General features: G+C 32.2%; 113 protein-coding genes and 3 pseudogenes (1 of these 116 running past the window's edge). 95 read left to right on the top strand and 21 right to left on the bottom strand.

Annotated features, from left to right (window positions below):
- Positions 1-345, top strand: partial view of a Vat family streptogramin A O-acetyltransferase gene (locus KPL50_RS13000; RefSeq protein WP_216298958.1) — the 3' portion only. The gene continues 294 nt to the left of window position 1, outside the view; 345 of the gene's 639 nt are visible here — the last part of the coding sequence; the start codon falls outside the window, past its left edge; the stop codon is at positions 343-345.
- A 101-nt stretch (positions 346-446) separates the two neighbouring features.
- Positions 447-809, top strand: a complete 363-nt coding sequence (locus tag KPL50_RS12995; protein ID WP_216298957.1) for a VOC family protein — start codon at positions 447-449, stop codon at positions 807-809.
- 289 nt (positions 810-1,098) lie between these two features.
- On the opposite strand, the gene KPL50_RS12990 is transcribed toward KPL50_RS12995, so the two are convergent.
- The gene (locus KPL50_RS12990; protein WP_216298955.1) at positions 1,099-2,127 is read right to left on the bottom strand and encodes a glycosyltransferase family 2 protein; all 1,029 of its coding nucleotides are present in this window, start codon (positions 2,125-2,127) and stop codon (positions 1,099-1,101) included.
- A 476-nt stretch (positions 2,128-2,603) separates the two neighbouring features.
- Here KPL50_RS12990 and KPL50_RS12985 point away from each other — a divergent pair, with 476 nt between their 5' ends.
- On the top strand, positions 2,604-3,059 hold the full coding sequence (locus KPL50_RS12985) for a DUF441 domain-containing protein (protein WP_216298953.1): 456 nt from the start codon (positions 2,604-2,606) through the stop codon (positions 3,057-3,059).
- Between the two features lie 322 nt (positions 3,060-3,381).
- Here the strand turns inward: KPL50_RS12985 and KPL50_RS12980 are convergent, their stop codons facing one another.
- From KPL50_RS12980 to KPL50_RS12965, 4 genes and pseudogenes are all read right to left on the bottom strand, one after another.
- A complete protein-coding gene (locus KPL50_RS12980) occupies positions 3,382-4,530 on the bottom strand; it encodes a hypothetical protein (RefSeq protein ID WP_216298951.1) in 1,149 nt (382 codons plus the stop codon).
- A gap of 14 nt (positions 4,531-4,544) precedes the next feature.
- On the bottom strand, positions 4,545-4,775 hold the full coding sequence (locus KPL50_RS12975; protein ID WP_216298949.1) for a hypothetical protein: 231 nt from the start codon (positions 4,773-4,775) through the stop codon (positions 4,545-4,547).
- Positions 4,776-4,892: 117 nt separating this feature from the next.
- Positions 4,893-6,766 (bottom strand): annotated as a pseudogene (locus tag KPL50_RS12970) (glycosyltransferase family 39 protein).
- 89 nt (positions 6,767-6,855) lie between these two features.
- Positions 6,856-7,275 carry a GtrA family protein gene (locus tag KPL50_RS12965; RefSeq protein ID WP_375372923.1) on the bottom strand — a complete coding sequence of 140 codons (420 nt, stop codon included), beginning with the start codon at positions 7,273-7,275 and terminating at the stop codon, positions 6,856-6,858.
- 583 nt (positions 7,276-7,858) lie between these two features.
- Here KPL50_RS12965 and atoD point away from each other — a divergent pair.
- The 19 genes and pseudogenes from atoD to KPL50_RS12875 form a co-directional block, all read left to right on the top strand.
- A complete protein-coding gene (gene atoD, locus KPL50_RS12960; RefSeq protein ID WP_216298948.1) occupies positions 7,859-8,512 on the top strand; it encodes an acetate CoA-transferase subunit alpha in 654 nt (217 codons plus the stop codon).
- The gene (locus tag KPL50_RS12955) at positions 8,512-9,162 is read left to right on the top strand and encodes a 3-oxoacid CoA-transferase subunit B (RefSeq protein WP_216298946.1); all 651 of its coding nucleotides are present in this window, start codon (positions 8,512-8,514) and stop codon (positions 9,160-9,162) included. The genes atoD and KPL50_RS12955 overlap by 1 nt, the downstream gene beginning before the upstream one ends.
- Positions 9,163-9,192: 30 nt before the next feature.
- The gene (locus tag KPL50_RS12950) at positions 9,193-10,062 is read left to right on the top strand and encodes a 3-keto-5-aminohexanoate cleavage protein (protein WP_216298945.1); all 870 of its coding nucleotides are present in this window, start codon (positions 9,193-9,195) and stop codon (positions 10,060-10,062) included.
- Between the two features lie 88 nt (positions 10,063-10,150).
- Entirely contained in the window at positions 10,151-11,089 is a 939-nt protein-coding gene (locus tag KPL50_RS12945) for a 3-hydroxyacyl-CoA dehydrogenase family protein (protein ID WP_290443236.1), read from the top strand.
- A 199-nt stretch (positions 11,090-11,288) separates the two neighbouring features.
- Positions 11,289-11,936, top strand: coding sequence for a GntR family transcriptional regulator (locus KPL50_RS12940; RefSeq protein WP_253200612.1), 648 nt, complete (start codon positions 11,289-11,291; stop codon positions 11,934-11,936).
- Between the two features lie 166 nt (positions 11,937-12,102).
- Positions 12,103-12,723, top strand: a complete 621-nt coding sequence (locus KPL50_RS12935; RefSeq protein ID WP_216298943.1) for a hypothetical protein — start codon at positions 12,103-12,105, stop codon at positions 12,721-12,723.
- A 180-nt stretch (positions 12,724-12,903) separates the two neighbouring features.
- Positions 12,904-14,448: a sigma-54-dependent Fis family transcriptional regulator gene (locus KPL50_RS12930; protein ID WP_216298942.1), complete on the top strand. Its 1,545-nt coding sequence runs from the start codon at positions 12,904-12,906 to the stop codon at positions 14,446-14,448.
- Positions 14,449-14,976: 528 nt separating this feature from the next.
- Positions 14,977-15,315 carry a cupin domain-containing protein gene (locus KPL50_RS12925; RefSeq protein ID WP_216298941.1) on the top strand — a complete coding sequence of 113 codons (339 nt, stop codon included), beginning with the start codon at positions 14,977-14,979 and terminating at the stop codon, positions 15,313-15,315.
- Between the two features lie 41 nt (positions 15,316-15,356).
- Positions 15,357-16,145: an SDR family NAD(P)-dependent oxidoreductase gene (locus KPL50_RS12920; protein WP_216298939.1), complete on the top strand. Its 789-nt coding sequence runs from the start codon at positions 15,357-15,359 to the stop codon at positions 16,143-16,145.
- 196 nt (positions 16,146-16,341) lie between these two features.
- Entirely contained in the window at positions 16,342-17,277 is a 936-nt protein-coding gene (locus KPL50_RS12915) for a cyclase family protein (RefSeq protein WP_216298937.1), read from the top strand.
- 196 nt (positions 17,278-17,473) lie between these two features.
- Positions 17,474-17,743 (top strand): hypothetical protein, encoded by a 270-nt coding sequence (locus KPL50_RS27070; RefSeq protein WP_253200604.1) that lies wholly within the window; start codon positions 17,474-17,476, stop codon positions 17,741-17,743.
- A 147-nt stretch (positions 17,744-17,890) separates the two neighbouring features.
- Positions 17,891-18,196, top strand: coding sequence for a TSUP family transporter (locus KPL50_RS27065; protein WP_253200603.1), 306 nt, complete (start codon positions 17,891-17,893; stop codon positions 18,194-18,196).
- A 17-nt stretch (positions 18,197-18,213) separates the two neighbouring features.
- Positions 18,214-19,035, top strand: coding sequence for a methyl-accepting chemotaxis protein (locus KPL50_RS27505; RefSeq protein ID WP_309245178.1), 822 nt, complete (start codon positions 18,214-18,216; stop codon positions 19,033-19,035).
- Between the two features lie 159 nt (positions 19,036-19,194).
- Positions 19,195-20,706: a sigma-54-dependent Fis family transcriptional regulator gene (locus KPL50_RS12900; protein WP_216298936.1), complete on the top strand. Its 1,512-nt coding sequence runs from the start codon at positions 19,195-19,197 to the stop codon at positions 20,704-20,706.
- A 507-nt stretch (positions 20,707-21,213) separates the two neighbouring features.
- Positions 21,214-22,035, top strand: coding sequence for a DAPG hydrolase family protein (locus tag KPL50_RS12895; protein ID WP_216298934.1), 822 nt, complete (start codon positions 21,214-21,216; stop codon positions 22,033-22,035).
- A gap of 26 nt (positions 22,036-22,061) precedes the next feature.
- The gene (locus tag KPL50_RS12890) at positions 22,062-22,304 is read left to right on the top strand and encodes a 4Fe-4S dicluster domain-containing protein (protein WP_216298933.1); all 243 of its coding nucleotides are present in this window, start codon (positions 22,062-22,064) and stop codon (positions 22,302-22,304) included.
- Between the two features lie 34 nt (positions 22,305-22,338).
- Positions 22,339-24,048 (top strand): FAD-dependent oxidoreductase, encoded by a 1,710-nt coding sequence (locus KPL50_RS12885; protein WP_216298932.1) that lies wholly within the window; start codon positions 22,339-22,341, stop codon positions 24,046-24,048.
- A gap of 18 nt (positions 24,049-24,066) precedes the next feature.
- Positions 24,067-26,064: an FAD-dependent oxidoreductase gene (locus tag KPL50_RS12880; protein ID WP_216298931.1), complete on the top strand. Its 1,998-nt coding sequence runs from the start codon at positions 24,067-24,069 to the stop codon at positions 26,062-26,064.
- Positions 26,065-26,237: 173 nt separating this feature from the next.
- Positions 26,238-27,382: pseudogene (locus KPL50_RS12875) on the top strand (IS256 family transposase); the annotation flags it as partial.
- A 121-nt stretch (positions 27,383-27,503) separates the two neighbouring features.
- Here KPL50_RS12875 and KPL50_RS12870 read toward each other — a convergent pair.
- Positions 27,504-28,439, bottom strand: a complete 936-nt coding sequence (locus tag KPL50_RS12870; protein ID WP_216298930.1) for an NAD(P)H-dependent oxidoreductase — start codon at positions 28,437-28,439, stop codon at positions 27,504-27,506.
- Between the two features lie 290 nt (positions 28,440-28,729).
- Between KPL50_RS12870 and KPL50_RS12865 the strand changes: the two genes are divergently transcribed.
- From KPL50_RS12865 to KPL50_RS12780, 18 genes are all read left to right on the top strand, one after another.
- A complete protein-coding gene (locus KPL50_RS12865; RefSeq protein WP_216298928.1) occupies positions 28,730-31,255 on the top strand; it encodes a helix-turn-helix domain-containing protein in 2,526 nt (841 codons plus the stop codon).
- Between the two features lie 257 nt (positions 31,256-31,512).
- Positions 31,513-32,418: a bifunctional enoyl-CoA hydratase/phosphate acetyltransferase gene (locus KPL50_RS12860; RefSeq protein WP_216298927.1), complete on the top strand. Its 906-nt coding sequence runs from the start codon at positions 31,513-31,515 to the stop codon at positions 32,416-32,418.
- Between the two features lie 40 nt (positions 32,419-32,458).
- On the top strand, positions 32,459-34,258 hold the full coding sequence (gene iorA, locus KPL50_RS12855; protein WP_216298925.1) for an indolepyruvate ferredoxin oxidoreductase subunit alpha: 1,800 nt from the start codon (positions 32,459-32,461) through the stop codon (positions 34,256-34,258).
- A gap of 1 nt (position 34,259) precedes the next feature.
- Entirely contained in the window at positions 34,260-34,829 is a 570-nt protein-coding gene (locus tag KPL50_RS12850; RefSeq protein ID WP_216298924.1) for an indolepyruvate oxidoreductase subunit beta, read from the top strand.
- A gap of 20 nt (positions 34,830-34,849) precedes the next feature.
- On the top strand, positions 34,850-35,512 hold the full coding sequence (locus KPL50_RS12845; RefSeq protein ID WP_216298923.1) for a hypothetical protein: 663 nt from the start codon (positions 34,850-34,852) through the stop codon (positions 35,510-35,512).
- A gap of 118 nt (positions 35,513-35,630) precedes the next feature.
- Positions 35,631-36,698, top strand: a complete 1,068-nt coding sequence (gene buk, locus KPL50_RS12840) for a butyrate kinase (protein WP_216298921.1) — start codon at positions 35,631-35,633, stop codon at positions 36,696-36,698.
- Positions 36,699-36,847: 149 nt separating this feature from the next.
- The gene (locus KPL50_RS12835) at positions 36,848-38,713 is read left to right on the top strand and encodes a sigma 54-interacting transcriptional regulator (protein WP_216298920.1); all 1,866 of its coding nucleotides are present in this window, start codon (positions 36,848-36,850) and stop codon (positions 38,711-38,713) included.
- A gap of 19 nt (positions 38,714-38,732) precedes the next feature.
- Complete coding sequence (locus KPL50_RS12830) at positions 38,733-40,247, top strand: sigma-54-dependent Fis family transcriptional regulator (RefSeq protein WP_216298972.1); 1,515 nt, start codon at positions 38,733-38,735, stop codon at positions 40,245-40,247.
- Positions 40,248-40,555: 308 nt separating this feature from the next.
- Positions 40,556-41,122 carry a DUF1097 domain-containing protein gene (locus KPL50_RS12825; RefSeq protein WP_216298918.1) on the top strand — a complete coding sequence of 189 codons (567 nt, stop codon included), beginning with the start codon at positions 40,556-40,558 and terminating at the stop codon, positions 41,120-41,122.
- A gap of 120 nt (positions 41,123-41,242) precedes the next feature.
- Positions 41,243-42,094: an acetyl-CoA hydrolase gene (locus tag KPL50_RS12820; protein WP_216298917.1), complete on the top strand. Its 852-nt coding sequence runs from the start codon at positions 41,243-41,245 to the stop codon at positions 42,092-42,094.
- Between the two features lie 225 nt (positions 42,095-42,319).
- Positions 42,320-42,565, top strand: a complete 246-nt coding sequence (locus tag KPL50_RS12815; RefSeq protein ID WP_216298916.1) for a LysR family transcriptional regulator — start codon at positions 42,320-42,322, stop codon at positions 42,563-42,565.
- 12 nt (positions 42,566-42,577) lie between these two features.
- Positions 42,578-43,333 (top strand): LysR family substrate-binding domain-containing protein, encoded by a 756-nt coding sequence (locus KPL50_RS12810; protein WP_216298915.1) that lies wholly within the window; start codon positions 42,578-42,580, stop codon positions 43,331-43,333.
- Positions 43,334-43,577: 244 nt separating this feature from the next.
- The gene (locus KPL50_RS12805; RefSeq protein WP_216298913.1) at positions 43,578-44,396 is read left to right on the top strand and encodes a DAPG hydrolase family protein; all 819 of its coding nucleotides are present in this window, start codon (positions 43,578-43,580) and stop codon (positions 44,394-44,396) included.
- An 88-nt stretch (positions 44,397-44,484) separates the two neighbouring features.
- Positions 44,485-46,485, top strand: a complete 2,001-nt coding sequence (locus KPL50_RS12800) for an FAD-dependent oxidoreductase (RefSeq protein ID WP_216298912.1) — start codon at positions 44,485-44,487, stop codon at positions 46,483-46,485.
- A 20-nt stretch (positions 46,486-46,505) separates the two neighbouring features.
- The gene (locus KPL50_RS12795; RefSeq protein ID WP_216298911.1) at positions 46,506-47,063 is read left to right on the top strand and encodes a DUF1097 domain-containing protein; all 558 of its coding nucleotides are present in this window, start codon (positions 46,506-46,508) and stop codon (positions 47,061-47,063) included.
- 47 nt (positions 47,064-47,110) lie between these two features.
- The gene (locus KPL50_RS12790) at positions 47,111-48,061 is read left to right on the top strand and encodes a flavodoxin family protein (RefSeq protein ID WP_216298909.1); all 951 of its coding nucleotides are present in this window, start codon (positions 47,111-47,113) and stop codon (positions 48,059-48,061) included.
- The gene (locus tag KPL50_RS12785; protein WP_216298907.1) at positions 48,051-48,725 is read left to right on the top strand and encodes a hypothetical protein; all 675 of its coding nucleotides are present in this window, start codon (positions 48,051-48,053) and stop codon (positions 48,723-48,725) included. Before KPL50_RS12790 ends, KPL50_RS12785 begins: the two co-directional genes overlap by 11 nt.
- Positions 48,726-48,949: 224 nt before the next feature.
- A complete protein-coding gene (locus tag KPL50_RS12780) occupies positions 48,950-49,966 on the top strand; it encodes a phosphodiester glycosidase family protein (protein ID WP_216298906.1) in 1,017 nt (338 codons plus the stop codon).
- A gap of 61 nt (positions 49,967-50,027) precedes the next feature.
- On the opposite strand, the gene KPL50_RS12775 is transcribed toward KPL50_RS12780, so the two are convergent.
- The 3 genes from KPL50_RS12775 to KPL50_RS12765 form a co-directional block, all read right to left on the bottom strand.
- Positions 50,028-50,606, bottom strand: coding sequence for an HD domain-containing protein (locus tag KPL50_RS12775; RefSeq protein WP_216298905.1), 579 nt, complete (start codon positions 50,604-50,606; stop codon positions 50,028-50,030).
- 359 nt (positions 50,607-50,965) lie between these two features.
- A complete protein-coding gene (locus KPL50_RS12770) occupies positions 50,966-51,481 on the bottom strand; it encodes a hypothetical protein (protein WP_216298904.1) in 516 nt (171 codons plus the stop codon).
- A 243-nt stretch (positions 51,482-51,724) separates the two neighbouring features.
- Positions 51,725-52,219, bottom strand: a complete 495-nt coding sequence (locus tag KPL50_RS12765) for a hypothetical protein (protein ID WP_216298903.1) — start codon at positions 52,217-52,219, stop codon at positions 51,725-51,727.
- 184 nt (positions 52,220-52,403) lie between these two features.
- On the opposite strand from KPL50_RS12765, the gene KPL50_RS12760 reads away from it, so the two are divergent.
- Positions 52,404-53,246: a DUF362 domain-containing protein gene (locus KPL50_RS12760; protein ID WP_216298901.1), complete on the top strand. Its 843-nt coding sequence runs from the start codon at positions 52,404-52,406 to the stop codon at positions 53,244-53,246.
- 91 nt (positions 53,247-53,337) lie between these two features.
- On the opposite strand, the gene KPL50_RS12755 is transcribed toward KPL50_RS12760, so the two are convergent.
- Positions 53,338-53,814, bottom strand: coding sequence for a DsrE/DsrF/DrsH-like family protein (locus tag KPL50_RS12755; RefSeq protein WP_216298899.1), 477 nt, complete (start codon positions 53,812-53,814; stop codon positions 53,338-53,340).
- 179 nt (positions 53,815-53,993) lie between these two features.
- Between KPL50_RS12755 and KPL50_RS12750 the strand changes: the two genes are divergently transcribed.
- The 3 genes from KPL50_RS12750 to KPL50_RS12740 all read left to right on the top strand — a co-directional run bounded on the left by KPL50_RS12750 (position 53,994) and on the right by KPL50_RS12740 (position 57,208).
- Positions 53,994-54,923, top strand: coding sequence for a DUF2935 domain-containing protein (locus KPL50_RS12750; RefSeq protein ID WP_216298897.1), 930 nt, complete (start codon positions 53,994-53,996; stop codon positions 54,921-54,923).
- 65 nt (positions 54,924-54,988) lie between these two features.
- A complete protein-coding gene (locus tag KPL50_RS12745) occupies positions 54,989-55,588 on the top strand; it encodes a hypothetical protein (RefSeq protein WP_216298895.1) in 600 nt (199 codons plus the stop codon).
- Positions 55,589-55,828: 240 nt separating this feature from the next.
- Complete coding sequence (locus KPL50_RS12740) at positions 55,829-57,208, top strand: UDP-glucose/GDP-mannose dehydrogenase family protein (RefSeq protein WP_216298894.1); 1,380 nt, start codon at positions 55,829-55,831, stop codon at positions 57,206-57,208.
- Between the two features lie 140 nt (positions 57,209-57,348).
- On the opposite strand, the gene KPL50_RS12735 is transcribed toward KPL50_RS12740, so the two are convergent.
- The 4 genes from KPL50_RS12735 to KPL50_RS12720 form a co-directional block, all read right to left on the bottom strand.
- Positions 57,349-58,488 (bottom strand): glycosyltransferase family 4 protein, encoded by a 1,140-nt coding sequence (locus KPL50_RS12735; protein WP_216298893.1) that lies wholly within the window; start codon positions 58,486-58,488, stop codon positions 57,349-57,351.
- Positions 58,489-58,500: 12 nt separating this feature from the next.
- A complete protein-coding gene (locus KPL50_RS12730; RefSeq protein ID WP_216298892.1) occupies positions 58,501-59,505 on the bottom strand; it encodes a CotS family spore coat protein in 1,005 nt (334 codons plus the stop codon).
- 22 nt (positions 59,506-59,527) lie between these two features.
- Complete coding sequence (locus tag KPL50_RS12725; protein ID WP_216298891.1) at positions 59,528-60,550, bottom strand: CotS family spore coat protein; 1,023 nt, start codon at positions 60,548-60,550, stop codon at positions 59,528-59,530.
- A 270-nt stretch (positions 60,551-60,820) separates the two neighbouring features.
- Positions 60,821-61,099, bottom strand: coding sequence for a hypothetical protein (locus KPL50_RS12720; RefSeq protein ID WP_216298889.1), 279 nt, complete (start codon positions 61,097-61,099; stop codon positions 60,821-60,823).
- A 204-nt stretch (positions 61,100-61,303) separates the two neighbouring features.
- Here KPL50_RS12720 and KPL50_RS12715 point away from each other — a divergent pair, with 204 nt between their 5' ends.
- From KPL50_RS12715 to KPL50_RS12690, 6 genes are all read left to right on the top strand, one after another.
- Positions 61,304-61,705, top strand: coding sequence for a hypothetical protein (locus tag KPL50_RS12715; protein ID WP_216298888.1), 402 nt, complete (start codon positions 61,304-61,306; stop codon positions 61,703-61,705).
- A gap of 68 nt (positions 61,706-61,773) precedes the next feature.
- Entirely contained in the window at positions 61,774-62,859 is a 1,086-nt protein-coding gene (locus tag KPL50_RS12710) for a glycosyltransferase (RefSeq protein WP_216298886.1), read from the top strand.
- A 252-nt stretch (positions 62,860-63,111) separates the two neighbouring features.
- A complete protein-coding gene (locus KPL50_RS12705) occupies positions 63,112-64,281 on the top strand; it encodes a hypothetical protein (RefSeq protein ID WP_216298884.1) in 1,170 nt (389 codons plus the stop codon).
- 131 nt (positions 64,282-64,412) lie between these two features.
- Positions 64,413-64,670: a spore coat associated protein CotJA gene (locus tag KPL50_RS12700; RefSeq protein WP_253200602.1), complete on the top strand. Its 258-nt coding sequence runs from the start codon at positions 64,413-64,415 to the stop codon at positions 64,668-64,670.
- Positions 64,667-64,954 carry a spore coat protein CotJB gene (locus KPL50_RS12695; RefSeq protein WP_216298882.1) on the top strand — a complete coding sequence of 96 codons (288 nt, stop codon included), beginning with the start codon at positions 64,667-64,669 and terminating at the stop codon, positions 64,952-64,954. The genes KPL50_RS12700 and KPL50_RS12695 overlap by 4 nt, the downstream gene beginning before the upstream one ends.
- Positions 64,955-64,957: 3 nt before the next feature.
- Entirely contained in the window at positions 64,958-65,548 is a 591-nt protein-coding gene (locus KPL50_RS12690) for a manganese catalase family protein (protein ID WP_216298881.1), read from the top strand.
- A gap of 51 nt (positions 65,549-65,599) precedes the next feature.
- Here the strand turns inward: KPL50_RS12690 and KPL50_RS27500 are convergent, their stop codons facing one another.
- Complete coding sequence (locus KPL50_RS27500; RefSeq protein WP_290443235.1) at positions 65,600-65,731, bottom strand: hypothetical protein; 132 nt, start codon at positions 65,729-65,731, stop codon at positions 65,600-65,602.
- 225 nt (positions 65,732-65,956) lie between these two features.
- Between KPL50_RS27500 and KPL50_RS12685 the strand changes: the two genes are divergently transcribed.
- The 7 genes from KPL50_RS12685 to KPL50_RS12655 all read left to right on the top strand — a co-directional run bounded on the left by KPL50_RS12685 (position 65,957) and on the right by KPL50_RS12655 (position 69,608).
- On the top strand, positions 65,957-66,154 hold the full coding sequence (locus tag KPL50_RS12685) for a hypothetical protein (RefSeq protein ID WP_216298879.1): 198 nt from the start codon (positions 65,957-65,959) through the stop codon (positions 66,152-66,154).
- A 282-nt stretch (positions 66,155-66,436) separates the two neighbouring features.
- Positions 66,437-66,643 carry a DUF1657 domain-containing protein gene (locus KPL50_RS12680; RefSeq protein WP_216298877.1) on the top strand — a complete coding sequence of 69 codons (207 nt, stop codon included), beginning with the start codon at positions 66,437-66,439 and terminating at the stop codon, positions 66,641-66,643.
- A gap of 13 nt (positions 66,644-66,656) precedes the next feature.
- Positions 66,657-67,517, top strand: a complete 861-nt coding sequence (locus KPL50_RS12675; protein WP_216298875.1) for a DUF421 domain-containing protein — start codon at positions 66,657-66,659, stop codon at positions 67,515-67,517.
- A gap of 13 nt (positions 67,518-67,530) precedes the next feature.
- Positions 67,531-68,010: a stage V sporulation protein AC gene (gene spoVAC, locus KPL50_RS12670; RefSeq protein ID WP_216298873.1), complete on the top strand. Its 480-nt coding sequence runs from the start codon at positions 67,531-67,533 to the stop codon at positions 68,008-68,010.
- Positions 68,011-69,012: a stage V sporulation protein AD gene (gene spoVAD / locus KPL50_RS12665; protein WP_216298872.1), complete on the top strand. Its 1,002-nt coding sequence runs from the start codon at positions 68,011-68,013 to the stop codon at positions 69,010-69,012.
- Positions 69,013-69,030: 18 nt separating this feature from the next.
- Positions 69,031-69,384, top strand: a complete 354-nt coding sequence (spoVAE, locus tag KPL50_RS12660) for a stage V sporulation protein AE (RefSeq protein WP_216298870.1) — start codon at positions 69,031-69,033, stop codon at positions 69,382-69,384.
- A 23-nt stretch (positions 69,385-69,407) separates the two neighbouring features.
- Complete coding sequence (locus tag KPL50_RS12655; RefSeq protein ID WP_216298868.1) at positions 69,408-69,608, top strand: DUF1657 domain-containing protein; 201 nt, start codon at positions 69,408-69,410, stop codon at positions 69,606-69,608.
- 98 nt (positions 69,609-69,706) lie between these two features.
- Here the strand turns inward: KPL50_RS12655 and KPL50_RS12650 are convergent, their stop codons facing one another.
- Positions 69,707-69,904 carry a hypothetical protein gene (locus KPL50_RS12650; protein ID WP_216298867.1) on the bottom strand — a complete coding sequence of 66 codons (198 nt, stop codon included), beginning with the start codon at positions 69,902-69,904 and terminating at the stop codon, positions 69,707-69,709.
- Positions 69,905-70,295: 391 nt separating this feature from the next.
- Here KPL50_RS12650 and mltG point away from each other — a divergent pair, with 391 nt between their 5' ends.
- The 7 genes from mltG to KPL50_RS12615 all read left to right on the top strand — a co-directional run bounded on the left by mltG (position 70,296) and on the right by KPL50_RS12615 (position 76,244).
- Positions 70,296-71,087: an endolytic transglycosylase MltG gene (mltG, locus tag KPL50_RS12645; protein WP_253200601.1), complete on the top strand. Its 792-nt coding sequence runs from the start codon at positions 70,296-70,298 to the stop codon at positions 71,085-71,087.
- 223 nt (positions 71,088-71,310) lie between these two features.
- Positions 71,311-72,339 carry an ROK family protein gene (locus KPL50_RS12640; protein ID WP_216298864.1) on the top strand — a complete coding sequence of 343 codons (1,029 nt, stop codon included), beginning with the start codon at positions 71,311-71,313 and terminating at the stop codon, positions 72,337-72,339.
- Positions 72,340-72,405: 66 nt separating this feature from the next.
- Positions 72,406-73,365, top strand: a complete 960-nt coding sequence (locus tag KPL50_RS12635) for a PHP domain-containing protein (protein WP_253200600.1) — start codon at positions 72,406-72,408, stop codon at positions 73,363-73,365.
- 35 nt (positions 73,366-73,400) lie between these two features.
- Positions 73,401-74,582 (top strand): sugar MFS transporter, encoded by a 1,182-nt coding sequence (locus tag KPL50_RS12630; RefSeq protein WP_216298862.1) that lies wholly within the window; start codon positions 73,401-73,403, stop codon positions 74,580-74,582.
- Between the two features lie 73 nt (positions 74,583-74,655).
- Positions 74,656-75,165, top strand: coding sequence for an amidase domain-containing protein (locus KPL50_RS12625; protein ID WP_216298861.1), 510 nt, complete (start codon positions 74,656-74,658; stop codon positions 75,163-75,165).
- Positions 75,166-75,329: 164 nt separating this feature from the next.
- A complete protein-coding gene (locus tag KPL50_RS12620) occupies positions 75,330-75,518 on the top strand; it encodes a hypothetical protein (RefSeq protein WP_216298860.1) in 189 nt (62 codons plus the stop codon).
- Positions 75,519-75,632: 114 nt separating this feature from the next.
- Positions 75,633-76,244 carry a DNA-3-methyladenine glycosylase gene (locus KPL50_RS12615; protein WP_216298858.1) on the top strand — a complete coding sequence of 204 codons (612 nt, stop codon included), beginning with the start codon at positions 75,633-75,635 and terminating at the stop codon, positions 76,242-76,244.
- A 9-nt stretch (positions 76,245-76,253) separates the two neighbouring features.
- Here KPL50_RS12615 and KPL50_RS12610 read toward each other — a convergent pair whose 3' ends face one another.
- Positions 76,254-76,715: an N-acetyltransferase gene (locus tag KPL50_RS12610; RefSeq protein ID WP_216298857.1), complete on the bottom strand. Its 462-nt coding sequence runs from the start codon at positions 76,713-76,715 to the stop codon at positions 76,254-76,256.
- 521 nt (positions 76,716-77,236) lie between these two features.
- On the opposite strand from KPL50_RS12610, the gene KPL50_RS12605 reads away from it, so the two are divergent.
- The 26 genes from KPL50_RS12605 (at position 77,237) to KPL50_RS27740 (ending at position 110,207) form a co-directional block, all read left to right on the top strand.
- Positions 77,237-78,502, top strand: coding sequence for a hypothetical protein (locus tag KPL50_RS12605; RefSeq protein ID WP_216298856.1), 1,266 nt, complete (start codon positions 77,237-77,239; stop codon positions 78,500-78,502).
- A 394-nt stretch (positions 78,503-78,896) separates the two neighbouring features.
- On the top strand, positions 78,897-79,145 hold the full coding sequence (locus tag KPL50_RS12600; protein ID WP_216298854.1) for a hypothetical protein: 249 nt from the start codon (positions 78,897-78,899) through the stop codon (positions 79,143-79,145).
- Between the two features lie 185 nt (positions 79,146-79,330).
- On the top strand, positions 79,331-79,828 hold the full coding sequence (locus KPL50_RS12595; protein WP_216298853.1) for an isochorismatase family cysteine hydrolase: 498 nt from the start codon (positions 79,331-79,333) through the stop codon (positions 79,826-79,828).
- A 32-nt stretch (positions 79,829-79,860) separates the two neighbouring features.
- Positions 79,861-80,226, top strand: coding sequence for an HIT family protein (locus KPL50_RS12590; protein WP_216298851.1), 366 nt, complete (start codon positions 79,861-79,863; stop codon positions 80,224-80,226).
- Between the two features lie 33 nt (positions 80,227-80,259).
- Positions 80,260-82,182: a sensor histidine kinase gene (locus KPL50_RS12585; RefSeq protein ID WP_216298849.1), complete on the top strand. Its 1,923-nt coding sequence runs from the start codon at positions 80,260-80,262 to the stop codon at positions 82,180-82,182.
- Positions 82,183-82,184: 2 nt separating this feature from the next.
- Entirely contained in the window at positions 82,185-83,051 is an 867-nt protein-coding gene (locus tag KPL50_RS12580; protein WP_216298848.1) for a response regulator, read from the top strand.
- A 184-nt stretch (positions 83,052-83,235) separates the two neighbouring features.
- On the top strand, positions 83,236-85,794 hold the full coding sequence (locus KPL50_RS12575; RefSeq protein WP_216298846.1) for a polysaccharide deacetylase family protein: 2,559 nt from the start codon (positions 83,236-83,238) through the stop codon (positions 85,792-85,794).
- A 48-nt stretch (positions 85,795-85,842) separates the two neighbouring features.
- Positions 85,843-87,729: a glycosyltransferase gene (locus KPL50_RS12570; protein ID WP_216298844.1), complete on the top strand. Its 1,887-nt coding sequence runs from the start codon at positions 85,843-85,845 to the stop codon at positions 87,727-87,729.
- The gene (locus KPL50_RS12565; RefSeq protein WP_216298842.1) at positions 87,719-89,404 is read left to right on the top strand and encodes a glycoside hydrolase; all 1,686 of its coding nucleotides are present in this window, start codon (positions 87,719-87,721) and stop codon (positions 89,402-89,404) included. Before KPL50_RS12570 ends, KPL50_RS12565 begins: the two co-directional genes overlap by 11 nt.
- Before the next feature lie 23 nt (positions 89,405-89,427).
- Positions 89,428-90,489: a glycosyl hydrolase family 18 protein gene (locus KPL50_RS12560; RefSeq protein WP_309245177.1), complete on the top strand. Its 1,062-nt coding sequence runs from the start codon at positions 89,428-89,430 to the stop codon at positions 90,487-90,489.
- Between the two features lie 284 nt (positions 90,490-90,773).
- Positions 90,774-91,697: an ABC transporter permease gene (locus tag KPL50_RS12555; protein WP_216298840.1), complete on the top strand. Its 924-nt coding sequence runs from the start codon at positions 90,774-90,776 to the stop codon at positions 91,695-91,697.
- A 5-nt stretch (positions 91,698-91,702) separates the two neighbouring features.
- On the top strand, positions 91,703-92,626 hold the full coding sequence (locus tag KPL50_RS12550) for an ABC transporter permease (RefSeq protein WP_216298839.1): 924 nt from the start codon (positions 91,703-91,705) through the stop codon (positions 92,624-92,626).
- A gap of 9 nt (positions 92,627-92,635) precedes the next feature.
- A complete protein-coding gene (locus KPL50_RS12545) occupies positions 92,636-93,667 on the top strand; it encodes an ABC transporter ATP-binding protein (protein WP_216298837.1) in 1,032 nt (343 codons plus the stop codon).
- Positions 93,664-94,641, top strand: coding sequence for an ABC transporter ATP-binding protein (locus KPL50_RS12540; protein ID WP_216298835.1), 978 nt, complete (start codon positions 93,664-93,666; stop codon positions 94,639-94,641). Before KPL50_RS12545 ends, KPL50_RS12540 begins: the two co-directional genes overlap by 4 nt.
- A 68-nt stretch (positions 94,642-94,709) precedes the next feature.
- The gene (locus KPL50_RS12535; RefSeq protein WP_253200599.1) at positions 94,710-96,377 is read left to right on the top strand and encodes an ABC transporter substrate-binding protein; all 1,668 of its coding nucleotides are present in this window, start codon (positions 94,710-94,712) and stop codon (positions 96,375-96,377) included.
- Positions 96,378-96,514: 137 nt separating this feature from the next.
- Positions 96,515-97,330, top strand: a complete 816-nt coding sequence (locus KPL50_RS12530) for an alpha/beta fold hydrolase (protein WP_216298832.1) — start codon at positions 96,515-96,517, stop codon at positions 97,328-97,330.
- A gap of 89 nt (positions 97,331-97,419) precedes the next feature.
- On the top strand, positions 97,420-97,944 hold the full coding sequence (locus tag KPL50_RS12525) for a ferritin-like domain-containing protein (RefSeq protein WP_216298831.1): 525 nt from the start codon (positions 97,420-97,422) through the stop codon (positions 97,942-97,944).
- Between the two features lie 161 nt (positions 97,945-98,105).
- The gene (locus KPL50_RS12520; RefSeq protein ID WP_216298830.1) at positions 98,106-99,383 is read left to right on the top strand and encodes an MFS transporter; all 1,278 of its coding nucleotides are present in this window, start codon (positions 98,106-98,108) and stop codon (positions 99,381-99,383) included.
- Positions 99,384-99,474: 91 nt separating this feature from the next.
- Positions 99,475-99,966 carry a hypothetical protein gene (locus KPL50_RS12515; protein WP_216298829.1) on the top strand — a complete coding sequence of 164 codons (492 nt, stop codon included), beginning with the start codon at positions 99,475-99,477 and terminating at the stop codon, positions 99,964-99,966.
- 638 nt (positions 99,967-100,604) lie between these two features.
- Positions 100,605-102,728, top strand: coding sequence for a helix-turn-helix domain-containing protein (locus KPL50_RS12510; RefSeq protein WP_216298827.1), 2,124 nt, complete (start codon positions 100,605-100,607; stop codon positions 102,726-102,728).
- A gap of 47 nt (positions 102,729-102,775) precedes the next feature.
- Positions 102,776-104,383: an extracellular solute-binding protein gene (locus KPL50_RS12505; RefSeq protein WP_216298826.1), complete on the top strand. Its 1,608-nt coding sequence runs from the start codon at positions 102,776-102,778 to the stop codon at positions 104,381-104,383.
- A gap of 193 nt (positions 104,384-104,576) precedes the next feature.
- Entirely contained in the window at positions 104,577-105,860 is a 1,284-nt protein-coding gene (locus tag KPL50_RS12500; protein ID WP_216298824.1) for a sugar ABC transporter substrate-binding protein, read from the top strand.
- 92 nt (positions 105,861-105,952) lie between these two features.
- Positions 105,953-106,894 (top strand): carbohydrate ABC transporter permease, encoded by a 942-nt coding sequence (locus tag KPL50_RS12495; protein ID WP_216298823.1) that lies wholly within the window; start codon positions 105,953-105,955, stop codon positions 106,892-106,894.
- 27 nt (positions 106,895-106,921) lie between these two features.
- Positions 106,922-107,746, top strand: coding sequence for a carbohydrate ABC transporter permease (locus KPL50_RS12490; RefSeq protein WP_216298822.1), 825 nt, complete (start codon positions 106,922-106,924; stop codon positions 107,744-107,746).
- Positions 107,747-107,819: 73 nt separating this feature from the next.
- Entirely contained in the window at positions 107,820-109,076 is a 1,257-nt protein-coding gene (locus tag KPL50_RS12485; RefSeq protein ID WP_216298821.1) for a Gfo/Idh/MocA family protein, read from the top strand.
- Between the two features lie 225 nt (positions 109,077-109,301).
- Entirely contained in the window at positions 109,302-110,207 is a 906-nt protein-coding gene (locus tag KPL50_RS27740) for an AraC family transcriptional regulator (protein WP_309245176.1), read from the top strand.
- A 60-nt stretch (positions 110,208-110,267) separates the two neighbouring features.
- On the opposite strand, the gene KPL50_RS12475 is transcribed toward KPL50_RS27740, so the two are convergent.
- A complete protein-coding gene (locus tag KPL50_RS12475) occupies positions 110,268-110,843 on the bottom strand; it encodes a C40 family peptidase (RefSeq protein WP_253200598.1) in 576 nt (191 codons plus the stop codon).
- Positions 110,844-111,050: 207 nt separating this feature from the next.
- On the opposite strand from KPL50_RS12475, the gene KPL50_RS12470 reads away from it, so the two are divergent.
- On the top strand, positions 111,051-111,497 hold the full coding sequence (locus tag KPL50_RS12470) for an IS1595 family transposase (RefSeq protein ID WP_216298820.1): 447 nt from the start codon (positions 111,051-111,053) through the stop codon (positions 111,495-111,497).
- A 102-nt stretch (positions 111,498-111,599) separates the two neighbouring features.
- On the top strand, positions 111,600-111,899 hold the full coding sequence (locus tag KPL50_RS12465) for a hypothetical protein (protein ID WP_216298819.1): 300 nt from the start codon (positions 111,600-111,602) through the stop codon (positions 111,897-111,899).
- Between the two features lie 140 nt (positions 111,900-112,039).
- Here the strand turns inward: KPL50_RS12465 and KPL50_RS12460 are convergent, their stop codons facing one another.
- Positions 112,040-112,537 carry a CD3072 family TudS-related putative desulfidase gene (locus KPL50_RS12460; RefSeq protein WP_216298818.1) on the bottom strand — a complete coding sequence of 166 codons (498 nt, stop codon included), beginning with the start codon at positions 112,535-112,537 and terminating at the stop codon, positions 112,040-112,042.
- Between the two features lie 221 nt (positions 112,538-112,758).
- Between KPL50_RS12460 and KPL50_RS12455 the strand changes: the two genes are divergently transcribed.
- The 3 genes from KPL50_RS12455 (at position 112,759) to KPL50_RS12445 (ending at position 114,529) form a co-directional block, all read left to right on the top strand.
- A complete protein-coding gene (locus KPL50_RS12455; RefSeq protein ID WP_216298817.1) occupies positions 112,759-113,325 on the top strand; it encodes a CD3073 family putative ECF transporter S component in 567 nt (188 codons plus the stop codon).
- 428 nt (positions 113,326-113,753) lie between these two features.
- Positions 113,754-114,074, top strand: a complete 321-nt coding sequence (locus KPL50_RS12450) for a hypothetical protein (RefSeq protein WP_216298816.1) — start codon at positions 113,754-113,756, stop codon at positions 114,072-114,074.
- Positions 114,075-114,139: 65 nt separating this feature from the next.
- A complete protein-coding gene (locus KPL50_RS12445) occupies positions 114,140-114,529 on the top strand; it encodes an iron chaperone (RefSeq protein WP_216298815.1) in 390 nt (129 codons plus the stop codon).
- A gap of 121 nt (positions 114,530-114,650) precedes the next feature.
- Here the strand turns inward: KPL50_RS12445 and KPL50_RS27050 are convergent.
- Both KPL50_RS27050 and nrdD read right to left on the bottom strand, forming a co-directional pair.
- Positions 114,651-114,815: pseudogene (locus KPL50_RS27050) on the bottom strand (acetyl-CoA hydrolase/transferase C-terminal domain-containing protein); the annotation flags it as partial.
- Positions 114,816-115,015: 200 nt separating this feature from the next.
- The coding region (nrdD, locus tag KPL50_RS12435) for an anaerobic ribonucleoside-triphosphate reductase (RefSeq protein ID WP_290443234.1) at positions 115,016-115,343 on the bottom strand (328 nt) is incomplete at its 5' end.

Below are 115,343 nucleotides of genomic sequence, written 5' to 3'. Positions count from 1 at the left end.
GGAAACGGTTGGGAAAAAGCTACACCAACTCTTGATGATCTACCAGTAAAAGGAGACACCATTGTCGGTAATGATGTTTGGATAGGCCAAAATGTAGTTGTAATGCCAGGCATACATATTGGTGACGGTGCAATTATTGCTACCAATTCGGTTGTTACAAAAGACGTTCCTGATTACCATATAGCTGGTGGAAACCCTGCTAAAATAATAAGGAAACGCTTTGATGATGATTTGATCCAATATCTGTTAGCCTTAAAATGGTGGAATTGGTCAGAAGAAAAAATATTTAATAATCTTGAAATCCTTTGTAGTTCAGATATTGAAAAGATAAAAAGCATAGAGTGATCCACTTTTTGATATATTTATATTGAGGAAAACACTTCTTGAATTACATATTTTATTGTGTGATAATTATTTAAGATTACACAAAGAAAAGGAGATATACTATGCATATTCAGCATGTGACCTTAATGGTCAACAACTTGGAAGAATCTATTGAGTTTTATGAGACGATTACAGAACTAACTATTTCCCGCCGCTTTAAAGCAGAACCTGGAGAAGTTGCATTTCTGACAAATGGCAGCGGAGAAACTGAGATTGAACTTGTCTGCATGCCACAAGGTCAGAAGTTTGAAGGCAAAGGTATGTTCATTTGCTTTGAGACGGATAAACTGGATGCAATGCATAAGCTTGCGAATGACAGAGGCCTGAACCCTTCTGCCATCCAGAACCCTGACATTCGAACTCGCTATTTCTATGTTTATGACCCAAATGGGGTATCAGTACAGTTACGGGTTTTTCCGAAGTGATTTTCAAAAGCATTCGGCTTGATGTAATATACAGTTGAGTTAATTCGCTTTCTTATTTATATACGAGACAAGTAGCAAACCCATATCAATTAAGATGTGGGTTTTTAATATATCGGTTTTATATTGACATTAAAGAGGCAATAAATGTACAATGGTTAAATATGGTTAATGCGTAATGGTAATTTATGACGAAATATTTTAAAAATAAGCTATATAAAAACTAATAAGATTTCGATGATGCTAATTGTAATTTAATAAACTCCCACGCCATAAGACGTAGGAGTTTGAACTAATTATTTATGGCTGAGATTTTTGAACTGGATTTTAAGTGATATATTTTAGAGGATCTAGTTGCTTTTAAAATGTCACTTTTATTAAGCTCATTATGACTTATGGTACTTTCCACTATATATAGTGGTCTGTTTTTACTTTCATCAGAAATTCTCGCAATATACTGACCCATAATAGCGAAAAAACATGACATAATACCAAACATAATAAAGTTAATGCCTAGAACTAGCCCCAAATTTAATATGCTAGTGTGGTTAAATACTGATGTTAGAATACTACCAATTAATAGAATAGTGCCTATTAAACCTGTAAATGCTCCGAGGTAGCCAGCTACCACTAATGGTTTATAGGAGAAAGAGGTTATGCCATCAAAAGCTAATTTCATCATTTTCTTTAGTGAATATTTTGTTTCGCCAACAAATCTTTCTTGTCGTGCAAATTCTACAAAGGTTTGTTTATAGCCAACCCAACTAACTAAACCCCTTATATATCTATTTTTTTCTGGTAATGAATTTAGCGCATCACATACCTTTCTATCTATAAGTCTAAAATCTCCAGTATCAACTGGAATATCAATTGTTGTCGTACTTTTTAGTAATCTATAGTAAGACTTAGCCGTGAATTTTTTGAAAAAGGTTTCACCTTCTCGCTTAATTCTTTTCCCGTATACAACATCATAGCCTTGTCTCCATTTTTTAATCATATCTAAAATAGCTTCTGGAGGATCTTGAAGATCTGCATCTATTACAATAATAGCTGAACCTAAGGCCTTATTCATTCCGGCAGTTATAGCAGCTTGATGTCCAAAGTTTCTTGAAAAGTTTATAAGCTTTATACTATCATCATTCCTACATATGTCCTCTGCTTTTTCTCTTGTTGTGTCCGAACTTCCATCATTAATAAATACAATTTCATAATTCTCGAAGGTACGATCCATTACGGATTTCAATCTGCAATAACTTTCATTTATTACAAGTTCTTCATTATACAAAGGCACCACTAAAGAATAAACAATTCCATTAGACATATTTATCATTCCCTTCACTCTAATCTTTTAATGTACTCTATAATTAAAATTATAGATGTCAATTGTAGCATCAGTATCAAATTAATATGTGAACTTTATGTGAGATCCATATTATATTATTTTTTTAATTGTTGTGATATAAATATATTTACTTAATATTAAATGTTAACCTGATATTTTAAAAGCCCACATCGTAAAATTGAGTGGGTTTTAAAAAATAAGCGCAAAGCTAGGTCAATTCATGGACAGGACACTATATGATACGTTCATGTAAATAATAAATATAAAGATGTTTAACATACTAATTATAATTAGTATGTTATTTTTTTGTTGGTATAAATATAGTTAAGGTGGAAGTGGAACGTTACGCTGTTATTTAAAAAATATAATCGAATTAACATGGTAGATTTTGAATAGAATGTTTTAAGTGATTCTTTTAAGAGTACTAAGTAATATATTTCAGGAGATGATTTATTTTGAATTCTAATATTATTTTATTGTTGATTCTTGCTGCTGCCATTTTTGGCAAAGCTAATTCAGTAGCTATTGCTACATGTATCTTACTTATGCTGAAACTCTTAGGTTTGGACAGATATGTATATCCCTTTATAGAAAAAAGTGGAATTACAGGGGGACTTATATTTCTTATAGCCGCCATAATGATACCAATTGCAAATGGTAGCATTACAACAGCGAATATAAAAAACGTATTTACATCCTGGATAGGTATAACTGCTCTAGTTCTTTCATTTTTAACAACTTATTTAAGTGGACAAGGATTGAACTATCTTACAGTTCAAGGACATAGCGATATTATGCCTGCCATGATAATAGGTGCAGTTGCTGCAGCAGCTTTTTTAGGAGGGGTGCCTGTAGGACCGCTTATTACATCTGGAATGGTAGCTTTATTTGCAAAGATGATTCACAAATAATAATTATATGAAGAGGGGGAAGGAGAAATCCTGCTTTTGTTACCATTTTATTTAAATGTGTTTATAATTTTATTATCCTTCGGATATTTAAGCAAAGATGTCAATTGTATTAATAGAATTTATTGAATTTCCTCTAGTTATATTTGAATTTCTAGCAACATCAGTATTCATATTATTGTCTCCTTTTAATAAGTTTCATTTGTATAACCCATAATAGATATTAATCCTTAATTTTCTAATGGTTTCATATAATTAAATTATAATGGTTAATTATGGCATGTACGTGTAATAATTATGTGATAGCAAGAAATCAATTAAACTTTTATTGCAATTGCTTGCTTTCACTAGTTAAATGAAGTCTGAACGAGTATATTAAATCAATTATAACTATAAATAAAACTATAGAAAGATCTATTAACGAATCTGTCCCTGTATTATATAAGAATGGAAGATAACACAGTAACGATACCAAAGGGATTATTATAGCTATATAAAATTTCTTTGGAAAACAAAAAGCATATAAAAGTGAAATTATATCTGCCATAAAGAAATAGCTCTCATGCATCCGTGGTAATAAAAACGGTACTATTATAGCTAATAATAAAGAGAGCTCTATAACATTTTCGTATTTAATAATTTTTATATATCTAACACTTACATAAATAATAATAAGTACAACTACAAACGCCAATAATATTCCAATATAACCTAGGGTTGTATTACTAGACAATTTACTAGGTACCCATTGATATATTGAAGGTGCATTATAGGTTAAATTTTTATATTCACCGGATTGATTAACATAAGTTAGTAAAATTTCTTTTAATGGTCTACCCACAATTAAACTAGGCATGCTTAAAACTAAATAGGAGAGTGGTATTAGTATCAAATGATATATATTAATTCTGTTTTTAAATAGTAGAATTCCGAATAATGGCAGGAAAAATATTGCTTGTAGTTTAAAGGATAATGCAATCCCATAAAATATTAATGAAGTAACCGGTTTTTCAGATAAAATATAATAGATAGAACCAATGACAAAGGCGGTAAATATTATATCGCATTGACCCCATACAGATCCGTTAAATATAACTGTTGGAAACAAAAGTACAATTCCAAAAGAGAGATAAACTAATTTCTTGTTTTTATACTTCATATTGACTATTTTCATAATAAAAAAAGCTGCCATTATTTCAAAAACAAAAGATAACATTTTTACATAGAATAGTTTATTTATATTTGTATAAGTGCCTATTGTTAATAGGTATAGATAAGGCTGAGTGTAATCACCCATTGCATTTTTTAAGGCAGCAAAACCACCACCCGTTTTTATAGTATCAAACCATTTACTTACAAAGGCATTATAGTCTCCACTCATAAAAGGTAAACCTGGAATTCTAATAAGTAGGGCAATCCATATAATAAAAGCCAATATAAGAAATTTTTTTAAAAACACTTTATTATTATCCATAAATCTCCTCCAACTTAATTTTCTGGTTTCTTAAAATCCCCATTTGGTGGGGTTCCTTCAGGTGTAATGCTATCTTTTTTCTGAAATTCACCTTGAGGCATTCTTCCATTCCCCTTTTGAGATGAATTGTTATTTACTGAATGATCTGATGTATATAGGTGTGCAAACAAAAGGGTTACCATTATAATTGAGAGAGTTACAATAACTATTAATGCTGAGATGAATATATTTTTACTTATTTTCATGGTATAATCCTCATCTTTCTTGCTACATTAAATTTTTCTATGGATGTAGATTCTACAAGAAATTATAGAATCTGCATCCATAGAACTTTCATTTATATAAGACTAAGGTAACTATTATTATTTTGTAGTATCAGCAGCTTTGAGATCATATAAAGCTTCGGAACTTCCACCACCAAATTGCTGAGCTTTTGAATTTGTAGTTTTAGTAGTATCACTTGTTTCATTTGTTGTTGTACTCGCGCTAGGTGTAGCTGATTCCTTATTAGTTGTAGTTGTAGAATCTTTCCATTCACTCTCGGCAACAAGTTTGCCGGCTGATTTTGCCCAGGTCATGATTTCATCATTAGAGCCTCCACCTTGGCCACCTACCATTACATATCTTAATTCACCTTTATTAATTAATTCTTTGAATTTAGCTAAGGTAATTGCTTTATCAGTTCCAAAGAAACCCCAAGTCATTACAGACTCATCAGTTTTAAGTATTATATCTGTTGCAGTACCATTAGTAGATGAAGTTACAAGAATATATTTTTCTGTTGTTTTATTAGTCTGTAAGAATTTAATTAATTTCACATTACTAGAGGTACTTGAAGCACCTATACTTGGAGATCCCTTTGTTCTACTAGAGATTAATGAAAGTCCAGCAGAGGGGAAGGTTCCAGACATAGCATTAAACATTGTAGTAGCAGACCAAAACGTAGGGGTTATTAAAAGTCCTACTAAAGCAGTAGCTACTAATATCTTCGATAGTTTTTCATTTTTATTTTTTAACAGTTTAAGAGCAATAATTGTAATTGAAGAAACAAAACATAAAATAGATAGTGCAATCATTAAAGTCTTAGGGATACTGGAGGTCTTATAATAATAAGACAAAATCAGTAACTGAACTAATCCATCTACAATAAGTGCTACTGGCAAAATCCAAGATTTAAGTCCCTTCTCTTTATGAAGGTCCCACATAGACACAATTCCGATTCCCGCTAGGGCTGCAATTGGGGGAGCAAGCATAGTTAAATAATAAGGATGAAATAAACCTGTGGTGAAGCTGAAATATATAAATTCAGGTATTAACCACATTGATCATACAATTAAATCTAATTTTTTTCTGTTATCAAAAGCAGGCTTGAGTTTTTCTTTTAATGCTGCTGCTATTAATCCGAATACTGCAAGAGGGAATAACCAAATTATCTGATCTGACAGACTATTACTTGAAAATAATCTTGTAATACTAGATTTTTCACTGCCGCCCATGCTACTACCGCCACCACCGCCACCATTAGCATTTCCTCCTGGAGCCTGCCCACCTTTACCATCTCCTGTATGAGGTGTACCCCCTTGCATTCCTCTTTCAAAGTTGCCATCAGATGGAGTATTCTCTTTTTAAGCGAGATTTCATTAGAAAGAAGATAAGTTAGATATATAGCAGGGATTATCATGTATGCTTGAAGCATTTTTATATTGAAACCAATACCCACAATAGCTAAGCTTATTAAAAGATATTTAACTTTGCCTTTATCAGCTGCTATAGAAATAGCCCAGCATGCAAGTAGAAGAGATAAAACCAGTAAATTATCGCAAGTATTATTTCTGCTTACAGCAACAAAAATAGGGGTTACTGCAAGAAATAATGCTGAAAGAAGACCAGCCACAGTTCCAAAGGATCTCTTAATGATAATATATATTATTGCAACGGAGATTACTCCTGCAAGTGCCAGGGGAAGAAGAATGCTCCAGCCACTAAAGCCAAAGATTTTAACTGAGATTGCTTGAATCCAAAAACCTAGAGGTGGCTTATCAATACTAATAAAGCTAGTGGGGTCAAAAGCTACAAAAAAGAAATTTTTCCAGCTCATAGTCATACTTTTTACTCCCGCTGCGTAATATAAATTTGAATAGCCCTCAATACTTAAATTAGTAAAGTTTAATATTCCAGACAATAATAATATTAATGATAATAATAGCTTTTCTTTAGAAAGTTTTAATTTTTTCATAATTTTAATTAGCTCCTTTTTAGAATGAGAAATGAACATAATAGTAGCCATCCTCATAATTAATTTAAATTTATATCGCTACTGACTACTTAATTAAATACCCATAACTTATAACAAAGAAAATTTGTTATTTGAGCTATAAAGGTCACCATTATTTTAGATACATAAACATTCATATCTAAGCTTTTGACTAAAAAATTTATTGTTACAAGGGTTATGAGAAGTGAGAATAAGTTAACAACAATAAATTGAAAAAGCTCATTACCTGTTTTTTTATTAGAATTATTTTTAGAAAAAGTCCATTTTTTATTAAGTACAAAACTGTTAGCAACTCCAAAACTATAACCAAGTATTTGACTTGCAATGTAGTTTAGTACAATAAATCCATTAAACAATGTGAAGATTAAAAAATCTATGAGTGTATTTGCTACCCCTACTAGGGAAAATCTAGTTAAATGCTTAAGCTTTCCATATAAGATATAGTTCATAAGGTTATCTACTGTCTTAATATTTTTCCACCCCATTTTTGCAAAATATATTATCGAAAGTAATAACAGGTTTATTACTTTTATCTCTATAGATAAGATTATAAACATCAATTGTAGTAGTAGTATAAAAAAAATATGTGAGCTTTATGTGATGATATTGGGGCTGAAGAACTTAGGATAGTATCCTGTTTATCATTCAAATGTTATATATTTAGGTCAACCTAATTGAAATGATGAAGGATTCACTGAGTCATCCTTTTTATTTTAAATGTGGACAATAATTGTCAATACATAAATGAATTAAAACGATACGATTTTGTATTGGGTTATGATACATGATTAGCATTAAATTTCATGAATTTTAAAAATCATAATACAGTAATGCATTGAAAAAGTTATCTCTTTTTAAGTTTTATGTAAGAAAAAGTATAAGATTGATAATAAATAAACAACAAAAACGTGGGGCTTCAATACTTTAGGACGTGTTTATAGTGTTCTAGAATGTTTATATAAAGAATTGGCATACAAGTTGCTAAATATTAGTGTGAAAAGAACATGCTACATCAATAGCATGAGAACACAGATTAAAGTAGAGGAGTTTAATATGGACAAAATAAAAACTATAGACCAGATAATCTTACATATCAAGGATGGAATGACAATTATGATTGGGGGATTCATGGGAGTAGGAACACCTGAAATGATAATTGATGCAATAGTTGATAGTGGTATAAAGGATTTAACTATCATAGCAAATGATACATCATTCCCAAACATAGGCATAGGAAGATTGGTTGTTAATAAGCAGGTAAAAAAAGTTATTGCTTCACATATTGGACTTAATCCAGAAACTGGACGTCAGATGAATAGTGGGGAGCTTATTGTTGAGTTAGTACCACAGGGAACGCTGGCAGAACAGATTAGATGTGGGGGTGCAGGTATAGGAGGCTTTTTAACTCAAACTGGTTTAGGAACCACCGTTGAAGAAGGAAAACAAAAAATAAATATAAAAGGCAAAGAATATCTCCTTGAACTACCACTAAGAGCGGATTTAGCACTTATAGGCGGCTCCATTGTAGACAAGCAAGGGAATATTTTTTACAATGCATCAACTAGAAATTTTAACCCTATAATGGCTACAGCTGCGGATGTAGTAATAGTGGGAGCAGAAAAAATTGTAGAAGTTGGAGAACTTAATCCACATCAAGTTATGACCCCTAGCATATTTGTAGATTATATTTTTGGAGGTGAAAAATAATGGATAGTAAAGAGTTTATTGCAAGGAGAATTGCTAAGGAGTTAAAAGATGGAGATGTGGTAAATCTGGGAATTGGTCTTCCAACCCTGGTAGCAAACTATATACCAGGGGGGATTAACGTAATATTGCAGTCGGAGAATGGATTTATAGGGCTAGGACAAGTCCCTGAAGAAGGTGAGGAAGATAAAGATGTTGTTAATGCAGGAGGTCAGCTGGTTACAATAAAAAAGGGGGGAGCTTATTTTGATAGTGCTACATCCTTTGGCATAATCCGTGGAGGACATGTTCATGCTACTGTTTTAGGTGCTCTAGAAGTAGATGCGAAAGGTAACCTTGCAAACCACATGATTCCAGGAAAGATGGTTCCTGGTATGGGCGGAGCTATGGATTTAGCATTCGGAGCTAAAAAAGTAATCATAGCAATGATCCATACAGCTAAAGGTGGACCTAAAATATTAAAGAAATGTAGACTTCCGCTTACAGCTGTGGGAAAAGTTAGCCTTATAGTTACCGAGATGGCAGTAATTGAAGTAACGGCAAATGGCCTTATTTTAAAAGAAATTGCACCAGGGGTATCTGTTGAAGACGTACTTAATGGTACAGAAGCAGATCTTATAATTGATGATGACCTAAAAATTATGGAAGTATAACATAAATAAAGAATGAAAGAAGGAATTAACATGGAAAATAAAGTAATATTAACCGTAGCAACAACAGGGGCATGGCCTCAAAAGAAAGATACACCATATATACCACTTCAGCCAGAGGAAATTGCTAGTGAAATATATGCATGCTATAAGGCCGGGGCTTCCATTGCACATATTCATGTTAGAGATGACGAAAATAAAGCATCTATGAGTTTTGAAAAGTTTGAAGAAACTGTAAGACTGGTTAGAGAACGTTGTGATATCGTAATTAACTTGACCACTTCTGGTGGACTTGGATTACTAGATGAAATAAGAATGAAGCCCTTTCTGGAGTTAAAGCCTGAAATAGCTTCATTTGATTGTGGATCAATGAATTGGATGCATTCAACTGTATTTGAAAACAGTCCGAAATTTCTTGAAAAATTGGGGAAAGCTATGCAGGAAAACAACGTAAAACCAGAAATAGAAGTATTTGATGCTGGTATGGTTTATAATGCGCTTTATTATTTAAAAAAAGGTATTTTAAAGGCGCCGCTTCACTTCCAATTTGTATTAGGAGTTCCAGGAGGAATGACTGCCACAGTAGAGAATTTGATGTTCCTTAAAAGTTTGATTCCTGCAGACGCAACTTGGGGTGCACTTGGAATAGGTAAACAGCACTTACCGATTATGTATGCAGCATTAGCCTTAGGCGGGCATGTACGTGTAGGTATGGAAGATAATATTTATTATAGATCAGGAGAACTTGCCAGGTCTAATGTTGAATTTATTGAAAGAACTAAAAGAATAGTATCAGAACTTGATAAACAGATAGCAACTCCAGCTGAGGCAAGAGCAATACTAGGTCTTAAAAATTGTCCTTCTGAAGTCGTTAATATTGCAGCACCGCAGGTGATGATTTAATGTAAGTAAAGGTCATAATAGTGAGGCGGGGGAAGGCCTGCCTTTTGTTTATAGATAAGTGAATATAGTATTTGAGGGGGAAATAATTTTGAGTATAAATAATATAAAAAATATCACAGTGTTTGGTCCAGGAATGATGGGGAGCGGAATAGCACAAGTATTTGCAGGATGTGAAGATTTAAAGGTAACAATTTTTATAAGAGAAAAAATTGAATATGAGTGTATTGATAAAATTAAGGCTAACCTTGCAGTATTAAAAGAAAAAGAAATTATTACGCAAGAGGAAATAGATAATATTTTTGGCAGAATTACATTAACTGAAGATATGGAAGCCGCAGTAAAGGAAGCTGATTTTGTAATTGAGTGCATACCAGAGAATATGGAATTAAAACAAAATTTATTTGCTAGACTTGAGTTAATCTGCAGGCCAGACACTATATTTGCTACAAATACATCTGTAATGAGTATTACTGAAATATCTGAAAAAGCAAAGAATAAATCCAGAATAGTAGGATGTCATTTTTGGAATCCGCCATATTTAATTCCTCTTGTCGAAGTGGTTAAGTCAGATTATACAACTGAGGAAGTTATGGATAAAACTATAGAATTACTAAAGAAAGCAAACAAACATCCTATTAGAGTAAGTAAAGATGTGCCAGGATTTGTTGCAAATAGATTACAACATGCTCTTTGGAGGGAGGCTATATCAATTGTAGAGAATGGTATAGCAAATGCTGCAACGGTTGATGAAGCAATTAAATTTGGTTTTGGATTACGTTTACCAATTCTGGGACCTATGGAAAATGCAGATATGGTTGGGACGGACTTAACACTGTCTATACACAGCTATATTTTGAGGCATCTTGAAAACTCTACTGAACCATCACCTCTTTTAAAGGAGAAAGTAGAGGGAGGTAACTTAGGGTTTAAGAGTGGTATGGGTTTTCAGGAATGGAATCCGCAGCAAGTCAAAGAATCAAGTGATGGGCTAAGAGAATATTTGATAAAGGTTTTATATAATAAATAATTATATTTAATTAATAATGTAAAAGAGAATATTTAATAAAAAAACTGTAGGAATTGAAATTTATATTTCAATTCCTACAGTTTTTTTACATTTGCTTAAAAACATTGCTAAACAATATATTTTCTGTTATCATTTGTATAATAAATTTTATATCTTATATGTTGCAACAAGCATAATTTTGAGGAGATGGTCATTGAAAATGGCGATTATAATAAAGAGGTCTCTTGTAGACCAAATATATGAACAACTGAGAGAAGAAATAATAAATCAAGAAATCACCTGGGGTGAAAAACTTAATGTAAATGAACTTCAAGAAAGATTTGGCATAAGCTGTACTCCAATAAGAGAGGCCATTAACAGGCTTCAAAAAGAGGGCATAGTGGAGTATAAAAACAATGTGGGAGCTAAAGTAATAGAAATTGGAGAAAAAGACATTATAGAAATTCAAGAAGTAGTAATGACTATGGATTGTGCTGCTATAAGATATGCTATGGAAACAGGTAAAATCAATGAAATTACTGAGGAACTTTTAAAGCAAATAAAATGCTATCAGGAAGCGAAAACTGAAATAACTCGTTCTCACGCTATTGAAGCCTTTAGCAATGTTTTTTATAAGTATGCTGGAAATTCAAGGCTTATATCTATTTCTCATTTAATTAAAGGGCAACAGGGAATGCTTAGAAGCACCTATGGTAAAGAACGGAAAGATCCATCTGATATGGAAGAACATATTAAAATATACAAGGCTGTACTCTCTGGAGATGTTAATGCAGCTATTAATGCAATGGAGGATAACTATAAAAAAGGAACTAAATTACTATTAGAGGTAATTTGTAATATTAAATAAGTCACTAAATGTATAATGAAAATAAAGCAACTATTAGATAGTAAATTCCTTTAGTTGCTTTTTATTTTTTTGATATAGTTTTTACAATTACTTAAAATAATCTTGCATGTTGCAAGATATATGATATATAATATAAATAACTAAATTATACAAGGAGGGAAATATTATGGAAATGAAGGTAACACAAGATGCAATGGGTACACATTTAGATTGGAAGCACGACGGGGTTACACCAGTTATGATTGATTGGTTTTGGAGTAATATGGAGAAATCATTTCTTTTATGGCATCCAGCTGAGCATGAACCACTAACCTGGGTAATACCACCGAAACATGGTAATCCTGTAGGATCAGTGCATTTAGCACCACAAACTTGGACAGATGGGACACGTCAAAATCTATATATTCGATTTGAAGATCCTGCGAAAATTCCAGAAGAAGTAAAAAAATATATAGTTTATGAGCACTGCGTAGTTGTAGCGGGTCTAGGGTTCGGACCAGAAAGTTTAAATGTAGAAGAGCCTATGGGATACCGTATACACCAATGGCAAAAGACTGATTATGGTGTAGTAGGTAAATCAACAGGAATTGGCATGAAGATGAAAGAGACACCTGAGCAAGGCATTGTATGGGCAAAACACTGTGGAGAAGAAGTTGGAAATTGGGGAGTTTTCTTACCGCAAATGTATAATTTATTTAAGGTTGTCACTAATACTGATTACAATCCATATTCAGATCTTACTGTTGAAGGAAAGGGAAAAGAGCTTAAATATAAATATATTAAATAAAATTGTACCATGGATAAAAGCCTTGATTTCTCAAGGCTTTTATTTTTAATTAAAGATTATAATGCGAGAATTTCAGAAGGCTATTTACTTTAATAATTTAATAAATAGAGTATAATTAGATATAAAATGATTAATATGATAATATGTAATATAGAATCTGGTAGCCTTAGGGGGTAGCATATGGATAAAAAATTTTATGAAATAAACAATATAATTAAGCAAGAACTTCAGGAACTAAAAAACATAAAAGAGATAGAAGTAGACCCTATGACTTTCAAAATATTAAATGCGTATAAAAATATTATTGCAAGGCAAGAACAGGAGTTAATAAAACTTAATCAGTATAAAGAGCTAAGAATAGATGCATTTACCATAGGGGATGCGGTATCCGATGGAATATGTTTGGTTGATAGTAATGGAATTGTAATGGCAATAAATAAAGGATATACAGATATAACTGGAATAAAAGAAAAAGAAATATTAGGGAAAAATATTCAGGAATTATTAGACAATGAATGTTTTAATAGTGCAGTATCACTAATGGTTATTGAGCAAAAAAAGAAGATATCATCTCTATCTACAATTACTAAGAATAATAAAAAAGTATTAATAACTGGAAATCCTTTTTTAAATGAATGTGGAGAAGTGACACAAGTGTTAACAGTGATGAGAGATTTAACAGAATTACTAAAATTAAAAGATAAATTAGAGTGTATAGAGAAAAAGAGTGAAAAATATTTAAATGAGTTAAACTATTTAAGAAACAAACAAAGATCCCGTGTTAATCTCATCGGAGAGAGTATAAAGATGAAGCAGTTAAAAGAATTGGTAAGCTATGTTGCAAAGACAGAGGCCACGATTTTAATAACCGGTGAAACAGGCTGTGGAAAAGAAGTGGTTTCAAAAGAAATTCATGATAGAAGCAATAGAAAAAACAAACCCTATATAAAGGTAAATTGCGCGGCTATACCAGATTCCCTAATTGAATCTGAATTATTTGGATATGAAAAAGGAGCCTTTACTGGGGCACAAAATAAAGAAAAGCTAGGTATGTTCGAACTGGCAAATGGCGGCACCATTCTTTTAGATGAAATTGGCGAGATGCCGTTAACACTACAATCGAAGCTACTGAGAGTCCTTCAAGAAAAGGAAGTGATGAGGGTAGGGGGAGTAAAAAGTATAAAGCTAGATGTAAGAGTGATTGCCTCTACAAATCAGATTTTAAGTGAATTAATAAAAACAGGCAAATTTAGGGAAGATCTGTTTTATCGTCTAAATGTTGTACCAATAAAAATTCCACCCCTTAGAGAGCGAAAAGATGATATTTCTATTTTGTCATATACATTTTTGGAAAAATTCAATCTTAAATATGGTAAAGAAAAAAGTTTTGATAGCATGGCAATAAGTGCATTTGAACAATATGATTGGCCAGGAAATGTTAGAGAATTGCAGAATGTTATTGAAAGATTGCTAGTTGTTGATGATGAGAGTCACATAACCTATACAAATATAACAAATATAATTGGTAAAAATAAAATGGCAGTACATTTCACCGATCATACTTTAACCTTAAGAGAAGCAGTGGATGTTCTAGAAAAAGAAATGATAGAACTTGCCTTAAAAAATTATGGCAGTACATACAAAGCGGCGAAGGTGCTAGGGGTTACTCAACCTACAGTTTTCAGAAAAGCAAAGGCCTTAGGAGTAACATTAAATAATATATAAAATTGTTGTAAATATGGTTGCATGGAAAAATAGAATTGAATTCAAAAAAAAGCCATTAATTTTAATGGCTTTTTTTGTTTTTTGTTGGAAAGAGTAGGTAAGCAGGGCTAAAACTAACCAATACAAAAATGTATCCGTGTAATACATTTCTGTATTACTGCGCAAGTATAGCAATACTATAGGAATCACCATTATGAAAAGAAAAATCAATACAAATTTGTATTAAAAGAGTTTTCACACTAAAAATGAAAGTAAGTAATGTTATAGATTAAACAATAAATTTTATAGGCATTTTCAAAGTTTGGACATTCTCTATACAAAATAAAAGTTCTGTTTTTATAGGTTGGCACGAGTATTGCTATAAAGTTAAGTGAAGATGTATGAGAATATGAGTTTATTACATCTAGAATAAATATTAACTTGAAAACGATATAGTGGATATATTTCACAAAAAATTATAAGAAAAATAAAGTGAAATCCATTTAAACTAGCCCGTATTTAAAATAAAAATAGCTGGAGGCAATGAAAATGAAAAAAGTTCAATTAAATGAGGTAGCTGCATATCTTGCACCGAAGCACTTTGACATGAAATCAATGAAATTGCATGGAACAGAGGAAACAGGTGCAACAAAATTTTGGATGGGAATGTCATACTTCTTACCAGGTGGCGGTGCTGAGTATGCTTATGAAGATTCTCCAACTGAAAAAATATACTATGTACTAGATGGAGAAATAACTATAAAGTCAAAAACTGAAACATTCCTGCTTAAAAAGAATGATTCTATATTTATAGGACCAAATGAAGGTAGAGAAATGATTAATGAGACAAATCAAGTAGCTACAGTTTTAGTAGTCATAAATTATTAATAAAATATATATAAAAACCTAAATATTAAGGGGGAGATAAAATGGTTGAAAAGCAATTTGTAAAAAATCTGTTTGATGTTGAAGGAAAAGTTGTACTTATAACAGGCGCTACTGGAGCACTGGGATTAGCACTTTCTTTTGGATATGGATTTGCAGGTATGAAGGTTTTTGTCACTGGACGAAGCGAGGAAAAGTGTAGTGCAGTTTGTACTGAACTTACAGCAAAAGGAATTGAATGTGGTTACTCAACAGGAGATCCAGCAGTAGAAGCAGATGTAATAAAGGTTGTTAAAGATGCAACTACGAAATTTGGAGAAATCAATGTATTAGTAACAGCAGCTGGATACAATCATCCACAGCCAATTATACAACAAGAATTAAGTGAATGGAAAAAAATTATGGATTCTGATGTTCAAGGTACATGGCTTTACTGTAAATATGTTGGAAAACAGATGATTGCTCAGGGAAAAGGCGGAAAAGTTATTATGGTATCTTCTGCTCGTTCAAAAATGGGTATGGCTAATTACACAGGTTACTGTACTGCGAAAGCTGGTATCGATCTTATGGCTCAGAGTCTTGCATGTGAATGGACTGCCAAATACAAGATTAATGTTAACACAATTAACCCAACAGTATTCCGTTCAGATTTAACTGAATGGATGTTTGATCCAGAAAGTGCTATTTACAATAATTTTTTAAAACGTCTACCAGTTGGTCGCCTTGGTGAACCAAATGACTTTATAGGACCATGCATCTTCCTTGCTTCAAGTGCTAGTGATTTTATGACAGGTGCTAATGTTGCTACTGAGGGTGGATATTGGGCTAATTAAGTCATAGACAATTTGTAATACTTGGACTCACACCAAAGCAATTCTAGTAAACCTAAGAACTGCACTGTCACAAAAGTAACATTCTTAGATCGAACAATTGCCACTTACAGAAGACGGGAGAATTAAAGTCCTTAAAAATGTTGTTAATATAAAATGTTGAAATATATAGCTATATAAAGCTTAGGAGGAATAATAAATGGGAAAGAAAATATTTGTAGATTTAACTCATCCGTTCAGCGCTGACATACCACGCTGGCCTTATTTTGCAAAGCCAATAGTAGATTCTATGCATACCTTGGCAAAAGGTGGTGTTCTTACACAGAGAATCGATTGTGTTCAGCACACTGGTACACATTGTGACGCGCCACGTCACGTTATGGAAATTGAATTTGATGGCAAGAGAGCTCGTTATACTCATGAAATGCCAGTTGATGCATACATGGGTGATGCAGTTTGCCTAGAAATTATAATTGAACGTTGGGGATTAATTGCACCAGAACATCTTGAAGATGCTTGCATTCGCGCAAATATCAAACCAGAAGAATTAGAAGGAATGGTTGTTTGCTTAAATACAGGAATGCATCGTAAATTTGATGATTCAAAAGACTACTATCATTACTCATGCGGTACGGGCGTTGAGGCAGGAAAATGGTTTGTAAAACACAAAGTTAAATGTGTAGCTATGGATATGCAGGCTCTTGACCACCCTCTACATACAGCTATGGGTAATAACGGTGCTACTCGTTTGAACTTACTCGGTGCTTCAGGAAAACCAATTACAGAAGAATATAAAGAGAAGTTTGGCGAAGAAGCATATGCTGAATTTGATAAAGATGAATACATTAGGATTCATGGTAAAGAAGCATATGATGCTAAATTTGGCGATTTAGAAGCAATCGGATGCTGGGGAACATGGGAACCTTGTCATAAACAATTGTTAGGACATGGTATCGTTGGTGTTGAAAATCTTGGTGGAAATTTAGACAAAGTATCTGGAAAACGCTTCAGATTTTTATGCTTACCAATCAGATGGTACATGGGTGATGGCTCCATGGTTCGCTGCGTTGCGGAAATAGATGAAGATGATTTGAATGATGTTCCTGAAAGAACTTACACTTACGGTGGGTTTTAACTACATTTAACAAGTGGTTAATATTGCAGCATGGCAGATAATGATTTAATTAAAAAAAGGTCTAAATAACATTTAATCTTGGCTTGTCTACGACAACGGAAAAACTAACAAAACCGTCATAGACAAGCCATATTTTATATATTCCATTGTTAATAAAGTATCAAAGAGGATTTTTGAACTCAGTAGCTATATCAACATGGCAATGGGCATGGGTAATAACTTCGGATTTTTGGTTGGGTTTTCAAAGACTGGAATTAGTGGGTTTATGATGCCTGTTATACCAATCATTGCTAGCGTATTTGGAGGAAAAGAATCTACTGGAGTTATTCTCCCACTATTATTAATAGGGGATGTTTTTGCACTATACTACTATAATCGACATGCAAATTGGAGGGACAATAAAAAAACTTTTGCCTTGGACCTTCATAGGACTCATCTTAGGTGTTATAGTTGGAAATTACATTAATGATAAACAATTTAAAATGGTTATATCTATTTCAGTTTTACTTTGTCTATTTACTTTAATTTACACTGAAAAAAAGGTGAAAGTCTTAAAATTCCTAAAAATAGATGGTTTTATGCTCTAGCAGGTATTATTACTGGATTTACATCCATGATTGGAAATGCTGCAGGCCCTATATTTAGTGTTTATTTGTTAACTATGAATTTCAAGAAAATTGATTTTATGGGCACAACAGCTTGGTTTTTCTTTCTAATCAATTTATCCAAAGTTCCATTGCAAATTTTATTTTGGCATAATATTTCTTTTAAATCGATTTTGCTTAGTGTTGATATGGTGCCATCAATCGCTATAGGAGCATTTTTAGGAATGATTATGATTAAAAAAATAAATGAAAAAAGTTTTCGTTACATTATTATAGGTATGACAGCTATAGCCGAAATAAGGCTATTGATATAAATTTGGGAGGGGAAAACGTGGAGAATAAGGAGCTTCAATCTTTTTTGAAAGTGATGTCTGTCTTAAAGGACATATTACAGGAGGATATAGGTGTGGTAGTAACAGATACTACTACATTTTTGGCATATCACCCAGGGGACACCATCGATTTAAATACTAAAATAGGGAGTAAGTTATCATCAAAAGAACCGCTGTATAATACAATTAAGGATGGTAAAGGATATATTTCAATAACACCAAAGGAAATATATGGAGTTCCTTTTAAGGCTATTACTTATCCAATTAAAGATGAAAATGGAATTGTTATTGGTGCTATTGGGTTGTCAAAGAGTTTGCAAAAACAATTAGAGGTAGAGGAATCCTCTGAAACCTTATTTGCTTCGCTACAGCAAATAAATGCAAAGATTGAAGAAATTCATATGGATTCTGAAAAAATATTTACTCAGATAGGCAACGTGGTGGAGATTGTAAAAAAAACAGAAAAGCAAATTTCTGAGAGTCATGAAATTCTTAAACTAATTCAAGGAATGGCATCTCAAACAAGATTATTAGGGCTTAATGCATCCATTGAAGCAGCAAGAGCAGAGCAGTATGGGAAAGGGTTTGCGGTAGTGGCAGGTGAAATGAAAAAATTAGCCCAATCAAGTGGTGATTCCTCTAAAGAGGTTTCTAAAACTTTAGTAGAGATGAATAATTCTATTAGAGAAACTATAAAAGCTGTGCAGCAGGTTCAGGATGTTGCAGAAGGTCAAAAACTTGCAATTAAAGAAGTTACAGATGCATTAGAAGAGATAGTTATGAGTGCTCAGTCACTACACAGTTTAGCAAAAATGGGTTAATTGTATTTTTATCAAAGACCGATAGTATTAAAATTTATTGGTCTTTTTTAATTTTTTTGACCAAAACATGTGCAATAATTTACCTATATTCTGTGATATAATACGTACAAAGAAGTGAAAAGACATTATTTGTGTTTGCCATAAGGGGAGGATTTAAATATGAATAATAAATGTTCTATGGAAGAAAATACAATTTTAATGCAACGAATATTAGAGGTCTTTGAAGTAGCAGACCTTGTATCCGATGGTATATATTTATCAGATAAGAATGGCTTTGTTATTTCTGTTAATAAGGGATATTCAAAGATAACAGGCATTGAAGGGTGGGAAGTAGTTGAAAAGCACATGCAAAGGGTTTTGGATGAAAAATATGTAACTGGGGAATATGTGGTACTGAGGGTTGAAACTTTAAATGAAGTGGTAATGAGGCCTACTGCAAATAATAAAGAGTCTTGTATAACTGAAAAACCTATTGCAGTATGTAGTATGGTATTAGAACAAAAGAAAGAAGTTTCTGTAATGGGAACTATTAATGTAAAAGGGAAAAAGAAAAAGGTTCTTTTTATAGGCAAGCCCTATTTTGACAATGAAGGAGTTGTAAGTCATGCATTGGTAGTTTTGAGAGAAATAACAGAGATAATTAAGTTAAAGAAAAAGCTAGAAGACTTAGAGACAAAAAGCAGTGAGTATCTTGACGAGTTACTATACCTTCGAAATAATCAATTAGAAAGTGACTTAATAGGAAAAGATTTGTCTACAGAAAAAATGCGAGAGTTAATTAGGCAAGTAGCAAAAACAGATGCAACTGTTCTCATTACTGGAGAAACCGGAGTTGGAAAAGAAGTTGTTGCAAGGGAACTCTATAAAAAAAGTAATAGAAGTAAAGGACCATATATAAAAGTCAATTGTGCGGCGATTCCAGAAAACCTACTTGAATCAGAAATGTTTGGATATGAAAAAGGTGCGTTCACAGGGGCTCTTGCAAAAGATAAGTTAGGGTATTTTGAGATGGCGAATAGTGGAACTCTGCTGCTGGACGAAATAGGAGAAATGCCAGTAAAACTGCAATCAAAGCTTTTGCGAGTGCTTCAAGAAAGGGAGATTACAAGAATTGGTGGAACAAGGTCTATTAGCCTTGATATAAGAATTATAGCTTCAACCAATCAAAATACTGAGGAGCAAATTAAAAATGGAACGTTTAGAGAAGATTTATATTATAGATTAAATGTAATACCTATTGAAATTCCACCACTTCGTGAAAGAAAAGCAGACATTGCTATGCTTGCATATAAGTTTCTGGAGAAATTTACAGAAAAGTATAATAAAAATAAAGAATTTGAAATTACTGCAATAGATGCATTAGAGTATTATACGTGGCCAGGCAATATCCGCGAACTAGAAAATACAGTAGAGCGATTAGTGATTATTAGAGATGAAGCTATCATTACTAGAAGTGATGTTGTTACTATACTTGGCACAGATAAGTTTCCATATGATGCAATTGAGAATGAAAATATTACGTTAAAAGATGCAGTAAATATAGTAGAAAAAAATATCATTGAGAAGGCACTAAAAAAATATAAAAGTTCACATAAAGCAGCAAAAGTGCTTGGGATAACTCAAACTACGGTTTTAAGAAAAGCTAAAGCATTGGGTATTAAAGAGTGGTAATGCAGTTCTGTATTGGTATAAATAAAAATGTTTCAATAATTTTAAAAACGTAAATAAGTTTTTTATGAGGTGAAATTTTGAAATAACTTTCAAAAAAATAAAAATCACTAATGAACCATAAGGGTTTATTGGTGATTTTTTATTTATAACAAAAAAAATGCCATTTATCAATAAATTTAACTTCATATTCCACTCCCCTGTGTAGTAGATATAAATCTACTACTTAAAAGTATGAAACAATTTTGTTTAATTTAGTTTTTTATGGGTTTAATTTAACTAGCATATCTTCAACTTTATAAAAGTGCTAAGAGATGAGTTTGTTAAAAACACTACAATGAAAGTCGATATTTATGTAAAGGTTTAATTAATATTACAATAAGTGGGTGAACTTAAAGAAATGGCATGTGAATTGCTATATATGTTTTAGTGGCATCTAATCCTTTGATTATGCTTTTCTTAGAGTTAGATGCAATGAAATATATTTAGGAAAATAAGGAAGGTGTAATAATGGGACAAACAACATCAATAAGGGTACCTGCTACGGAGCAAGACAAGTTAAAAAGCTATTATAAGTATTATAACCTTGAGATGACGCCAGCTCCAAAAGAAAAGTATGACCTGGTACTAAGAGGCGCTATAGATCCGTCCAAGGCTTTAGAAATTCATGATAAAAATGATTTGTTTAAACCAGGATATTTAGATACTGAAGTTGGATATTGCATAATGGAGGATGGAACAGGTTTTTTAGCTAATCTAACTCAAATGCCAGGAGTAACTACAGAAATGTTCGATTGGTGGTTTGCGTGGCATGGTCTTGATAATTTTAGATATACAATTTGGGACCCAGAGGATCATTATAAAGCTGAGACTATGCAAAGAGAGCATACTATGGACAAAGATTTAACATACAAAGAACGTTATTGGAATACAACACACCATGTACTTGAAAATACAGGTATGGGGCCAGATGGCTTGTTTATTAATTTTAAATATCCAGGAGATTTAGGTTTTGATGTGAGTAAGATAGGCACAGAAGCTTGTAGCACCATTGTATGTGCTAAAGGGTATGGTGAGGGACAACCTCCCTTTGCAGCACCACCAACAATAATGACACATTTTTTAAGAGAAGTTGAAGGTGGAGTTGAACTAAGATCTCGTTTTTGGATGGGATGGACGGTAGTCAATGGTAAAGCTGTAAAGGCACTTCCAGATGGAATAAGAATGCCAGAAATTGGACCAAAGAGCTTGTTACTTCATAACATAAAGGAATTTACACATTTAGCTAAAATACTTCAACAAGTTTTTGCAGAAGAAAAGGATAATTTTTAATTTTTTGAAATGAGGAGGATGACAATATGAATATGAATAATACTATTAAGTTTGATAAAGAAAAATGTATTGGATGCAAAATGTGTTATAAGTCATGTTTTATAGATGTAATAAGATGGGACGAGGAAAGCAAAAAGCCTATTTTTAAATATATAGAGGATTGTGTACACTGCAATTATTGTGAGATTGTATGCGCAAAGGGATGTATTGAAGTAGTACCTGATTTTGAAGGAGAACGGTTATTACAAAGCTTTGATGAATACAAATAAAAAAATGCTTTAATTGAAAGAAGGGAGAAGGAAAATGAAAAATATAGAGTGTAATAAGCAAGTATTATCTACAGATGTCCTTGTTATAGGCGGCGGTATAGCAGGTCTTGCAGCTGCAATTACCATTAAAGAGACAAATCCCAATGCTGATGTTTTAATAGTTGAAAAACAAACCTGTGGTTATAGTGGAAAAGCTAACAGAGGAGGCGGAGTATTACAATATTTTGATTTTGACAGAGTAGAGCCTATTGAATTTGTAGCATATCATGCAAATGCTGTTGGATGCTTCCTAGGAGATCAAGAGCAAATGCTTAAATACGTAAGCATGAATCATAAAATGATAGACAAGCTTATAGAATGGGGAGTAAAGATACCTTGTAACGAAGACGGAAGCTTAAAGGTTTTTCCAACTGGTCCTATGACTGGAATGATTGGCGTAGACCTTGATATTACTCTTAGAGTTCGAAGGACTGCTGAAAAGAAGGGTGTTAAGATTATTGATAAGGTAACTATATCAGACTTATTAACCAATGAAGGCGAAATAACAGGTGCTACAGGATATAGTATTTTAGATGGAACCTTTTATGTTATTAAGGCTAAGTCTGTAATATTAGCTACAGGAAGTCAAAATTATAGGGTTATCAATATGTGGGCGAGTGGACGTGGAGATGGTATATCAGCAGCTTATCGTGCAGGAGCAGAGATGAGAAATGCTGAGCTTGGAAATTTCGCACAGCTCTTCAAAGTAAAAAGTCATCATGAATTGGTATTTAATGAAAATTGTATGTACAATGCTTTGGATGAAAATATTACAAAAAACTTTAGATGGTTCCCTGAAGCAGATATTAGTGCAAATGCTATATCTGAATGGTATAACCAGATGGCAGCAGGTAAAGGGCCAATATATATGCGTCCTGAGACATGTCCTATGACTAAAGGTGATGATATTTTGTTCACAACGAGTCATATGTGGGATAGGCCTTATGGATTGAAACTTTGGAAGAAAATTTATGAAAAATGCCACAAAGTAGATTTGGACAATGAGATTGCACCAGGATTTTTAGGTGAACAGTCACCAGTTAAGGTTAATCATGATATGGAAACTACTATTTCAAGATTATTTGCTATAGGAGATGTTAGTTATGGTGGCTCTACAGTAGCAGGAGCGGTTCCAGCGCCTCCAGGAAGAAATAGAGGATCAGGAATTTTAAATGCTGTATTCGCAGGGCTTATTGCAGGAGAAAAGTCTCTTCAATATGCTGAAAACACTGAAGGCTTAGATGTACTTGAAAAGCAGGTTGAAGCTTGCATGGAAAGGGCTTTTGCACCACTTTGTAGAGAAGAGGGTGTTACAGCTAAAGAAGTAATTCAAGATGTTCAAGCTATTATTGCTCCAGTAGAAAACAGTATATATATTAGTGAGCATAGATTAAACATAGCATTAAGAAAATTAGAAAAAGCAAAGGCAAAGCTATCTGACTTAAAAGCTGAGGATTATCATGGATTACTATCTTGTCATGAAGCGGAAGCAATGGTACTTTGCGCAGAAATGTTCTTTAGAGCAGCGTCACTTAGAAAGGAATCAAGAGGATGGTTCTTAAGAGAAGATTATCCTAACATAGATAATGAAAATTGGTTGAAATGGATTACAGTAAAAAATCTAGATGGAAAAATGACTTTGGGAACAGAGGATATTCCAATAGAAAAATATCCTATAAAACCAAGAACTAATAAGATTATTTAAAGATTAGGAGGCATTTTAATGGCGCAGAAATATAAAAAAATGTTTGAACCAATAAAAATAGGCTCTTTAGAAATAAAGAACCGCTTTGCAATGGCACCTATGGGACCATTAGGACTCGGAGATGCAGAAGGTGGCTTTAATCAGAGAGGCATAGAATATTATACGGCACGTGCTCGCGGGGGGACGGGACTGATTATTACAGGTGTTACCTTTGTAGATAACGAGATTGAAGGACATGCAATGCCTAGTTGTCCTTGTTCTACGCACAATGCTGTTCATTTTATACGTACTAGTAAAGAAATGACTGAACGTATACACGCATATGATTCAAAGATTTTTCTTCAGCTTAGTGGTGGGTTTGGTAGGGTAACCATTCCTACAAATTTAGGTGAGTTTCCACCGGTTGCACCATCTCCAATTCAACATCGCTGGCTAGATAAAACCTGTAGAGAATTAACAAAAGCAGAGATTCGAAGCATTGTGAAAAAGTTTGGAGATGGAGCCTTTAATGCAAAACGTGCAGGCTTTGATGGTGTTCAAATTCATGCAGTTCATGAAGGATATCTTATTGACCAATTTGCAATTGAATTATTTAATCAACGTACAGATGAATACGGTGGTTGCTTGGGAAATAGGTTAAGATTTGCTAGAGAAATTGTAGAAGAAATTAAGGGAAGATGTGGAGACGAATTTCCAGTTACAGTAAGATATAGTCCTAAAAGTTTTATTAAAGAGTTACGTGATGGAGCGCTGCCAGGTGAAGTTTTTGAGGAAAAAGGAAGAGATATTCCAGAGGGGATTGAAGCAGCAAGGTTATTGGTATCTTATGGTTATGATGCCTTAGATGTAGATGTAGGTTCCTACGATGCATGGTGGTGGAGTCATCCCCCAATGTATCAAGATAAGGGTCTCTATATTCCCTATGCTAAAATAGTAAAAGATGCGGTAGATGTTCCAGTAATTTGTGCAGGACGGATGGATAGCCCAGATTTAGCATTAAGCGCTTTAGAAGATGGGGCTTGTGATATGATTGGACTTGGACGACCTCTTTTAGCGGATGCGGATTATGTAAATAAACTTCGTGCAGGTAAAATAGCAGATATTCGTCCTTGTTTGTCTTGTCATGAAGGTTGTATGGGACGTATTCAAGAGTATTCAGCTTTAAATTGTGCAGTAAACCCTGCAGCTTGTAGAGAGAAAGAAGCAACACTTGTTCAAGCAGTTAAAAGCAAAAATGTTATGATTGTAGGAGGCGGCGTTGCAGGCTTAGAAGCTGCGAGAGTTCTAGCATTACGTGGTCATAAACCAGTAATTTATGAGAAGAGTAGTGCTTTAGGTGGAAATCTCATACCGGGTGGTGCACCAGACTTTAAAGAAGATGATTTAGCCTTGGTGGCTTGGTATGAGCACACGCTAAAGGAATTAATGGTTGAAGTAAAGTATAATACTGAAGTAACTGCAGAAGTTGTAAAAAGTAGAAAGGCAGATACTGTAATTATTGCAACGGGTTCAAAACCTAAAATATTTGACTTAGGAGATAATAGCAAGGTGTTTCCAGCGGCTGACATATTAGTAGGAAAGGTACCTGCTGGTGGCAAAGTTGTGATTCTTGGAGCAGGGCTTGTGGGATGTGAGCTTGCACTTTGGCTTGCACGTCAAGGTAAAAAAGTTACTATGGTTGAACTGCAAAAGAAAATACTAGCAGTAAATGGACCTCTTTGTCATGCTAACTTTGATATGTTAGAAAAGTTAATACCATACAATGGGATTGAAGTACTGACATCTTCTAAAGTCCTTAAGACAACTGAAAAGGGTGTATTGGTGGACACGATGGGAAAAGAGCAAGAAATTTTAGCTGATACTGTTGTTTTAGCTGTTGGATACAATGCGGAAAAATCTCTGTATGAAGAACTAAAATTTGAGACTCGTGAGCTTTATTTGGTAGGCGATGCTCGAAAGGTTTCAAGTATTATGTATGCTATATGGGATGCATATGAGGTTGCTGCAAATATATAAATAAGAGATATGAATAAGAGCCCTTGTGCTTAATATACACAAGGGCTCTTGTTCATATTTCTAGGGAATGTAGCTAGATTTGTGTAAAAACAAATCTAGCTACATTATTTTTTTGTATAAATAAGTGGGAATTGTGGTAATAATATCTAATAATTAAGTTAGGAGGAATAGTTATGAAAGAAATTGAAGCACCAGATTTTGATTTAAAGGCAGAGGTTAAAAAATGTAAGACTATGGAGGATGTAGTTGGTAAGAATGGTTTAATGCAAAGACTACTAAAAGGTGTTATGAAGGAAATGCTAGAGGGGGAAATGGAGGAGTTATTAGGTAGAGAAAAGTACAAAAGAGCTGAGGATAATTCAGAAATTAACTATAGAAATGGCTACAGTGACAAGAATATAAAAAGTAGTTTTGGAAATGTTGAAATCGATATTCCAAGAGATAGAAACGCTAAATTTGAGCCTAAAATTGTAAAAAAATATGAAACAGTTTGTAATGAGCTTGATAATAAAATAATTGGACTTTACGCAAGAGGTATGTCAACAAGAGATATACAGACAGAGCTGGAAGATCTATACGGAATTGATGTTTCACCCTCTATGATTTCTAAGATAACCGATAAGGTTATTGGTGCTGCTGCCGATTGGCAAAATAGAACATTGGATAGTATTTACCCTATCGTGTATATGGACGCAGTCCACTTTAAGGTTAGGGAAGAGAATAAGATAGCTACAAAGGCCGCATACATCTGTATGGCTCTTGATATGAAGGGACATAAAGATATACTTGGAATATGGGTTGGAGAACAAGAAGGGGCAAAGTTTTGGCTTACAGTATGCAACGATCTTAAAAATAGGGGAGTTCAAGATATTCTTATAGCTTGTATGGATGGTTTAAAGGGCTTACCTGAAGCAATAAAAGTAGTTTTTCCTGATGTAAGCATACAAACGTGCATAATACACCAAATAAGGAACTCTTTTAAATATATAGCATTAAAGATACTAAGGAATTCATGAGGGATTTAAAGTGTGTTTATAAGGCTTCATCAGAAGAAATAGCCACCACTGAGCTTGAAAAATTAAAAGACAAATGGGGTTCGAAATATAGTATAGTTATTAATTCCTGGTATAATAATTGGAACAATTTATCAACATACTTTAATTATCCTCCGGATATAAGAAAGATGATTTATACAACTAATGCCTTGGAGGGCTTTAACAGGCAACTCAAGAAGTTTACAAAGACTAAAACTGTGTTCCCTACGGACGATTCCTTAAGAAAATCGTTGTACCTAGCAACTTTAGAAATTATGAAAAAATGTCATTATTAGTATTACCCAAAAATAAAAAATTAGTACAGGAGTAAATACCCATACTAATTTCTAGTTAGAATATATACTTTTTAAATTATTTACACAAATCTATAAACATTCTCTATTTCTATTTTACAGGTGTAGTTGCTGTAATAAAGTTCTTGTAATTTTCTAAACGTTCTTTATATTTATCAGTCTTTTTCATACCCATAAGTGTAGATATTGTCTTTCCTATATCTTCTACGTGAATGAATTTTCCTGGCAGAGTATCATGTGCATGTCCTAACTGTTCTTCTGGGAATTCAAATTTAACTTTACCATCTACAATTTTAATATCACCTTCAATGCCACATAACTCGCAAATAGCGTGTGTGGAGTTACTATCTAGGTAAAAGTTTCTGCAGTGGCAATGTGGACAGACTCCTTCTTCTCCTTGGTAGGAAGCCTTTTCAATATCTTTTGCAGCATTTGCAATGCTGGCACCTATTTGATGTGCTACTGCAACTCTTTCATCATCTACAATAATATTAGAAGACCACTTAAATACTTCGTTATTTATAACCTTCCAGCCAGGAGTTAAAGCTTGCATTGCTGCGCCACATTGAAACTTAGTAGTCCAGTCAGAACCACCAATTCCCATGTAGGAAATAACTTTATCTTTTAAGATTCTTGGATCTGGAACTTTTCCACCATGTTCTTTTGCGTTCTTAGTAGCTATTACATTGTTTCCTTTATCCATTCTTGGTCCAAAGCGATCTGTTATTGTTTGGAAAATTCCAGGTACGCCTTTTTCGAAAATTGGAAGTGCAACAACTATTCCATCTACACTCAGCATCTTGTCCAATAACCAATCAAAGTCATCCTTTAATACACACATATTTCCTTTTCCGGAAAAAAGTGCACCAACACAAGCTAAACATCCAGTACAATGCTGTATGTCCAAATCCATAAGACGGATGAATTCAACTTCTGCACCCATCTCTTTTGCACCCATAAGTGCTTCTTTACACATAGAATCATTATTTCCATTTTTTGTCCCAGCAGAAATACCTAAAATTTTCATTTTCTTACCTCCAAATATTTATATTTAGTGCAAAGTTAATTGCACTATTTATATTAAAACGTTTTCCATGATATTATTTTAACAGTTATAAGGTACATAATAAATCCATTTTCATATTTTGTTTACCACAATTTTCTATTTGTTTTTTTACGCAAGAGATTTTGAGAAAAAAATATAATAAATATTTGCAGTTAAAAAACAATAAATTTGCAGTTACAATAATAAAATTTATTTTTAATGTGTTATAATCCTTTTATACATGCAATTAAATTAATGAAATGAGGAATTTTATGAATATAAATGGAGATGTTATTGATTTTGGCGCCTCTTCGCCTATGAGTTTTTCTATGCATGAAATTGGAAACATAAAAAGGCATTGGCATCAAAGTATAGAACTACTATATATATTATCAGGCAGTGCCCAAATTAAATTTCACAACATGCAATATAATTTACATGAAGATGATATCATCCTTATAAATATGTTCGACGTTCATTCTTTAGCTGCGGCCAAGTGTGAAGTGATATCTTTGCAAATTGATATTTCAGCGTTAGACCCGCAAATATATCGATTTTCACAAAATAGATTTGATTGTAATTCATCTACGGAAGCAGATAAAACGAAATTCACACCATTAAAACATTTGCTTGCTTCAATTGTGAAATCAAACGCTAACCCTGATGAAAGTATTGAACTTATGAATAAATCTTATATTTATGAATTATTATATATCTTAACTACTTACTTTAAAGTAGAAGATAATTTCTACTCCAAAGACATAGTTAAAAATTCAGAAAGAATAAAAAGCATTTTGCATTACATAAGTGAGAATTATGCTGCTAAAATATCTTTGAATATTTTAGCAGACACTCTATATCTATCCACCTCATATCTATCAAAAGTGTTTAAAGAATTTATCGGTAGTAGCTTCGGTGAGTATTTAACGGAGGTTCGACTTTCTCATGCAGTAAATGATTTGGCAAATCTAAATTTAAAAGTTGAATATATTGCTGAAAAAAATGGTTTTTCAAATACTCGCTCTTTTGTTACCGCATTTAGAAGTAAATATAATGTGCTTCCCAGCGAATATCGTAAAGAATTAAACAATTATAATGATGATACCCCAAAGAACACCATTGAAAGTATGAATTATTTAGATTTGCGTCATAACAATTCCTTTAACCGTTTGGCAGACTATCTTAATGATGATGCTAAAGCTACTAAAGTAAAACAACATTCCACTAAGGTTTATGAAATCTCTCCCGTAGATGCAACACAAAAGGGCTTACGTTTAAGGCATACATTTAAAACTCTTACTTGTATCGGGAAAGCAAAACATATACTTATTTCTGAAAATCAAAAGATGCTTAGTGAACTTCAGCGGGATATTGGATTCCATTACATTCGTTTTCATGGGTTACTTGATGATGAAATGATGTTTTATTCTGAAAATGATAAGGGTGAACCTAAACTGAGTTTTATTTATATTAATTTAGTAATTGATTATCTTCTTTCCATTAATTTAAAACCATTTATGGAGCTTTCATTTATGCCAAGTAGGCTTGCAAGGGATTGTTCTCGTACAATGTTTTTTATTGGGTCAGTTATAAGTCTGCCTAAAGATATGAGGAAATGGACAGATGTAATTCGTCAGTTAACCATACATATTATTTCCCGGTATGGAAAAAAAGAAGTAGAATCCTGGCCATTTTTTCTTTGGAATGAACCTGATGCAATAAAAATGTTTGGTTTTGAAAATTATAATGATTTTTTTAATTTCTATTTAGAGACATATAGGGCCATAAAGGGTATTAATTCTTCCATTCGGTTTGGGAGTCCTCCGGTTTTTGACACCACTTTAGCAGGTGCGAATGATTGGATGGATAAATTTATTGATTTTTGTAAATCAAATGATTGTATGCCAGATTTTATCAATACACATTTTTATCCTATGAATTTATCATTCCAAAATGCTCCCACTATTTCAATGGAAAAGCATTTAAACCAAAAAAAATATCTTGCTTATAACGAGTCGGAAGATGCTTTGAAAGATAACCTTTGTGCTATCCGTAAAAGAATGAAAGAAAATAATTGGAAAGTTAATAAACTATACTTGATTGCTTGGAACTCTTCTATTTCACACAATGAATTGTTAAACGATACTGCATACAAAGCGGCATATATTGCAAAAAATTTATCAGATAATTATGATAATCTTGAAAGCTTTGGTTATTGGCAAATATCTGATTATATCGAAGAAGTGAAACTTGAAAATCAACTGTATCATGGTGGTGGAGGACTATTTACATATAACGGTATAAAGAAATCCCACTACTACGTTTTTCAAATGTTTAATCAACTGGGGGAGAGATTAATAGGAAGGGGAGAGGGGTTCTTTATAACAACAAAGGATGATTCAATTCAAATAATCCTATACAATTATCAACATTATTCAAAATTATATGCATCAGGCCAACTGTTTGATATGACTTTTGAGAATAGATATACTCCATTTCCTAAACCACAGACATTAAAAGTAGTGTTGCCAATTATAAATCTTTTCGAGAGGAATTATGGAATAACTGAGACAATTATAAATCAAAAGTATGGAAGTTCTTTCGATAAGTGGATTGAATTGGGTGGGTTACCTTTAGAAACCTCAAAAGATGTTGAATATTTAAAAGCCGTATCTATTCCCAAGATTCAGAAAAAAATACTTTGCAGCGAAGATAATATCTTAACTATTACTGCTGAGCTAATGCCACATGAAGTACGATTGATAGAAATTAAACCTGTTTATAAAGAGAACTATTAATTTCAAATGTAAAATCAAGGATAAAACTCAAAAATGGTTTTTAAGATCAATGTTTTGTGTAAACAAAAGATAACATGATGTTTATAAAAGAAAACGTCAGGATGTGATCAAATAGAATTATGTATGAAAGAATGGGCTATAAGCCCATTCTTTTTTTGGCCCGTTACTTGCTATGTTATAAATAAGATAATAAGTTAGTTATGATTTGTACAACAAATGTAGTGCTAATTATACTTACTTTATGAAGGAGGAGAACTATGGTATTCAAAAGCTTTAATGAATTAATTGAAAACGTTCAAGGTGATGCGTTAAAGAAAAAAGTAGCAGTAGTTTCAGCACAGGATGAACATACCTTAGAGGCTGTATTTAGAGCTAGAAAAGATAACATCGTAGAACCTATCTTAATAGGAGACAAGGCAAAAATAAAGGAAATTCTAGACAAGCTAAATGTGAGTTTAGATGAGGGCGCTATTATACATGTAGAAGATGATGCTGCAGCAGCAAACAAGGCTGTAGAATTAATACGTGAAAATAAAGCAGATTTCATAATGAAGGGGAAAATTCAAACTGCAGATCTATTAAGAGCTGTGGTTAATAAAGAAAAGGGACTTAGAGCAGGAAGAGTTATGTCTCATGTAGTTATTCATGAATTACCTACATATCATAAGCTATTAGCAGTTACAGATGGTGGAATGATGATGTATCCAAATTTGGATGAGAAAAAGCAAATCATTGAGAATGCGGTTAACACGTTAATTGCTATGGGATATGATGAGCCAAAGGTTGCAGTTCTTGCTGGAGTAGAGAAGGTTAATCCAAAGATGCCTGAATCTGTTGATGCAGGTCTATTAAAGGAAATGAATCAAAGGGGAGAAATCAAAAATTGTATGGTAGAAGGACCTATTTCTTATGATTTAACTATGAGCAAAGAATCAGCAGAAATAAAAGGTTTTGAAAGTCCAGTAACAGGCGATGCAGATATTTTAATAGTTCCGAATATTACAGCAGGAAATATTTTAGGAAAAGCTTTAGTATACTCTGCTGGTGCTAAAATGGCAGGATTTATTGTGGGAGCTAAGGTTCCTATTGTTTTAACCTCAAGAGGTTCAACAAGTGAGGAGAAGTATTTATCTTTAGTATTATCAGCAGCGGCTGTTAAGTAGTAAATAAAATTATTATATATAGATTAAGAGGAGTGAAATCATGAAAAAATTATTAACAGGAAACGAAGCTATGGCTCGTGGAGCATGGGAAGCGGGTATTAGATTTGCATCTGCATATCCAGGAACACCTAGTACTGAAATATTAGAAAATCTTGCATTATATAAAGAGGATATTTTAGCAGAATGGGCAACTAATGAAAAGGTTGCTTTAGAGGCTGTAATAGGAGCATCTTATGCAGGAGCTAGAGCTTTAGCTGCTATGAAGCATGTTGGGCTTAATGTTGCCGCAGACCCATTTTTTACAAATTCATATATTGGAGTTAATGGTGGACTTGTTTTAATCACAGCAGATGAACCAGGAATGCATTCGTCACAGAATGAGCAAGACAATAGAAACTATGCAAGATTTGCTAAAGTTCCAATGTTTGAGCCATCAGACAGCCAAGAGGCAAGGGATATGATTAAAGAAGCCTTTGAAATTAGTGAAAAATATGATACCCCAGTACTTTTCAGAGTTACAACTAGACTTTGTCATTCTAAATCTATAGTTGAATGTGGAGATAGAAACCAAGTTGAAATTAAAGAATATGTTAAAGACGTAAAGAAATATGTTCCTGTTCCTGCATTTACAGGGGATATGAGAATAAGAGTTGAAGAAAGATTAAATAAATTAGAAGAGTTTTCTAATAACACACCTCTAAACTACATTGAATTAAATGACAGCGTATCGCAAGATACGAAAATAGGTGTAGTTACATCAGGCTGCTGCTATAGATTTGCTAAAGAAGTTTTCGGAAATAATGTATCATACTTAAAACTTGGATTTACAAATCCGCTTCCAAAAGCAATGATGGTGGAATTTGCTTCAAAGGTTGATAAAATATATGTAATAGAAGAAAATGATGCAATAATTGAAAATGAATTAAAAGCATTGGGAATAGAATGCAATGGTAAAAACACATTTCCCTTCCATGGTGAAATGACTCCTGATGTTATTAGAAAGTCAGTATATGGAAAAACTAATGAAACTATTGCATATGACGAAAGTAAGGTTGTTCCAAGACCTCCAACTTTATGTGCAGGATGTCCTCATAGAGGTTTCATGTATGAGCTTGGAAAGAGAAAAAACACTGTAATGTCCGGAGATATAGGATGTTATGCTTTGAGTTTTGCTGAGCCATATAGCGCTATGGACTGGTCTGTCTGTATGGGTGCTAGTCTTAGTATGGGACACGGTGCACAACAAGTATTTAATATGAAGAAAGACAATAAAACTAGAGTAGTATCATTCCTTGGAGATTCAACTTTCTTCCATACAGGAATTAACTCATTATTAGATGTTGTTTATAACAAAGGGAATTCTATAAATGTAATTTTAGATAATAGAATTACTGGTATGACAGGACATCAAGAAAATCCAGGTTCAGGTTACACACTACAAGGATTAGAAACAGAATTTGTTGATATAGAAGCACTTGTAAAAGCCTGTGGAGTTAAGAATGTAAGGGTAATAGATCCAAATAATTTAAAGGAAGTAAAGGATACATTAGATTGGGCATATGCATTAGATGAAGCATCAGTAATTATTACTAGATGGCCTTGCGTGCTTAAAAAATTCTCTAAAGAAGATAAAGAAGAATTTAAAGGTGCTTTCAAAGATAATTGCAGCGTCAATGCTGAAAAATGTGTTGGATGTAAAATGTGTGTAAAGGTTGGATGTCCAGCAATATCATTTGATAAAGTAGAGAAAAAGGCATCTATAGAACCTACACCATGCGTTGGATGCGAAGTATGTAAACAAGTGTGTCCAGTAGGTGCAATTGAAAAGGAGGTAAAGTAGTATGATTAAAAGTATAATGTTAGTTGGAGTAGGTGGACAAGGAACAATACTTGCAAGCAAACTGTTGACAACAGGCCTTATGGAAGCAGGATATGATGTTAAAATGAGCGAAATACATGGAATGTCCCAAAGAGGGGGTTCTGTATCTTCACAGGTAAGATATGGCGAAGATGTACAATCTTCTGTAATAGAAATTGGAGGAGCAGATATATTAGTTTCTTTCGAAAAGATGGAAGCATTAAGATGGCTTAAATACTTAAAGCCAGAAGGAAAAGTAGTTGTTAATGACTATCAAATCAATTCAATGCCTATTCTTAACGGAAAAGCAGAATACCCAGAAGGGATAATAGAAGAATTACAAAGCAAAGTTAAGACAACTGTTATAGATGCTGCAAAGCTTGCAGTACAACTCGGAAACCAAAAGGTTATGAATATTATTTTGCTTGGAACTATTATTAAGGCAATGGGACTTGAAAAAATAAATTGGGACAAGATTATAAGAGCCAATGTTAAGCCTCAATTTGTTGATATTAACTTAAAAGCTGTTGAAGTTGGAATGGGCTTAGTATAAAATTTGAAGGAGTGTTTTATTTGAAAAAAGGCGATTTTATATGGGCATTTACACTTTTAGTATGGATAATCATCTTAGTAGTTCCAGCTTCGAGAGTAGCATTTATTAGTGCTACTGATGCGCACCCATATATAGGGGGATTTGTTAAATTCGGAATATTAGCTACAATGGGCGATTTATTAGGTGGAAGAGTTTTAAAAGGAGAATGGGTTATTCCAAAGGGGCTTGTTTATAAGAGTATTATTTGGGGAGTAATAGGTTTAATGGTTACACTTATGTTTACAGTATTCATGAGTGGAGCAGCAGCAGCACAAGCATCTTCTAAGCTTCCATTTAAGGGTTCAGTACTTGCTCAGGCATTTTTCGGAAGTGCTATAATGAATCTTACGTTTGGGCCTATGATGATGGTATTTCATAGATTCACAGATATGTATGTAGATACAAAGTATGAGAATAATGGTGGTAAGGTTACAGTTAGTGAGTTAATAGACAAAAATGATTGGCATTCATTAGTAGAATTTAGCTGGATTAAAACATGTCCATTTTTCTGGATACCTGCTCATACAGCAGTATTTATGTTACCAGCACAATATAGAGTTCTTGCTTCTGCTTTTTTATCTATAGCACTAGGTCTTTTATTAGCCCTTGCAAAAAAAACAAAGCCAGTACCAGCACCAATTTAATTATCATGGTGAGGTGAAAATAATTTTCTTCAATAAAATAATACGTTGCTTTTAAAAATCAAGAGATTAAGAAAGGAGGGTGGTTACATTATAACGTAATTTTGTAACCAGATAAAATATGAGTTATAAGGTATTAGCAATTAATCCTGGGTCTACTTCTACAAAGATTGCGCTATACGAAGATGAAAAAGAAGTGTTTTGTAAAACACTAGATCATCCAGTTGAAGAAATTGAAAAATATAATAGTGTTGCAGACCAGTTTGATATGAGGAAAGAAATTGTACTTTCTTTTTTAAAGGAAAATGGGTATGAAGTAAATGAATTAGCTGCTGTGGTAGGAAGAGGTGGAATGCTTCCATCAGTAAAATCAGGAGCTTATAGAGTTAACGCGGCAATGGTAGCTAGACTTAAAAATAATCCTGTAGTAGAGCATGCTTCAAATTTAGGAGCGCTAATAGCCTATGAAATAGCAAATTCTATTGGGGCAGAAGCATATATATATGATTCTGTTAGAGTAGATGAGATGAATGAAATAGCTCGTATATCAGGAATGCCGGATATAATTAGGACCAGCACTAGCCATGCTTTGAATACTAGAGCTATGGCAATGAAGGTTGCAAAGAAATATGGCAAAAAATATACAGATATGAATTTTATTGTTGCTCATTTAGGCGGCGGAATATCTGTAAATGCTCATGAAAAGGGTCGTATGGTGGATGTAATCGCTGATGATGAAGGACCATTCTCACCGGAAAGAGCTGGAAGAGTTCCTTGTAATGATCTTATAGATTTATGCTACTCAGGCAAGTTTGATAAGAGTACTATGAAGAAAAAGCTAAGGGGAAATGGTGGGTTAAAGGCATATCTTAATACCGTAGATGCTAGAGAAGTTTTGAAGATGATTGACAATGGAGATGGAAATGCAAAGCTTATATATGAGGCTATGGCTTATCAAGTTGCTAAGGGAATAGGTGAACTTGCAACTGTATTAGAAGGCAAGGTAGATTCTATTGTAATTACCGGAGGCATAGCTTACTCAAATCTAATCACGACCTGGATCAAAAAGCGTGTAGAGTTTATTGCGCCAGTTGAGATTATGGCTGGAGAAAATGAAATGGAGTCACTATCGCTGGGAACACTTAGGGTTTTAAGGAGCGAAGAAGAAGCTATAGAATATGTTGAATAATATTAAATAAATAAGACAAAAAACATTACTATAATCTATTGTTATAGTAGTGTTTTTTTATTAAAATTAATATAAGCATAATATGATTTAGAATAATCTTTGCTTAAATCTAATTAATGAATAATATCTTAATAATAAGGAGTATAGCTATGGACAAAAAAATAGGAATTATTGCATCTGATATTGAGCTTAAAAATAGTATAATAGAGTTATTTGAAGAAGAAGTTAATAAGGGCGAAATAATTATTGATATTTTGGATCCGGATAACTTTAGGCAGCAAGGTAAAATGTTGGAAAGAAAAGGTGCCAAGGCAATTATAGCTAGAAGCGGCGGATATCGCCATACCGTTGGTAAAGTAAATGTTCCAGTTATACATTTGAAAATAACAACCTTGGACATTTTACATGCAATAAAGACAGCAAGAAAGTATATGAAGGATATTATCTTGGTTATCTCTGATTTAGAATACTTTGATTATGATGAATGGAAAGATGTTATTAAAGAAAATATCATAATTGAACGGTTTAATGATAAGGAGAATATAGAGGATAAAGTAAAAAAGTATGCTCTGAGAAAAGATAGTGTATTAATAGTGGGTGGTGGTATTCCTTGCGGACATGCTAAAAGATTTGGAATGAATAGTATTCCTATAGGTGCTAGTAAAGAATCAATTTATGAGGGCGTAGAATATGCTAAAGAACTTATAGACAACTTATATGATCAAAAATATAAAAATGAAATTTTAAAAACTACTTTAGACGGAGTGCATGATGCTGTTGTTGCAATGAATCAGGAAGGAAACATAATTCTATTCAATGAAAGAGCAGAGGAATTATTAAAGAAAAATAGCGGCCATGTATTAGATAAAAAATTACTTGATGTGTGTCCAGAGCTAGATTTTATGATAGATGTGCTTAGGAGCAAAGTTAATCAATATAACGAAATAAAAAAGCTGAAAAAGATAATAATTGCTGCAAATATATCTATTTTAAATGTAGATGGCCATGTACATGGTGTTTTATGTTCATTTCAAGATATCACTAAACTTCAAAGCTTAGAGAAAAAAATAAGATATGAATTAAATAAGAAGGGTCTTGTTGCTAAATATACATTTCAAGATTTTATTTCAAAGGATCCTATTATGAAAGAAACAATTGCAAAGGCAATAAGGATAGGGTTAAGTGATTGTACCGTTATGATTTATGGAGAAAGCGGAACAGGAAAAGAGATGATTGCACAAAGTATCCATAATATAAGTAGTAGAAAAGATGAGCCATTTGTAGCAATTAACTGTGCAGCTATTTCAGAAAATCTTTTGGAAAGCGAACTTTTTGGATATGAAGAGGGAGCATTTACTGGGGCTAGAAAAGGTGGGAAGCCTGGACTCTTTGAACTTGCGCATAAAGGTACTATATTTTTAGATGAAATGAATAGTTTATCCCCTAATTTACAAGGAAAGTTGCTCCGGGTTTTAGAAGAAAGGGAAATAATGAGGATAGGATCAGACTATGTAATTCCATTAGATGTTAGAATTATAGCTGCTGCAAATGAAGAGCTAAAAAGAAAGGTTGAAGAGGGAAGCTTTAGAAGTGATTTATTTTATCGCTTAAATATTTTGGAAGTTAACATTCCACCACTTAGAGAGCGAAAAAAGGACATTATTCCATTGTTTAAGCATTATGTAAAAAGCTTATCAGGAGGAAGTGATGTGCCAGAAATAAATAATGAAATTGAAGAAAAAATAATGGGTTATCCTTGGAAAGGTAACGTACGCGAGTTAAAAAATATTGCTCAAAGATATGTTATTTTTAATGAAATTGATTTAGAGGAAAGAGAGATTAGTGGCCATGTCAAAAGGCTTGATAATGATAAGGTAATTGATTTAAAGGAAATCAATCGCTTTGTGGAAGAGAAAGTAATAGAAATGCTGTCAAGTCAAGGAATGACAAAAACTGAAATAGCTAAAAAGCTTGGTATAAGCAGAACGGCATTGTGGAAAAAAACTAAATCATAGGATAGAAGGGTGAATAGTGATGGGAAATAGACATGTAATAGAAAAAAATACCATGTATAAAAGAAATTTAATAGATTTTTTTGCTATTGCCAACATAGTATCTGATGGGGTTTATGTAATAGATAAAAATGGAGTTATTGTTGACGTAAATAAATGCTTTGCAGATATTATTGGAATAGAAGAATCTAAGTTAATCGGAAGAAAGATGCAAAATGTATGGGATATGGAAATATATAACAAAGAAGAAGCTTTTTTAGTACTAGATCATAAGGATAAGATGCCCATGATGGCCATACTTAATCAAATTGATAATAAAGTGCTTGAAAGTAAAAAGCCAAGAGCAGTAGGAATTATAGCGCTAGAAGAAAAAAAAGAGACTTCAATTATAACTAGGATTGAAAGAATGAACAAAACAGTTATTATGACAGGATCTCCTTTTTTTGATGAGTGCGGAGAAATATCATTTGTAGTCACTATCATTAGAGATGTAACTGAATTTATTAAACTAAAGAAAAAACTTGAAACGCTTGAGAATGATAAAGAAATATACCTTAATGAGTTAAAGTATTTAAGAGAAAGTCAAATGCAAACAGATTTAGTTGGAAAAGCTGTTGGAGTAGAAAAAATTAGACATACAATTAAGCAAGTGGCGAAAACGGATGTAACTGTGCTCATAACGGGAGAAACTGGTGTTGGAAAAGAGGTTGTTGCAAGAGAAATATATAAGAATAGTATAAGAAAAAATGGACCATATATAAAAGTAAATTGTTCAGCAATACCAGAGGCATTACTCGAGTCGGAACTATTTGGATATGTAAAAGGTGCATTTACAGGAGCTGAACGTAAGGACAAATTAGGACTATTTCAAATGGCTGATGGTGGTACGATTTTGTTAGATGAAATAGGTGAAATGCCTCTAAAAATGCAGTCAAAGATTCTTCGTGTTCTTCAAGAAAAGGAAATTACTAGAGTTGGAGGAACAAATTCTATAAAAGTGGATGTAAGAGTAATTGCAGCCACAAATCAAAATTTACAGCAGCAAATAAGGAAAGGTGTTTTTAGAGAAGACTTATATTATAGATTAAATGTTTTTCCAATCAGTTTATTGCCGCTTAGGGAAAGAAGAGAGGATATTTCAATACTAGCTTATCATTTTCTAGAAAAATCTAATAAAAAATATTGTAAGCGTAAGAGCTTTGAAAAAACTGCCATGGAAACACTTGAATACTATGATTGGCCAGGGAATGTTAGGGAACTTCAGAATATAATAGAGCGTTTAGTGGTAATTGATGATGAAATTATTATTAAAAAAAGTAATATTATTAACACTTTGGGTAAGGATACATTTTTCAGTGACATTATTGATAATAGCAATATTACTTTGAAAGATGCTGTTAATTCATTAGAGAAGGATATTATTGAAAAAGCATTAAAGAAATATGGAAGCACATATAAAGCTGCGGTGGTATTAGGAATAAAGCAGTCTACTGTAGTAAAAAAAGCTAAGGTACTTGGAATTAGTAAATGGCGATGAAAAAAATCATTACTATAAATACTAAAATGTATTACAGTAAAAGCACTAGAATGGTGATTTTACTGTTTTTTATTGTAAAATATAATGAAAAAATTCATCATAACCACAATAGTGGAGGTAACGTTTTCATAAATAGTTTCTGGCATGAGAGGTGAAAATCAAATTTTATAAAAGATTAGTTGTAAGAAGTGAGAATTTGCAAGGATTAGCGAGGCTTTAGAAAATACATCAGTAAAATTACTGACAACTTGGCATGAAACATGCGTAATATAAATTACCTAATAATAAATAAAAGGGGAGATGATTTTATGTCAATTAAAAGAAAAGCTTTATTAATCCAAGCAGCTTTCGGTGCGGTTATACTGACACTTCTAATGCAACCTATGGGTGCTTTAGGTTTTGGTAATTATAATTGGATGTTATTTGTGGTATTACTGTTATTCTTTGCAATGGGGGCAGATTTCAAAAAAATTCCAACTTTAATAGTGTGCTATCCTATTGGAATTTTATGGGCACTTTTAAATGGGGTATTGATGGGAGCAATGAAAGGTTTACCAGCATGGGTACCCGGTATAGCACTTACAATTGTAATAATATTTTCTATATTAACTGTTCATGAAAACTTGTTAAGAGATACTATATTTGGATGTGTACCAGCATTATTTTTGGGACTAGCTGAAACATTCTTTATATTTTCTATTCAGCCAGCAAACGCTCCAGCCATTACACCAGTTCATTTATTTGTATTTTTTATTTATGGTTTATTTATGAGCAGCATATTAGTATTAGGTGGGGGTGCACTATGCAATGTATTTTTAGGCAAGGATTGGCCTAAATATGTGTTTGGTGGACATGCAGAAGAAAAATCAATGTAGTACTGATTTCTTATTTATATAAAAGAATTTGTTACATACCAAATTTGTTTATTTAATTTTCTCTATAAAAAGAGAAGGTATACAATATAGAAATTAAGAAAATTTAAGGAGGATATTAATATGGCAATAGAATTTAACCCAATGAGAAGTCTTATTTATGTAGATGTAGTAAAAGAGGATTATAGACATATGCTAAAGCATTGGCTTTACTACCATCATATACCAGAAAGTATAGCGCAATTTGGAACATACGTTAGTAAGTATGCATTTTATCCAGCATTACCAACACCACCAGAGGGAGAAAGATTTGGAACTTGCAGAATGCAGCTAACAGAGCATTATTGGATGGTTAACCCATTGACACCTGAATTTAAAAATAAAACTATGAGTGAATATTTTCCAATAGATGTATTAAAATGGCAAGGTACTATTCCAGATGATAATGAAGTAGCAGTTCTTGAAGGTAAAAAAGAGGAGAAGCTTGGTGGAGATGACGCAAGAACAACAGGCGGTAATAATGGTATGCCTCCATTTATCTGGGCCTTTGTACCTCTTTGCTGGGAAGAAGATTTAAAAGGTGCAGGAAGAACTATGGGGGATGGACCTAACTATCGCTGGCAGTTTGTTATGAAATATCCAGATGGTGTATCTATGGAAGAAGGAGATAAATGGTTATTTGAAGAAGTTATACCAAAGTTCCAAGAGTCTGCAGATGTAAATAGAATATTGACAAGCAAAGTTATGCAGGATATTAATCACTGCCCATACCAAAGAGTAGTTGAAATGTGGTTTAACTGTCCTTCAGGTTGGCATAGAGCAGCAGTGGATAAGGCCATTAAAAAACCATCTTGGGCTACTTGTGATGAGTTTCCTTATTTAAAACCTAGATTTGAAATTTCAAGTATATTCTTAACAGATATAGCTGAAAGTGATAACTTTACACAATATCGCGGATATCTTCCAATGCGTTAAAAAAATTTGTTATATAAATAAGAAAAACATTATCACAATAGAATATGTGGTAATGTTTTTCTGATTATACAAATTTCCACATCAAGAGCTGTGTCTATTCAATGGGGTTATTTTTATATATTTAAAATGAAACACATATATCTAATAGAAATTAAGTTTAATATTGTAAATATGTATTTTCTATATTGTATATAAGTGAAAATTCGCATAAAATGATACTATAATGTGAAAAAGTTTCATAAGGAAATTAATAGTGCAGCTTCGAAGAAGATGAACAGATGTACAGGTGATGATTTAACTTACGAAACACTAAAAATTTTATACGGAGGTAGTGTTGTGAATTATAAAGGAATTACTTTACTTCAAATTGAATATTTCTTTGCAGTGGCAAGGCATTTAAGTTTTACAGAGGCTGCAAAAAGTTTATATGTTTCACAACCTTCTTTAAGTAAGCAAATTGCAATATTATAAAATGAAATAGGAGTGCAACTTTTTTTAAGAACAAAAAGGGATGTTCGGTTGACACCTGCAGGAGTAGTTCTTCTTAAAGAACTAGGTGGAGTAATTGAACATATTGAAAGTGCCATAGAAAAAGCAAGGCAACCTGATTTAGGGGAAAACAGCACTATAAGTATAGGTTGTTTGGAGACTATGAATATCAGTGGTTTTTTACCTTTGATTATAAAAAGATTTAAAGAAAAGTATGAAAGTGTAAATCTGGTTTTCGAAAGACATACTTTTAAGTCACTAAGAGAAAAACTTGTGAATGAAGTACTAGATATCATCTTTACTCTTTCCTTTGAAAGCGATGATTCTCTTGGAATTCTTTACAATACTGTACATAAGGGGAACTCCTATATTGTAATGGAAGCATCCAACCCATTGGCTATGCAAGAGAATGTAACCATTAAAGATCTGAAAGAGGAAGCTTTTGTTATCATCTCAAGAGATGAATCACCCAATGGTTTCGACGCTATAATAAGCATTTGTAGAAAAAATGGATTTACTCCAAAAATAGTGAAACAATTGCCAAATGTAGAATCTGTGCTGCTTTGCGTGGAGATGGGCATAGGTGTGGCTTTATTTGATTCTAAAGTTAGAATATCAAATGTGGATAATCTGAAGGTTTTCAAGGTGGAGGATGATTTTGTAAATGTTATTATGGCCTGGAAGAAGGAAAATATGAATCCTGGTATTCCACTATTTACAAATTGCGTTTTGGACGAAATAGAATTATAGAAAAATTAGAGTCCTCTAGGGAGATATCTTCCTAGAGGATTTTTTGACGTTAGCATTAATGAAATGATAGGTTAACATTTCCGTTTAGTATTTAATAGCTTAAAAGCATAAGACTAATTCCAAATGGGTATTTCAACATTGATTTGAATATTGATAAAATATAAACAAAGTAAGTCTATAAATTATAGTGGACTATAGCTTAAATCTAAAATATAAAAATAATTTTATAAGGGGAAGATTTAGGATGAAAGAGCTTAGAACAGAATTAACTACACTAGAAAAGCAAAAAAGCTATGTAAAGTATTTTAATCAACCAATTGTGAATCCAAATTCAGAATTAATGCAAGTTCTCCACAAGGGCTCAATGGATCCAAGCAAAGCCTTAATGCCAGAAAATGTAAACGAATTGCTGAAAGAGGGATATGGCGAGGTGGAGACAGGCTATTGTGTGCTTCCAAATGGTACAGGTTATGTTGCTGTGAATAACAAATTTCCAGGAGTAACATTAGAAATGATTAATTGGTGGTTTGCATGGCATAGTCTTGAAGACTTACGTTATATGCTATGGTTTCGAAAAGGACATTATGGCATAGATATTAGCGAGGGAGATCGAGCAAAAATACTTGACCCAGCTACTCCTATGCTAGAAAAATATCAAGGTCGTACCCATTATGTAATAGAAGATACTGGAAATGGACCAGAAGATATTCAAATTTCATTTTTAAAGGCTGAAGAACTGGGTTTTGATATGGTTGAATTAAATTCAAAATCAAGTACAGTAGTTGCAGGTAATGGAGTTTCCAGCTCTAGAAAAGGTGGACCTAAAGCTCCTGCCATAATGCTTCATTATTTTAGAGAAATACCAGGGGGAGTAGAGTCCCGTTCTAGATTTTGGATGGGCTATCACATGATTGATAAAAAGCCCTGCAAGTTACTTCCAGAAGGAATGCAAATTCCTATACAGGCTCCTATGGGACTTGCATTTCATAATGTGGAAGAGTATAGCAATTTAGCTGCAATCTTGCCAAGTTTATATAAGGAAATGGAAGGTAAAATAGGCTAAGTCAGTTTTTGCAGAAAGTAAATAATAAGCAAAAAATGAATGCCATTTAAAACTATTAATAATTGAATTTAAGGAGAGGATGAAAACAATGAGTAATTACAAACATGCTTTTTCACCAATAACAATAAAGGGTGTAGAATTTAAAAATAGAATTGAAGTAGCACCAATGGTTCCCTGTATGGCAACACCAGAAGGATGGGTAACAAAAGAACTAATTGAGTTCTACAGACCATTTGCTAAAGGTGGTGCAGCAATTGTTACAGTGGGTGACTCTGCTATAAACTGGGAACATGCTATGGATCATGAAGGACAACTTAATTTAGGTGATGATAACGTTAAGATGGGATTAGATGATTTAGCAGATGAGGTTCAAAGATATGGTGCACTAATTTCTGTTGAATTAAACCATGGTGGTCGTTTTGCAAACTCTATGAACTTAGCAACTAAAGGATTAAAACCAGTAAGTTCAACTCCGAAGCCAGCAGAGATTGATGAATTCTTTTCAAAACTTCAAGGAAAAACACCATCAGAAGTTGAAGAAATGAGTATTCCACTAATTAATAAAACTATTCAAGATTATGCATCTGCAGCGCTTAGATGTAAGGACAGTGGCTTTAAAATGGTAATGATTCATGGAGCACATGGTATGCTTCCAGGACAGTTCTTATCACCATATGTGAACAAGCGTGTTGATAGATATGGTGGAAGCTTTGAAAATAGAACGCGTTTTTGTGTTGAATTATTAGAGGCAGTGCGTAAAAAAGTTGGCGAAGATTTTATTCTTGAATATAGAATCAGTGCAGATGAATTAGTTGAAGGCGAAATGAAAATTGATGAAGTTATCCAGTTTGTAAAAATGATAAAAGATAAAATTGATATACTTCACGTTTCAGTTGGTATGCTTCCAAATCCATTTACAATTCAATATATGATTCAACCACTTTATGTACCATATATGCCAAATATACATTATGCTGAAGAAATTAAAAAAGCAGTTGGAGATGATTTATATGTAACAGCAGTAGGATCTGTTATGACTTTAGAAAATGCAGAGGAAATACTTTCAAGAGGAATAGTGGACTTTGTTGCAATGGCAAGACCATTTGTTGCTGATCCAGAATTCATGAGAAAAAGTGCTCTTGGAAAAGTAGAAGATGTACGTCCATGTGTACGTTGTAACACTTGTTGTGGACGCTCTGCCTTCTTTAAAAAGACACGTTGCGCAGTTAATCCAATGAATGGGCGGGAAACAGAATATCTTGGTGGAATAGTTAAAAAGGCTGAAACTCTGAAGAAAGTTGCAATAATTGGTGGTGGACCAGCAGGAATGCAAGCAGCACTTACAGCAGTAGAAAGGGGTCATGATGTAACTCTTTATGAAAAAGATAGTAAACTAGGTGGTACATTAAATCATGCAACAGATCTTGAATTTAAAAAAGATTTAAAGAACTACTTAGAATGGATTGTTGCGCAAACTTTAAAATGTGGAGCTAAAATTCAGTTAAACACTGAAGTAACAGCAGAAACTCTAAAAGAAAACAAGACAGATGCATTAATTATTGCAGTAGGTGCAACGCCATTCATACCAAATGTTACGGGAGTACAAATGAGTCACGTGCATTGGGCTGGAGATGTAGATTGCGGAAGAGTAGAAGTAGGACAAAAGGTCATTGTTGTTGGTGGCGGATTAACAGGAGCAGAGTCTGCTGTAGCACTTGCAATGGAAGGAAAGGATGTTACACTACTCGAAATGATGGGACCTGAAGCTCTTTTAAATGGTTCTTCCTTGATTAATAGATTCTCCTTACAGTCTTTACTTATGAAAAATCGCGTTAAAGTAGTAACAAATACAAAACTCGAAGAAATTACTGAAAAGGGAATTAAAACAATTAATTCTAAATTCCAGTGGAAAGAATTTGAAGCAGATACAGTTGTATTAGCATTAGGAATGAGACCGCGAAAGGATGTTGTTACTGCGCTTAGACATTTAATACCGGAAACTGAAGTGTATATAATTGGGGATTGTAAACAAGTTGGTAACGTATATTCAGCAGTTCATGCAGGGTTTGATACAGCAGTAGAAATTTAAAAAAAAGGGGGCAATTTATTATGTCTATAAATAGAAAAGTTAAATTGGTTCAAGCATTGTATGGTGCAATTGCACTAACACTAATGATGCAACCTATGAGTATGCTTGGTTATGGTGGTTACATTTGGATGCTATTTATGCCTTTGTTATTATTTTTCGCTTTTGGAGCAGAGTTTAAAGTTATTCCATCTATGATAGTTTGCTATTTATGTGGAGTAGCTTGGGCTCTTGTTAATGGAATTTTAAGTGGTGTATTAGGTGGCTTTTTATCAGCGGAAGTAGTGAATATTGCTGCACCTATAATAGTTATATTCGCAATATTAACGGTTCATGAAAACTTTTTACAAAAGAGCATATTTGGAAATATACCAGCATTATTTATGGGACTAGCTTCAACGTTCTTCACATTTTTAATAAAACCTGAAAATGCACCAGTAATAACTCCGGTTCATTTAGTTGGATTCATCTTATATGGAATTTTACTTTCAGTGGTACTGGCAGGAGGAGGATTCTTAGTTTGCAGCTTAATATTTGGTAAAGAAGATACTACAGCAGTTTTTGAAGGAAAAGAGAGATAACAGAATTAGTTTATAGAGTATAAAAACAAAAATACGGAGGAAATAAAATGAAAATTCTAGCAGTTACAGCAGGTAGAAAAAATGGAAATGGTGAAATTTTAGCCAAGGCGGCATTAATGAGGGCTGAGGAATTAGGTGCTGAGGTTAAGATGATTAACCTACATGATTACAATATAAAGCCTTGTTCAGGATGTGAATCTTGTACAATAAAGTTTACGCAAAAGGGAGAAGCTCCAGAATGTGTATATAAAAATAGTGATGATATGGATTCTATTATGAAGGAATGGTTATCTGCAGATGGAGTAATAGTAGTTGTACCATCATATTCCTTTATGCCAGCAGGAATATATAGAGTGTTTACAGATCGTCATTTAGCATATGAACCAAACTTCCACAAACAAGTAGGAAATCCTGATTATTTTAAACATATAGTGGGAGCAATCATTGGTAATGGAGGATCTACTAGAAGCTGGATGTCACTTACTCTTGAGAGTATTAATATAACCATGCTAGCTCAAGACATTAAAGTAGTAGATCAAATGATGGTAAATCGTGCACCGAGACCAGGACAAGTCCTTCTAGATGAAGAGTATATAGACAGAGCAGTTAAGCTAGCAGAAAATGTGGTTAAGGGAATTAAGGATTATGATAATGCTAAATTCTTTGGCGATGAAAATTTAGGCTGGTGTCCAGTATGTCATTCTAATGTTTTATCTTTAGGTCAGCCTCATTGGAATGGAGAAGAGTTTACAATAGAATGTCCTATTTGCCATTGTGGTGGAGATTTAGAAAAGGACGAGAGTGGAAAGTGGAAGTTTGTAGTGCAAGATGATGGCTACAGCAAATCCATGCTAGATGGAAGTGGTGCAAGAGATCATTTCTTTGAAATACAGGACACTATGAAAAAATATTTTACAAATTTAGAAGTAATCAGTGATAAACGTAAAAAATATGTAGATTATAAACCAGCTACAATAGAAATAAAGAATGAAAAGTAAAAAGGGAGATTTTTTGTGGGGAGCTATATTATTACTTTGGATACTGATTTTAGCAATACCAACTACGCGTACAGTATTTATAGAGACAACAGATGCTCATCCATATATGGGGGGATTCTTTAAGTTTTTTATATTGGCAACTATGGGAGACTTACTTGGAGTAAGGATTTTAAATGGTCATTGGATTATGCCTAAAGGTTTTATTTTTAAAGCTATTGTTTGGGGAATATTAGGAATGATGATTACCCTTGTGTTTACAGTTTTTACTGGTGGTACAGCAGTTGCACAATCTACTGGAAGATTACCCTTAGAAGATTCAAAATTGGCACAAGCATTTTTCGGAAGTGCAATTATGAATTTGACTTTCGGTCCTATGATGTATATTTATCACAAGTTTGGTGATTTATTTATTGATTTAAAGTATGAAAAAAAGGGTGGGAAGGTAACTGTTAAAGATTTAGTAAATAGAGTTGATTGGTATACAATTGTTAGTTTTTCTTGGCTTAAAACATGTACAGTTATTTGGATACCATGCCATACAATTGTATTCATGTTACCATTACAATACAGAGTGCTTGCTTCTGCTTTTTTATCTATATTGTTAGGTATTTTAGTAGCAGTTTCAAAAAAAGGCAGTGAAAAATCTCAAATTTTACAAGTATAAATTTTAAAAAAAATAGGGACTTAAGTCCCTATTTTTTTATGCTTTTAGTACCTATAAGAATAAATAAAAGCAATCAACTATGTAAAGGTTTTCGTTTTTATAGAAATTCTAATAAATTAAAACATATTTATTCAAAATATTTGAAATTTATACTAATATTGTTTATAATTAAATATGAAGTGATTGATACATGTGATCTTAGTCAAAGAAAAAGGATGGGAGACATGACAAAAGTAAAAAAAAATGCAAAAGGCAAAAAAAATACAAGTAAACTTATTTTATTATTTATATTGTTTGAACTTATTTTTATAGCAATTTCAGGTCCATTTTTGGTTTACTATGGTCCCTTTAAAAAGCTAAAGACTACAGTAGTTGGTGCGGCCATGACTACCCTTACATTACAATGGCTAGTAACATCATTTTTATCCGATGCGAAAATAAAACAAATTATGAGTGAGCAAAAGGTGGAATCTATAGTTCAAGATAACTTAGAAGGGAAAGATGATGGTGTAAAAGTAGAAAATAAAAATGACAATAGTATTGAAAGATATGAAGTAACTGGAAAAAGATTTAAGGGTTATATATTAGTAATTAATGACCCAACTAGAATAAAGGTAGGTTATAGCAGTAAGCTTGGTATGGAAGGCGAACTTACTAGCAAAATTGCAAGAGATAATAACGCAATAGCCGCAATTAATGGCGGTGGTTTTACAGATGAAGTTTCTGGATCACTTTGGGCCGGAACTGGAGCAAATCCAGAAGGAATTATAATGTCTGGAGGAAAAATTATTTTTAATAATATAAAAGGTGAGGATGAGAAAAAAGAAGTTGTAGCATTAACGAAAGCAGGAAAGCTATTAGTTGGCAAATATACCATTAATGAAATGAAAAAAGTTGGAGTAACTGAAGCGGTATCTTTTGGTCCAGCCATTATAGTTAATGGAAAGAAGGCTATAAACAGAGGTGATGGGGGATGGGGCATAGCGCCTAGAACATGTATTGGGCAAAGGTACGACGGAACAATAATATTATTAGTTATTGATGGTAGGCAGATAAGTAGCTTAGGGGCTACTTTAAAAGAGGCTCAAGATATATTGTTTAATTATGGTGCTTATAATGCTACTAATTTAGATGGAGGCTCTTCTTCTACCTTGTTTTATAATAATGAGGTTATAAACAATCCTTGCGACAGCCTGGGAGAAAGAGCTGTACCTTCAATTATATATGTTAAAAGAAGATAATACGGCACCTTAAATAAAAAGTATGCTAAATTAAGTTAGCATACTTTTTATTTAAGGTATTTTATAATTCCCCTTTTAATCCGATTTCACCTGCAACACTCTGCATACCTTTTATGGTTTCGCTAAGGATGTCAGTAATATCCATTCCCATTCTTTCTGCTCCAGAAAGAATAACCTCTCTATTGACACCTGCTGCAAACCCTTTCTGCTTGAATTTCTTATTAACTGACTTTACTTCTAAATCAAGCACGCTCTTACTTGGTCTCATGAGCGCAGTTGCAGTAATAAGCCCAGTAAGTTCATCAATAGTATACAGTATATTTTCCATTTTATGTGTTGGTTCTACATCTATGCATAGTCCAAAGCCATGACTCTGCACAGCATGTATGTACTCTTCAGGATAGCCCTCAGCCTCTAATATATCCCTTGCTTTAAAACAGTGTTCTTCAGGATACATTTCATAATCCACATCATGAAGAAGGCCAACTATGCCCCATTTATCTACATCTTCATTGTTTAGTTTAGCAAAATGCCTCATAACTCCTTCAACGGATAAACCATGTTTAATTAGACTATCACTCTTATTGTACTTTTTTAATAACTCAAAAGCCTGTTCTCTTTTAGGAGATATTTTTTCCATAAACAAAAACCTTCTTTCCTCTAGTTAATTTTATTATTTTTTATAAATTATAGTGCAATATGAAATTTAAGTCAAATATAAGTGTATTATTGTTCTTTATGTTTATTTTATTAAAGGATAGTACAGTTGAAATTTATGCAACGAAAAAGCCATGAATATTATTCACAGCTATCTATATTAAAGTAAAGGGGGACTTCGCTTTAATGATTAATCAATTTATATTTAAATAATAACATAGAAATGTGACAATATAATGAATAAACTATGTAGAATTTGTTAAATATTAAAAAATATCAGTTTTTATGGAAAAATTGGCTTAAGTAAACTGGAAATAAAAAGAATGAGCACTCCATGAGTACTCATCTTTGTTTATCAAATAATCTTTGGAAGATTCCCTTTTTCCTATGCAATTCTTCTTCTGCTGCTGCCTTGATTTTTTGTCTTTCAAGGGTTTGAGTTAAATTATTAACCAATTGGATATCATGTTCTTTAATCGTCTCAGGTAAGGATAATATGGCTTTATTTTTTTCTTGATCTTGTCTAAAAAGTATCTGAGTATTTTCTAATAATTTATTAATATCGTAGAGCTGTCCGTCCTTTACATTTAATTGTTCTTTAAGAAATTCAATATTATTTTTAAGGATATCAATCATATCTTCTTTTAAATGGGTTATATCTGTAGCGGCCACTTCTTCTTCTGCAGATTGATTATATTTTAGACATTGTTTAATTGCTTCTAAGCCTTCCTCATCTACACATGTTTTACCATTATGGAATATTAAAAAAGCTTTTATTTCAGGTAACTTCATTTTAGCATAAACAGTTACTTTACTTATGTTTAAATGTTTAGAAATTTTTAATGCATCATAAATCATTGTATTCGCCTCCTATATTATCTATAGGAAGTATTCTCCAAATATTACCAAATTCCTTTTTTTACAAGAAAATTTATTTTACTTTAATTAAATTTAACATAAGCGCTTAGCGTCCTATCCCATGATGTGTTGAAATCAATGAGTTTAATGGAGTTAAGTCCTAGTTAATAATGCTATCAAATTTAGTTAAGTTTAACATATAATTTAAAAACACTCATTTAATTGTGAGTGTTTTTAAATATTTTACCAATTATAAAAAAGTGAATAAAGTACATCACCTAGATACGTAGTGCAACCATAATCAATCAATACATTTTTATTATTGTATATTCCCCAAGAGCTTGTAGAAATGATATCATCAGCAAGAAGTATAAAATTATTTGTTAATTTATTTAAATCAGAGTAAGATTCTTTTTCTGGACGGATTGTTTTAAGATCTATATATTTGTCTTTAATTAAACTAGAAAGTGGAATTGCTCTTCTCATTATGATTCTATCGGGTTCAAACCATACTATTGGGCATAGGTATTTAATCAAATCCTTGGTAGCATGGGTATAAACATAGTTTTCTACTTTGTTTTGATAACTGCCATCATCAATTTTTGCCACCTTAACTACATAATCCTTATTAATAGAGTATACCTCTCTACATATACCCTCACCTAGAAATGTATATCTTTTAGCAATTTCACTATTGCTAAGGCTACATATATTTTTAAATAGTATTTCATCATCCATAATATAAAATCTCCTCAAAATATAGTATATTACAAGTTATCGTTTACTAAAGTATATGCTGAACTTTGTTAAGAGGTGAGGTAAAAATATTGTTTCCATACTTGTAGAAATAATTATGTGTTATATTTATATCATAAGAAAACTTAAAATTAAATTTGATAATATAAAGGAAGGCTGGTATATAATGAATAAACACAATCTAATTAAAATAGCATCAGACTTTGTAGAAAACTCAGAAGGTAATTACATAACAAATGAAATTGCTATTTCTGAGAATGTTGTGGGAATGAAGATTTTTGAAGCACCGATTTTCGGATTTTCATCTTCAGGGGATGAGTATTTTACATTATTCAAAGAACCTTATGCAATTGGGGAACACTTTATGCTCCCTAAAGAATGGTTAACGGAGTCAAAAACTGTTATCTCCTTTTTTCTACCCTTTAGCCAAGCAGTTAAAAGGGGAAACGAAAGTGAAAAATCATGGCCTTCTGAAGAATGGTTGCATGGACGTATTGAGGGTCAAGCTTTTATCAATAAGTTATGTAAATATCTGACGTCAGAATTAATAAAGGCTGGAAATAATAGTCTGGTGCCTGCCTTTGATGAAAGGTTCTGGGCACAAACTTCGTTAAATGCTGCCTGCGCACATTCTGAAGTATCCTATACAAGCAATTGGTCTGAAAGACATGCGGCCTTTGTATGTGGACTTGGAACATTTGGACTTTCTAAAGGTCTCATAACGTCAAAAGGTGTAGCTGGAAGATTTGGTAGTATTATAACAGAACTATATTTATCACCTGACAAAAGAGAGTACAAAGACATCTATGAATATTGTTCAATGTGTGGTGCCTGTGTAAAAAGATGTCCAGTTAATGCAATATCCATAGAAGAAGGTAAAAATCACAATATATGTTCTAAATTTTTGGATAATACTGCTGAAAGATATAAGCCTAGATATGGTTGTGGAAAATGTCAGATAGGGGTACCTTGTGAAGGTGGAATACCAAAAAAACACAATTTAAAATAAAATACATTTCTACACATTGCGTGAAATCTATAGAAATACCGTATTACTTGCACTAAATAATACGGTAAAAATAATCATACCAATTATTTACTTATATAAATAATTGTATATCTGATTGAAGTGCGTCCTTAAGATAATCTGTAGCTTCAATTACCTCTAGTCCAGGAATGAGTTCTTCCTTTTTAAAGCCCATAACTTCCATTGAGAGCTTACAGCCATAGAACTTAACACCTTTTTTTACAGCCCCCTCTAGGAATTTTGAAAGGGTCGGTGTACCATCTTCCTTCATCATTGCTTCAAGCATTTTTTTTCCTAAACCACTGAAATTCATGTTGGAAAGTGGCAAATCTTCTGGACCTTTTGGAGCCATTGTTCCCATAAGCTTCTCCAGTGAAGATTTACCTTCCTTTATATTTATATTGGGGTCTCTCAATATAAGTAGACCCCAGAAGGCAAAAAACATAGATACTTCCATTCCTAATTCTTTAGCTGAATTTGCCAGTATTAATCCAGCTAAAGCTTTGTCATACTCTCCACTAAACATTATAAGGCTTAGTTTTTTATCCATTATAGCACCTCATTTTTATTTAGTATGTGCTTATATTTATATGTTATTCATATTTATTCTTATTTTAAAAAGGAAGAACTTATATATGTAAATAAAAACATTTATATTAAAGAGGAACATTTTATTTATCTCATTAATACAATGATAGTGATATAAATTTTATTTAAGGAGATTTTGCTATGCTATCTAATACTGAATTCATACGACAATCCCTGGAATTGCATCTTTTCTTTGCTAGGATTATGAAGGAACACTCATTTTTCTTGGAAATAGGTTTTACACAAAAGGACTCGAACTATATCCAACAGGCTGATAATTTCAGAATAGAGTTTGACAGACTTTTAGCAGAAGCTATATCACTTTCAAATGGTGTTGTTAGCACTAGTGTATTACAGTCTGGTGAAGTAATTACACCTTTTACATTAAAAGCTGAGATGGCTACAGCATATTTTACAGGAGTGAATATCCCAATCAATTTGACGAAATCAGAAGCTGGATTAATGGGTAACGATGAATTAGTAATTAGTAATAATATGCTTGGACAAAGAGTATCTATGCTTAATCAGAGAGCGATGGGATTGATTAAAGCTTTAGCACAGTTTAAGACTATGGTTTTATCGGAGGTTATAACTTGTAGAATATTCACAAATAATTACCCTTTACTTATAGACCATATTTTGAGAGAAGCAAAATTTTATTTTCAGCTACTTCAAAGGCTGCAAAGTCGTGAGGAAATCAACTTGGAGAGAGATGCTTTTGAGCAAGAAACATTTTGGAATAGAATTATGGCTGAACACTCAAAATTTATTCGTGGTCTTCTTGACCCAACAGAAAATGAACTTATTACTACAGCAAATAACTTCGGAAATGAGTTTGATAAGTTGACAAGAGAATCAAAAGAGGCGATGGATAAAACAATTCCAATTTCAAAAGTCACGGAGGATAGCCTTAAGGCGACTGTGGAAATAAGTAAGTTTAAGGCGCAGGGTACGCAAGGACTGCTAGAATGTAAAATTAAATCCATAATAATACCATTGTTAGCCGATCATACCCTACGTGAAGCAAATCACTATTTACGATTATTGAAGATATTTGCAAAAAGTGTATAACTAAAAGAACAACCTCACATCATTAGCATATGATAATAATGTAATAAAACATATGGAGGATATATATGTATTATAGAAGTAATTCTGAAGATTATAATGAAAAAAACAATACTGACAGTTACCAAAATCATGATGATGATTACGAAGAATTTTATAAAAACAGGCCTTATTATGCTCAACAAGCAGCATATTCACCTCGAAATTATCAAATGATGTCATTTAACCCTATGATGTGGGATGTGCAAAAGCCTAAAAATTATGACCAGAACTATCGTAATAAAGGCAGTGATAATCTTGAACAATGTATGCCAATGACGCATATGCCTATGATTGAGGATGAGGATGGAGATCTAAAAATGTTATATCCTAAAATTTATATCAGGATATATCCAATGGTAAAGCATCATTGTGATATGATGACGTCCATGTATGGCACAATGTATTGCCCTAGTAAGGATGAACTGGATCATATTTCAAAAGAAATATGTGAAAAGCATGAAAAATATTATAGGGATTACGAAGAAGATGATAATCTCGCTGATGATGATGAGTATACGAGACAAAGACGACGCTTCAATAGAAGACATGGAAGTCAGGATTTAATCAAAATATTGCTTATTAGCGAATTGCTTGGAAGAAGACACAATGGAGGATATTGGTGGTAATAACTAAGTTTTTATAATGAGATAAATAAATGGAGCTATGGAATTAAGGTGTTAAACTTATATTTCATAGCTTTTTCATGCTTTAATTTCACCAAACTACGAGTTAATTCATAATATATATATATAATTCTGAGTTCAATCAATAATATTGAATAGTAAGAAAGGCTTTAAACTTAAGTAAAAACGTATCTGTTATTCAGGCTCTAGATAATCACAAAAGCATAAAATTTTACTGAACCAATGAATTTAACAAATAAACAAGTTGAGGTAATAAATAAAAATGTGATACTAAAAAGAGGAGAATGTGATTTTATGAATATATGCGTTATTGGAGCTGGTTATGTAGGACTTATAACTGCATTATGCTTTGGGAAAAAAGATAATAAAGTAATTTGTGTGGAAAAAGATTTAGAAAAATTAAAAATGTTAAAAAATGGTACGCCAACTATCTTTGAAGAGGGATTAGGTGAATTATTAAAAGAATCTTTAATTGTAAATAGTGTTGAGTTTACACAGGATTTAGAACTAGGAATTAGGTCTTCGGATATAATTTTTATTGCAGTTGGAACTCCCACAAAGAAAAATTGGGATGTAGACATTCAGCAAATAAAAGAATTGATAAATTTAATTTACCCTTATATTGATAAATATAAAATAATAGTAACTAAAAGTACAGTGCCGGTTGGTACTCAGAAATATATAAAAAACAAGTTACTAGAAAAGCATATACCACAGGAATATTTTGATGTGGTCTCTAATCCAGAATTCTTAAGGGAAGGCAATGCTATAAATGATTTTTTAAATGGAGATAAGATAGTTTTAGGCTGTGAATCACAAAAGGCTGAGGACATAATGAGAGAATTATATGAGTCATTTAAAATAAAAATGGTGTTTACGAGTCCAGAAACAGCGGAGCTAATTAAATATACCTCAAATGCTTTTTTGTCAGTGAAAATTTCCTTTATGAATGAAATAGCCAATCTTTGTAATAAGGTTGGAGCAGATATTGATGTAATAGCCTATGCACTAGGCCTAGATAAGAGAATTTCGCCCTTGTTTTTAAAAGCAGGTATCGGCTATGGGGGGTCTTGCTTCCCAAAGGATACAAAGGCTTTAATTAAAATATCTGAAAACTATCATAGCGATCTTAAAATTCTAAAAGCTACTGTTGATGCAAATGAGCAGCAGAGAGTCTTGCCAGTGAAAATATTAAGGGAACATTATAAAGATCTTCAGGGTAAAACTGTATCTATATTAGGACTAACATTTAAACCAAATACAGATGATATTAGGGAAGCTCCATCAATATATATAATTGAAAAATTATTAAAGAATAAGGCTAAAATAAAAGCATATGATCCGATGGTTACAAAGGAGATAAAAAGTATATTTCCAAATATAATTTATTGCGATGATATGTATGAATGCTTAGTAAATTCAGATGCATTAATAATCTGTACAGAATGGAGCGAGTTTTATAATATTGATTTAAATAAGGTAGCTTCCTTGATGAAGGAATCTGTAATAATTGATGGAAGAAATATATTAGATATGGATAATATTAAAGAAGCTAATATTAAAGCCTATTACTCTATTGGAAAAGGGAACATTAAAAACTAAGCTATGTAAAATAAAAGCGCTAGTACTTTAAAAATTAAAGTGCTAGTGCTTTTCATTTGCATGATTAAGTTAATAAATTTCTCTTTATTTCAGGATTATAAAAATCAATAAAGCTATCTAAGATGATTTTTTTTAGTAAATTAATATTTAATACTATCAAAAAGTTTTAATAAATCATTAGCGAGTCGTTTAAAATTATACTTTTCCTGCGCTAATTTTCTTCCATTAACCCCTAATTTGAGTGCTAAATCACTATTATCTAAAAGACGAACTATATTTTTCTCCAGCACCCTTGGATTTGTATAATCATTTATAACAAAGCCGTTTACGCCTTCAGTCATTACTTCAGCATTACCTCCACGATTTGTGGTTATAATTGGTAAGCCAGCAGCCATAGCTTCATAGTGAACTCTTGCTAGTGGTTCTCTCCATTGGGACATATTTACAAAAATGTCTCCAATGCTATAATATTTTGGAATCTCAGTAGGGCTTAAATAACCTGTAAAAATAACTGGTCCTTTTAGTTCTTTAGATATTCTCTTTAATAATTCGATATAATCATTAGATTCATTTCCACCATACCACTTACTCCCTATAATCATTAGTGCAGTATTTGGGTGTGACTCCATAACAGAATTCATGGCATCTATTACTATATGGGTACCTTTTTTTGGTGTTAACCTACCTACATATAATATTGTTTTATAATTTTGCAAGCCATATTTTGAACGCAATACACTTCTATAGGAATCCTTATCATCTTGCCAAATTGGTTTGTATACATTACAATCTACAGCAGAATACACAGGATGAAGTTTTCTAGCAGCAGAAGGATATAGGTCTTTTACACCGCTGGCAATAAAATTACTTACGGTTGTAATAAAACTTACTCTATCAATACAGGCATTGGCCAAGGTGGTGGTGATTTTATTTTGTAAAAACATTTCATTATGCAAACTTAAACTAAAAGCGCAACTTAAATTTTTACTTAAAAAGTTAACCCAACGAGGTCTGTTAAAAACATGCACTAAATCAAAATCATTTGTAAGATAGTTTTTTAAACCACGAACATACTCTTCTGTGGTGCTTGCAGGCAATCGTATATAGTTTATGCCACTTATAAAGGCTCGGTTAGGTAGTTTAGGATCTTGTATACAAAACACAGTTATTTCATGAAGCTTTGATATTATAGGTAGAACACCTTCAAGATACACTTGAACCGCGCCCCCATTAATAGGAGGGAAGGTAAGTTTTTCTGTACAAATAAATGCTATTTTCATGATAGACCTCCCTTAAAGCCATTTTTGTAAAACAGAAAATTTGTTTTGCTCAAATTTGGCAATTGAAGAAATTTTATCGCTATTAATTACTTCATCGCTTTTGTGTATAGTTTTTATTAAGCCAAAGAACCAATGAGGAAACATTAAATCAATTTTTAAAACCTCTCTATGCGTAGGGGATAGGTTAATATTTATTTCATAGAAATTTAAGATAGTTTCAATATTTTTTATACTAAAATCGTTGAATTTCATCATTCTCTTTCCGATAATCTTTCTTAAATCTCTAGCTGGTAAGTCATAGGTTACACTATCTAGGTCTATCACAAAACCTGTTTTTTGTGATAGCATTACATTTCCTGTTCCAAAATCTTGATGGCATAAGCAAGATTTATTTTGCTTAATACTACATAAAGCATTATATGGAGAATTGTTAATTAAATTGATAGTTTTGTCGCAAATTTCTACAATAGGGCCCACAGTCTTTACATAGGTAGAAAAAGAGGTATTATTAGGATTTTGTATACAAACTTCTTTTATTTTTAGCATCCTATTTTTCATGGACTCGTATTGCTTTGGCCAGTTTCCAAGTTTAGATGATATTATGGCAGTAGTAGGCGGCTCATACCCAATGGAGTCAGCATGAAATTTTGATAATGATTGCAAAGCTAAAGCTAAATCTTTTGGGTCCTCTAAATTCATATCTCTTCCATCAATCCAACTATATAATACAAATAACTGTCCGTTATATTCCGTAATAGGATTTCCTTTAGCATTAGGATAGACCTTTGGTACATTACCGCCATTTTTAAATATATATATTTGAGCATTAACAGAGAAAAGTGCTTGTTCAAGGGATTGATTTAATCTTTTAAGACATAGGGTTGTATTTTTATACATAAATCTCCATAATGTTTTTAAACCTTTACTCTGAAACAATTTTAAATTTTCTGGCATAATTTTATATTCCAAAAGCACTTTTTCAGCGAGTCCCGGGTAATCAACTAATAAATTTTTCACATGAATTCCCCCTAATATAAATCTATGAAGGAATAATTTTTTCGAAGTTTTGTAGAATAGGTTCTATAGATTTTTCGGTTTTAATCATTCCTTTTAATCTTTCAATATATCTAGCTTCCGGCCAATTATCTTCACGTAGCTCATAATATTTGCTCATTATCCCTACATATAGATGAGGGAAAATTAAAGCTTCCTTTAATACTTGCCATTTCCAGTGTTCTAACGGATTTACAGCATTATACCATTGTAATATTTGTGATGTTGTGTTTATTTCCCATTGACCTTTCTTTTTCATTATCTTATTTAGAAATTTTCTTATATCTCTTGTAGGTAAATCTATAGCAATAGAATCTATATCTAAAACAAATATTTGCTTTGAACTGGTAAGAATGAGATTACTAGCCGTAAAATCTTGATGACAAAGGCAATTCGTACTTTTAGCTTCCAGAGCCCATTTGTTATACCCTGATTTTTCATTTTCTGCTATAGCTAATTGCATTCTTTTATAAAAATAAGGGAAGGAGTTCAAAATAATTTGCCCGAACTCGGAATGTTTAGCTTTAGACATTTCGGTATCATAGAAGCCTTTTAATTTAAGCATTTGACTTTCAAATTCCTCTTTTTGAAGACCTAAGTGTATCCTTGTTTTGCAATCATCCGGTGGTATAAAATTTCTAGAAGCATAATGAAACCTAGCTAGTTGTTCTACTATCATTTTTAATTCTTGAGGTTTGTCCCCATTTGGATTACTTCCAATGATAGCTTCACTTAAGACATAACAAGAGTTAACAGCTTTTACATAGTTAGTATTACCTATTGTTTTAATGACTTTAGGTAAGTTAACTTTTCCATTTCTTAAGTGTTCAACAGCTGATAGTATGAATTCAAGGGTTTTAGATGAACAAGAATGTTTTTTTAATATTTTATCACCACTAGTGGTTTTTATCCACCAAACGGCCTTCTTACCCTTATCACTTTGGCTTTTTATATCAACAACATTAATATTGTATTGAGATAATATTGAATTTATATTTTCTTCTTTCATAATAAACCCTCCTTGTGATGCGCTGCGATAGATAGCAATTATAAACTATTTTTATAATAGCATTGCTCAAAAAATAGAAAGAAGAGAAGCAGTTATTTAATTCAAAACTTGCTCCTTGTAAATAGATTTGATTTTAGAATTTTATAAAAATCCTGAGGAGCGTTAATAGAAATTGAGGGAAGAAAAGTCTGTAAAATTATATTAGCTAATCAATAATTAATAGTTTAATTACGCATCCTCAGGAATTAATAATTTATTATTTATTATTTATTAAAATTCAAATTCAAAGGGTTGATCTTCACCTGATTTTGAATTTTCGTCTAAGGTTATTTCTTCTTCAGGTTTTTGTCCCCATTTAACTTTTATTGAAAGATCACCGTAATTTTCATCACTATCAAGTTTAATTTGATAATCTAATTCTTCATTATTTGGTATTACAACACGGTTTCCTTCAATTTTTAGTTGCTCTTTAAATAATTTTATTACTTCATCCTTTAAGAAAAAGTAAAAATCTTCTTTGTTACCAGCATATTTTTCTTTATAATTCATGTAGATTGCCCCCTTTCTATATAAAATATTCCGATGTGCCCTCAAGGGTGATAGATTTTATGGATTTTTTTAGAAAATTTAAATTCGACAATGCAAAGCTTTTGTGATGATTTTGACTTCTACAAATATATATTTAAATAATTTGTAACGGCTCTCTAGGTAATTCATATTATACTAGTGTAGTAAAATTGATGGAGGTTTGCAATGTTATACCGAACAATGCTAGATAATGAAAATATGGATATGCAAGACCCTGAGCATATACCTAATGTAAATGATACTAATCCTATGAAACTATCTGGAATGGGACCACAATATACTCCTTATATGGGCTATCAAATGATGGATGAGATGTACAATTCTCCGTCAACATATGGTTCAGAAACGCCACAGCGGCAGTATCAAGCGCCAGAAGGAACTGGCCAAGATATGTCAAGGGCACCACATGGGCATGATTCATATCAACAAGGTTATGATCAAGGACATCAACATGGTTATCAACACGGTTATCATCAAGGTTATTATCATCACAGTAATGCTCTCCCTTTTAATAATTTGTTTCCGTTTTTATTTTTACCTTTATTTTTTGGTAGAGACCAAAAATAATAATAAAAAAGAGCATCATAAAGGGTGCTCTTTTAAATGTCACTATTCATTTTATTGGAGGTTTTTACATGAGTAGTAAGTATAAAGTTTGTGTATATGCAATCTGTAAAAATGAAGAAAAATTTGTTGACCGCTTTATGGATCATTTTAATACAGCGGATGTTGTTATAGTTGCAGATACAGGCTCTACCGATAATACAATTAGTAAGCTAAAAGAAAGAGGAGCTATTGTTTATTCTATAGATGCGAGTCCCTTCCGATTTGATTATTCAAGAAATGAATGCATAAAATTCATTCCAGATGATATAGACATTTGTGTATCCTCAGATCTCGATGATGTTATTGAGCCTGGTTGGAGAGAGCATTTAGAAAATGCATGGACGAAACAAACCACAAGAGGATTATACCTATATAATTGGAAGGTTAATGATGATGGCGTGCCTGCTGTACAATATACTTGGGACAGAATTCATGCAAGACATGGATATAGATGGATATATCCAACACATGAGATTTTAGAATATTTGGGAGAGACAGAGGAAAAACAAGTTTATATTAAGGGTATGGTAGTTAATCATTATCCTGATAAAACGAAAAATAGGAGTTTAAACCTACCATTATTGAAATTAGCTGTTGAAGAAAATCCGAATAGTAGCAGAAATATGTATTACCTTGGTAGAGAATATATGTTTGATAATAACTGGGATGATTGTATTTTAACATTAAAGAATTATTTATCACTGCCTACATCAAATTATGAAGAGGAAAGATCATCTTCTATGAGATTTATTGCAAGAGCATATTGTGAAAAAGGAGAAATGTTAAACGCTAAAAAATGGTATCATAAAGCCATAAGTGAATCTATTTCATTAAGAGAACCCTATATAGAGCTATCTTTATTAGCTTATCTTGAAAATGACTGGCTTGGTGTTTATTATTATGCAACCGAAGCATTAAAAATCAAAGAAAAAACATTTAATTTTGCAAATGATGAAAATGCTTGGGACTATACCCCTTATGATTTAGCAGCTTTAGGCTGTTACAATTTAAATATGATGGTTGAAGCAATAGGATTTTCTGAGCAAGCCATTAAGCTTTCACCTAATGATGAAAGGCTGTTAAATAATCATAAATTTTATTTAGATAATTTATAAATATATATTAAATTTATAATAAAAAAATATAGCACAAAATTTAATCAGTCAAAAAATTTTGGATGATTAGTTTCTATGTTATATTTTTTTATTTTTCTTAAATTTCTCAATAAATCTGGTTAACGTAAATTAAAGTGCTTGCATACTATATATGGACAAAATTATATATTATGCAAAGGAAATAATAGCATCTTATATAAAGAGATAATGTCAACATTTTATGATTTTATATAAATAAGGATGGTGTAAATTATGGGTAAATCCAACGATAGTTCCTCTAAGAAGTATAGATGTACTGAGATAGATGGATCTACTGGAAATCTTATTATAAATAGAGAAGATTGGAATGACAGAGACGATTGCTGTAAGCATGACAGAGATGATTGCTGTAAGCATGACAGAGATGATTGCTGCAAGCATGACAGAGATGATTGCTGCAAGCATGACAGAGATGATTGCTGTAAGCATGACAGAGATGATTGCTGCAAGCATGACAAAGACGAATGTTGTTGTAAGCATTGCTTCCCAGCATGTATAATTGGTCCAACCGGGCCAACCGGGCCAACTGGTCCAACTGGTCCAACTGGAGCAACTGGTCCAACAGGTCCTACTGGACCAACTGGAAGAACAGGCCCTACAGGTCCAACAGGTCCAACAGGTGCAACAGGCCCAACAGGTGCTACAGGTGATACAGGCCCAACAGGCCCAACAGGCCCAACAGGCCCAACAGGCCCAACAGGCCCAACAGGCCCAACAGGCCCAACAGGCCCAACAGGCCCAACAGGCCCAACAGGCCCAACAGGCCCAACGGGTGCAACAGGTGCAACAGGCCCAACAGGCCCAACAGGCCCAACGGGTGCAACAGGTGCAACAGGTCCAACAGGTCCAACAGGTCCAACAGGCCCAACAGGCCCAACAGGACCAACAGGTCCAACAGGCCCAACAGGCCCAACGGGTGCAACAGGTCCAACAGGACCAACAGGTCCTACAGGTCCAACAGGCCCAAGTTTTAATTCCTTTGCAAATGGTGTTATAACAACAAATAAATTATCAATTCCGGTTGGAGGCACTATTATTTATGATGCTGTAAGTATAGTAGGAACTGATCTCAGTTATAATTCAACAACAGGTGTTTTTACAGTTAATACAACAGGAGTTTATGTAATCGACTGGAAGATAGCTGTTACTCCAAATCCTGGAACAGTTTCTATAGAGATTGATTTGGTATCATCCCTTCGTGGTATTATTGCCGGTATATCTATTACAGCAACAAATCCATTAATAAGCGGCTCTAATAGAATCTATGCAGCAACAGCAGGAGAAACTTTCACATTTGTTAATAATTCTAGTGGTCCTATTAGTATAGTATTAGTAGGTTTATCTGGACCTATTGGAACTGTATCTATTTTCAGAATTGTTTAATAGGATTAAGTTGAATTTTAAAAGTAGCATATTGTAAAAAAATTCAAACTTGAAAGGCTACCTATCTTAGGTAGCCTTTTTTCAATATTTGCATATTATATTATGTACTGAATACTTTCTGGAGGTTCAAATTGAAACAGAATGAAATGGGAAAAAAAATACCGCAAAACCAAGCAATGAGTAGTTGCATACCACAAGAAACCGTAATTGAAAACGTTAGATTAGCTGCTGCCTATGTTCCATACCAATTCCTTTGTGCTCTGTTTACACCAATTGATGCACTAAGTAGAGGAACTGCTTTCCCCGAACTCTTTAGCCCATACAAAGCTGAGGATAAAAAAAGTAGACCTTGTCAATTGGAAACAATGCAAAAGGAGCGAACCAAATGAGAAACGAAATGAATAAAATGGAAATGTTAAAACAGATTAGTACTACAAGATTTATGCTGGTAGACTTAGCTTTGTTTCTTAATACTCATCCATTGGATAGAGAAGCTATTGTAGAGTATAATAAATATATTATGCAATGGAGAGGACTCAAAGAAAACTATGATATGAATTACGGAATGCTAACTCAACTTGACTCCTTAAGCCCTTTCCCATGGCAATGGAAAGATGAACCATGGCCTTGGGAAAATGAAGCTAATTTTATGTTTGAAAAGGAGGAAGTGTAATTTATGTGGACATACGATAAGTTTTTAGAATATCCGGTAAAAATTAAAACTCCTAATCCTGAAATGGCAAAAATTATTATCACTCAGTATGGAGGACCTGATGGTGAGCTGGGTGCATCATTAAGATACTTAAGTCAGAGATTTTCTATGATAACTTCCCAAGCTATAGCAACCTGTAATGACATTGGCACTGAAGAACTAGCTCATTTAGAAATGGTTGGTGCTATGGTTAGGCAGCTAATGAAATGTGCAACTCTTGAGGAAATTCAAAAGGGCGGCATGAGTGGATACTATGCTGACCATGGTAGAGGAATATACCCTGTAAGTGCTTCAGGTGTTCCTTTTAATGCCTCGTATCTACAATCAAAAGGAGACCCAATTGTAGATCTTACTGAAAATTTAGCCGCAGAACAGAAGGCAAGGGCTACCTACGAATATCTAATTAGTATGGCTGATGATCCAGATGTAATAGAACCTTTGAAGTTCTTACGTGAAAGAGAAGTTGTTCATTATCAAAGATTCGGTGAAGCGTTAAGAATTGTTCAGGATTATCTACAAGAACCACATTTGTTTATAATGCATAAACCAGTTTAAAGTTTAAAAATATATAGTTGTTGAATTTCCTTTAACAACTATATATTTTTTTTATTTTTTAACAGATTTATATTTAGATTTGTTTTTATCCTCAGGATCAATATATTCATAGTCATTTTGCTCATTTTTCTTAATTCCTAATTTAGCCATTTTACTTTTAGTTACATTTAACTTATTGCTCATATTATTTCACCTTTCTTGCTAATATATATTTTAAGGTACAAAAACTAATCTAAAATTAAAAGCTTAAAAACATATATTTATTTTAATGATCTTTAAATATTATAATGACCAAAAGTTCATTATATATTCCCATTCATTAAATAGATTATATTTATAAAAAATTATAAAACTAAAATACATAAAAAGAAAACTTTTGTTAAAAATAGTATCGAAGGAGTGATTATAATGGAAATGAACACTAGAGATACTATTATGAAAAAATTATTAGATGCCCAAGAAAATGTTAGAGACTATCAATCATTTGCAAGAGAAGTATCAGAAGAAGCAGTGAGTAATACATTCAAGGAATTTGCAGAACAATCTGCAATGCAAGCTAAGAAATTGCAAGAATTATTAAATACACATGAGGGAGGGCAATATTAGCTAGGTATCCTTATTCAATTATTATAAGGCATAATTTTATTAAGATAATAGCGATACGTCATGTAATCTGTAACTTTTATTTGCAACTTGAAAAAACTATATGGAATTGAAAAGATGATTTCTGTTCATAGAATAAGAGTCATCTTTTTTAATACAAAAAAGTTGGGAATTAAAACTGCAGAGCTTATTAAGAATATTTAATTTTAACATAAGTGAATTATATCTATGTATATTAGTTAAACTATGTTAGAAATTAATTTATTTTTAAAAGGAGGTTTCCATGTGACTGTTATTTCTAAGGTAAAACAAACATTAGCCACATTAGAGGGGTCTGTTGCTACTTTAAGACTGTATTCATTACAAGAAAGGGATGAAGATGCTAGAGTGATTTATACTGAGGCATTCCAAGAAATAAATAAAATTAAAATAGATTTAGAAAAAAGAGTAGGTTCTATGGAGTTTCAAGAACCTCAATATAAAGGTGACTAAGTGAGGTGAAATGATGAATACTTGGTTAATAATATTATTAAACTCAATAATTTTATTTTTTTTAACATTAGTTTTAACAAGGGTTATGAAGAAAAGAAACATATCTAGATTTACTCCCTTTGATTTTATTTCTTATGTAGTAATTGCTCTGATAGTTACTTTAATTTCATTGGGTATCATTACCAATATTTATTTTGGATTAACTACACTAGCCATTTGGGCATTAATACCTATAATTTTAGATTATGCTTCTATGAAAAGTAAATGGATTTATAACATACTAAATGGTAAGGAACGAGTCTTAATTAAAAATGGTAAAGTCATGGAAGATAATTTAGCAAAAGAAAAAATGACGGGGCAAAGGTTCCTACAAGAATTACGCTGTCAAAAGGCATTTAATTTAGCTGATGTTGAATTTGCTGTTATGGAAACAACCGGAGATATCAATGTTAGTTTAAAAGCTGATAAAAGACCTGTTACCCCATATGATTTAGGAGAAAAAGTTGCATCTAAGACTGAATCACAGACAGTAATTTTAGATGGAAATATGTTGAATGAGGGTCTTACCAATATTGGATTAAATCAAGGTTGGCTTAAAACAGAACTTGAAAACAAAGGAGTAGCACTAGAAAATGTTTTTATTGGCCAAGTAGATTCCTCTGGAGATTTATATCTGGATCTTTTTGATGATATGATACAAGTCCCAAAATCACAGATTAAAGAAATGCTATATGCCAGTATTCAAAAATGCCAGGCTGACCTTATGTCCTTTTCTTTAGAAACGAAAAATGAAGAAGCTAAGTCCATGTACTTAAAAAATACTGAAAATTTAGGGGATATCCTAGAAAAATTAGAACCCTATTTATTACGTTAGAGGGTGTGAAATAATGTCAAATATGAAAAAGAAAAAACTAACGCCAGTTCAGTTGCAATATGATAAATTAGTAAAAAAAGTAGAACCTAAAAGACCTATTTTTAAAAATTGTCTTAAAGCCTTCCTTGTAGGTGGTATCATATGTGCCATTGGTCAAGGACTACAGTTGTTTTTTATCACCTACTTTAATTTTAATGAAAAAACAGCAGTTAGCCCAACTTTAACAGTATTAATCTTTGTTTCAGCTTTGCTTACTGGACTTGGAGTTTTCGATCATATTGGTCAATGGGCTGGTTCTGGAACTGGTGTTCCAATTACAGGTTTTGCTAATTCCATAGCTTCTGCCGCAATTGAGCATAGAAGCGAGGGATATGTACTTGGTGTAGCTGGTAATATGTTTAGACTTGCCGGAGCAATCATTGTCTATGGGGTTTTTTCTGCATTTGTGGTTGCTACCATAAGAATCACAATAATTTGGCTAGGAGGGATGTAGATGCTTAAAGGACATCAATCATGGATTTTCAATTCTAAACCTACAATACTAGCATCAGCCGCAGTTGGTGGTCCTTTTGAAGCCAATGGTGCTTTAGCTGAAGACTTTGATATACTTCACGAAGATCTATGGCTTGGACAAGATAGCTATGAAAAGGCAGAAAAGGTTCTTCTAGAGCATGCTTGCGAAAGAGCAATTAAAAAATCAAATATTAAAAAAGAAGATATCAATTTTTTTATAAGTGGCGACTTGATGGATCAGATTATCTCTAGTAGTTTTACTGCGCGAAGTTTGGGGATCCCTTTTTTAGGAGTCTTTGGCGCATGTTCTAGCTCTATGGAAAGTTTGGCACTAGCAGCTCAATTGATAGAAAGTAAGTCAGCTAAATATGTTATAGCATCTGCAAGTAGCCATAATGCAGCTGCAGAAAAACAATTTAGATATCCTACAGAGTATGGTGGACAAAAACCCCCTACTGCCCAATGGACAGTAACGGGAGCTGGAGCGGCAGTACTTGGAGAAGAAGGAGTTGGACCTAAAATAACTTCTGCTACCATAGGAAGAGTAATAGATATGGGGATTTCAGATCCATTTAACATGGGAGCGGCTATGGCTCCAGCGGCGGTAGACACCATTGAAGCACATTTTAGAGATTTAAATATTGATGCCTCCTATTATGACCTTATCGCTACTGGTGATTTAGGCAAGGTAGGACATGAACTTGCTATCAGTTTATTAAAAGCCCATGGCATCGAAATGCCATCAGATATATTTACAGACTGTGGACTTTTAATATATAAAAAGGATCAACCAGTTTTTTCTGGCGGTAGTGGCTGTGGCTGTTCTGCTACTGTAACTTATGGGCATTTTCTCAACCGTATGAATAGAGGAGAATTAAAGAGAATATTAATTGTTGCAACAGGTGCTTTAATGTCCCCAATATCGTATCAACAAAAGGAAAGTATACCTTGTATTGCTCATGCAGTTTCAATAGAAATGTAAAAAAGAGGTGTGAGGTTAATGGAAAAGTTTATTTATGCATTTGTAATAGGTGGTCTAATTTGTGTTATTGGGCAACTTATAATGGATATATTAAAGATTACCCCTGCACATACTACCTGCACATTAGTTGTAATTGGGGCAATTTTAGGAGGACTCGGTTTATATGAGCCTTTAGTAAAACTTGCGGGTGCAGGTGCATTTGTGCCTATAAGTAGCTTTGGAAATACTCTTGTAACAGGGGCCCTAATTGACGCTGAAAAAACGGGATTTATAGGCATATTTACTGGTATGTTTAAAACGGTAAGTTCGGGAGTTTCTGCCGCAATAATATTTGGGTTTATTGCGGCCATAATATTTAAACCTAAAGGATAAATATATTTAAAGGAGGTGAAAACATGACTGTAGGAACTCAAATGCAACAAGCAATTGCTGGAATACAAAGCGCTTCTGCTACAATGAAGACTTTTTCTTTAGAAACAGAAGATCAGCAAGCAAAAAACGATTTTAAACAATTAGGAGAACAACTTGATTCTGCACTGGAGGTTTTAAAGGGAAGACAGGAATATATTAAGTCACAAGAACCACAATATAAGTAGTAAAGAAAGAGAATCTGCAGAAATTATACCAATAAATAAAAGAGCCAATAAGGCTCTTTTTTATTTAAATTAAAAAAAACTGTGAATATTACTCACAGCTATCTATTGCTACATTCTAATTCAGTACTATTTTTATTAATCATGGCTAATGTTCTAAAATGTTGTTTCAATTCTTCCTTGAAACTATCATTCATGTCACTGGTTTTTTCTTTTTTAAAATAATGATTTTTTGTAATTAACTGATTCATATATCTATATAAAAATATACTTAATTTGATATTTTTGCTGTTAGTCATATATTTCATCTCCAAAAGGTTTAATTAGTATAGTAAATTTATTTCATAGGATTATTATACACTAAATTACAAGAAACGACAAAGTATTTATTTTTACATAAGATTACTTAGTGTTTTATGTTGTAGAATTGATTTTACTTATAATATTTTGAGTAATATAATAAAATAAAGGATTATAATGTAATATTATGCTTGTTCTAATAGGATTTTACAGGTTTTATACATATCTCTTTATTATACCAAGGCTTTTAAGCAAATTCGTTCTTAGAATATTAAATAATGATGTTCTTCATATATGTTATACTAAAAATAGATTTAACAATAAAAAGGAGTTGAAACTGGTTCTTATCAACCACTGAGTTGAGTTGAGGTAATTATGAACCATATAATTATGAAATTTAAAAAATCTATATTTATAATTATTGTTGTTGTTGTTGTTGTTGTTTTAGCATCATATGGAATATTTAACTTAGGAAATAAGGTAGATAAAAAAGTTAATACAGTAACGGTTACAATACCTGAGGGATATTCAAATAAAGAAATAGGACAAAAATTGGAGAAATCAGGATTGGTTACAGAAAAAGATTTTACAGAAAAAGTTCAAAACTGGACAGACAATAATTACTGGTTTTTAAAAGGGGTGCCAAATGATAAACATAAGTTAGATGGCTTCTTATATCCTGCCACATATTCTTTTCCAAAGAATGTATCAAGTAAAACAATTATAAATAAAATGCTTGAAGGTTTTGAAATGAATATCGAATCTAAAAAAAGTTATATAATTAAAAACAAACTGAGTATAAGAAATATTGTAATAACAGCATCTTTAATAGAAAAGGAAGCAGCAAAAGATGTGGACAGGACAAAGATAGCAAGTGTTATTTACAATAGATTAAATAAAAATATGCCCTTGCAAATCGATGCGACAATTCTATATGTAATTGGACATAAAGAAAAGCTATACAATAAAGACTTAGCAGTACAATCCCCTTATAATACCTACTTAAACAAAGGTCTGCCACCATCACCAATATGTAATCCGGGAACAAAGCCAATAAATGCTGCTATTCACCCCGCAAATACTGATTTTCTTTATTATGTATTAAATAGTAAGACTAATGAGCATATATTTGCTAAAACCTATGCTGAGCATGTTAAGAATGTAGCTTTATATATCAAATAAATAAATACACCATTAAACATCTAGATTTCAGATTTATCTGTTATATAGGTGTTTTTTATTTAGGCAGGATAGATTGTGTAACAATTGACAATACTTATTATAAATATTATAATAAGTATTGTTATAATGTTTGTAAGTATGATTCTAAGCATTATCAAAATGAATTAGAAGTATTATTATAGGTATTATAATAAAAACAATAAAAAGGAATCGAGGAATAGAAATGAAACAAATTGTCAGTAATACTGCTCAGGTTAAAAGATATAACGTGGAAATCGTGAAGAATGCACTAAAGGCATTAACCGGTGGAACAAAAACAACTATTGCTAGAATTACGGGGCTTAGTGTTGCAACTTGTAATACCATTTTAAATGAATTAGCTGCTACAGGAGAAATCTTAGAAGGAACAAATGAATATTCGAGCATTGGAAGACCAGCACAGTTTTACCGGTTTAATGAGAATTACTCCTATATCTGTTGTATTTATATGACATATGAAAACAGGAGTAAAATTTTAACTTATGCGGTGGTAAATCTTGTAGGGGATGTTATAAAGGAAAAGTCTATGGTGAGTGCACGTATTGATTATGACGTCATAGAAAATACTGTTGAGCAGCTCATAGCTAAATATGAGAATATCAAGGCCGTAGGGATTGGAATACCCGGAGTGGTGAACCAACAAAATGTCATTGATATTTGTGACATTGAAGAATTGGGCAACTGCGCTTTGGCAGAACGTTTGACTAATAAATTAGGGATGGATGTTGTAATTGAGAATGATATGAATTCCATTGCGTATGGAGTTTATCAAGCGGGAGAATATCAGGAGGACACATCTATAGCAGTAGTTGCTTTTTATAAGGACAATTGGCCCGGTTCAGGAATTATTGTAGACGGGCATATCATTCGTGGAAATACGAATTTTGCAGGAGAAGTTTCTTATCTACCCCTTGGATGTACACATGAGAAGCAAAAGGAACTGTTAAAAAACAGAGAAGATACTATCCAGCTTGTAGCAAAGACCATTTGTTCTTTGACGGCGATTATTAATCCACACACAATTGTAATGACTGGAACTGCACTGTCAGATGATATGATGGATGAAATATGCCTCTTGGTCAGTGAAATAATTCCTAAAAACCATATACCAAAAATTATCTTAGAACATAATATTCAAGAATATTATTTAAAGGGTTTGAGTTCGATGACTTTAGAATATGTAAATAATCCGATTCGTAAAATAAACCCGTAAAATTCAAATAGTAATGTGTTAAAGTATAAAAAGGGGGGCTCTAATATGGGTTGGTTAGATTTACATATGCATTCGAATGTCAGTATTGACGGTGAATTTTCACCAAAAGAATTAATGGAGTTTTGCTTTGAAGCTGATGTAAAAGTAGTGGCTTTAGCAGACCATAATTCTGTGAGAGGAGTTATGGAAGCCAAGTTATATGCAGATCAATTCGGACTTCAATTGATTCCGGCCATCGAATTAGACTGTAGGTTTAGAGGTGTGGATTTGCATGTTTTAGGGTATGGTATCGATGTGACATATGAAGCTTTTGAGAAGATAGAACAAAGTGTTTATGATCAAGAACGCTTGGCATCCAGGAAACGAATGGTGATTGTAAAGCAAATGGGTATTGCCTTTGATAACAATGAAGTCATGAAACTGTCGAGAAACGGTGTTGTAACCGGAGAAATGATTGCAGAAGTAGCACTTAAGGATGATGCGAATAAGAACAATACACTAATGAGTCCGTTTTATCCCAATGGCGAGAGAAGTGATAATCCCTATGTGAATTTTTATTGGGATATTTGTTCTATGGGTAAGGGAGCGTATGTACCAATGGAATTTATGAGTTTAATAGAGGCCATTGAGTTAATTTATGCAGCGGGGGGAATTCCAATTTTAGCACATCCTGGAAACAATGTTAATGAAAACGAAGAACTCATACGTCATATTGTACAGGTTGGAATTGTGGGGCTGGAAGTGTATAGCAGTTATCATTCCGCGGACCAAATTCAGTTCTATGCAAGTCAGGTAGAAAAATATGGTTTAATTAAGACTATTGGCAGCGATTTTCATGGAAAAACAAAACCGGCAATAAAATTAGGTGATGTTCATTGTCAAAATTCAGAAGAAGAAATTTATCATGCATTGATACGAAAACTGTCAAAATCCAGAAGCAAAGGTTTAGCATGCATTGATCTAATAAATGAAGGCTTGATTGATTTTGAAAATCTTATAATTAAAGGAATTACTAAAGGGGAATAATATGGTTATATCATGGTTTGAAAGAAGGGAGTATTATGTTAACATTACTTTTAATTATTATTTATTTGGCATTTATTAGTCTTGGTTTACCGGATTCAATATTAGGCTGCGCATGGCCTGCTATGCAGACTGATTTATCTGTAGCATTGTCTGGAGCTGGAGTAATATTTATGATTATATCTTGTGGAACAATTGTTTCAAGTTTACTCAGTGGTAGATTAATCAAACGTTTTGGCACGGGTAAAGTGACATTTGTTAGTGTAACCATGACGGCTGTGGCTTTAGTTGGCTTCTCAGTTTCAAATTCATTTATATGGTTATGTATAATGGCTATACCCTTAGGGCTTGGTGGAGGCTCAGTTGATGCAGCCTTAAATAATTTTGTGGCAGTCCATTATAAGGCTAAACATATGAGCTGGCTTCATTGTTTTTGGGGAGTTGGTGCAACTTTAGGTCCAGTTATTATGTCTTTATATATATTAAAGAATAATGAATGGAAAAAAGGATACTTTACAATTGCCATGATCCAGATTAGTCTGGTATTTGTACTTTTTATAACATTACCGTTATGGAAGAGAATCGAAAGAAAATATGACAAAGCAGATGATGAAAAAGAAAAAAGTACTGGGAATACCAGTGCTTTAAGAATTCCCGGTGTGAAATTGGCCTTGGTTTCTTTTGTATCTTATTGTGCAACAGAAAGTACAGCTGGGCTATGGGGAAGTAGTTATTTAGTAAATTATAAAGGGCTATCAGCTGGTCAAGCTGCAAGATGGATTTCTCTATTTTATGCAGGCATTACAATAGGAAGGTTATTATCAGGTTTTCTTACAATGAAATTTAATAATAGAATACTTATTAGAGTAGGGCAAGTTATTTGTATTATAGGAGCATTTTGTTTATTATTACCTTTACCAATTTATTTTTCAATGATTGGATTAATTCTTGTGGGGCTTGGTTGTGCACCAATTTATCCATGCATGCTCCATGAAACACCGAAGCGTTTTGGAAAGAGTGCATCACAATCTATCATGGGATTACAAATGGGGTTTGCTTATATGGGAAGTATGTTTATGCCACCTATTTTAGGATTTATTGCGTCTAAAACTAGTATTGCAATTTTTTCGTATTTTTTATTATGCACTATATTAATTATGTTAGTAGGTTCTGAGAAAATAAATAGGTTTATGAGTAAACCTCAGCAATATAAATGCTAATGGATAATTAACTGTAAACAATAAAGCTGTATAGCATAATATATTCTAATAATAATTTTTAAGGAGTAATTTTATGCTCAATAAATATAATAGGGTGGAAGCTGTGAATTATGCTGTGAAATATGCACTTGAGCCAAACAAGAAATACAAATACTTTCCATCTATAAATGAAAACGGAGGGGATTGTACTAACTTTGTCTCTCAATGTTTAAATGCAGGGGGTGCACCTATGGATCGCAATATCATTAGGCCATGGTGGTATGATATAAAACAAGGTAAAGGTTCAGTTTGTTGGACTGTTGCTCATTCTCTATACTGGTATTTAAAAGTAAATCAAAGGATAAATAGAAATGTAATTAAAGGCCTGGAAGTTGAGGATATAACAAAGCTTGAAATCGGAGATGTCATATTTTACGAAAACTACGAGAATACAATTTTTCATGCTGCAATAATAACCTCCTTTATAGATGAAGGTAAAAATAGGGAACCTCGTATATCGCAACATACATTTAATCAGCTTAATGAAACTTATAAAAAAAGCTATAACTATAAAAAGATGCATTTTCTTAAAATCATATTATGATAAAGCAGAGATATTCCCTGCTTTTATTTTTTTGATTATAATAGTTGCCAATTTTGAAGCATAAAACACTTAAATTTAATAATGTAGTAGCATAGTAAATGAAAAAAGTAGCAAACTATTTATATATATGTATAACATAGCATTTAATATAAGGAGGCATGAAAATGTCACATAAATTAATCTTTGAAAATATTCTAATATTTTTATTACCACTTCTGGAGGTAGCATTTCTAGCGTCTGTGATAATAGGGATGAGAAGAGATAAGAAGGTATTAAAGATTGTTTCTTTTGTTGTTATTACATTTATGTATCTTAGTATATGCATTTTGTTATGGGTAAATAAAACTGTTTAGTAGTTTCAAACGTACTCCATTGAATAGACATAACATTTATGGGCTATGTCTATATTGAGTCACAAACTAAAAGATTTTAATATGATAGAATATATTTATGAGGAGTGATTTGTGGTGAAACTTACTAGAGAATTTTATGCTAAAGAAACTTTACAGGTTGCGAGGGCACTTTTAGGGAAAGTGCTTGTACATGAAGTTAATGGAGTGAAGTTAAGCGGAAAGATAGTTGAAACTGAAGCATATATTGGATCAATAGATAAGGCTTCCCATGCTTACGGAGGGAAAAAAACACCTAGATTAGAAGCCCTATATGGCAAGCCTGGGATAGCATATGTATATTTTATTTATGGTATGTATCATTGCTTTAATGTGATAACAAAAGAAGAAGGCTCACCAGAAGGAGTTCTAATTAGAGCAATTGAGCCAATAGAAGGACTAGAAGAAATGTCAAAGTCAAGATTTAATAAATCCTATGATGAATTGACAAAAGCTCAATTTAAAAACTTGACTTCAGGTCCCTCAAAACTTTGCATAGCAATGAATATAAATATAGAAAATAACAAACAAGATTTATGTGAAAACAACCTATATATAGAAGAATCAATATATAAAGAAAAATTTGAAATTATTGAAGCTAAAAGAATTGGAATTGATTATGCTGAAGAAGCAAAGGATTTTAAATGGCGATTTTATATAAAAAGTAATGTTTGGGTATCTGTAAAATAGATATAAATATTAACTAAACAAACCAGAAATGGACTTAATTTTAAATATCATAACTTCTTCTTCATCTTCAATTTCACCTGTAAATTCAAAGCCAAAACGCTTATATAAACCTTTAGCTCTTGCATTTTCAGGTACCTCGCTAAGATATACCTCATCATAATCATAATTAGTTGCAATGTAGTCCATGATCTTTGCCAATGATGCCTTGCCATATCCCTTTCCTTGGAATTTTTCATCAATCATAAACCTGCAAATCCAAAATTTCTCATCATCTTTTTCTTCGGCAAGCATAACAAAACCAACCATAGTCTCATCATTATAAATACACATAGGTGTGCATTCAGGTTCATATTTTGATTGTGCCAAAGAAAATGAATTAGAGGTTACAAATTTTTTTTGATTCTCTGCCACTTTTAAGCTAACACATTCTTGCCAGTTATCAATATTTACTTCCACTAATATAATATTCATATAAAATCCCCCCAAGTTTATTTGATTTTTTATAGAAAAGCACTTAATATTCTGTATATATATATTTTACCTTATTAGTTATATAAAATCCATTCTAATCTTTTCTTTTATAAAACACGTTAATATTTCTAATATTTATAATTTATGGTATAACTAGTATATGGATAAGCTTTGATTTAATAGTATATAGCCTTATGAATGGTATTATTTTAAGGGGGAGAATATGGATATTTTATTTAAAACTGATGAAGGAAGATTTAATTATAGGGTAGCAGGTATTATAATGCATGATAATAAATTATTAATTATGAAAGATGAACATTAAACTTATTATTATATTCCAGGCGGTCGAGTTACCATGGATGAATTAAGTGAAGAGGCAATCATAAGAGAAATAAGAATTTGAGATATAATATAAAAAAATAGAAAATAGTCTATAATATATAAAGCGTTGCTTAATAGTAATTTTGCAACATGAATAATATGGCGAATTAATTTTCTTTTTAAAGGAGGAGATATTTATGAAAAGAGAATATTTGGAATTAAAAACATGCCGTACAGAAAAAGCTGAATTTATATGTGGGAAAGAATATATTGTACTTGATACAACAACTAAATATACCTATGAATATGATTTCAAGGTAATGCCTTGCTATAGGGTTGTAAACGAAAAAGGCGGTGTGGAAATAGTTGTGCCTGACCAAATTTTCTATCCAACCAATAGGCTATTACAATCCATAAAAGACGTAGTATATTCAGGCACTTTAAACATAGAAAATTTAAAGGAGGGTGAAGCATACTCTGTCTTTAAAATGGATGAAGAAAAGGGAGAGTTTGTTTATACCATCTTTGATGATTCATATAAACTAAAAACATATCCTACAGCTTTGTTTGTCTCAGAATCTCAATATCTTGAAATGACTAAGGAGGAACTTTTTCATTTTAAGGAATTAAAAAAAGAAGAACAATTAAAATTTGAAGATTTGAGGAAAAAAGAGGAGCAAAAGGTCTTAGATGAAAAATTAGAATTTGAAAATGCTAAAAAGAAGGAAGTTCAAAAATCTTTAGATGAAAAAATCATGCTACAAAGCACAAAGGACTTAAATAATCTGGAAATAGAAAAAATCAAAGAATTTATAAAAGTTTTAAGACCAAATATAGTAGACAATACTACGACTATTTTCATTAATAAAGTCTCCAAAATTACAAATAAAATCAATAAACTCTCAATAGTGTATGCTACTGGATGCCTTATAACAGTTGTTTCTTCACTATTTGGTAAGTTCTTACTAAGTTCAATAATTAATAGCATATATTTATTTGGAGGTGTGTTAACTTACTTATATTTAAAAAACGATTTATCTGAAAGTTTAATTAAAGAGATTCCTACAAGTAAAAAACTTGATAAAGCATCGCTAAGTTTATTGGTTTCCTTTAGTGATGATATATTGTTGAAATTAAAAAAAATCGAATTAAATTTATTAATCTTAGAAAGTGGAACTAATGTAAGTAGTGGAACTGTTTCACTAATAAGCGAATCTGTAGCCTTTTGCCTGGAAAGCTATAAAGTCAAAGATATTAATTTACTAAAAGACATTTCTGTATTTTTAGATAAAACCCTTGAATATATATATAGCTTGATAGATGGGGATAATTTAGAAGAATTATATATAGAAAAGCAGATTTATGAAAATGTATCTTCCGTTATAAATAGAAATACTGATATTTTTCAACTTATGATTTCTGACAATAAAGAAATTAAAGAAATATTAAATAAAGTGGATTAGGTAGGGGTAATCCCTTCCTAATCCACTAATTTATTCAATCGGACAAAACAAGGCACAAAAACACAGGAAGTCGTTCTCAAATTTTTATATAATTAGATTGAAAGGAGTAATTAAATTTAATTAAAATCTTGTAAAATTTAATAAGAATTTAATTAAGCACTTAACTCCAAAATCTAATGACATACTGAAACCATTGATTTTTATGGAGTTAGGTCTTAGTTAAGAATGCTGTTAAATTTAACTATAAATTGATGATAAATAATAACACGAACTTGTACATGTTCTAATAAGAAAAATAAATAGGAATACTCCTAGGTGGCTAGATGAAGGAGTTGCTTCTTATGAAGCAAAAGATAATAATGAGGAATGGATTAAAAATACAGTTAGTACAGGTGTGAAAAATAACAGGATACCGCAGTTTAATGATTTAGACACAGGCGAAGATTTTCAAGCATTTTTCAAGAAAGATGGATACCAATACTCATACACTATAGTAGAATCAATAGTTAATATGTTTGGTTATGATAAGTTATATAACTTAATAAAATCACCTGCTAATTTTGTAGAGGTTTTTGGTATGACAGAAAACGAATTGCAAAATGAGTGGATTAAGTATATTAAAAAGAAATATATTCTAAATTAAAGGGTTGTAAATATGACAAAACCGTGTTGGCCAGACACTATTATACACAGGAAAGTATTATTTTAATTAATTTTCAACTTGGAAAAGGTAGAATGTTTTGGTAAAATTATATATGTTACATTCTTAATGAATAAATATGGTGATGAGTCATTAAGTTAAAAGAGATGTGACAAGAGGAGGACATTATGTCAAAAGTAGCTCTTTTAGTAATAGACATGCAAAAAAATTGTAAAGACGATACGTCATGTACGTCATCATTTGAAAAAGCGGTAGAATATATTAATGAAATCAGTCAATATTTCCGCGAGAAAAAACTTCCTGTGGTAATCATACAGGATGTTGAAGCAGGAGGGCCAGAGACTGAGGGTTTTAAATATGTGGAAGAATTAGTAGTATCAGAGAATGATTTTTTTGTGCATAAAAGCTATAGCAACTCCTTTTGGAAAACGGAGCTGGATACTATTCTAAAGAATGAAGGTGTAGACTGTATTGTTATAAGTGGATTTGCAGCAGAACATTGTGTCCTCTTTACTTACAATGGTGCGATTGAAAGGGGTTATAATACTTTTTTACTTCAAAATGGTATTGCGGGGTATGATAATGATGAAATTAAACGCATTCAATTGTTAAGATCTGTTGTAAGCTATGAAGCTCTTGAGTATTTTTTAGAGAGCACAGATTAATAGCTTAATTTATAATAAAGGAGGCGTATGAAATGTCAGAATGTATATTTTGTAACTACAATGAATCAGAAATAATAGTAGCGAATAAATTGATCTATGCTATCTTAGATCATTTCCCAGTAAATAGTGGTCATTGTTTAATTATACCAAAGAGGCATTTTGCTAACTTCTTTGAGGCAACGGAAGAAGAGATTAAAGCAATATATAGTTTAATGCATGAAGTAAAAGAAATGTTTGATGTTCAATATGAACCAGCGGGATACAATATAGGCATAAATGTAGGAACATATGCTGGGCAAACCATAGATCATTTACATGTGCATTTGATTCCTCGATATATAGGTGATGTGGAAGATCCAAAGGGTGGGGTAAGGAATTTTAAAGAGGCATTAATCTAATACAAAACAACAGGAAAGAGTAGGAGCAAAGTGATGGATACAAGTAGAATATTGAAAAAAAGCTCGAACTTAAGAATAGTGTTCATCCTATTATTAATTACAATTATGCTTTTTTCTCTTGGCATGATTTATTCAATGGGCTCAGGAATTGTTGATAATGGTAAGACTGATTTGTCTAAGGTAGAATTTTCGCAAAGAGAATTAGTGGCACTAGATGGTAGCTGGGAATTCTATTGGAATCAATTATTGACACCTGAAGATTTTACTTATGGATATTTGCCCAAAATTGATTCTCTTATGAAAGTACCTGGAAGTTGGCATGACAAAGAAGCGGGAACAAAGGTGTATCCAAATCATGGGGTGGCAACCTACCGTTTACTCCTAAACTACCCTTATACGCTTAAGGATCCTGCTCTTAGAATTCAGAGAATTGCCAGTGCTTACAAGCTATATGCTAATGGAAAGCTTATTACAGAGGTTGGAGTGGTATCAAAAAAAACTTCTGACTATAAACTAGATTATAAGCAGCTTATTATAGAACTTCCAAAGGAGCAACAACAGCTGGAGTTGATTATTCAGGTAGCCAATTTGGATTATGCCAGAGGAGGACTTCGTGAAAGTCCGGTATTTGGTTCAAAACAGGTTTTAGAGCAGCATAAGATATATCTTCTGGCACTGCAGCTTCTATTTATTGGCAGCGTTTTTATATTTGGCATTCATTATCTTTTGGTATTCCTATTACAAAGGAAAAATAAAACAACACTAATTTTTAGCATACTTTGCTTTATTGTGGCCTTTCGATCGTCGGTATGGGGAGAAACGCCTTTGAAAATCTTCTTTCCCAATATGCCAATTGAAATAGGGATATATATTACTTATATTACAGGATACAATTTAATGCCAATCATCATCTTTTTTGTCCTCAGCATTCACCCCCTGGGATATAAAAAGAAGATGTTGTGTTTAATTTTGCTACCTAACCTATTTTTTGAGACACTGCTACTTACACCGATAGGATTTATGGCTTCATTCAATAATTATCATTTTTCGCTTATGCTACTGCAAATGATTTATATACTTAGCATTCTTATAAAAGAAGTACTCCATAAAAGTGACAATGCCATAATTATGTTGATAGCCATAGAGGTTTTTATTTTTTCAATCCTTGCAGATATATTAAACAATAAAGGTATTGGAAGCATAACTATATCTTATATGTTTTTGTATGGAAATTTTGCCGTTATTATCGCAATGTCTTATGTTCAAGCCAAACAATATGCAAACACGCATAATAAGCTTATTATATACAATGAAAAGCTGGTTGATGCAGACAAACTCAAGGACAAAATAATGGCCACAGAGATGTCATTTTTGCAGGCACAGATTAAGCCCCATTTTCTATACAATTCTTTAAATGCCATTGCTAATGTATGCGAGGTGGATGGGGAAAAAGCTAGTAAGCTCATTGTAGACTTGGCAATATATTTAAGAGGGAGTCTTGAATTTAACAATCTGGATAAAATGTTGACAATAGAAAAAGAACTGGAATTTGTAGGTACTTATTTCAACATTGAACAAGCACGCTTTGGTGGGAAAATACAGTTAATTAAAGAGATTGAAATACCTTTAGAATTTGAAATACCTGTTCTAATCCTCCAACCCTTAGTGGAAAATGCAGTTAGACATGGTATCTCTAAAAAACCAGGTGGAGGTTCCGTTTACGTAAGAATAAAACAAACAGTGGAAGGCACTAATATAGAAATTGAAGATGATGGTGTGGGCATCCATGGAGAAATACTTGCAATGATTTTAAGTGAAGAGAGATTAGACAAAGGCGTTGGCCTACTCAATATACATCACAGGCTCCTTCGATTATATGGCAGAGGCCTTGATATAAGTAGCCAGGTTGGGCGTGGGACTTGCGTGAGACTAGTAATACCTGAAGGGAGAAAATGAGTATGATACGGATTGCGGCAGTAGACGACGAGATGCACGTGCTTGAAAGATTCCAAAGAATGGTGTCAGAATTTAAAGAATTTGAGCTATGTGGTCTATTTGAAACAGGGGAACAGTTATTATCCTATTTAAAAGTACATCCACTTGATGTCGTTTTCTTAGATATTGAAATGCCAGGCATTAATGGCCTTAAGCTTTCAGAACAGATATTAGATCACAATGAAAACATAGACGTTATTTTCGTTACTGCCTTTAACCAATATGCTGTGGAGGCTTTTGAATTGCAGGCCATGGATTATATTCTAAAGCCCTTAACAGAAGAAAGACTTGGAAAAACCATAATGCGGTTGTTGAAAACCAAAAGGATAGTAAGACATTCAGAGAAACCTTTTATTCAATCCTTTGGCGATTTTGAAATATTCTTATATGGTGAAGCACTGACCTGGAAAAATTCCAAGGCAAAGGAGCTATTGGCTTTTTTAGCACACAAAAATGGTGTACCAGTAAGTTGGGAAAAAATAGCACATGCACTTTGGCCGGACTATAATTCCGAAAAAGCCCAAACGAACTTTCATGCAACCACCTATTTGCTACGAAAAAGATTAGCAGAAGCAGGTATATCTCGCATACTGGAAAGCGGTCGTGGAAATTATAGAATAGTGGCAGACCAAGTCAACTCTGATATTTATGAACTAGAAAAGTTGGTTAAAAGCAATAAGATAAAAAGAAAAGAGAATTTTCATTTACTTAATAAGTTAAATCAAAGAGGATATATGGAAGAGAGCGGGTATGCTTGGGCACAACCAAGAGCTGCTGAACTCCAGGAAATGTGCAAAAATATGAGACCCGGTTTAAAGAAAAATAAATAAAAGAAATTTCGACAATATTTTATATGTTTACATAAAAATCGTCAAAACACTGATATATAAGGCTTTAGAGAAGATGTCCTATAGGATTAATTAATCCTATAGGACATCTTTCATTTAGGGTTCATTTAGGGTTGATGGTATATGATAGGAATAACGCGATAAATTCATAATTGTGAGGTGAAATATGAAAAAAAAGTATATTGTTATTATAATTTTATTAATAAGCATATTTGTAGGTGCTTTTATATATGAAAATTATAATATAAATACTAGTTCAGGAGAAGTAACTATAAGTAAAAAAAGTAAATATGATGCGTCAAAAGAAATTAAAAAGGCATTAAACACATTAAATAGTAGTAAAAAGGCAGATGTTATAACAAATGTAAAGACAACATCAAATATAGTATCATTATCATTTGAGGGACTTAGTAATAAAGATACAATAGATAAAATAATACATATATTAGATGAATACGGAATTAAGGCAAGCTTTTTTATTCCAGGAATTAAAGCAGCTGAGGACTCTAGTATAGTGGAACTAATCCAAAAGGGTGGACATGATATAGGCAGTGGAACTCTTTCTAGGACTAAGAATATGGAAAAGTTATCTAAAGAAGAGTTAGTTACTGATTTTTGTAGCACTAATAAGATTTTGAAATCTATAACTGGCGTAGATCCTATTTTACTAAAGTGTAATTCTACAGTTTATAATGAAAATATCTTAACAGCAGTTTATGCATCGGGTAATAAATATGTTGTTGATAGTGATCATTATGTAAGTTATCAAAGTTTTAAAAATTATACCCAAGCATATGGCTATATAAAATATTTAGCAAAAGGAACAATAATCTCCATAAAATTAGAAGGCGTTCTTGATAGCTTTGAATATGGAGAAAAAAGAGTAGAAGAGAAACCTGCCATAGATAAGCCTGATGGTATAAGTGAGGAAAGGGATAAAGAAGATTCAGAAGTTACTATTATACAAATAGTAGAATGGCTCTCAAAATCAATAGAGGAACAAAATAAAACTGTTGTTAAATTATCTGAGTTACCAAGTATTAAAAAATACTATGAATTACAAAAAAATGAAAATATATTAAAGAATCAAAATATATTAAAAAATAAAAACATTGAAAATAGTACATTAGGAAACAAGGGCGTTGAAAATGATGTAGATTTAATAAATTTTAAACAATTAATAGAAAAAAATAATAAAAGACTTGTTCCTATTATTTCAGAATTTTACACTACCCAAAAGTCTTTAGCATATACATTTAGAGGCCTAAGCAATGAAACTAGCTTAGATAAAGTACTGAAAACACTTGAAAAACTTAATGCTAAGGGAACATTTTTTGTAACAAAACAAGAAATATTAAATTATCCAGATAGAATAAATAAAATCTTAAGTAAGGGTCATGAAATTGGAAATGGAGGCATAACCACTAGTTCTAATTTATTAAAAAAGAAAGCAGAAGAAATTTGTAGTGAAATATATGAAGTTGATAAATTGTTAAAAGAGAAAGGAATAATTACAAATGCATATATGGCTGGATATGGGTATGCAGATACTGAAATTCAAGAAGCAATATCTGCAATGACTAATATGCCTTCCTTTAAAAATTATGAATTATTTACCTATTCAAAGGCACCTATTATTTCTAGATATAAAAATATGAATGCTGAAGAAATAATGACTAGCTATTTCAATGTAAATTCCTATGCATCACTTAAAAAGGGCGAGATAGTTTATTTTAGATTAGATGCAGATTTATTTAAAAATGATGATGTTATTGCCAATATAATTGAGCTAGTTACTAAAAATTATGTTCAAAATGGTTATGTTAATAAATATAATGACAAGTTACATACCTATGATTTAGCTCAAAAACCATTAGGATATTTAGTAGTAACATTAAGTAATTTACAAAATACTATTGAAACATCATCAAAGCTCGGTAGATACAATATTATAAAAAGTCCAATTTCTATGAAAAAAAGAACCTATGAAGATGCACTAAGCATGATGAAAACTAATTATGTAGGTAATGAATATGTAGATTTAAGTGATTTTAGTGAAGAGGAAAAATTATCTATTGATAAAAATGGGGTCATTGATACAAAAGGTGAAAATGTTATATTTTTTACCTTTGATGATTGGGGGGGAGACCCAATAATAAATGAAATACTAGACGTATTAAATAAACATAAAGCAAAGGCGGGATTCTTTGCAATATCAAAATATGCAGATATTCATAGTGATATATCAAATGTTAATCCAAACCTACTTAGAAGCATTGCAATAAACGGTCATGATATAGGAAGTCATAATTATAATCATGAACTTTTAGAGGCGAATAGACAAGAACTCGAAGTTTCCTTAATTAAATCTTATGATGTTATGGCGAGTATAATAGGCGATTTACATTCATTAAGACCATATTTTAGACCACCTACCTTACTATTAAGAAGAGAAGGGCTAGCTGCTGTACTTGAAAGTGGATATAAATATTCCATTAGTGGAAATATTACAACTCATGACTATGAAAGAACTTCTGCACAGGAAATCGTTAATTATATAGAAGAAGAATTAGTTAAGGGTAAGGGTAATGTTGTAGTAATGCATATGAATGATCAAAGTTATTACACTGCAGAAGCTATAGACATATTCTTAACTAACAATGAAAAAGCATTGTATGGAGAAAAATATAAAGTTGCAAAGTTAAGTGATTATTTAGAAAAATAATGTTATTTATTTGAATGTGCCTTAATTTGTTGATGAGGAGTTTGAAGGATGAGGGTTGAATATAAGAAGCAAAAGAATGATAAAGATGAGGCGGGGGATACTTTATTAAATCCCCGTAGAGATAGAAGGCTACTGGCAAATGTTCCTGATAAAGAAGCTATAAGAAATAGTGTTGATCGTAGAGGGGAAAAGATACTGGCGGATTATAATGGTAATGTAAATTCATTTATAAAAAGTAAAGAAGCTGGAATAAGATATATAAGTCAAACTGATATTAAAATGAAGTGTAAAAGCCAAAAGGACAATAGCACATTTAACGTTAAATCCTTAGATATTTCTACTACTGGAATTTTAATAGAACTAAAAGATAGTGAACAATTAAATAGAATTAACAATGCAAATAATATTAAATTAGAATTTAGAATATTACCTGGTTCTATGCCAGAAGGCTATGAAATGAATGTTAAAATTAAAGGGAAAAAGGTTCGAGAGTCTATCGAAGCGGATGGAAAAATATTATGTGGTATAGAATTTATGGAAACATTATCAGAATATTCTAATAGAAAAAAAGGGAGGTATGTCTTAACTACATCTAGTATAGTATTATTATTTATAAGTATATTCATTATATTAATGCGGGCAGAAAGTGTTATATATTTTAAATTTAATAAGTGGTTATATTTATATAGTATTATTGCAGCTGTATTTTTATTAAGTAGATATTTGTTTGGTGGTTTATACAAGCCCGTGCCAATAGATGTTGACTATACACCAGCTGTAACAATTATAATTCCTTGTTTTAATGAAGAAGAGTGGATAGAAAGAACAATTTTAAGTTGCATTAACCAAGACTATCCTACTGATAATCTAGAAGTCATAATTGTAGATGATTATTCTGATGATGACTCTGTAGAAAAAATTATTGAGACCATAAATAAATTAACTAATGAAGCAGAAAGATTTGATGCAAAAGGTAGGGTGAAGTATTTTGTTCAAGAAAAGAACTTAGGAAAAAGGGATGCACTTTCAAGGGGAGTAATAAACGCAAAACATGATTTAGTTGTATTTGTTGATTCAGATAGCTTTTTAGATCCTTTTGCAATAAGAAATTTAGTACAACCTTTTAAAGATCCTAAGATGGGTGGAGTGGCAGGTAGAACAGATGTTGCTAACACGTATACAAATACTTTAACTAAAATGCAGTCTGTTAGATATTATATTGCTTTTAGAATTATGAAGGCAGCAGAGGCTTATTTTGATGCAGTTACATGTTTATCAGGACCACTATCCTGCTATAGAAAACAAATAGTTATAGATAATATGGATCAGTGGATAAACCAAAGATTTTTAGGTCATAAGGCAACCTTTGGTGATGATAGAGCTATGACTAATATTGTATTGAATGGAAATAGAACTAGTTATCAAGATACTGCAATTTGTGCAACTATTGTACCTAATAAGTATAAGGTGTTTCTTAAACAACAAATGAGATGGAAAAGGTCCTGGCTCAGAGAATCAATTATCGCAGGAAAGTTTATGTGGAAAAAAGAACCTTTTATGGCCTCTTTCTTTTTAATGGGAGTATTTGTTCCTATTGCTGCACCTATAATAGTTACTTATAACTTAATCTATGTGCCAATTGTACATAATATATTTCCAACCACCTTTCTTGTTGGACTATTAATGATGGCATTAATGATGAGTTTTGCTCAAATGTTCTTTAGAAAAAGTACAACTTGGATTTTTGGAATTTTATTTTGTGTTTATTATGAAGCCGTATTGCTATGGCAAATGCCTATAGCTTGGGTAACCTTTTGGAAATCTACCTGGGGTACAAGAATGACTCCAAGTGATGTGGAAGCTCAAATGAAAAAAGAGCGAAGGAAAGGCTTTAGTATATTAAGAAAAAAGGGAGAGAGTGAATATGAAAAATAAATTTTTTTCTCCTGAAAAAAAAGATAGAATTAAAATAATTAGAGGTACAGTTCAAGGAATAGTTTTATTTGCAATATTATTAGTTATTATAAAAGCTGTAATTACATTTTCAGTATATAAGCCCTATAGCTCAGATGATATTTCTAACGAGATTAAGAGTGGGTTTATTGCCATATCATATTTTGGTGTAGATAGAACTGGAGATCCTACGCTAATAAGTACTGAATCATTAGAAAAGCAAATTAAAGCGTTAAAAGATAATGGATATGTAACCATTACTCAGCAAGATATATTAGATTACTATGCAAAAAGAAAGGACTTACCAGAAAAGTCATTGTTTTTATTGTTTGAGGATGGAAGAAGAGATACAGCAATATTTTCTCAAATATTTCTAGAGGAATATAATTATAAAGCCACAATGCTGACTTATGCAGATAAATTTGCAAAAAAAGACTCGAAATTTTTAATGCCTAAAGATTTATTGCACTTAAAAGATAGTTCTTATTGGGAACTAGGGACTAATGGATATAGGTTAGAATATATAAATATTTTTGATAGTGATTCTAATTATTTAGGCAGATTAAATTCCGTAGAGTTCTCAAAATTAGCATCTAAAATTGATAGAGAATACAATCATTATTTGATGGATTACATTAGAGATGGATATGGAATTCCTATGGAAACTTATGAAGAGATGAAAGAGCGTATACATTATGATTATGAAAAAATATCAAATATATATAAGGAAGAAGTTGGATACATACCATCTTTATATGCGTTAATGCATTCAAATACTGGACAATTTGGTACAAATGATAAAGCTAGTGAAGTAAATAGCAAACAGATTAAAGAGATATTTAGTGTAAATTTTAATAGAGAAGGAAACGCATTAAATTTATTAGGCAGCTCTATTTATGACTTAACGAGGATTCAACCACAGGCATATTGGTCCACTAATCATTTATTAATGAGAATCTGGGATGATACTAAATCAAATATTGAATTTGTTGTAGGAGATGAAGAAAAAGCTAGTAAATTTAAGGGGATAAAAGGACAAGCAGAGTACATAGATGATAAGATTATATTAACATCATTGCCTAAGGATAAAGGGCTTATAAAGTTGTCAAATAGTGAAAGTTATAAGGATATAAAAATAACAACTACATTAAATGGTAATAGTATAGGTTCTCAGTCTTTATACTTCAGATCCAATGAAGATACAAGCAATAGTATATGTGTTCAAATTATTAATAATATAGTTAATGTTATTGAAAATTCAAATGGAAATAAAAACATCATATATTCTTTAGAATTAAGTAAAGAGAATAAGGATAAAAAAATTGATATAAAGGAACCAGGAAGTAAAAAAATTGATATAAGATTAATCCATAAAAAACTTACTTTAACTATTGATGAAAAGAAGATAGTAGAAGGCTTAGAAGTAAGCCATGAAAATGAAGGAAGTATTTTTCTTGAGTCTGCATGGGGAGAATATGGATATAGCCAAAGAAATATTGCAGACGATGTATATGACGGTGTATTCAAAAGTTTTAAAGTTACTGATTTAAATAATGAAGTGTTATATGATTCTTCCTTAAAAGGAGTGAAAGCTGCAACTTATAAGATTAAAGGTACATTCAATAAACTTGTGAATTGGTTTATTAAAAATTTATAGTTAAAGAGGTAAGGAGTAATAGTGTGAGAAAAAACTTGATTTTTACTGGATTAATATTATTAGGAGTATTAATGATGTCAGTTATATATATAAATGTTAATTCAAAAGAAAATAATTTTAATAAGAAAGATAATAAGGTAGTGTTGGCTGAAGATAAAAAAGTATTTGAAGAAAATATAAATAATTTATCAGCGTGGGTTGCATATTGGGATCTAAATTCTGATAGAGAAATTAAGACTTTAGATATGGAATTAAAAAATATTTGTTATTTTGCAGTTAATTTTAATTCCACTAATGAATTAGTTATGCCAGAAAATTTAATTGATTATTACAATAAAACAAAGAGTTATGATTACAATAAATATATAACTATTGTCAATGATAAAATAAATAGTGATGGCAGCTCTATATTAAAAGATAGGAATTTATTGAAATCTTTATTTAACAATTCGGATTTAAGAAGTACTCATATTCAAGAGATTATTAACCTAGCAGTTAAATATGACTTTGATGGTATAGAAATTGATTATGAACAAATAAAAAATGATATGAAATTGTGGGATGATTATATATTATTTATAAATGAACTATACCAAAAGGCTGAAAGAAAAGGTTTAAAAGTAAGAGTTATATTAGAGCCTAACATACCTTTTGAAAAATTGAGTTTTGCGAAAGGTCCAACCTATGTAATAATGTGCTACAATTTGCATGGAGGCTTTAGTGAACCAGGAGAAAAAGCAAATCCTAAATTTATTAGGGAGTTAATGGAAAAAACCAGCAAGATTCCAGGAAAGAAGGATTTTGCAATTGCAACTGGCGGATTTAACTGGGCATCTAGTGGCAAAAATACTTCCCTTTCAGAAACCGAAGCTAACCGAATATTAAAAGAATATGGCTCTAAAGCAGAACGGGATGATGAAAGTCAGTGCTTGTTTTTCAATTATACAGATGAAAAGAATATAGAACATGAGGTATGGTATGCGGATAAAATTACCTTAGAGTCTTGGATGAAGGTTATAATAGAAAAGGGATATGATATTAGTATTTGGAGGCTTGGTGGCAATTTGTTTGAATATGATAATTAAGAAGTGAAAATTTTAAGGATTATTTTTAGTAAAACTTTAAAATTAAGATAGAGAGTTTGGTAGGTATGATGGATAGGCACTTAGTGCCTATCCATTATTTTTTTGTCACTTGTAAGTCATAGGATTATATCTTAAATATGCCACTTGTCACGTGGATGGCACCATAATTCAGAATATTGTGAAATAAGCTTGTCATTATGTGAAAAATATGGTATAAATATATAAATATTAGTAATTTAGTAACATTCTATTTACAATTTTACTAACATGTAGGGGGGATTTGCATGTCAAAATACATACTGAAGAGAATTATTTCAAGCATCATCACCTTATGGGTGGTAGTTACTGCAACATTTATACTTGCACATGTAATTCCTGGTGGTCCTTTCGATAGAGAGAAGGTTCTTCCACCAGAGATATTAAAAAACATTACAGAAAGATATAATTTAGATAAATCGCTATTGTGGCAGTATCAGGATTACATTGGCGATTTAGTAAAATTAGATCTTGGACCATCATTTCAACAAAGAGGAACATCCGTTAATGACATTATTAATAGAGGCTTTCCTGTATCCGCGAGGCTGGGGGCTGTTGCTGTTTCTATATCATTAGTCTTTGGGATAATCCTTGGGATAATATCCGCCTATAAACAAGGAAAGTGGCAGGACAACCTGGCAATGTTTATAAGTACATTAGGTGTTACTATCCCATCCTTCGTAATTGCTACTCTTCTTATATATTTTTTAGGAGAAAAGCTAAGGTGGTTTCCAGTATTTGGACTGTCAAGTCCAAAGCACTATGTTCTACCTGCAATGGCTCTAGCGGGGTTTTCCATGGCGTTTATATCTAGACTTATAAGATCCAGTTTGCTAGATGTTATTCGCCAAGATTATATTAGAGCTGCAAGAGCAAGAGGGTTATCTGAAACTTCAATTGTTTTTGTACATTCATTAAGAAATGCTATACTTCCCGTAATTACCTATATCGGACCACTAGTAGCAGCAATTTTAACTGGAAGTTTTGTAGTAGAGCGAATTTTCACAATACCAGGCCTTGGTAGATCCTTTGTGGATAGTATATCTAACAGAGATTATACCTTAGTCCTTGGAGTGACAGTTTTCTACAGTTTCTTATTAATTGTTTGTAACCTCTTGGTAGATATTCTTTATGCATTTGTAGATCCTAGGATTAACATTGAAGGGGAGTGATGATAATGACTGAAAATACTTTAAAAAAACCGAATTTTAACCCGGTAAGCATTGAAAAAAGACAAAGCTATGTAGCGAATCGTGAAAGCGAAACTTACTGGCAGGATGCACTTAGAAGACTTAAAGGGAACAAAGTAGCTATGCTTTCAATGGTGATAATTATGATTGTGTTAATCATGGCTATTGTAGGTCCCTTAATAAGCAAATTTGATTATGCTACAAATGATCTTTTGAATTCAAACAAGTGGCCTGATAGAGTTCATTGGTTTGGCACTGATGAGCTCGGAAGAGACATATTTGTGAGAGTTATGTACGGAGCTAGAATATCTCTTTCTGTAGGTGTTGTAGCGGCAATGATTAACCTGACTATAGGAGTATTATATGGCGGCATTTCAGGTTATTATGGTGGCAGTGTAGATAATATTATGATGCGTATTGTAGATGTTCTTTATAGTATACCAATGATGCTATATGTAATACTTTTAATGGTGGTTTTAGGTAAGAGTCTCCTAAATGTATTTATAACCCTAGGAATTATATATTGGGTTGGAATGGCCCGTATTGTACGTGGACAAGTATTATCCTTAAAGGAGCAGGAATTTATATTGGCGGCAAAAGCTGCAGGTGCCAGTAAACTCAGAATTATTTTAAGACACCTGATACCTAATTCAATGGGTGCCATAATAGTTACGTTAACACTTTCTATACCTCAAGCGATTTTCACAGAAGCTTTTTTAAGCTTCATTGGGCTTGGTGTTGCGGCTCCAATGTCAAGTTGGGGAACACTGTGTAATGATGCACTAGCTACTTATAAGACTTTTCCTTATCAATTATTTATTCCAGCTTTAGCTATTTCAATAACAATGATTGGTTTTAACCTTTTTGGTGACGGTCTTCGAGATGCCCTTGACCCTAAGATGAGAAAGTAGGTGATTAACTTGGAAAAAATTCTGGAAGTTAAAAATTTAAATACTTCGTTTTTTACTCATGTTGGAGAAGTAAAGGCTGTTAGAAATGTATCCATTACTCTAGAAAAAGGCCATGCTTTAGGTATCGTTGGAGAATCGGGTAGTGGGAAATCTGTAACTATGCTTTCCATAATGAAGTTATTAACTGATAATGGTAAATTGATTGATGGTCAAATTATGTTTGATAACGTAGATATAACAAAATACAACAATAATGCTATGAGAAAGATCCGCGGGAACGATATGAGCATGATATTTCAAGATCCTATGACTTCTCTTAACCCTGTTCTCACCATAGAGAAACAAATGGTAGAGCCTATTATACTTCATAAAAAGGTTTCAAAGTCGCAGGCGATTAAACTTGCAATGGATATGCTGAATCTTGTTGGAATCGCAAATCCTAAAGCGAGATTAAAACAGTATCCTCATGAATTTTCAGGTGGAATGAGGCAAAGAGTAATGATTGCAATAGCTCTATCCTGTAGTCCAAAATTAATAATTGCAGACGAGCCAACAACAGCACTTGATGTAACCATTCAAGCCCAAATACTGGAACTATTTAAGGACATTAGAAAAAAACTTAATACTTCAATAATTTTAATAACCCATGATCTGGGCATTGTAGCAGATCTTTGCGATAGTGTTAATGTAATGTATGGCGGATATATCGTTGAAACAGGAAGCACAAGAGATATTTTTTATAATCCAAAACATCCTTATACTTGGGGGCTTTTAAATAGTGTTCCTAATCCTAAGAATCTCGTACGTGAAAAATTGAAACCTATAGAGGGACAACCACCCGATTTGTTGGACCCTCCAAAAGGGTGTCCCTTTGCTCCAAGATGTGTTTACGCCATGGAAGTATGTATGTCGGAGATGCCTGAGCATTTTTTAATTGATAATATCGATTCAACAAGTAGTGTTCATAGTGCTGCCTGCTGGTTAAATCATCCAGATGCCCCAAAGGTAGAAAGACCACTTAGGAAGGAGCAGATAATATGAAGGAGCAGGAATACCTATTGTCCGTAAGAAACCTAAAAAAATATTTTCCTGTACGACAAGGACTTTTCGGAAAAGGAAATAGCTTTGTTAAGGCGGTTGATGATTTAAGCTTTGATATAAAAAAAGGAGAAACCTTAGGTCTGGTAGGAGAATCTGGATGTGGAAAGACCACCTGTGGCAGGACCCTTTTAAAGCTTTACGAACCAACTTCTGGTGAAATTATATATAATGGTCATCATATTGAAACCTTATCCCCAAAGAAGATGCTTACTTTTAGAAAAGAAATGCAGATAATATTTCAAGACCCTTATGCTTCCCTAGATTCTAGAATGACAGTTGGAGACATTATTGGTGAAACTATTGATATTCATAAACTTTCAACTGGTAATGATAGGAAAGATAGAATTAAACAATTGTTAGACATTGTTGGTTTAAATAACGAACACATAAATAGATACCCTCATGAATTTTCTGGTGGCCAAAGACAAAGAATAGGTATTGCTAGATCTCTAGCAGTTGAGCCAGATTTCATAGTATGTGATGAACCTATTTCAGCGCTTGATGTTTCTATTCAGGCTCAAATAGTGAATATGTTAGAAGAATTACAACAAGACATGGGACTTACTTACCTTTTTATAGCTCATGATTTATCTATGGTAAAGCATATTTCAAAAAGAGTTGGAGTAATGTACTTAGGTAAGATGATGGAAATCGGTGATAGTAACGAGGTATATTTACATCCATTACATCCATACACACAAGCACTATTATCCTCAATACCATTACCAGATCCTGATGAAGCTGCGGCTAGTCATAGAATTATATTAGAAGGAGATATTCCAAGTCCTATTGATCCACCTGAAGGATGTAGGTTCGCAGGTAGATGTAGATTTGTTAAAGAAATTTGTACCAAAGTAACTCCAGAATTAAAGGGTATGGGTGGAGACCATCAAGTAGCCTGTCATCTTTATTAAAGGACAGAGTGTAACAAGCTTAATCCTTAAATATTTAGATAATTATAATTTGAAGGGGGATGTTAATATTGAACAAGAAAAAGTTAAGCAGAAAAATAACTCTGGCTCTATGCATAGCACTTAGTGTGACTATGCTTGTAGGTTGTACTACTAAAGCACCTGTAAAGGAAGCAACAAAATCGGAGACAAAAGTAGTGGAGGAGCAATCCGTTGTTTATAATGTTGGGGCTGAACCGGATACTATAGACCCAAGTCTTCTAACAACTGTAGGTGGAATGACAATAGCAAATCAAGTTTTTGAGGGTCTTATGAGACTAGATGAAAACAATAAACCAGTACCAGCTACTGCTGAAAGTGTTGATTTTGATGCAGCAAAACCTACGAAATATGTGTTTCATATAAGAAAAGATGCTAAGTGGTCAGATGGAAAGGCTTTAACTGCAAAGGACTTTGAATATTCTTGGAAAAGAGTTTTGAATCCTAAAACTGCTTCAGATTATGCAAACCAATTATACTATTTAAAGAATGGTCAAGCATACAATGGAGGAAAAGCTAAAGTAGAAACTGTTGGTGTAAAAGCAACAGATGATTACACTCTTGAAGTTGAGCTAGAAGTTCCAACCCCATATTTCTTACAACTTTGTGCACTTTCAACTTTGATGCCTGTAAGGCAGGATATAGTAGAAAAAGACTCTGAAAAATGGACACTTGATCCTGCAACCTATATAGGAAATGGACCTTTTAAACTTACTTCATGGACACATGATGCCAGTATGGAATATGTAAAAAACGATAATTATTGGAATAAAGCCGAAGTTAAACTTGATAAAATGAAGTTTGTAATGATAGTTCAACAAACTTCTGCTCTTGCTGCTTTTGAAACAGGAGAAGTAGATTACCTTGATGATCTACCAAGTAACGATATACCAAAATTAGTTGCTGATAAAAAAGCTGTTTCAGTACCATATATAGGAAATTATTATATATCCCTTAATAACGAAGTAAAGGGATTAGATAATGCTAAAGTTAGAAAGGCATTAGCTCTAGCTATAGACAGACCACTACTAATTGAAGCAGTTTGGAAAGATCCTCGTAAACCAGCAACTGGATGGGTTCCTTACGGTATCGGTGATTCAGATGCCTCTAAAGAGTTTAGAACTGTTGGTGGAGATTTCTATGATGGAAAAGGTAATATAGCAGAGGCAAAGAAACTTCTTGCTGAAGCAGGTTACCCTGATGGAAAGGGCTTCCCAGCATTTGAATATGCTTATAACAAAAGTGAGACACATGCAAAAATAGCACAGGCAGTTCAAGATATGTGGAAAAAGAGTTTAGGCGTAAATATTAAATTAACTGAAGTAGATTGGAAAGTATTCACTCCTCAAAGAAGAACAGGAGACTATCAAATATCTAGAGATGGTTGGATTGGTGACTATATGGATCCAATGACTTTTTTGGATACTATGGTAAGTACTGATGGAAATAATCACCCTAGATATAACAATCCAAAATATGATGAACTTGTACTCGGTGCAAAAAAAGAAGTAGATCCGGCTAAAAGAATGCAAATGTTACATGATGCAGAAAAAATACTGATGGATGATATGCCAATGATTCCAGTAGCTTTCTATGTAAGTAACGTAGCTTGCAAGACATATGTAAAGGGAGTTCGTAAGATACCTACAGGTATGATGTACTTTGATAGAGCATACGTTGAAGGTAAAACTGCAAAATAGTTTAATCAAAATAGCCGGGGGAAACCTCGGCTAAATCTATTTAGTAAATTTCTTATTATAAAACATAAATAATTAATAAAATCATCCCAATAAGAATAGAATATGAGTGTAAGATTATTATTCATGGAGGTATTTGATTGGGATATTATATAAGGGTAGAAGAAAATGTGAAGATTTATGTAGAGGATATTAACCCCCAGGGTGAAAAGACAATATTGTTTCTTCATGGTTGGCCTGGAAATCACAAGCTGTTTGAATATCAGTTTAATCAACTTCCCAAGATGGGATACAGATGTATTGGTATTGATCAGAGGGGATTCGGGGAATCTGATAAGCCATTTGAAGGTTATGACTACGATAGATTATCAGATGATGTTCGAGGTGTAGTAGATGCACTTAAATTAAAGGATTTTACATTAGCGGGTCACTCCACAGGAGGAGCGATCGCTATTAGATACATGGCTAGGCACAATCAGTATGGAGTATCGAAACTAGCTCTTTTTGCAGCAGCAGCTCCGAGTCTAATCCAGCGTCCATATTTTCCTTATGGCTTAGAAGAAAAAGTTGTTAAAGATATTATAACGGAAACATATAATGATCGTCCTAAGATGCTTAGGGGGTTCGGTGACATGTTTTTCTTTCAGTATATAACTGAGGCGTTCTCAGATTGGATATTTCAATTGGGGCTACAAGCATCAAGCTGGGGCACTGCAGCAACCTCCACCACTTGGTTAGGTGAAGAGCGCCTATTCTATGATCTTGGTAAAATAAGCGTTCCAACTTTAATTCTTCATGGTATTCATGACAAGGTCTGCCTCTTTCCATTAGCTCAGGCACAAAAACAAGGCATTAAAAATTCTAAACTTATCCCATTTGAATTCAGTGGTCACGCATTGTTCTATGATGAGAAAGACAGATTTAACAGGGAATTGGCTTTATTTATTGAGGGGTAAATATTAGTGATTGGTATAATCAAAACTGATATTATATAGCGGTTTCTAATTTTGGTAATCGTTTAATAATAAACATTGGAGGTATAAAAATGAGTTACACCAACAGTAATGGGCAGCCTCAAGGTTTTGCGAAAATTGATACTAATAAGCTAAGAGAAATATTAATAGCTGAAATTATTGCCATAAACGGTTATGCCGAACACATTGCAAACTCAAATATGGAAGATATAAATGCAATTTGGAACCATATCATGGAAGAAGAAAAGAAACACTACGGTATGATTCTTACATTGCTTCGTAAATATGATCCTTTTCAATATAAAAGCTATAAAGAACATATAGGCGATAAATCAGGTCCAATATCACCGATGCAGATATATACACCTAAATATGATAAACAGATTATATTAAATAATATAAGACAAGATATAAAAGGCGAATTTGAAGCTGTAATCCTCTATGAACAACTGTTAGTTACCATTCCATATCAAGATATTAGGTATGCATTATTTTCGATAATTAATGATGAAAAGGAACATACTGAGCATTTGACACAGTTATTATTAAAATATGATGAAAATAAATATGGCAGGCAGACTTTAATAAACATATAGAAAATGGATAGGCATTTAGTGCCTATCCATTATATTTTTGCCACTTGCCACGTGGGTGGCACCAGATGATGAAAAGAATAGTTTTGATAAATATACAAATTTATACTATAATCAATATGAACTAGATAAAAAGATAAAAGGGTAAATGGAAGGATAGAGCTATGAGAAAACAACATCCACTAATCCATACACTAATGCACTTAAAAGGAAATCCTAGAGCCTGCGTTTATACTGAACCACTATGGGGTATTCCTTTTAATTTATTTGCTCCCTATGTTTCTATATATATGTACACTTTGGGGCTTACAGATAGCCAAATTGGTTTTATAGCCAGTATAGGAATGTTTTTTCAAATTATTTTTTCACTTCTTGGAGGAGTAATTACAGACAAGCTAGGAAGGAAGAGAACTACTTTTATTTTTGATATTTTATCCTGGAGTATTCCCTGTTTGATATGGGCTTTTTCAAGGAATTTCTCTCATTTTGTGCTAGCAGCTGTAATAAATAGTATTTCCCGTGTCACAATGAATTCATGGAGTTGCTTATTAGTTGAGGATTGTGATAAAGAGCAAATTGTAAATATATATACATGGGTTTACATTTTAGGATTGGGTGCTGCATTTTTTGCACCAATATCAGGAATTTTTATAGGTAAATTTGAATTGGTCCCAACTGTTAGAGTTCTTTATATTATTTCTTTTGTTATAATGACTTCTAAGTTCTTGCTACTTAATAGGTATTCTACAGAAACAAGGCAGGGCGTGATTAGAATGGAAGAAACAAAAAACACAAATATTCCTACCTTACTTAAGGGATATTCTACAGTCTTTATACAAATAATTAAAACCCCAGAAACCTTACTTACCTTAGGAATTATGCTTATTATGAGTATAATAGGGGTAGTAAATAATACCTTCTGGGCAATTATTGTAACTGAAAGAATTCATATACCAGCTAGGTTTATAGGGATATTTCCTTTTATACGTGCCTCAGTTATGATTATCTTCTTCTTTACCTTAGTTCATAGGATTGGAGCCTTAAGATTTAAGAAGCCTTTGATTATTGGATTTTCCTTGTTCATAATTAGTCAAATTCTTTTAATTGTAACTCCAGATAGTGGATATTTCATGCTAGTAATAAGTATAATTTTAGAAGCTTGTAGTATATCCCTTATAAGTCCACTTCTTGATTCTATGCAAGTACTTCTAGTAGATCCACAAGAAAGAGCTAGAATAATGGCTATATTATTTGTTATAGTTGTTGCGTTTACATCTCCCTTTGGATGGATTGCAGGAATTTTATCTGGCATAGATCGTAGGCTTCCATTCCTGCTAAACATTTTTCTTTTGCTCCTTGGAATTATACTTACCTATTTTCAGTCTGTAATGTCAAGCCACAAATCCTCTTTAAGGGATTTAAAAGAAAGGCAGTGCATATAAAATGATCAAAGTAAATAAAAACACCTTTCTTAAGTGGATTATTGTAGGAATCACCACATTTGGGGTAGGGTTATTCATTCTATTTCCCTTTATGAGTATGAAATCTCTATCATATAGTATTACACTAAACGTCACACTAATGATTTGGATGTCTATAGGGGAAACATTGTTGATACCAGAACTTAAATCATCTTATTTTAATAGTCACCCTATTGAAGAGGAAGGAAAAATATACAAGTGCCTTGGCGTTGATTTTTTCAGAAAATTCCTAGTATTAATTGGTTGGGAGAGAAGTAGAAAAAAGGAAACCCCCATTAGAAAATCATTAATTTTATTAGAATATTATGAGTTCAGAACAAGGGCCTCTGAATTTGGACACGGAATTATCGCTATTATAATTGCCCTCATTACCCTATATGTTTTTATGGTGTATTCATTTAAGGAAACAATGTGGTTAATAATTATTAATATATTTTTGAATATATACCCTATGATACTCCAACGTTATAATCGTCCACGGGTACTACGAGTAATTAAAAAACTTAAATTAAAGCAGGCTAAATTCGTCTATAGAAATTGGTAAGGCAGCAAGGTATTAGATTAAATTAAAAACTAAATAGATAATATGAATTAAAAGAGGCTGGAGTATAGGAATGAACTTTCTATACTCCAGCCTCTTTGTTTTATGATATAAGAATTGAATAGAATGGCGGAGGCTTCATATATTATTGACTTTTCCTGGCTCCGCGGTATAGGATAGTCACAAGTGGAAGAAATAGTGGAGTACTTCATGTAGGATTTAAGAGTAAACCTGGAACACTTATGGCTTTTGACCAAATGTATAAATAAATAGACCAAGAAGACAAATATATTTATTTTATTATCATGTAAAATATAATAATAAAAAATTAAAATAATAATGAAAAGGTTTATTAGAAAAGCATCTATGACAAAATAAGTTTGGAGTATTTTTAAATTTCATTAAATAAAAAATTATATGTTAAAATGAATAGATATAACTTTTAAATAGAAGGACGTTAAGTATACTTTGAGTTTACCTATTTAAAAGCAAACTTTAAGAAAAAAAGTATTGGAGTTGGCTGGAAAATGAGAAATTTATTTAATAAGTTTTTTTTATCCTATTTAGTTGTTTTTTTAGTTCCGATTATTTGTTTGGGAACATTAAGCTATTGGTGGGCTGGTACTACTTTAAACAAACAAATGGAAAAATCTTATGTGGCTATGATGAAGGAATTAAGCAATTCTATGGATATAAAAATTAAAGATGTAAGCAATTTGTGTGTTCAATTATCCTACACTCCTTGGGTGAAAAAGATGATGTATACAGAAAGCCCATCTTTCGACAATTCACGCATGGGTAAGATAGAATTGAATAATCACGTGTTGGAATTAAAAGGATATGATGTGAGCAATAACTTCATAAATACCATTGCGTTAATATTTCCCAAACAAGAATTTGTAATATCTTCTGCTGGTACCCAAAATGCTGAAACTTTCTTTGATGATAGTTATACGTTAGAAAATTATGAGTATGTGCAGTGGAAGCATCTCTTCAATTCCTATGGAATAAAGGAAATTTTTACTGCGTCAAATTTAACAGTTAACGGAAAAAAAGAAAAGGTATTTAGTTATGTACAATCTCTTCCGTCCATAGACCAAAAACCACATGGCTTTTTCCTTTCTTATATAAAAGAAAAAGAAATGAATGATAGATTGAAGGGGTTTCAAATATCCAATGATAGCTCTATTTATGTTTTAAATCAATATGGGAATTTAGTTACTTCCTTAAATAGTGAAAAAAACATTTTGTCTGATATAGAAAATGTTAAACTTTCAAAAGATATGAATAAGCTGCAAGATATATTGAAAATAAACGGAAAAAAATATTTGGTTTTTTATCACATTTCTCCTGTAAATCAATGGAAGTATATTACTATAATTCCTTATAGCATTGCAATGGTTGATATAAATCGTATAAAAATAGCTACAATTTTAATTGCAATTCTTCTTTCTCTTATAGGGTTGGGTTTATCTTATTTATTTACCAATTATAATTATAAACCTGTGGAAAATTTAGTAAACATAATGAAAGGTAGGTTTTGTGATAAAGAAACAGAGTGTAGCAGTGAATATGATTTTTTAAGTAAATCTATTTATTTACTATTAAGCGAAGAAGATTTACTTAGAAAAAAATCTGAACAGCAAATGCCTTTTTTAAGAAATTCAGCGCTATTACAGCATCTAAGTGGAAATGTAAATGGAGAAAAATCATCTGCAGAGCTGATGCGCTCTTTAGAAATTGAATTTCCCTTTGAAAACTATATAGTAGTTTTAGTTGTTTTAGAAAATGTTAAAGGTCTTCATAGTGGATTAAGTATTAGGGTGGCGGAACAAATGAAAAGTTTTGAAGCAAAGGTGCATTTAGTAGAGGTGAATAGTACAAAAAAAGTGGCAATAGTAAATATGAAAAATTTACAGAAAATAAAAGAAAGTACTCTTTTATTAAAGAAAATTATGGAAGAAGAACTTTTTACAAAATGCAGTATGGGGGTAGGAAAGCCCTATAATTCAATAAAACATGTAAAATTTTCTTATGAAGAGGCATGCAATGCTATGGAGTACCGCTTAACTAATGATAAAAGCGATATCATATTTTATGAAGAAATAAGTAAAATTAGCACTACCTATTATTATCCCATAGACAAAGAACTGGAAATTTTAAATGCAATACGAAGAGGGAAATATATAGAAACTAGGAAAGTAATTGAAGAAATTATATCTAAAAATGTGCAAGGAAATAATATGTATTTAAATAATGGAAGATGCTTATTTTACGATTTAATCGGAACAGCTCTAAAGGCATTAAATGATTTAAAATTTGACACTTTAGTTACAATAGATGAAAAACATATCATGAAGGTGGAAACCTTAGCAGAGTTACAAGAATACCTAAATGAATTATGTGAAAAGATTTGTGATGAGATTTCAGAAAATAAAACAAGCCATAACGAAATTCTAAAAATAAATATTCTTAAATACATAGAAGAAAATTGTAACAACCCTAGTATATCTTTATATGCGTTGGCAGAGTCCGTAAATAAATCTGTACCTTATATAAGCAAATTCTTTAAAGAACAGATTGGAAGTAATTTTTTGGATTATTTAAACCGAAAAAAAATAGCAAAAGCAAAAGAATTGTTGACTGGACAGATGACCATATTGCAAATTTCTGTATTAGTTGGATACAATAGCGATGTAACTTTTAGACGGGTATTTAAGAAATATGAAGGAATCACGCCAAGTGAATACATTATTTCTAAGTAGATATAGTATTTGTGCAAAAGACCCTAGTAGAAGAGGAGTGGAATCTTATGAAAAAAATAAAATCAAGATTTTTATTGTGCATAGGTTTGCTTATTATTATATTTAGTAGTGGTTGCAGTACAAAAGATAAAGAAAAACCACCGAATGTGAAAAATACTAGCTTAGAAGAGAAAAATGAGAAATCTTCATACAAACTTCCCTTAACAGAGAAACCGACTACATTAACCTGGGCATCTAATGATAATTATTATGCGCCATCAAGCCTAAATAAGCAACTTGAAGTATGGAAGGAAATAGAAAAGAAAACCAATGTCGAAATTCAGTGGGAAGCATTGCCAAATAGCCAGTATATAGCAGAAATGCAGCTAAAACTGTCCAATGAAGAAAGTTTGCCAGATCTTTTAGTTGTGCCAAATTCTGATCCCACACAATATGGGCAAACAGGATTATTTATACCCTTGGAAACTTTAATAGAAAAATATGCGCCCAATATAGAGAAAGCTTTTAAAGTGTACCCAGGTTCAAAAGAATTGATGACCAGTGCAGATGGACATATTTACGGATTGGCATCCATTATTGAGGGCAGCTCAGATACTTTGCCAAATACCTTCACGATTCGAAAGGACTGGCTACAGCAGTTGGGATTAAAAGAACCCAATACTTTAGAAGAATGGCATACAGTATTAAAAGCTTTTAAGGAAAAAGATCCAAATGGAAATGGAAAGAAAGACGAAATTCCTTTTGGCAGTAGTCCTTATTATTTTGGAGAAGCTTTCGGATTAGAGCTTATGTCTGGTAGCGATTTCAAGGTAGAGAATGATAAAGTAATATACCAATGGGCAGATGAAAGAATGAGAGGATACTTGTCTTTTGTTCAAGGACTTTATAAAGAAGGTTTGATAGATCAAGACTTTGGGATGGAGGCAATTGAATCTACCCAGATGAAAGTAGTGAAGGACAAGGTGGGGGCTTATGTAAATTATCCGGATTGGATCAATTCTTGGCAAAAACTTCTCCACAGCAGAGGGAAAATACAGGCAAAATATATACCAATTCTTCCACCACTAGGAGAAAAAAAAGAGCGAAGCTTGGATTCTTATTTTGTTATAGATAAGAGGTTTAGTAGTATTAGCAAGAACTGCAAAAATCCAGTGTTGGCAATAAAATTATTGGATTACTTATGGAGTGAAGAGGGAATTCGGTATATGGCTTGGGGGATTGAAGGGAAAACCTATGTAATAAAACAGGGAAAAGAAAGCTTTACTGATTTCGTAATTCAAAATAAAGAGGGATTAGGTCTGTCGGATGCTTTGCGAACTGTAGGTGCATGGCCTACCGTACCTTGGATTCAACAGAGAGAACAGTATCTTCAAATTTTATCTTTAGACCCTAACTTTAAAAACTTGCCAGAACTCATAAAACCAGTATTAAAAAAACCTTTTCCAATGCTTTTGGCAAATAAAGAAGAACAAGAAAGATTGACTATATTAGAAAATAATATATCCACTTATAGAGATGAAATGATGATCCGGTTTATAATTGGGGATGATCCACTGAAGAATTTTGATAAGTATATTCGTGAATTGAAAAGCCTAGGATTAGAGGAATTAATTCAAATTAAACAAAAACAATACAATCGATTCATGAAACACTGAAAAATATAGGCTAGATAGAAGTTTTTATTAAAAATAGTATGGAAATATTAAAAATGTATGGTTAAAAAACAAGAGTGAATATTCACAATTTATAAAATGTTTGTTTAAAATAAAAATTGTTTGTTACATATCTTTTCATTTTAAGATATCCTCGATAGTATGATCTAAAACGATTACAAGGGGGAATTAAAAAATGAAAAAAACAAAATTAGTATCTTTGATTCTTGGCTTATCTTTATTAGGTTCCGTTATTTCAGGATGTAGTTCATCTAAAACGGTTTCAAATGAAGGGGGGGCAAAAGACAAGGTGGTAAACCTTACTTATGGTGTTTGGGACAAGAATCAGGAAGCATCTATGAAACAAATTGCAGTTGCTTTTGAGAAAAGCCATCCTAACATTAAAGTAAAAGTGGAAATTACTCCATTTAAACAGTATTGGACAAAACTAGAAACAGAAGCGACTGGCGGAAATCTTCCAGATGTATTTTGGATGAATGGACCTCATATAGCTCAATATGTTGGTGGGAAAATGTTAATGCCTATAGGAGAAAAATTTAAAAAAGATAATTTTGACACTTCAGTTTTTCCAGAGTCTCTAATTAACTTGTATACAATAAAAGATGAAAAGTATGGTATGCCAAAGGATTGGGATACTACAGCACTGTGGTTCAATAAAAAAATATTTGATGATGCAAAAATCCCTTATCCAGATAATACTTGGGATTGGAATAAACTTAGGGAAGTAGCGAAAACGCTTACAAATAAATCAAAAGGAATATATGGTATAGCTGCTCCACAAAACGATCAAGAAGGATATTATAACACAACATTGCAAAGTGGTGGATTTGCTATATCAGAAGATAGAAAAGTTTCAGGATATGATAAACCAGAAACTATTGAAGGAATTCAATGTTGGCTTGACTTAATTAAAGATGGGTCCTCTCCAACTGCACAACAAATGGGAGATACTCAGCCAGCTAATCTTTTTGAATCTGGAAAAGTAGCGATGGTATACCAAGGTTCTTGGATGCTTTCAGAATTTGCAAAAAATGAATATACAAAAGATAAAGTAGACTTAGTTGTAATGCCAAAAATGAAAAAAAGAGCAGCTGTAATTCATGGATTAGGAAATGTTATTTATGCAAAAACAAAAAATCCCGATGCGGCTTGGGAATTTGTTAAATATTTAGGTGGAAAAGAAGCAAATGATATTCAAGCAAGTGCAGGGGTAGCAATTCCGGCATACAAACCAGCAATTCAAGCTTTCCTTGATGCAACAAAACAATTTAATGGAAAAGCTTATGTAGATGAACTTGAATACTCTGTAATGTACCCATCTTCAAAGGAAACAGCAAAATGGAATGCCTTGGAAATGGATAATTTGAAAATGGCTTGGGCGGGTCAAGTTACTGCAGAAGTTGCTTGTAAGAAAATTGCAGAAGAAATGAATAAAATCCTTGCAGAAGAAAATAAGTAAGAAATATTTTTTAGAAGCTGTGATTTTAAATTCAAGGAAAAAGTTTATAATCATAGCTTCTTAATACATAACAGAGGAGGATTATGTTAAATATGGAAGAAAAACTGCCAAAAATTCAATGTAACGGAGAAAGCACTGGTAAAAATAGAAGCATTATAAATAGGAATTTGAACAATTATTTTTGGGGATATTTGATGATTCTTCCAACAGTAGCGGGATTAATAGTATTTTATATATACCCATTTTTCAAAACGCTCATGTATAGCTTTACAGATTTAGGGGTTTTTGGAGAATATGCTTGGGTGGGGATGAAAAATTATGTGAGTATGTTTAGCGATGTGAATCTATGGATCGCATTAGGGAATACATTGAAATTCACAGTTATAGCTGTACCCATAAGCATCTTTTTATCTATTTTGGTGGCTACCTTGTTGAATTGTAAAGTCAAAGGGCTTGGTGCATATAGAACCCTTTATTTTTTACCAGCAGTTACTATGCCAGCGGCAGTAGCTATGGTTTGGAAATGGCTTTATAATGGAGATTACGGTCTTATAAATTTTGTGCTTTCCAAATTTGGAATTCAAGGAAGAGCATGGATTTCAGATCCAAAAATAGCTTTATACGCTATTATTGTTGTTTCTATATGGATGACAGTAGGTTATAATATGGTGATATTTTTGGCTGGAATTCAAGGAATTCCAGATACCTATTATGAAGCAGCCGAAATAGATGGAGCGGGGCCCTTTACAAAATTTTTTAAGATTACAATACCACTTTTAACTCCAACCATATTCTTTGTTTTGATAATATCACTTATTGGGGCTTTTCAGGTATTTGATTATATCTTTATGATGATTCCCATTACCAGTGTTGCGTTAGAAAATACACAATCCGTAGTTTATCTATTTTATAAAAACGCCTTTATTATTCATGAAAAAGGTTATGCATCTGCCATTGCAATGATGCTATTTGCTGTGATTATGGTTATTACAATTATACAAGTTAAATTACAGAAAAAGTGGGTTAATTATTAATCTGAAATAGAGGGAGGAGAGAAAAAAATGCGTAAAGGTAAAAACAATAAAACGTTGATTCATGTCATTCTTATTTTTGGAGTATGTGTAACAGTTATCCCCTTCATATGGATGATTTTAACATCGCTTAAGACCTTAGGTGAATCTACACAAATTCCACCAATAATTATTCCAAGTAAACTTAAATGGAGCAACTATAGCGAAGTAATTGCAACTCTTCCATTTATGCAATTTTATTGGAATACAATTATCTCTACAATTGCAAAGACAGTTGGACAGGTAATGCTTTGTTCTATGGCTGCATATGCTTTTGCAAGGATAGAATTTCCAGGTAAGAATTTTATCTTTATTATTGTATTGTCTGTTTTGATGGTACCAGGGCAAATATTTTTGTTGCCACAATATTTAATTATGCAAAAACTTGGATTGTTAAATAGTATTAGTGCACTGATTATACCAGGCTTATTTAGTGCTTTTGGAACCTTTCTTTTGCGTCAATTTTTCATGTCTTTGCCAAAAGAATTAGAGGAAGCAGCAATGCTTGATGGTTGTAATCACTTTCAGATTTATTGGAAAATTATGATGCCTTTAGCAAAACCAGGTCTTACAGCACTAGCTATTTTTACTGCCTTATGGAGTTGGAATGATCTAATGTGGCCACTTATTGTAAATACCTCTCCAGATAAAATGCCACTTTCTGCTGGGCTTGCTTCTTTGCAAGGCTTACATACAACTAATTATCCAGTGTTAATGGCAGGCTCCGTTCTTGCAATATGGCCTATGATTGTATTGTTTATTATCTTCCAAAAGGCTTTCATACAAGGAATTGCAATGTCTGGAAGCAAGAGCTAAGAAGTGCAGAACTATAAAAAATCAGTAAAAAACATAAACTTAAAATAATTTTTAAATAAGGAGATGTAATGGTATGAAAAAAATTACAGCAGTACTTATAGGTGCAGGAAATAGAGGGACAGGTTATGGAAGCTATGCACTAGATAATCCCAATGAAATCGAATTTATTGCAGTAGCAGAACCACTAATTGATCGAAGAGAAAAATTTAAAAATGATCATGGAATTTTAGAGGAAGCTTGTTTTGTTGGGTGGAAGGAACTATTAGAGCAACCTAAAATGGCGGATGCAGTGCTTATATGCACACAGGACCAGATGCATTTTGAGCCAACAATGAAAGCTTTAGAACTAGGGTATCACGTTTTACTTGAAAAGCCTATGTCCATAGACCCTGGTGAATGTATAAAAATGGGCGAAGCTGCAGAAAAAAATGGAAGGGTCTTTTCAATCTGTCATGTGCTTAGATACACTAACTTCTTTTTTACATTAAAAAAAATATTAGAAGAAGGAAAGATTGGAAGACTTGTTTCTGTTCAACATAATGAAAATGTAGCACATTGGCATCAAGCACATAGTTTTGTTAGAGGAAACTGGAGAAATTCAAAGGAATCCAGTCCTATGATTTTGCAAAAATGTTGTCATGATATGGATATTTTGAGATGGCTCATTGATTCGGAATGTAAATCTGTTTCTTCCTTCGGATCTCTTACTTACTTTAAATCTGAAAATGCACCAGTAGGAGCGCCAAAGAGATGTCTAGATGGTTGCCTTGTGGCAAAGGAATGTCCTTATTATGGACCAAAAACTTATCTTACAGCTAATATAGGTTGGCCTACGTCTGTAATTAGCACAGATACAAGTTTAGAAGCCCGAACACAAGCCTTAAAAGAAGGCCCTTATGGAAGATGTGTATATCATTGTGATAATGATGTTGTAGATCATCAAGTAGTAAATATGGAATTTGAAAATGAAGTTACTGTTGCTTTTACAATGTGCGCTTTTACAGCAGAATGCGGTAGAACTATGAAATTCATGGGTACTAAAGGAGAAATAAGAGGCTCAATGGAGAGAAACGAAATTGAAATCATTGATTTTATTACAGGAAACAAAAATGTTATAAAGTTAAGCAATAGCGTAAGTGGACATGGCGGCGGAGATTATGGAATAATGCAAGATTTTGTTAAACTTGTAGAATCAGATGGAAAAGTGGAAGGACGTACTTCGGCAATTACTTCTGTTCAAAGTCATCTACTGGCTTTTGCAGCAGAAAAAGCCAGAGTTGAGAATAGAGTGGTTAATATGAGGGACTTTATTAATGAATTAAAAAAATAAAACATATAGATAAAATTAAAAATCTGAAATGTACATTGTACATTTCAGATTTTTAATTTTCGTTTTTTCATTACATAGTCTCCTTCTGAAAAAATATTGTGCCGCGTACAGCGAATTTCAGTATGTTATAATAATTATATAATTTACTACAAAATTTAGATTTACAGGTATAGTTACATTATTTATATTTTCAGTCAATTAAAAGGCAACAGAGAGGGTGAAATTGTGGATGCTATATTTTATAAAACAATAATAGAAACAGTTATTCTTATAGAGAGGATTATTACAATACATTATTTTGAATTTGCAAGTGATTATGTTTTTAAAGGGGAAAAACACGATTTTTGGGAATTACTATACGTAGATAAAGGTGAAGTTGAAATAATGGCAGATACAAAAGGATATAAGTTGCAACAGGGAGATATTGTATTTCATAAGCCTAACGAATTCCATAGTGTGTGGGCAAATGGAACAATAGCACCTAACATTGTGGTAATAAGCTTTGAATGTATGTCCCAATCTATGAAATTTTTTGAAAATAAAATTTTAAAACTTTCTTCAATGAAGAAAAATAGGTTGGCAGAGGTTATTAAAGAAGGAAAAGCAACATATACCAATAATTTAGGTAAGATTTACACTAAACTGATTAAAAGAGAGCGCAGTGAGATAAATGAAAACTTTGGAGCAGAACAACTAATTAAAAATTACCTTGAAATCTTTTTAATAGAACTTGTGCGAGAAGATGTTTCCATAATGAACATAGAGAGATTTTCATTTGCAACAAAAGAACGGATGGAAGATGATATTGTACAAAATATTATAGAATACCTAAAAGAAAATGTGGATAAAAATTTTAGCGTTGATGATATCTGTGATACTTTTGCAATGGGAAAAACTCATTTGAAAACTACTTTTAAGAAAGGGACAAATCAAGGGGTAATGGCTTATTTTAAGTATCTGAAAATAGAAGAATCAAAAAAGATGATTCGAGAAGGGAAAAATAATTTTACAGAGATTTCTCAAAAGCTGGGGTATGATTCTGTACACTATTTTTCAAGATCTTTTAAAAAATCCACCAATATGACGCCGTCAGAATATGCTGTATCGGTAAAAGCAATTGCGGAAATTTAAAGAAAGTATGAATCTGAAAATTTAAATTAGAGCAAGGTCTTAATTAGGATTTGTAGCAAATTAATGAATTATTCTTTTACCAATAACAAACTTTTCTTTGTAATACCCAGTTAATTCAGATATCTTTATAACATCGCTTGCACTGGGAGAATGTATGAATTTATTATTTCCAATATATATACCCACATGAGATACTTCATGGGGTAGAGCTATGTTTGTCGTAAAAAAAACTAAATCACCCACTTCAAGGTTATTTATATTAACAGGTGTACCATTATTTATCTGGTCCATAGACGTTCTAGGTAAAGCTATACCGAAGTTTTTATAGATATACTGCACAAACCCTGAACAATCAAAGCCACCACTTATATATTTTCCAGTAGTATCTAATATTGCGGGTGTTGTTCCACCCCATAAATACTGCATCCCTAAAAATGTATTTGCATAGGACACTAAATCATTTCCATTTATTAATGCATCGTATTGTTGACCATTTGCAATATATTGAGGCTTATTTAGGGGCGTTTCAAAATTCGAGAAAATAGTAATAATCATATATATTAGTGCTGCTATTAAAAGAATGAAGGCTATAAACCAAAGTGTTATTGGATTTCTTTTCTTAAGAGCTATTCTCATAAATTATCCCCCTCTGGCGTTCAAAAATACCCTATATTAAACTACTGTAAAGTTTCCGATAATATGCTAAAATATTTTTTTGCATGCACCCAATTTATATGTTAATTTAAGATTTTGAAACCTGCACTAACTTAATTATTGAGTCTGCACAAATACATTAAGCTATTTAATTGATTTATTCCCCGTATCTTGATGGCTGCTATAGCTATGAATCAAGCTATTGATAGAGTAGGAAACATTGTGACGGAACTAATATGTAAAGGTAGAATGAAGCATACAGATTTAGAAAGACTTTTTGCAGGTAGGATTGAGAATAATTCAACCCTCTGCACTGACTCTCATAAGAGTTATATTAAGTTTGCCAATAATTTAAATATAGAACTACAGCAGATTAAACGTGGTAAACATAAGGAAGGCATATACCATATACAGCATATAAATGCTTTTCACAGCAAATTAAAAGAATGGATGTATGGATTTCATAGTGTTGCCACAAAATATCTTGCTAATTATATGTACTGGTTTAAATGGTTAGAGTTCTTCAAGACAGAGAAGGATACTGTGAAAACCAAGCATTTGTTAGTTCAGACACATTCATCTCTTAGTAATACAAAGTTAAAGGATTTTAAAATCAGGGAATCAATTTATATATAATTATGTTATATTTAGTTTATAAATAAAGTATAATATAGAAAATATTAGCAACGAAAAACGACAAGGTATTTTATATGAATTGACAAGATGGGGGTGATATTTATGAAGTTTAACAAGAAGATTTTTAATTGGTCAGCGTGGATAACTTTACTAATAGCTTATGTACTTCCGTATCAATCACAATCAGCAGATGGTCACTCAAGTTATTTTGGCTATCCATTATCGTTTTTAACTATTAATAATTCACCAATCAATAAAACACTATTTACGACAGAGAGTATAGATATACTTACGCTTATAATAGATATGCTGATAGTTTATCTTGTACTCTTTTTTGTTAATGTGTATTTAAGTAAGGTGAAGTTGAACAAATACAAGAATAAAACTAAAGACTTCAAATAATATTTATTTTTACAAATCAGTATAGGAATATTATTAAAACGTAAATTAAGGGAAGAAATTTGTCTCCCCTTAATTTATGTAATTTTTTCAACACCACTCTTAAACATAGCCATATATTTAATAGTAGGGGTGTATTTTATTCAAGGCGTAGAATTTATATTTAAGCTAATTTTAAGTTTGTTATATAATTTAGATAAATCCATATCATCTGTATAGTCCTCAGGTATGTCGAAGTAGTTTATATTTATAGCTTGCTCCTTAAGAATAGAAAATATCTCTTCCATGAAGATACCTCTTTTACCTGTAATACTACAGGTAGGACTCTTGTTTATTCCAAGTATACCTACAAGTGAATAACCCTGCGTTAGGTATTTTTTTATGTCTTCTAAAATAAGGGTAAAGAGTTCTCTACATAAAGTTCTATATTCAGGGCTATCATATTCTTCTTTATTCATAGGCTTTCTTTGTGGTCCTAAAAATTTAAACTCTGGACAGGGAAGCTGAATTATTCCTATTCCCTGATCTAAAAGAGATTTAGCTATTAAAAATCCACCTTTCGATCTAGCAAGAGGTAGCACAACAGAATTTTGATTCAATATGCAGTGGCTAAGTAAAATTAACTTTTTATCTCTAAGCATTTTTTCACATCCTATTAATAAGTTTTTTAGTAGATTAATTATATAATATAAATCTGATGTTTTTCATCTTTACTTAAATTGTAGCATATTTACCTAACATAAAGAATTGGTATATGCTTTCTCTATAGGTAAAGCTTAATTCATTTGTATTATGAATTAGATTTAATGATAATTTACTTATATAATAAAATATGTAAAAAGTAAAAAATAGGGGTGATAACATGAGAAATAAAAAAGTAGCTATCATGATTTTTTGTGCAGTAGCTATTGCACTAAATATTGTACTCGGAATAGTTACTAGTAGCTTAAAACTGCCATTATACTTAGATACAATAGGAACAATATTCATTGCAGTGTATTTTGGACCATGGTATGGTGCTGCGGTAGGTGCATTAACTAATATAATCACTGGAATAATATTTAGCCCAAAAGATATACCTTTTTTACTTGTAAATGTAGCAGTAGGATTAATAGTGGGTTTTATAGCTAAGAAATTTAATTTTAATTTAGTTACAGCAATAATTACAGGTTTAATTTTAAGTGTAGTTTGTCCATTAATAGGAACACCTATTGGCATTTGGGTGTATGGAGGGTTAACAGGCACCGGTACAGATTTCTTATTTATATGGCTACAAAAGGTGGGAAATAACATATTTGTATCTTCTTTTATCGCTAAAATTACAAATAATCTTTTAGACAAAATTGCATCATGTATTCTAGTATGGGGATTAATAGAGGGAATGCCAAGGCAATATAAAAAAGATAGACTTTTTAATGAAAGTTTCTAAACAGTCAAGTAACCATTCTATTAATTTAGATGGTTATTTTTTTATACAATTTAACAGAGAAATTTTGTAAACATACAAATTTATACTATAATAAGTATAAGCTATAATACAATTTATAATTAGAGCTTATGAATTTTATATAATTAGAAATTATAAGAAATAGTCAAATTTAATTAAAATTAATTAGAATCTTGTAAAATTTAACAAGAGTTTAATTAACACTTAACTGTAATATCTAATAATATGTTGAAACCATTACCTTTGAGGCGTTAAGTCACAGTTAATAATGTTGTCAAATTTAATTAGAATTAACAATAGATTATGAAAATAAAATACATAGTTTTTATATCAAATATATATATATGATAGTATAAACATTTCATATAGGTATGGTTGGAAAATATTTAATAGGAAGGGATGAAATAGGAATGAGCTTTTTATTTAAAGAACAAAAAAACAATGCTGGAGTAGAAAAAATTGAATTTGAGAAAATTATAAATGTAGATAGACTAATTAGAAAGGAAGCAACCTTTAGAATATTAAATACGGCAATTATATTTAATGAAGAAGAAGAATACTATTATACATTGGCTACCTGCGTTAATGAAAAAAATGTAATAGAGACAATAAGTATAGAAGGATTTGATATACAGGAAAGGGTTATAGAACTTAAAGGTGCATATATTGACTATGCAGAGTACGAAGAAGACTCAGAAGTAAACTACACTGGAAGAATATATTATTTGTAACCTTATTAAGGTAAAGAATTGTTCTACATATTGAAAAGACTACGATGGATAGGAAGGAGAAAATCATGGAAGAAAACAAAGTTATTCCTAAGTCAATTGATGAGTATATTATGCAATTTCCTCTAGAAATTCAGGAAATACTTAAAATGATAAGAAAAGTTATAAAAGAGTCTGCACCAGATGCCCTGGAAAAGATAAGTTGGGGAATGCCTACTTTTGTGCTACATGGAAATTTAGTTCATTTTGCAGCTTTTAAAAATCACATAGGATTATACCCAAGTCCTAGTGGCATTGATACTTTTAAAGATGAATTATCTGAATATAAAGGAGCAAAGGGGTCAGTACAATTCCCTATAAAAAAGCCAATCCCTTATGAACTAATAAGTAAGATAGTTAAATTTAGAGTTGCTGAGAATATAAAAATAGCAGAAGAAAAATTGAAAAAGAAGAAATAAATCCAAATAAGTGTCTAGGATGTATTAAGAATACAGGAGAATATGGAGAGGTTAAAAAGCAATCTCTCCATATTCAATTATCATAGCTTTATTATCTTCACGTACCATTACTACACCCCTTTTAAGACAAATAATCAAACTGACTATAAAATCTTATTTCCCACTCTTTGATTAATACTCTCCTAAATTTAGGGTGCGCTACGTTTATTAAAGCTCTGCCTCTTTCTTTTATTGTCTTTCCCCTTAGCTCTGCTATACCATACCCTGTAACCACATAATTGACATCCACTTGTTATATCATATAAATTTTTTTTGATTTTTTAGAACATTCTTTATTTTTGAAGAATCAAATAATGAATTATCTAAAAATCCACCTATTTGAAGTATCATTAAAGTACACCACCTTTTATAAGATAAGATACATGAAAATCAAAAGCAATTGATTAATCCAATCTCTCACGATTTTGACCACATTTTAGTTTATTTTTAATAAGTAGCTACATGATTCTCAGTATGAGATATTCTATCTGCTCTCTCTGCTGTTTTTCCACTACCAAATCTTTCATCCAAACTTAAGTAACCTGTTACCCTTGAAATTCCTTGTATATTATGGCTCCCACATTTGTTGCATTTTTGAACCCCGCTTTGGAGATAGGTTCCACAGTCTTTACAATATCTTATATGGAAATTAATCCCCAAATAACTAATATTTGTTTGCTTATATGCATAATCTAATATGTCCATTATAATTTCTCCTGTTGGGTAATCATCAAGTTCTATATAACTAATGTGCCCAGCATTACATAATTTATGG

Source organism: Clostridium sp. CF012, from assembly GCF_018861755.1.
Classification (GTDB): domain Bacteria; phylum Bacillota; class Clostridia; order Clostridiales; family Clostridiaceae; genus Clostridium_AD.
Note: the sequence above shows the minus strand (reverse complement) of the source record. Positions and strands in the feature narration are given on the sequence as shown.

What these genes read in the sequence shown, in the direction of transcription:
- KPL50_RS12930 (WP_216298942.1), top strand. Translation starts at nt 12,904, where the DNA reads ATGGATAAAAAATTTTATGAAATAAACAATATAATTAAGCAAGAACTT.
- iorA (WP_216298925.1), top strand. Translation starts at nt 32,459, where the DNA reads ATGAAAAAATTATTAACAGGAAACGAAGCTATGGCTCGTGGAGCATGG.
- KPL50_RS12880 (WP_216298931.1), top strand. Translation starts at nt 24,067, where the DNA reads ATGGCGCAGAAATATAAAAAAATGTTTGAACCAATAAAAATAGGCTCT.
- KPL50_RS12955 (WP_216298946.1), top strand. Translation starts at nt 8,512, where the DNA reads ATGGATAGTAAAGAGTTTATTGCAAGGAGAATTGCTAAGGAGTTAAAA.
- KPL50_RS12825 (WP_216298918.1), top strand. Translation starts at nt 40,556, where the DNA reads ATGTCAATTAAAAGAAAAGCTTTATTAATCCAAGCAGCTTTCGGTGCG.
- KPL50_RS12760 (WP_216298901.1), top strand. Translation starts at nt 52,404, where the DNA reads ATGAATAAACACAATCTAATTAAAATAGCATCAGACTTTGTAGAAAAC.
- KPL50_RS12640 (WP_216298864.1), top strand. Translation starts at nt 71,311, where the DNA reads ATGAAACAAATTGTCAGTAATACTGCTCAGGTTAAAAGATATAACGTG.
- KPL50_RS12830 (WP_216298972.1), top strand. Translation starts at nt 38,733, where the DNA reads ATGGGAAATAGACATGTAATAGAAAAAAATACCATGTATAAAAGAAAT.
- KPL50_RS12895 (WP_216298934.1), top strand. Translation starts at nt 21,214, where the DNA reads ATGGGACAAACAACATCAATAAGGGTACCTGCTACGGAGCAAGACAAG.
- KPL50_RS12460 (WP_216298818.1), bottom strand. Translation starts at nt 112,537, where the DNA reads ATGCTTAGAGATAAAAAGTTAATTTTACTTAGCCACTGCATATTGAAT.
- atoD (WP_216298948.1), top strand. Translation starts at nt 7,859, where the DNA reads ATGGACAAAATAAAAACTATAGACCAGATAATCTTACATATCAAGGAT.
- KPL50_RS12865 (WP_216298928.1), top strand. Translation starts at nt 28,730, where the DNA reads ATGAATATAAATGGAGATGTTATTGATTTTGGCGCCTCTTCGCCTATG.
- KPL50_RS12495 (WP_216298823.1), top strand. Translation starts at nt 105,953, where the DNA reads ATGGAAGAAAAACTGCCAAAAATTCAATGTAACGGAGAAAGCACTGGT.
- KPL50_RS12500 (WP_216298824.1), top strand. Translation starts at nt 104,577, where the DNA reads ATGAAAAAAACAAAATTAGTATCTTTGATTCTTGGCTTATCTTTATTA.
- KPL50_RS12740 (WP_216298894.1), top strand. Translation starts at nt 55,829, where the DNA reads ATGAATTTAACAAATAAACAAGTTGAGGTAATAAATAAAAATGTGATA.
- KPL50_RS12755 (WP_216298899.1), bottom strand. Translation starts at nt 53,814, where the DNA reads ATGGATAAAAAACTAAGCCTTATAATGTTTAGTGGAGAGTATGACAAA.
- KPL50_RS12770 (WP_216298904.1), bottom strand. Translation starts at nt 51,481, where the DNA reads ATGATTTATGATGCATTAAAAATTTCTAAACATTTAAACATAAGTAAA.
- buk (WP_216298921.1), top strand. Translation starts at nt 35,631, where the DNA reads ATGAGTTATAAGGTATTAGCAATTAATCCTGGGTCTACTTCTACAAAG.
- KPL50_RS12870 (WP_216298930.1), bottom strand. Translation starts at nt 28,439, where the DNA reads ATGAAAATTTTAGGTATTTCTGCTGGGACAAAAAATGGAAATAATGAT.
- KPL50_RS12625 (WP_216298861.1), top strand. Translation starts at nt 74,656, where the DNA reads ATGCTCAATAAATATAATAGGGTGGAAGCTGTGAATTATGCTGTGAAA.
- KPL50_RS12785 (WP_216298907.1), top strand. Translation starts at nt 48,051, where the DNA reads ATGAAAAGTAAAAAGGGAGATTTTTTGTGGGGAGCTATATTATTACTT.
- KPL50_RS12735 (WP_216298893.1), bottom strand. Translation starts at nt 58,488, where the DNA reads ATGAAAATAGCATTTATTTGTACAGAAAAACTTACCTTCCCTCCTATT.
- KPL50_RS12795 (WP_216298911.1), top strand. Translation starts at nt 46,506, where the DNA reads ATGTCTATAAATAGAAAAGTTAAATTGGTTCAAGCATTGTATGGTGCA.
- KPL50_RS12725 (WP_216298891.1), bottom strand. Translation starts at nt 60,550, where the DNA reads ATGAAAGAAGAAAATATAAATTCAATATTATCTCAATACAATATTAAT.
- KPL50_RS12925 (WP_216298941.1), top strand. Translation starts at nt 14,977, where the DNA reads ATGAAAAAAGTTCAATTAAATGAGGTAGCTGCATATCTTGCACCGAAG.
- KPL50_RS12850 (WP_216298924.1), top strand. Translation starts at nt 34,260, where the DNA reads ATGATTAAAAGTATAATGTTAGTTGGAGTAGGTGGACAAGGAACAATA.
- KPL50_RS12525 (WP_216298831.1), top strand. Translation starts at nt 97,420, where the DNA reads ATGAGTTACACCAACAGTAATGGGCAGCCTCAAGGTTTTGCGAAAATT.
- KPL50_RS12915 (WP_216298937.1), top strand. Translation starts at nt 16,342, where the DNA reads ATGGGAAAGAAAATATTTGTAGATTTAACTCATCCGTTCAGCGCTGAC.
- KPL50_RS12550 (WP_216298839.1), top strand. Translation starts at nt 91,703, where the DNA reads ATGACTGAAAATACTTTAAAAAAACCGAATTTTAACCCGGTAAGCATT.
- mltG (WP_253200601.1), top strand. Translation starts at nt 70,296, where the DNA reads ATGAAATTTAAAAAATCTATATTTATAATTATTGTTGTTGTTGTTGTT.
- KPL50_RS12620 (WP_216298860.1), top strand. Translation starts at nt 75,330, where the DNA reads ATGTCACATAAATTAATCTTTGAAAATATTCTAATATTTTTATTACCA.
- KPL50_RS12465 (WP_216298819.1), top strand. Translation starts at nt 111,600, where the DNA reads ATGAAGTTTAACAAGAAGATTTTTAATTGGTCAGCGTGGATAACTTTA.
- KPL50_RS12900 (WP_216298936.1), top strand. Translation starts at nt 19,195, where the DNA reads ATGAATAATAAATGTTCTATGGAAGAAAATACAATTTTAATGCAACGA.
- KPL50_RS12980 (WP_216298951.1), bottom strand. Translation starts at nt 4,530, where the DNA reads ATGGATAATAATAAAGTGTTTTTAAAAAAATTTCTTATATTGGCTTTT.
- KPL50_RS12570 (WP_216298844.1), top strand. Translation starts at nt 85,843, where the DNA reads ATGAGGGTTGAATATAAGAAGCAAAAGAATGATAAAGATGAGGCGGGG.
- KPL50_RS12935 (WP_216298943.1), top strand. Translation starts at nt 12,103, where the DNA reads ATGGAAATGAAGGTAACACAAGATGCAATGGGTACACATTTAGATTGG.
- KPL50_RS12575 (WP_216298846.1), top strand. Translation starts at nt 83,236, where the DNA reads ATGAAAAAAAAGTATATTGTTATTATAATTTTATTAATAAGCATATTT.
- KPL50_RS12720 (WP_216298889.1), bottom strand. Translation starts at nt 61,099, where the DNA reads ATGAATTATAAAGAAAAATATGCTGGTAACAAAGAAGATTTTTACTTT.
- KPL50_RS12765 (WP_216298903.1), bottom strand. Translation starts at nt 52,219, where the DNA reads ATGGATGATGAAATACTATTTAAAAATATATGTAGCCTTAGCAATAGT.
- KPL50_RS27070 (WP_253200604.1), top strand. Translation starts at nt 17,474, where the DNA reads ATGGCAATGGGCATGGGTAATAACTTCGGATTTTTGGTTGGGTTTTCA.
- KPL50_RS12780 (WP_216298906.1), top strand. Translation starts at nt 48,950, where the DNA reads ATGACAAAAGTAAAAAAAAATGCAAAAGGCAAAAAAAATACAAGTAAA.
- KPL50_RS12990 (WP_216298955.1), bottom strand. Translation starts at nt 2,127, where the DNA reads ATGTCTAATGGAATTGTTTATTCTTTAGTGGTGCCTTTGTATAATGAA.
- KPL50_RS12950 (WP_216298945.1), top strand. Translation starts at nt 9,193, where the DNA reads ATGGAAAATAAAGTAATATTAACCGTAGCAACAACAGGGGCATGGCCT.
- KPL50_RS12685 (WP_216298879.1), top strand. Translation starts at nt 65,957, where the DNA reads ATGGAAATGAACACTAGAGATACTATTATGAAAAAATTATTAGATGCC.
- KPL50_RS12835 (WP_216298920.1), top strand. Translation starts at nt 36,848, where the DNA reads ATGGACAAAAAAATAGGAATTATTGCATCTGATATTGAGCTTAAAAAT.
- KPL50_RS12505 (WP_216298826.1), top strand. Translation starts at nt 102,776, where the DNA reads ATGAAAAAAATAAAATCAAGATTTTTATTGTGCATAGGTTTGCTTATT.
- KPL50_RS12790 (WP_216298909.1), top strand. Translation starts at nt 47,111, where the DNA reads ATGAAAATTCTAGCAGTTACAGCAGGTAGAAAAAATGGAAATGGTGAA.
- KPL50_RS12650 (WP_216298867.1), bottom strand. Translation starts at nt 69,904, where the DNA reads ATGACTAACAGCAAAAATATCAAATTAAGTATATTTTTATATAGATAT.
- KPL50_RS12995 (WP_216298957.1), top strand. Translation starts at nt 447, where the DNA reads ATGCATATTCAGCATGTGACCTTAATGGTCAACAACTTGGAAGAATCT.
- spoVAD (WP_216298872.1), top strand. Translation starts at nt 68,011, where the DNA reads ATGCTTAAAGGACATCAATCATGGATTTTCAATTCTAAACCTACAATA.
- KPL50_RS12710 (WP_216298886.1), top strand. Translation starts at nt 61,774, where the DNA reads ATGAGTAGTAAGTATAAAGTTTGTGTATATGCAATCTGTAAAAATGAA.
- KPL50_RS12585 (WP_216298849.1), top strand. Translation starts at nt 80,260, where the DNA reads ATGGATACAAGTAGAATATTGAAAAAAAGCTCGAACTTAAGAATAGTG.
- KPL50_RS12805 (WP_216298913.1), top strand. Translation starts at nt 43,578, where the DNA reads ATGAAAGAGCTTAGAACAGAATTAACTACACTAGAAAAGCAAAAAAGC.
- KPL50_RS12510 (WP_216298827.1), top strand. Translation starts at nt 100,605, where the DNA reads ATGGAAAAATCTTATGTGGCTATGATGAAGGAATTAAGCAATTCTATG.
- spoVAE (WP_216298870.1), top strand. Translation starts at nt 69,031, where the DNA reads ATGGAAAAGTTTATTTATGCATTTGTAATAGGTGGTCTAATTTGTGTT.
- KPL50_RS12940 (WP_253200612.1), top strand. Translation starts at nt 11,289, where the DNA reads ATGGCGATTATAATAAAGAGGTCTCTTGTAGACCAAATATATGAACAA.
- KPL50_RS12630 (WP_216298862.1), top strand. Translation starts at nt 73,401, where the DNA reads ATGTTAACATTACTTTTAATTATTATTTATTTGGCATTTATTAGTCTT.
- KPL50_RS12975 (WP_216298949.1), bottom strand. Translation starts at nt 4,775, where the DNA reads ATGAAAATAAGTAAAAATATATTCATCTCAGCATTAATAGTTATTGTA.
- KPL50_RS27500 (WP_290443235.1), bottom strand. Translation starts at nt 65,731, where the DNA reads ATGAGCAATAAGTTAAATGTAACTAAAAGTAAAATGGCTAAATTAGGA.
- KPL50_RS12675 (WP_216298875.1), top strand. Translation starts at nt 66,657, where the DNA reads ATGAATACTTGGTTAATAATATTATTAAACTCAATAATTTTATTTTTT.
- KPL50_RS12860 (WP_216298927.1), top strand. Translation starts at nt 31,513, where the DNA reads ATGGTATTCAAAAGCTTTAATGAATTAATTGAAAACGTTCAAGGTGAT.
- KPL50_RS12565 (WP_216298842.1), top strand. Translation starts at nt 87,719, where the DNA reads ATGAAAAATAAATTTTTTTCTCCTGAAAAAAAAGATAGAATTAAAATA.
- KPL50_RS12775 (WP_216298905.1), bottom strand. Translation starts at nt 50,606, where the DNA reads ATGGAAAAAATATCTCCTAAAAGAGAACAGGCTTTTGAGTTATTAAAA.
- KPL50_RS12885 (WP_216298932.1), top strand. Translation starts at nt 22,339, where the DNA reads ATGAAAAATATAGAGTGTAATAAGCAAGTATTATCTACAGATGTCCTT.
- KPL50_RS12605 (WP_216298856.1), top strand. Translation starts at nt 77,237, where the DNA reads ATGAAAAGAGAATATTTGGAATTAAAAACATGCCGTACAGAAAAAGCT.
- KPL50_RS12690 (WP_216298881.1), top strand. Translation starts at nt 64,958, where the DNA reads ATGTGGACATACGATAAGTTTTTAGAATATCCGGTAAAAATTAAAACT.
- KPL50_RS12555 (WP_216298840.1), top strand. Translation starts at nt 90,774, where the DNA reads ATGTCAAAATACATACTGAAGAGAATTATTTCAAGCATCATCACCTTA.
- KPL50_RS12540 (WP_216298835.1), top strand. Translation starts at nt 93,664, where the DNA reads ATGAAGGAGCAGGAATACCTATTGTCCGTAAGAAACCTAAAAAAATAT.
- KPL50_RS12890 (WP_216298933.1), top strand. Translation starts at nt 22,062, where the DNA reads ATGAATATGAATAATACTATTAAGTTTGATAAAGAAAAATGTATTGGA.
- KPL50_RS12635 (WP_253200600.1), top strand. Translation starts at nt 72,406, where the DNA reads ATGCATTCGAATGTCAGTATTGACGGTGAATTTTCACCAAAAGAATTA.
- KPL50_RS12485 (WP_216298821.1), top strand. Translation starts at nt 107,820, where the DNA reads ATGAAAAAAATTACAGCAGTACTTATAGGTGCAGGAAATAGAGGGACA.
- KPL50_RS12515 (WP_216298829.1), top strand. Translation starts at nt 99,475, where the DNA reads ATGAGTATGAAATCTCTATCATATAGTATTACACTAAACGTCACACTA.
- KPL50_RS12595 (WP_216298853.1), top strand. Translation starts at nt 79,331, where the DNA reads ATGTCAAAAGTAGCTCTTTTAGTAATAGACATGCAAAAAAATTGTAAA.
- KPL50_RS12590 (WP_216298851.1), top strand. Translation starts at nt 79,861, where the DNA reads ATGTCAGAATGTATATTTTGTAACTACAATGAATCAGAAATAATAGTA.
- KPL50_RS12800 (WP_216298912.1), top strand. Translation starts at nt 44,485, where the DNA reads ATGAGTAATTACAAACATGCTTTTTCACCAATAACAATAAAGGGTGTA.
- spoVAC (WP_216298873.1), top strand. Translation starts at nt 67,531, where the DNA reads ATGTCAAATATGAAAAAGAAAAAACTAACGCCAGTTCAGTTGCAATAT.
- KPL50_RS12470 (WP_216298820.1), top strand. Translation starts at nt 111,051, where the DNA reads ATGAATCAAGCTATTGATAGAGTAGGAAACATTGTGACGGAACTAATA.
- KPL50_RS12455 (WP_216298817.1), top strand. Translation starts at nt 112,759, where the DNA reads ATGAGAAATAAAAAAGTAGCTATCATGATTTTTTGTGCAGTAGCTATT.
- KPL50_RS12610 (WP_216298857.1), bottom strand. Translation starts at nt 76,715, where the DNA reads ATGAATATTATATTAGTGGAAGTAAATATTGATAACTGGCAAGAATGT.
- KPL50_RS12705 (WP_216298884.1), top strand. Translation starts at nt 63,112, where the DNA reads ATGGGTAAATCCAACGATAGTTCCTCTAAGAAGTATAGATGTACTGAG.
- KPL50_RS12695 (WP_216298882.1), top strand. Translation starts at nt 64,667, where the DNA reads ATGAGAAACGAAATGAATAAAATGGAAATGTTAAAACAGATTAGTACT.
- KPL50_RS12820 (WP_216298917.1), top strand. Translation starts at nt 41,243, where the DNA reads ATGGCAATAGAATTTAACCCAATGAGAAGTCTTATTTATGTAGATGTA.
- KPL50_RS12445 (WP_216298815.1), top strand. Translation starts at nt 114,140, where the DNA reads ATGGAAGAAAACAAAGTTATTCCTAAGTCAATTGATGAGTATATTATG.
- KPL50_RS12745 (WP_216298895.1), top strand. Translation starts at nt 54,989, where the DNA reads ATGTATTATAGAAGTAATTCTGAAGATTATAATGAAAAAAACAATACT.
- KPL50_RS12490 (WP_216298822.1), top strand. Translation starts at nt 106,922, where the DNA reads ATGCGTAAAGGTAAAAACAATAAAACGTTGATTCATGTCATTCTTATT.
- KPL50_RS12450 (WP_216298816.1), top strand. Translation starts at nt 113,754, where the DNA reads ATGAGCTTTTTATTTAAAGAACAAAAAAACAATGCTGGAGTAGAAAAA.
- KPL50_RS12920 (WP_216298939.1), top strand. Translation starts at nt 15,357, where the DNA reads ATGGTTGAAAAGCAATTTGTAAAAAATCTGTTTGATGTTGAAGGAAAA.
- KPL50_RS12715 (WP_216298888.1), top strand. Translation starts at nt 61,304, where the DNA reads ATGTTATACCGAACAATGCTAGATAATGAAAATATGGATATGCAAGAC.
- KPL50_RS12475 (WP_253200598.1), bottom strand. Translation starts at nt 110,843, where the DNA reads ATGAGAATAGCTCTTAAGAAAAGAAATCCAATAACACTTTGGTTTATA.
- KPL50_RS12520 (WP_216298830.1), top strand. Translation starts at nt 98,106, where the DNA reads ATGAGAAAACAACATCCACTAATCCATACACTAATGCACTTAAAAGGA.
- KPL50_RS12750 (WP_216298897.1), top strand. Translation starts at nt 53,994, where the DNA reads ATGCTATCTAATACTGAATTCATACGACAATCCCTGGAATTGCATCTT.
- KPL50_RS12580 (WP_216298848.1), top strand. Translation starts at nt 82,185, where the DNA reads ATGATACGGATTGCGGCAGTAGACGACGAGATGCACGTGCTTGAAAGA.
- KPL50_RS27065 (WP_253200603.1), top strand. Translation starts at nt 17,891, where the DNA reads ATGATTGGAAATGCTGCAGGCCCTATATTTAGTGTTTATTTGTTAACT.
- KPL50_RS12655 (WP_216298868.1), top strand. Translation starts at nt 69,408, where the DNA reads ATGACTGTAGGAACTCAAATGCAACAAGCAATTGCTGGAATACAAAGC.